Source organism: Alphaproteobacteria bacterium US3C007 (assembly GCA_034423775.1).
Taxonomy (GTDB): Bacteria; Pseudomonadota; Alphaproteobacteria; order Rhodobacterales; family Rhodobacteraceae; genus Thalassovivens; species Thalassovivens spotae.
The window spans coordinates 2076177-2191519 of sequence record CP139918.1 but is presented as its reverse complement, the minus strand read 5'-3'; the positions used below and the strand labels follow the sequence as shown (position 1 = coordinate 2191519).

General features: G+C 52.2%; 107 protein-coding genes (2 of these 107 cut by a window edge). 41 read left to right on the top strand and 66 right to left on the bottom strand.

Annotated elements, in window-relative coordinates; translation table 11 throughout:
- The 3 genes from UM181_10525 to deoD form a co-directional block, all read left to right on the top strand.
- Positions 1 to 1295 carry the 3' portion of a methylmalonyl-CoA mutase family protein gene (locus UM181_10525; GenBank protein ID WQC61768.1) on the top strand. It extends 673 nt beyond the left edge of the window, so the window shows 1295 of its 1968 coding nt (coding positions 674-1968); its start codon lies beyond the left edge, outside the window; its stop codon occupies positions 1293 to 1295.
- A 103-nt stretch (positions 1296 to 1398) separates the two neighbouring features.
- Entirely contained in the window at positions 1399 to 1836 is a 438-nt protein-coding gene (locus UM181_10520) for a GNAT family N-acetyltransferase (protein WQC61767.1), read from the top strand.
- Positions 1837 to 1845: 9 nt separating this feature from the next.
- A complete protein-coding gene (gene deoD, locus UM181_10515; protein WQC61766.1) occupies positions 1846 to 2553 on the top strand; it encodes a purine-nucleoside phosphorylase in 708 nt (235 codons plus the stop codon).
- 77 nt (positions 2554 to 2630) lie between these two features.
- On the opposite strand, the gene UM181_10510 is transcribed toward deoD, so the two are convergent.
- The 11 genes from UM181_10510 to UM181_10460 form a co-directional block, all read right to left on the bottom strand.
- Positions 2631 to 3479, bottom strand: a complete 849-nt coding sequence (locus UM181_10510; GenBank protein ID WQC61765.1) for a DUF1989 domain-containing protein — start codon at positions 3477 to 3479, stop codon at positions 2631 to 2633.
- Positions 3480 to 3529: 50 nt separating this feature from the next.
- Positions 3530 to 4309, bottom strand: a complete 780-nt coding sequence (locus UM181_10505; protein WQC61764.1) for a succinate dehydrogenase iron-sulfur subunit — start codon at positions 4307 to 4309, stop codon at positions 3530 to 3532.
- A gap of 49 nt (positions 4310 to 4358) precedes the next feature.
- On the bottom strand, positions 4359 to 6164 hold the full coding sequence (gene sdhA / locus UM181_10500; protein ID WQC61763.1) for a succinate dehydrogenase flavoprotein subunit: 1806 nt from the start codon (positions 6162 to 6164) through the stop codon (positions 4359 to 4361).
- A gap of 12 nt (positions 6165 to 6176) precedes the next feature.
- Complete coding sequence (sdhD, locus tag UM181_10495) at positions 6177 to 6548, bottom strand: succinate dehydrogenase, hydrophobic membrane anchor protein (GenBank protein WQC61762.1); 372 nt, start codon at positions 6546 to 6548, stop codon at positions 6177 to 6179.
- A 15-nt stretch (positions 6549 to 6563) separates the two neighbouring features.
- A complete protein-coding gene (gene sdhC / locus UM181_10490; protein ID WQC61761.1) occupies positions 6564 to 6947 on the bottom strand; it encodes a succinate dehydrogenase, cytochrome b556 subunit in 384 nt (127 codons plus the stop codon).
- A gap of 164 nt (positions 6948 to 7111) precedes the next feature.
- Complete coding sequence (locus UM181_10485; GenBank protein ID WQC61760.1) at positions 7112 to 7846, bottom strand: DUF4344 domain-containing metallopeptidase; 735 nt, start codon at positions 7844 to 7846, stop codon at positions 7112 to 7114.
- 14 nt (positions 7847 to 7860) lie between these two features.
- Positions 7861 to 8895 (bottom strand): MaoC family dehydratase, encoded by a 1035-nt coding sequence (locus tag UM181_10480; GenBank protein WQC61759.1) that lies wholly within the window; start codon positions 8893 to 8895, stop codon positions 7861 to 7863.
- The gene (locus UM181_10475) at positions 8896 to 9102 is read right to left on the bottom strand and encodes a DUF1737 domain-containing protein (protein WQC61758.1); all 207 of its coding nucleotides are present in this window, start codon (positions 9100 to 9102) and stop codon (positions 8896 to 8898) included. It abuts the gene before it with no gap.
- Positions 9099 to 9653 (bottom strand): NnrU family protein, encoded by a 555-nt coding sequence (locus UM181_10470; GenBank protein WQC61757.1) that lies wholly within the window; start codon positions 9651 to 9653, stop codon positions 9099 to 9101. The genes UM181_10475 and UM181_10470 overlap by 4 nt, the downstream gene beginning before the upstream one ends.
- 3 nt (positions 9654 to 9656) lie before the next feature.
- Positions 9657 to 10517 (bottom strand): CoA ester lyase, encoded by an 861-nt coding sequence (locus tag UM181_10465; GenBank protein WQC61756.1) that lies wholly within the window; start codon positions 10515 to 10517, stop codon positions 9657 to 9659.
- Between the two features lie 133 nt (positions 10518 to 10650).
- Entirely contained in the window at positions 10651 to 11385 is a 735-nt protein-coding gene (locus UM181_10460) for a sulfite exporter TauE/SafE family protein (protein ID WQC61755.1), read from the bottom strand.
- A gap of 211 nt (positions 11386 to 11596) precedes the next feature.
- Between UM181_10460 and mdh the strand changes: the two genes are divergently transcribed.
- The 6 genes from mdh to lpdA all read left to right on the top strand — a co-directional run bounded on the left by mdh (position 11597) and on the right by lpdA (position 21086).
- Complete coding sequence (gene mdh / locus UM181_10455) at positions 11597 to 12559, top strand: malate dehydrogenase (GenBank protein WQC61754.1); 963 nt, start codon at positions 11597 to 11599, stop codon at positions 12557 to 12559.
- Between the two features lie 333 nt (positions 12560 to 12892).
- The gene (sucC, locus tag UM181_10450; protein WQC61753.1) at positions 12893 to 14086 is read left to right on the top strand and encodes an ADP-forming succinate--CoA ligase subunit beta; all 1194 of its coding nucleotides are present in this window, start codon (positions 12893 to 12895) and stop codon (positions 14084 to 14086) included.
- A gap of 3 nt (positions 14087 to 14089) precedes the next feature.
- Entirely contained in the window at positions 14090 to 14971 is an 882-nt protein-coding gene (gene sucD, locus UM181_10445) for a succinate--CoA ligase subunit alpha (GenBank protein ID WQC61752.1), read from the top strand.
- A 178-nt stretch (positions 14972 to 15149) separates the two neighbouring features.
- Positions 15150 to 18113, top strand: coding sequence for a 2-oxoglutarate dehydrogenase E1 component (locus UM181_10440; protein ID WQC61751.1), 2964 nt, complete (start codon positions 15150 to 15152; stop codon positions 18111 to 18113).
- 3 nt (positions 18114 to 18116) lie between these two features.
- Positions 18117 to 19631 (top strand): 2-oxoglutarate dehydrogenase complex dihydrolipoyllysine-residue succinyltransferase, encoded by a 1515-nt coding sequence (gene odhB, locus UM181_10435; protein WQC61750.1) that lies wholly within the window; start codon positions 18117 to 18119, stop codon positions 19629 to 19631.
- Between the two features lie 66 nt (positions 19632 to 19697).
- Positions 19698 to 21086, top strand: coding sequence for a dihydrolipoyl dehydrogenase (lpdA, locus tag UM181_10430; GenBank protein WQC61749.1), 1389 nt, complete (start codon positions 19698 to 19700; stop codon positions 21084 to 21086).
- Positions 21087 to 21306: 220 nt separating this feature from the next.
- Here lpdA and ftsH read toward each other — a convergent pair whose 3' ends face one another.
- The 16 genes from ftsH to UM181_10350 form a co-directional block, all read right to left on the bottom strand.
- On the bottom strand, positions 21307 to 23223 hold the full coding sequence (gene ftsH, locus UM181_10425) for an ATP-dependent zinc metalloprotease FtsH (GenBank protein ID WQC61748.1): 1917 nt from the start codon (positions 23221 to 23223) through the stop codon (positions 21307 to 21309).
- Between the two features lie 76 nt (positions 23224 to 23299).
- The gene (gene tilS, locus UM181_10420; GenBank protein ID WQC61747.1) at positions 23300 to 24583 is read right to left on the bottom strand and encodes a tRNA lysidine(34) synthetase TilS; all 1284 of its coding nucleotides are present in this window, start codon (positions 24581 to 24583) and stop codon (positions 23300 to 23302) included.
- Entirely contained in the window at positions 24574 to 25377 is an 804-nt protein-coding gene (locus UM181_10415) for a tetratricopeptide repeat protein (protein WQC61746.1), read from the bottom strand. Before UM181_10415 ends, tilS begins: the two co-directional genes overlap by 10 nt.
- A 4-nt stretch (positions 25378 to 25381) precedes the next feature.
- The gene (pal, locus tag UM181_10410) at positions 25382 to 25879 is read right to left on the bottom strand and encodes a peptidoglycan-associated lipoprotein Pal (protein ID WQC61745.1); all 498 of its coding nucleotides are present in this window, start codon (positions 25877 to 25879) and stop codon (positions 25382 to 25384) included.
- Between the two features lie 91 nt (positions 25880 to 25970).
- Positions 25971 to 27311: a Tol-Pal system beta propeller repeat protein TolB gene (gene tolB, locus UM181_10405; protein WQC61744.1), complete on the bottom strand. Its 1341-nt coding sequence runs from the start codon at positions 27309 to 27311 to the stop codon at positions 25971 to 25973.
- A 2-nt stretch (positions 27312 to 27313) separates the two neighbouring features.
- A complete protein-coding gene (locus UM181_10400) occupies positions 27314 to 28465 on the bottom strand; it encodes a hypothetical protein (protein WQC61743.1) in 1152 nt (383 codons plus the stop codon).
- A 10-nt stretch (positions 28466 to 28475) separates the two neighbouring features.
- Complete coding sequence (gene tolR / locus UM181_10395) at positions 28476 to 28943, bottom strand: protein TolR (GenBank protein WQC61742.1); 468 nt, start codon at positions 28941 to 28943, stop codon at positions 28476 to 28478.
- A gap of 2 nt (positions 28944 to 28945) precedes the next feature.
- Positions 28946 to 29641, bottom strand: coding sequence for a protein TolQ (gene tolQ / locus UM181_10390; protein ID WQC61741.1), 696 nt, complete (start codon positions 29639 to 29641; stop codon positions 28946 to 28948).
- A 91-nt stretch (positions 29642 to 29732) separates the two neighbouring features.
- Entirely contained in the window at positions 29733 to 30137 is a 405-nt protein-coding gene (gene ybgC, locus UM181_10385) for a tol-pal system-associated acyl-CoA thioesterase (protein ID WQC61740.1), read from the bottom strand.
- Between the two features lie 10 nt (positions 30138 to 30147).
- On the bottom strand, positions 30148 to 30780 hold the full coding sequence (locus UM181_10380) for a hypothetical protein (protein ID WQC61739.1): 633 nt from the start codon (positions 30778 to 30780) through the stop codon (positions 30148 to 30150).
- A 108-nt stretch (positions 30781 to 30888) separates the two neighbouring features.
- Positions 30889 to 31908 carry a Holliday junction branch migration DNA helicase RuvB gene (ruvB, locus tag UM181_10375; GenBank protein ID WQC61738.1) on the bottom strand — a complete coding sequence of 340 codons (1020 nt, stop codon included), beginning with the start codon at positions 31906 to 31908 and terminating at the stop codon, positions 30889 to 30891.
- 3 nt (positions 31909 to 31911) lie between these two features.
- Positions 31912 to 32598 (bottom strand): Holliday junction branch migration protein RuvA, encoded by a 687-nt coding sequence (gene ruvA / locus UM181_10370; protein ID WQC61737.1) that lies wholly within the window; start codon positions 32596 to 32598, stop codon positions 31912 to 31914.
- Positions 32595 to 33101 carry a crossover junction endodeoxyribonuclease RuvC gene (gene ruvC / locus UM181_10365; GenBank protein ID WQC61736.1) on the bottom strand — a complete coding sequence of 169 codons (507 nt, stop codon included), beginning with the start codon at positions 33099 to 33101 and terminating at the stop codon, positions 32595 to 32597. Before ruvC ends, ruvA begins: the two co-directional genes overlap by 4 nt.
- A gap of 223 nt (positions 33102 to 33324) precedes the next feature.
- Positions 33325 to 34197 carry a 50S ribosomal protein L11 methyltransferase gene (locus UM181_10360; protein WQC61735.1) on the bottom strand — a complete coding sequence of 291 codons (873 nt, stop codon included), beginning with the start codon at positions 34195 to 34197 and terminating at the stop codon, positions 33325 to 33327.
- Between the two features lie 218 nt (positions 34198 to 34415).
- Entirely contained in the window at positions 34416 to 35642 is a 1227-nt protein-coding gene (locus UM181_10355) for an MFS transporter (protein ID WQC61734.1), read from the bottom strand.
- A gap of 85 nt (positions 35643 to 35727) precedes the next feature.
- Complete coding sequence (locus UM181_10350) at positions 35728 to 37920, bottom strand: primosomal protein N' (protein ID WQC61733.1); 2193 nt, start codon at positions 37918 to 37920, stop codon at positions 35728 to 35730.
- 86 nt (positions 37921 to 38006) lie between these two features.
- Here UM181_10350 and fsa point away from each other — a divergent pair, with 86 nt between their 5' ends.
- From fsa to UM181_10330, 4 genes are read left to right on the top strand one after another with little or no spacing between them, the layout of a single operon-like run.
- Positions 38007 to 38660, top strand: a complete 654-nt coding sequence (gene fsa, locus UM181_10345) for a fructose-6-phosphate aldolase (GenBank protein WQC61732.1) — start codon at positions 38007 to 38009, stop codon at positions 38658 to 38660.
- 45 nt (positions 38661 to 38705) lie between these two features.
- The gene (locus UM181_10340; GenBank protein ID WQC61731.1) at positions 38706 to 39419 is read left to right on the top strand and encodes a DUF484 family protein; all 714 of its coding nucleotides are present in this window, start codon (positions 38706 to 38708) and stop codon (positions 39417 to 39419) included.
- Positions 39416 to 40339: a tyrosine recombinase XerC gene (locus UM181_10335; GenBank protein WQC61730.1), complete on the top strand. Its 924-nt coding sequence runs from the start codon at positions 39416 to 39418 to the stop codon at positions 40337 to 40339. The genes UM181_10340 and UM181_10335 overlap by 4 nt, the downstream gene beginning before the upstream one ends.
- Positions 40340 to 40378: 39 nt before the next feature.
- The gene (locus tag UM181_10330; protein ID WQC61729.1) at positions 40379 to 41074 is read left to right on the top strand and encodes a CDP-alcohol phosphatidyltransferase family protein; all 696 of its coding nucleotides are present in this window, start codon (positions 40379 to 40381) and stop codon (positions 41072 to 41074) included.
- Here the strand turns inward: UM181_10330 and UM181_10325 are convergent.
- A complete protein-coding gene (locus UM181_10325; GenBank protein ID WQC61728.1) occupies positions 41064 to 41867 on the bottom strand; it encodes an ABC transporter permease in 804 nt (267 codons plus the stop codon). The genes UM181_10330 and UM181_10325 overlap by 11 nt on opposite strands.
- Positions 41868 to 41989: 122 nt before the next feature.
- On the opposite strand from UM181_10325, the gene UM181_10320 reads away from it, so the two are divergent.
- From UM181_10320 to UM181_10310, 3 genes are all read left to right on the top strand, one after another.
- Entirely contained in the window at positions 41990 to 42538 is a 549-nt protein-coding gene (locus UM181_10320) for a GcrA family cell cycle regulator (GenBank protein ID WQC61727.1), read from the top strand.
- Between the two features lie 171 nt (positions 42539 to 42709).
- Positions 42710 to 44083, top strand: coding sequence for a 30S ribosomal protein S12 methylthiotransferase RimO (gene rimO, locus UM181_10315; GenBank protein ID WQC61726.1), 1374 nt, complete (start codon positions 42710 to 42712; stop codon positions 44081 to 44083).
- 37 nt (positions 44084 to 44120) lie between these two features.
- Complete coding sequence (locus UM181_10310; GenBank protein ID WQC61725.1) at positions 44121 to 44333, top strand: hypothetical protein; 213 nt, start codon at positions 44121 to 44123, stop codon at positions 44331 to 44333.
- On the opposite strand, the gene UM181_10305 is transcribed toward UM181_10310, so the two are convergent.
- The 10 genes from UM181_10305 to coxB form a co-directional block, all read right to left on the bottom strand.
- Positions 44319 to 45743, bottom strand: coding sequence for an FAD-binding oxidoreductase (locus tag UM181_10305; GenBank protein WQC61724.1), 1425 nt, complete (start codon positions 45741 to 45743; stop codon positions 44319 to 44321). The genes UM181_10310 and UM181_10305 overlap by 15 nt on opposite strands.
- Before the next feature lie 57 nt (positions 45744 to 45800).
- Positions 45801 to 46385, bottom strand: coding sequence for a GNAT family protein (locus tag UM181_10300; GenBank protein WQC61723.1), 585 nt, complete (start codon positions 46383 to 46385; stop codon positions 45801 to 45803).
- The gene (locus UM181_10295) at positions 46385 to 47647 is read right to left on the bottom strand and encodes a pitrilysin family protein (protein ID WQC61722.1); all 1263 of its coding nucleotides are present in this window, start codon (positions 47645 to 47647) and stop codon (positions 46385 to 46387) included. Before UM181_10295 ends, UM181_10300 begins: the two co-directional genes overlap by 1 nt.
- On the bottom strand, positions 47644 to 49035 hold the full coding sequence (gene thrC, locus UM181_10290; GenBank protein ID WQC61721.1) for a threonine synthase: 1392 nt from the start codon (positions 49033 to 49035) through the stop codon (positions 47644 to 47646). The genes UM181_10295 and thrC overlap by 4 nt, the downstream gene beginning before the upstream one ends.
- 5 nt (positions 49036 to 49040) lie before the next feature.
- The gene (locus UM181_10285) at positions 49041 to 49712 is read right to left on the bottom strand and encodes an SURF1 family protein (GenBank protein WQC61720.1); all 672 of its coding nucleotides are present in this window, start codon (positions 49710 to 49712) and stop codon (positions 49041 to 49043) included.
- A 95-nt stretch (positions 49713 to 49807) separates the two neighbouring features.
- Positions 49808 to 50608: a cytochrome c oxidase subunit 3 gene (locus tag UM181_10280; GenBank protein ID WQC61719.1), complete on the bottom strand. Its 801-nt coding sequence runs from the start codon at positions 50606 to 50608 to the stop codon at positions 49808 to 49810.
- 21 nt (positions 50609 to 50629) lie between these two features.
- Positions 50630 to 51205 (bottom strand): cytochrome c oxidase assembly protein, encoded by a 576-nt coding sequence (locus UM181_10275; GenBank protein WQC61718.1) that lies wholly within the window; start codon positions 51203 to 51205, stop codon positions 50630 to 50632.
- Positions 51205 to 51366, bottom strand: a complete 162-nt coding sequence (locus UM181_10270; protein ID WQC61717.1) for a hypothetical protein — start codon at positions 51364 to 51366, stop codon at positions 51205 to 51207. The genes UM181_10275 and UM181_10270 overlap by 1 nt, the downstream gene beginning before the upstream one ends.
- Positions 51363 to 52304, bottom strand: coding sequence for a heme o synthase (gene cyoE / locus UM181_10265; protein WQC61716.1), 942 nt, complete (start codon positions 52302 to 52304; stop codon positions 51363 to 51365). The genes UM181_10270 and cyoE overlap by 4 nt, the downstream gene beginning before the upstream one ends.
- A 47-nt stretch (positions 52305 to 52351) precedes the next feature.
- On the bottom strand, positions 52352 to 53221 hold the full coding sequence (gene coxB, locus UM181_10260) for a cytochrome c oxidase subunit II (protein WQC61715.1): 870 nt from the start codon (positions 53219 to 53221) through the stop codon (positions 52352 to 52354).
- A 190-nt stretch (positions 53222 to 53411) separates the two neighbouring features.
- Between coxB and tldD the strand changes: the two genes are divergently transcribed.
- The 7 genes from tldD to pdeM all read left to right on the top strand — a co-directional run bounded on the left by tldD (position 53412) and on the right by pdeM (position 63616).
- Positions 53412 to 54833 carry a metalloprotease TldD gene (gene tldD, locus UM181_10255; GenBank protein ID WQC61714.1) on the top strand — a complete coding sequence of 474 codons (1422 nt, stop codon included), beginning with the start codon at positions 53412 to 53414 and terminating at the stop codon, positions 54831 to 54833.
- A 77-nt stretch (positions 54834 to 54910) separates the two neighbouring features.
- Complete coding sequence (gene dprA, locus UM181_10250) at positions 54911 to 56077, top strand: DNA-processing protein DprA (GenBank protein ID WQC61713.1); 1167 nt, start codon at positions 54911 to 54913, stop codon at positions 56075 to 56077.
- A gap of 145 nt (positions 56078 to 56222) precedes the next feature.
- Complete coding sequence (topA, locus tag UM181_10245) at positions 56223 to 58769, top strand: type I DNA topoisomerase (protein WQC61712.1); 2547 nt, start codon at positions 56223 to 56225, stop codon at positions 58767 to 58769.
- A gap of 159 nt (positions 58770 to 58928) precedes the next feature.
- Entirely contained in the window at positions 58929 to 59627 is a 699-nt protein-coding gene (locus UM181_10240) for a CoA transferase subunit A (GenBank protein ID WQC61711.1), read from the top strand.
- A 12-nt stretch (positions 59628 to 59639) separates the two neighbouring features.
- Complete coding sequence (locus UM181_10235) at positions 59640 to 60269, top strand: 3-oxoacid CoA-transferase subunit B (protein ID WQC61710.1); 630 nt, start codon at positions 59640 to 59642, stop codon at positions 60267 to 60269.
- Positions 60270 to 60495: 226 nt separating this feature from the next.
- Complete coding sequence (locus UM181_10230; protein WQC64735.1) at positions 60496 to 62904, top strand: ligase-associated DNA damage response DEXH box helicase; 2409 nt, start codon at positions 60496 to 60498, stop codon at positions 62902 to 62904.
- Between the two features lie 37 nt (positions 62905 to 62941).
- Positions 62942 to 63616: a ligase-associated DNA damage response endonuclease PdeM gene (pdeM, locus tag UM181_10225; GenBank protein WQC61709.1), complete on the top strand. Its 675-nt coding sequence runs from the start codon at positions 62942 to 62944 to the stop codon at positions 63614 to 63616.
- Positions 63617 to 63645: 29 nt separating this feature from the next.
- Here pdeM and folD read toward each other — a convergent pair whose 3' ends face one another.
- From folD to UM181_10195, 6 genes are all read right to left on the bottom strand, one after another.
- On the bottom strand, positions 63646 to 64539 hold the full coding sequence (folD, locus tag UM181_10220) for a bifunctional methylenetetrahydrofolate dehydrogenase/methenyltetrahydrofolate cyclohydrolase FolD (protein WQC61708.1): 894 nt from the start codon (positions 64537 to 64539) through the stop codon (positions 63646 to 63648).
- Between the two features lie 68 nt (positions 64540 to 64607).
- The gene (locus UM181_10215; GenBank protein WQC61707.1) at positions 64608 to 66284 is read right to left on the bottom strand and encodes a formate--tetrahydrofolate ligase; all 1677 of its coding nucleotides are present in this window, start codon (positions 66282 to 66284) and stop codon (positions 64608 to 64610) included.
- A 313-nt stretch (positions 66285 to 66597) separates the two neighbouring features.
- Positions 66598 to 67185 carry an MSMEG_1061 family FMN-dependent PPOX-type flavoprotein gene (locus tag UM181_10210; protein ID WQC61706.1) on the bottom strand — a complete coding sequence of 196 codons (588 nt, stop codon included), beginning with the start codon at positions 67183 to 67185 and terminating at the stop codon, positions 66598 to 66600.
- Positions 67154 to 67903, bottom strand: coding sequence for a lysophospholipid acyltransferase family protein (locus UM181_10205; GenBank protein WQC61705.1), 750 nt, complete (start codon positions 67901 to 67903; stop codon positions 67154 to 67156). The genes UM181_10210 and UM181_10205 overlap by 32 nt, the downstream gene beginning before the upstream one ends.
- Entirely contained in the window at positions 67904 to 68809 is a 906-nt protein-coding gene (locus tag UM181_10200) for an FtsX-like permease family protein (protein ID WQC61704.1), read from the bottom strand.
- Entirely contained in the window at positions 68806 to 69483 is a 678-nt protein-coding gene (locus tag UM181_10195) for an ATP-binding cassette domain-containing protein (GenBank protein ID WQC61703.1), read from the bottom strand. Before UM181_10195 ends, UM181_10200 begins: the two co-directional genes overlap by 4 nt.
- Positions 69484 to 69672: 189 nt before the next feature.
- Between UM181_10195 and UM181_10190 the strand changes: the two genes are divergently transcribed.
- On the top strand, positions 69673 to 70461 hold the full coding sequence (locus UM181_10190; GenBank protein WQC61702.1) for a zinc-ribbon domain-containing protein: 789 nt from the start codon (positions 69673 to 69675) through the stop codon (positions 70459 to 70461).
- A gap of 10 nt (positions 70462 to 70471) precedes the next feature.
- Here the strand turns inward: UM181_10190 and UM181_10185 are convergent, their stop codons facing one another.
- Both UM181_10185 and lysA read right to left on the bottom strand, forming a co-directional pair.
- Entirely contained in the window at positions 70472 to 72934 is a 2463-nt protein-coding gene (locus UM181_10185; GenBank protein WQC64734.1) for a DUF4175 family protein, read from the bottom strand.
- A gap of 93 nt (positions 72935 to 73027) precedes the next feature.
- Positions 73028 to 74293 carry a diaminopimelate decarboxylase gene (lysA, locus tag UM181_10180; GenBank protein WQC61701.1) on the bottom strand — a complete coding sequence of 422 codons (1266 nt, stop codon included), beginning with the start codon at positions 74291 to 74293 and terminating at the stop codon, positions 73028 to 73030.
- 194 nt (positions 74294 to 74487) lie between these two features.
- On the opposite strand from lysA, the gene UM181_10175 reads away from it, so the two are divergent.
- Entirely contained in the window at positions 74488 to 75078 is a 591-nt protein-coding gene (locus tag UM181_10175; protein ID WQC61700.1) for a LysE family transporter, read from the top strand.
- Here UM181_10175 and UM181_10170 read toward each other — a convergent pair.
- The 3 genes from UM181_10170 to argH all read right to left on the bottom strand — a co-directional run bounded on the left by UM181_10170 (position 75075) and on the right by argH (position 78066).
- Positions 75075 to 76247, bottom strand: a complete 1173-nt coding sequence (locus UM181_10170; GenBank protein ID WQC61699.1) for a pyridoxal phosphate-dependent aminotransferase — start codon at positions 76245 to 76247, stop codon at positions 75075 to 75077. The two genes, UM181_10175 and UM181_10170, sit on opposite strands and share 4 nt — an antisense overlap.
- Positions 76244 to 76570, bottom strand: coding sequence for a DUF2834 domain-containing protein (locus UM181_10165; protein WQC61698.1), 327 nt, complete (start codon positions 76568 to 76570; stop codon positions 76244 to 76246). Before UM181_10165 ends, UM181_10170 begins: the two co-directional genes overlap by 4 nt.
- Before the next feature lie 101 nt (positions 76571 to 76671).
- Positions 76672 to 78066, bottom strand: a complete 1395-nt coding sequence (gene argH / locus UM181_10160; protein ID WQC61697.1) for an argininosuccinate lyase — start codon at positions 78064 to 78066, stop codon at positions 76672 to 76674.
- Positions 78067 to 78088: 22 nt separating this feature from the next.
- Here argH and UM181_10155 point away from each other — a divergent pair, with 22 nt between their 5' ends.
- Positions 78089 to 78658: a TlpA disulfide reductase family protein gene (locus UM181_10155; GenBank protein WQC61696.1), complete on the top strand. Its 570-nt coding sequence runs from the start codon at positions 78089 to 78091 to the stop codon at positions 78656 to 78658.
- 14 nt (positions 78659 to 78672) lie between these two features.
- Here the strand turns inward: UM181_10155 and UM181_10150 are convergent, their stop codons facing one another.
- Positions 78673 to 79629: a DUF2219 family protein gene (locus tag UM181_10150; protein ID WQC61695.1), complete on the bottom strand. Its 957-nt coding sequence runs from the start codon at positions 79627 to 79629 to the stop codon at positions 78673 to 78675.
- A gap of 530 nt (positions 79630 to 80159) precedes the next feature.
- Here UM181_10150 and UM181_10145 point away from each other — a divergent pair.
- Complete coding sequence (locus UM181_10145; protein ID WQC61694.1) at positions 80160 to 80468, top strand: H-NS histone family protein; 309 nt, start codon at positions 80160 to 80162, stop codon at positions 80466 to 80468.
- A gap of 179 nt (positions 80469 to 80647) precedes the next feature.
- On the opposite strand, the gene UM181_10140 is transcribed toward UM181_10145, so the two are convergent.
- The 4 genes from UM181_10140 to UM181_10125 all read right to left on the bottom strand — a co-directional run bounded on the left by UM181_10140 (position 80648) and on the right by UM181_10125 (position 87724).
- Positions 80648 to 82153 carry a hypothetical protein gene (locus UM181_10140; GenBank protein ID WQC61693.1) on the bottom strand — a complete coding sequence of 502 codons (1506 nt, stop codon included), beginning with the start codon at positions 82151 to 82153 and terminating at the stop codon, positions 80648 to 80650.
- Between the two features lie 44 nt (positions 82154 to 82197).
- Positions 82198 to 85563, bottom strand: a complete 3366-nt coding sequence (locus UM181_10135) for an SLBB domain-containing protein (GenBank protein ID WQC61692.1) — start codon at positions 85561 to 85563, stop codon at positions 82198 to 82200.
- On the bottom strand, positions 85560 to 86501 hold the full coding sequence (locus UM181_10130) for a Wzz/FepE/Etk N-terminal domain-containing protein (GenBank protein WQC61691.1): 942 nt from the start codon (positions 86499 to 86501) through the stop codon (positions 85560 to 85562). Before UM181_10130 ends, UM181_10135 begins: the two co-directional genes overlap by 4 nt.
- A gap of 194 nt (positions 86502 to 86695) precedes the next feature.
- Positions 86696 to 87724 carry an L-idonate 5-dehydrogenase gene (locus UM181_10125; GenBank protein ID WQC61690.1) on the bottom strand — a complete coding sequence of 343 codons (1029 nt, stop codon included), beginning with the start codon at positions 87722 to 87724 and terminating at the stop codon, positions 86696 to 86698.
- A gap of 97 nt (positions 87725 to 87821) precedes the next feature.
- Here UM181_10125 and UM181_10120 point away from each other — a divergent pair, with 97 nt between their 5' ends.
- Entirely contained in the window at positions 87822 to 88589 is a 768-nt protein-coding gene (locus UM181_10120; protein WQC61689.1) for an SDR family oxidoreductase, read from the top strand.
- Between the two features lie 3 nt (positions 88590 to 88592).
- On the opposite strand, the gene UM181_10115 is transcribed toward UM181_10120, so the two are convergent.
- The 5 genes from UM181_10115 to UM181_10095 are packed head-to-tail and all read right to left on the bottom strand — an operon-like array spanning position 88593 to position 94068.
- Positions 88593 to 89699, bottom strand: a complete 1107-nt coding sequence (locus UM181_10115; GenBank protein ID WQC61688.1) for a mandelate racemase/muconate lactonizing enzyme family protein — start codon at positions 89697 to 89699, stop codon at positions 88593 to 88595.
- A 12-nt stretch (positions 89700 to 89711) separates the two neighbouring features.
- Positions 89712 to 90662 (bottom strand): 2-hydroxyacid dehydrogenase, encoded by a 951-nt coding sequence (locus UM181_10110; GenBank protein WQC64733.1) that lies wholly within the window; start codon positions 90660 to 90662, stop codon positions 89712 to 89714.
- Positions 90663 to 90664: 2 nt separating this feature from the next.
- On the bottom strand, positions 90665 to 91513 hold the full coding sequence (locus tag UM181_10105) for a fumarylacetoacetate hydrolase family protein (GenBank protein ID WQC61687.1): 849 nt from the start codon (positions 91511 to 91513) through the stop codon (positions 90665 to 90667).
- Between the two features lie 10 nt (positions 91514 to 91523).
- On the bottom strand, positions 91524 to 93317 hold the full coding sequence (locus UM181_10100; GenBank protein WQC61686.1) for an IlvD/Edd family dehydratase: 1794 nt from the start codon (positions 93315 to 93317) through the stop codon (positions 91524 to 91526).
- Between the two features lie 4 nt (positions 93318 to 93321).
- Positions 93322 to 94068 (bottom strand): SDR family oxidoreductase, encoded by a 747-nt coding sequence (locus tag UM181_10095; GenBank protein ID WQC61685.1) that lies wholly within the window; start codon positions 94066 to 94068, stop codon positions 93322 to 93324.
- A 191-nt stretch (positions 94069 to 94259) separates the two neighbouring features.
- On the opposite strand from UM181_10095, the gene UM181_10090 reads away from it, so the two are divergent.
- Positions 94260 to 95147, top strand: coding sequence for an NAD(P)-dependent oxidoreductase (locus tag UM181_10090; protein ID WQC61684.1), 888 nt, complete (start codon positions 94260 to 94262; stop codon positions 95145 to 95147).
- Positions 95144 to 96139 (top strand): D-erythronate dehydrogenase, encoded by a 996-nt coding sequence (denD, locus tag UM181_10085; protein WQC61683.1) that lies wholly within the window; start codon positions 95144 to 95146, stop codon positions 96137 to 96139. Before UM181_10090 ends, denD begins: the two co-directional genes overlap by 4 nt.
- A gap of 12 nt (positions 96140 to 96151) precedes the next feature.
- On the opposite strand, the gene UM181_10080 is transcribed toward denD, so the two are convergent.
- Positions 96152 to 96820, bottom strand: coding sequence for a GntR family transcriptional regulator (locus UM181_10080; protein ID WQC61682.1), 669 nt, complete (start codon positions 96818 to 96820; stop codon positions 96152 to 96154).
- Between the two features lie 187 nt (positions 96821 to 97007).
- Here UM181_10080 and UM181_10075 point away from each other — a divergent pair, with 187 nt between their 5' ends.
- From UM181_10075 to UM181_10025, 11 genes are all read left to right on the top strand, one after another.
- Positions 97008 to 98018 carry a TRAP transporter substrate-binding protein gene (locus UM181_10075; protein ID WQC61681.1) on the top strand — a complete coding sequence of 337 codons (1011 nt, stop codon included), beginning with the start codon at positions 97008 to 97010 and terminating at the stop codon, positions 98016 to 98018.
- A gap of 104 nt (positions 98019 to 98122) precedes the next feature.
- Positions 98123 to 99286, top strand: coding sequence for a mandelate racemase/muconate lactonizing enzyme family protein (locus UM181_10070; GenBank protein ID WQC61680.1), 1164 nt, complete (start codon positions 98123 to 98125; stop codon positions 99284 to 99286).
- Between the two features lie 40 nt (positions 99287 to 99326).
- Positions 99327 to 100169, top strand: coding sequence for a TRAP transporter small permease (locus tag UM181_10065; protein WQC61679.1), 843 nt, complete (start codon positions 99327 to 99329; stop codon positions 100167 to 100169).
- Complete coding sequence (locus tag UM181_10060; protein ID WQC61678.1) at positions 100169 to 101833, top strand: TRAP transporter large permease subunit; 1665 nt, start codon at positions 100169 to 100171, stop codon at positions 101831 to 101833. The genes UM181_10065 and UM181_10060 overlap by 1 nt, the downstream gene beginning before the upstream one ends.
- 15 nt (positions 101834 to 101848) lie before the next feature.
- Complete coding sequence (locus tag UM181_10055; GenBank protein WQC61677.1) at positions 101849 to 102796, top strand: phytanoyl-CoA dioxygenase family protein; 948 nt, start codon at positions 101849 to 101851, stop codon at positions 102794 to 102796.
- 9 nt (positions 102797 to 102805) lie between these two features.
- On the top strand, positions 102806 to 104314 hold the full coding sequence (locus UM181_10050) for an altronate dehydratase family protein (GenBank protein ID WQC61676.1): 1509 nt from the start codon (positions 102806 to 102808) through the stop codon (positions 104312 to 104314).
- On the top strand, positions 104311 to 105309 hold the full coding sequence (locus UM181_10045) for a Gfo/Idh/MocA family oxidoreductase (protein WQC61675.1): 999 nt from the start codon (positions 104311 to 104313) through the stop codon (positions 105307 to 105309). The genes UM181_10050 and UM181_10045 overlap by 4 nt, the downstream gene beginning before the upstream one ends.
- A 49-nt stretch (positions 105310 to 105358) precedes the next feature.
- Positions 105359 to 106246 (top strand): phytanoyl-CoA dioxygenase family protein, encoded by an 888-nt coding sequence (locus tag UM181_10040; GenBank protein ID WQC61674.1) that lies wholly within the window; start codon positions 105359 to 105361, stop codon positions 106244 to 106246.
- A gap of 13 nt (positions 106247 to 106259) precedes the next feature.
- Positions 106260 to 107147: an NAD(P)-dependent oxidoreductase gene (locus UM181_10035; protein ID WQC61673.1), complete on the top strand. Its 888-nt coding sequence runs from the start codon at positions 106260 to 106262 to the stop codon at positions 107145 to 107147.
- A 17-nt stretch (positions 107148 to 107164) separates the two neighbouring features.
- Positions 107165 to 108046 carry a DMT family transporter gene (locus UM181_10030; protein ID WQC61672.1) on the top strand — a complete coding sequence of 294 codons (882 nt, stop codon included), beginning with the start codon at positions 107165 to 107167 and terminating at the stop codon, positions 108044 to 108046.
- Positions 108043 to 108915 (top strand): sugar kinase, encoded by an 873-nt coding sequence (locus UM181_10025; protein WQC61671.1) that lies wholly within the window; start codon positions 108043 to 108045, stop codon positions 108913 to 108915. The genes UM181_10030 and UM181_10025 overlap by 4 nt, the downstream gene beginning before the upstream one ends.
- 50 nt (positions 108916 to 108965) lie before the next feature.
- Here the strand turns inward: UM181_10025 and UM181_10020 are convergent, their stop codons facing one another.
- The 6 genes from UM181_10020 to flgK form a co-directional block, all read right to left on the bottom strand.
- Positions 108966 to 109658 (bottom strand): sigma-70 family RNA polymerase sigma factor, encoded by a 693-nt coding sequence (locus UM181_10020; protein WQC61670.1) that lies wholly within the window; start codon positions 109656 to 109658, stop codon positions 108966 to 108968.
- Between the two features lie 20 nt (positions 109659 to 109678).
- The gene (locus UM181_10015; protein WQC61669.1) at positions 109679 to 110428 is read right to left on the bottom strand and encodes a hypothetical protein; all 750 of its coding nucleotides are present in this window, start codon (positions 110426 to 110428) and stop codon (positions 109679 to 109681) included.
- 63 nt (positions 110429 to 110491) lie between these two features.
- Positions 110492 to 111256, bottom strand: coding sequence for a flagellar hook basal-body protein (locus tag UM181_10010; GenBank protein ID WQC61668.1), 765 nt, complete (start codon positions 111254 to 111256; stop codon positions 110492 to 110494).
- Positions 111257 to 111347: 91 nt separating this feature from the next.
- A complete protein-coding gene (locus UM181_10005; protein WQC61667.1) occupies positions 111348 to 112115 on the bottom strand; it encodes a transglycosylase SLT domain-containing protein in 768 nt (255 codons plus the stop codon).
- Positions 112116 to 112170: 55 nt separating this feature from the next.
- On the bottom strand, positions 112171 to 113859 hold the full coding sequence (gene flgL, locus UM181_10000) for a flagellar hook-associated protein FlgL (protein ID WQC61666.1): 1689 nt from the start codon (positions 113857 to 113859) through the stop codon (positions 112171 to 112173).
- Positions 113860 to 113866: 7 nt separating this feature from the next.
- Positions 113867 to 115343, bottom strand: the final stretch of a protein-coding gene (gene flgK / locus UM181_09995; protein ID WQC61665.1) for a flagellar hook-associated protein FlgK. It continues 3287 nt past the right edge of the window; 1477 of the gene's 4764 nt are visible here — the last part of the coding sequence; the start codon falls outside the window, past its right edge; it ends in the stop codon at positions 113867 to 113869.

The following is a 115343-nucleotide window of genomic DNA, read 5'->3' as shown; positions in this document are numbered from 1 at the left end:
AAATGTGCAAGATGCGCGCCTTTGTGGACCTGTGGGATGAAATTTGTGAAACCCGCTACGGCGTTGAAAATCCAAAATACCGACGGTTCAGATATGGGGTGCAAGTGAATTCGCTTGGGCTTACCGAACAGCAACCGGAAAATAATGTTTATCGTATTCTGATCGAAATGCTGGCCGTCACATTGTCAAAAAATGCCCGCGCCCGGGCCGTACAATTGCCAGCCTGGAATGAAGCTTTGGGCCTGCCGCGCCCCTGGGATCAACAATGGTCGATGCGGATGCAGCAGATCATGGCCTTTGAAACAGATCTGCTGGAATATGAAGATCTGTTCGACGGCAACCCCACCATAGAGGCCAAGGTTGCGCGTTTGAAAGACGAAGCGCGCCATGAGCTGGCATCGCTCGATGCGCTGGGCGGCGCAATCGAAGCAATCGGCTATATGAAATCGCGCCTCGTGGAAAGCAACACGCAACGGCTGAACAAAATCGCTTCAAAAGAAACAACCGTGGTCGGGGTCAATAAGTTCACCACGGGAGAGCCTTCGCCCCTTACCGCCGGAGATGGTGGCATAATGACGGTTGACCCAGCCGTTGAGCAGGATCAGGTGGACCGGTTGAACGCTTGGCGCAGCGCCCGCGATGACGCATCCGTGGCGAGCGCGCTGCGCAGCTTGCGCGCGGCGGCGCAGGCGGGTGAGAACATCATGCCGGCTTCTATCGCTGCGGCCAAAGCCGGCGTGACAACCGGCGAATGGGCGGCGCAAATGCGGCTTATCTATGGCGAATACAGAGGGCCAACAGGCGTGGCGCGCGGCGTATCCAACAAAAGCGAAGGGCTAGATGAAATTCGCGAAGCGGTCGATCTTGTGAGTCAGAAGCTGGGGCGCCGCTTGGGCTTTTTGATGGGCAAACCCGGGCTTGACGGTCACTCGAACGGGGCCGAGCAAATCGCCGCCCGGGCGCGCGATTGCGGAATGGAGATTGCGTATGATGGCATCCGCTTAACGCCCGAACAGCTGATTGCCTCTGTTCAAGAGCACCAGCCCCATGTGATCGGCCTGTCAATCTTATCGGGCAGTCATATTCCCCTAGTGGAAGATATGATGAAGCGCCTGCAACTGGCCCAACTTGATAACATTCCCGTGGTGGTTGGGGGCATTATTCCACAAGAAGATATGACCCGTCTGACAGCGATGGGCGTTGCAAAAATATACACCCCGAAAGATTTCGAATTGAACGCCATTATGATGGATATCGTCAGTCTTGCAGATCCAACCGATTTAGCCGCAGAGTAACGCGGCCACAGGCTCCAAAAAATCACACCCTTCGAAGAACAAGGCTGGCCTTGTATGGCCGGCTTCGTTAGATTTTCGCTAAAAGCAAATAAAGGAACAAGCGGTGATCACAACGCGCAGCTTACGGCCCAACGAGTATCACGCCTGGCAGGCGCTTTGGCGGGGGTATCTGGCGTTTTATGAGACCGAGCTGGCGGAAAACGTGTATCGCACCACCTTTGAGCGCCTCTGTTCAAACGAAATCACAACGCAAAACGCGATCGTGGCCGAATTGGGCGGTGAAATGGTGGGTTTGGTGCATTATATTTTTCACCCGCATAATTGGCGGGTCGAAGATGTGGTATATCTGCAAGATTTATTCACCGCACCGCAACAACGCGGCAAAGGGGTTGCCAAAGCTTTAATCACCGCCGTGTATCACGCCAGCGATCAGGCCGGGTGCCCAAGCGTCTACTGGATGACGCAAGAGTTCAATCATCAAGCCCGCCATCTATATGATCAGATCGGCCAGCTTACCCCTTTTATAAAATATACACGCTAGAGGCTTTTCATGACAATCCATATCGGTGCCACCCCAGATCAAATCGCAGATACGGTGCTTTTGCCCGGCGATCCCTATCGCGCAAAATGGGCAGCGGAAACCTTCCTATCTGACGTCACGCTTGTGAACGAAGTGCGCGGCATGCTGGGATTTACAGGGTTTTATAAAGACCACAGGGTGACCATCCAAGGCTCGGGTATGGGCATGCCATCCTTATCGATCTACGCCAATGAGCTGATCAAAGACTATGGGGCCAAAACTTTAATCCGAATTGGATCCTGCGGCGGCATGCAACCACATGTTGGGATACGCGATATCATTCTGGCAATGACCGCCAGCAGCATTTCCACCCCGTCTCTGGGTATTTTCAAAGAATTCAACTTTGCCCCTTGCGCCGATTATGCTTTGTTAGAGGCTGCGGCCCGCGCCGCGCAAGCCAAAGCCATCGCAACCCATATTGGCGGTATCTACTCGTCAGATGTGTTTTACGATGAGCGCCCCGACCTGAACCAAGAAATGACCCGCCATGGTATTTTGGGTGTCGAAATGGAAGCGGCCGAATTGTACAATCTCGCCGCGCGACATGGCGTGCGGGCGCTGGCCGTTTTGACCGTTTCAGATCATTTGCAAACCGGCGAGGCGCTGCCCGCGGATCAGCGCGAAAAAAGTTTTGGCGATATGGTGGAAATCGCGCTACATGCAGCTTTTGACGCATAACGAGGCCCAGAAAAGCCGGGCCCAGCGCGCGCCTTTGCCGCTCATCACAGGTTTTGATTGGCCTGGCGCCAGCGTGATTACACCCCGTGGCCGCGATCATAGCTCGACTGTGCGGGGCCCTGCCAATCAGCCAGGGCATCCGCGGGCGGGCTAAAAATCTCAACCTTTAGCGGATAACATATCGCAGCATCACTGGAATGCTCCGAGGAACAATCCCCCCCCGGGCAGGCGCTTAGCGCCCCCAGAAGATCAATTTCGGCAAAAAACTCAAGATAATCGCCTGGGCGCACCGGGCTGGCTTTCATGAAATACTGTCCCGTATCGCGCGTAAACCCCGTGCACATAAACACGTTCAGAACATCATGCACCTTATCTTCCACCTCGCGCACGGGCCGCGCCAGCCTGCTCGCCAAAGCCCGGGTTAAGTTGGAATGACAGCATTGGTGATAGGTCTCTCCGCCCGAAAGCAAACCATGCGTATACGGATCACAGCGGGTTCCAATCACGTCATGCACCGCGCCTCCATACGCATCGATCCCATACCACGCAAGCGTGTCTTCAAACACCGTTGCCATCGGCCTTAAATATGGAAAGCACGACCACATCCGCTCTTCCTGCGTGAGATGGGTGCCATGCAGAGCGCGGGTTTTACCAGAATAAAACCGTTCGCGCAGGTTTCGGGCATTCCACAAGTTCAGATCACCAACCTGCGCACCTTCGATAGAGGAAATACGAAAAAACGAGCCCACCGGCGCATCAAAACAGCTGGCATCGCGCGGTGCAACGATCACTTCATCGGATTTTACGGCGAGCTGGCGTAAGGTCTTCAAAGCCGCCATATCGGGCTTGGGCAAGCTTTCAACCGGATAACAAATCACTGGTTTTACAGCTTGGCGCGCGGCGCCATCTTCAGGACCTTCCAACATGTGACCTCCCTAATACAAAATGACGCTGTAAACAGACCGCTTCGTGTGCGCTAAACTGTCCGTTCGACCATCATCTTTTTGATTTCTGAAATCGCCTTGGCCGGGTTAAGCCCCTTGGGGCAGGTTTTGGCGCAATTCATGATCGTATGACAGCGATAGAGCTTAAACGGGTCTTCCAATTCATCCAACCGCTCTCCGGTGGCTTCATCGCGCGAATCAATGATCCAACGATAGGCGTGCAGCAAGGCAGCTGGCCCCAAATAGCGATCGCCATTCCACCAATAAGACGGGCAAGAGGTTGAGCAAGAGGCGCACATCACGCATTCATACAGCCCATCTAGTTTTTTGCGATCTTCGATCGATTGCTTCCACTCTTTCGCCGGACGGTTGGTTTTGGTTTCCAGCCAAGGCATGATACTGGCATGCTGGGCGTAAAAATGCGTTAGATCAGGGATCAAATCCCGAATAACGGGCATATGGGGCAAGGGATAGATCTTCACGTCGCCCTTGATCTCATCCATGCCATAAATACATGCCAGCGTGTTGATACCATCAATATTCATCGCGCAAGACCCGCAAATACCTTCCCGGCACGAGCGGCGAAAGGTCAAGGTGGGATCAATTTCGTTTTTGATTTTGATCAGCGCGTCCAAGACCATCGGGCCACATGTATCCATATCCACAAAATAAGTATCAACGCTGGGATTTTCTCCATCATCTGGTGACCACCGATAGACGGAAAATTTGCGGATATTGGTTGCACCTGCTGGTTTTGGCCAGGTTTTTCCAGTGCGGATCCGTGAATTCTTAGGAAGCGTTAGCTGAACCATATTACCCTCATCTGGTCTTTATATCCCGTCTTTATTTCCACAGCCGCGCTCAAAACGTACGCACTTTGGGCGCGATTCTCTCAAGCGATATGCCGCCCTGATCTTCATCAGTAAGGCGGTCCAACACGACCGGACGATAGCTCAGGTCGCATTTGGCGCCGTCAATCACCGCCAATGTATGCACCCGCCAAGACTCATCATCTCGATCGCCAAAGTCTTCATGGGCATGCGCGCCGCGGCTTTCTTTACGCGCCTCGGCGCCAGCGATGGTGGCCAAAGCATTGGGCATCAAATTGCCCAATTCAAGCGTTTCCATAAGATCGCTGTTCCACACCAGGCTGGTATCAGTCACTTTGATATCATCCATTTTTGCGGCGATATCGGTCATTTTGCTGAAGCCTGCCGCCAATGTGTCCGAAGCGCGGAATACGGCTGCATCTGATTGCATGGTTTTTTGCATCTCAAGGCGCAGCTCAGCGGTTGGCACCGCGCCATTGGCGTGACGTAACCCATCGAAGCGGTCAAAGGCCTTATCAATTTCAGCGGTGTTCAAATTGGGGATCTGTGCCGCGCGATCTACCACTTGGCCAGCCCGGATCGCGGCCGCGCGCCCAAACACGACTAGATCGATCAAAGAGTTTGAGCCAAGGCGGTTTGCACCATGCACGGATGCGCAGCCTGCTTCACCCACAGCCATAAGACCGGGCACCACTGCGTTTGGATTATCCGCCGTTGGGTTTAAAACTTCCCCCCAATAGTTGGTCGGAATACCGCCCATATTATAGTGCACGGTGGGCAGAACGGGAATGGCTTCCTTGGTCACATCAACGCCAGCAAAAATCCGCGCGCTTTCCGAAATTCCGGGCAGGCGCTCGGCCAAAGCCTCGGGCGGCAAATGGCTCAAATTGAGGTGGATATGATCTCCCTCTGCGCCAACGCCGCGCCCCTCGCGGATTTCCATCGTCATGCAGCGACTGACGTAATCGCGCGGCGCCAGATCTTTATAATGGGGTGCGTAGCGCTCCATGAAACGCTCGCCCTCTGAATTGGTCAAGTAGCCACCTTCGCCGCGCGCGCCCTCGGTGATCAAACAACCGGATCCATAAATACCCGTCGGATGGAATTGAACAAATTCCATATCCTGTAGCGGCAAACCAGCCCGCGCCACCATGCCGCCACCATCCCCAGTGCAGGTATGCGCAGAGGTTGCGCTGAAATAAGCCCGTCCGTAGCCACCCGTGGCCAAGACCACCATTTTGGCATTGAAAACATGCATCGTGCCATCATCCAGCTTCCAACAAACAACCCCGGTGCACACTCCATCTTCAGACATAACCAAATCGATGGCAAAATATTCGATATAAAATTCCGCGTTATTCTTCAGCGATTGACCATATAACGTGTGCAAAATCGCGTGGCCCGTTCGATCGGCTGCGGCGCAGGTACGCTGTACAGGCGGACCTTCGCCAAACTCAGTGGTATGCCCGCCAAATGGCCGCTGATAAATTTTACCTTCTTCGGTGCGCGAAAATGGCACGCCATAATGCTCAAGCTCATAAACAGCTTTCGGCGCTTCGCGCGCCAGATATTCCATCGCATCCGTATCACCAAGCCAATCTGATCCCTTCACGGTATCATACATGTGCCATTGCCAATGATCTGGGCCCATATTTGAGAGCGAGGCCGCGATCCCGCCTTGCGCGGCAACCGTGTGCGAGCGGGTTGGAAACACTTTGGTGACGCAGGCGGTGCGCAACCCCTGCTCTGCCATGCCCAAGGTTGCCCGTAAGCCGGCGCCACCGGCGCCAACAACAACAACATCATATTCATGGGTTTCAAACGTATATTCTGACATTGCCTTCGCCCTTTAAAGTGCCATCTTAGCGATCGCGAACAGCCCTGTTGCCATCAAGGCATAGGACATACAAATAACCGCGATGATCCAGATTTTCTGTGCAGTCCCATGGACATAATCTTCAATTAAAACCTGCGCGCCCGACTTAAAATGCTCAAGACCAACAATCAGCGTCAGCGCCACAACCAAGGCCGGGCCGGGCCGGGCAAAATGCGCAATCACATCTTGATGGCTTTCACCGATAACACGCCCCAGCGTGCAGACGAATAAGGGAACCAGCACCAAAAGCGCCGCAGAGCTCACCTTCATGGCCCAAAAATGCGCGGTGCCTGTTTTGGCGCTTCCCAGGCCCACGGCCCGTTTGCGATCCGTTAAATAACGCATATCTGTTTCTTGCCCTTATAAAACCACAATGGTGATGACGCTCAGCACTAGCGACCCTATGATAACACCCCAGCCAAGTTTTTCGGCTGTCGGCACATCCAAGCCAATGGCGTTGTCCCAAATCAAATGCCGCAAACCGGCCAAGCTGTGGTACCACAGCGCCCAGATCGAGCCTAAAAGGATTAATTTTCCAAACCAGGAGGTTACAACTCCGTTGACCAGTTCAAAATAGGCCGGCGAAGTTGCCGCCGCTAATAACCACCATATCACCATGATAGTACCCAGCAATAAAGCATTTCCCGTGATCCGCGTTAAGATTGACGTGATCGAAGTCAGCTGCGGGCGATAAATAGATAAATGCGGTGACAAAGGGCGATTGCCCCGGTTTACATCAGCCATTAAAATTCCCTTACGATCTTTTAAAAGCGAAGCCTCCACAGCTATTCGCCGATACGATAGGATCCTTTTATCTTGATTTGAAAGTAATAACAGCCCCAGAAACAATATTCTTTTCTGACTCTTGGCGAAATGCGCGGTTGTGATCACAGAGTTTTTATTTGTGATCACATGTTTTCATATTGCCGGCTTAAATAGGTTTCAAATTCTGCGCAAAGCGTCACGGAACCGGCTTCTGGATCGTAAAACGCATTAGCCTCCTCGCATGTTTCTATCAACACTTCAAAATCAACAGGAAAGCCCAATTGCCCATTTAGAAAAGTGATTTCTTCCGCCAACACTTGGCCAATCAAGCTTTCAACAGGGCCCTCAAATATTATTTTTCCCTTCAGGGCGGCCATCTGATCCAACACCCCTCCCCAACTTACAATCGCCTGATCATATTCCTCAGGGCAGCTATCAGCGCGTTCTTCTGGCAACCCAAGATCGTCGGCAAAAAAGATCCGATCGGCTGGGTTGGCCCCATAGAACAAACAAATCAGATTATAAAATCGCTGCTCATCAAGCCCATGCACCCCCCAAAACGCCAATTCTTCCGCCTGTTCTGCATCTGCTAAAAAACCGAGCGCGGCATCATACGCAACATCTTGGGCTGATTCTTCATCATAAACTTGATCGATCATTAAAATGGATAAAACATCCGCCGCATCTTCTTCTTGGCCGAAAATCGGCACCGACATCTTATCGATAATTGCATGCCCCAACTCATGATAAAAAATGGATACAATGTTAGAAGACACATAGGCGTCGCGCGCGGCGATTTTCTCGGCGTTTGACTGGCCAAAAGCAGGGCGTAACCCGCCCACAAAAAGCACCAAAAAGGCCAATAATGTGATGCGCATCGCCTCTCCTCTGGTTATGAGGGTATCAAGGCCCAATAATCCAAATCAAGAAGAATATGGGGAAGGTAGCGTTGGTCTTCTCCGCGCAGCGGCCCCGGTCCCGCTTGGTTTTTTTGCGCCACCAACCGCAAGCGAATGGCACCGATACCCGGCACGCGGGTTTGCGCTATGTCAAGCACTTCAGACCAAGCCGAAACGGTATCGCCCGCAAAACAAGGGTTGGCATGCGCGCCGCTATTCAGGGCAACAATCATTTGCGCATTGGCTAGGCCATTAAACGATAATGCCCGCGCCAAAGAAATTACGTGCCCGCCATAAATCAGGCGGTTGCCATCGGCGCGGCTGGTTACATCAAAATGCACTTTGGCGGTGTTTTGCCACAGCCGCGTTGCCATCATATGTTCGGCTTCTTCGATGGTCATCGCGTCAACGTGATCAATCACTTCACCGCGCTTATACGCAGACAAACGATACGGCTCTCCGGCAAGATCAAACGCATAATTGGAAAAATCCAGCCCTTCTGGAACGCAGAGATCCGCCGGATCTACCGCCTCGGCCAATTCGGGCAGCACAGCCCTTGGCGCGGGCGAACTGGTCTGTCTTTTGCGCAGCATTGCCCAGCGCACATATTCAAGAACAATATCGCCATGCTGGTTCAGCCCGCGCGTGCGTAGATAGACGATGCCGGTTTTTCCATTTGTGTTTTCTTTCAACCCGATGACTTCAGACACCGCCTGCACGGTATCACCCGTAAAGATCGGGGCCAACCAACGCCCTTCTGCATAGCCCAAATTCGCCACTGCATTGAGTGAAATATCCGGTACGGTTTTGCCGAACACCATATGAAACGCAGCCCAATCGTCTAAAGGGGCCCGCGGCAACCCGCAATTTCGGGCAAATTCATCTGACGAATTCAATGCATGGCGCGCCGGATAAAGCGCATGATAGAGCGCGCGCTCTCCCTCGGTGAGGGTGCGCGGAACAGCGTGCGCGATTACCTCGCCAAATGAATAATCTTCAAAAAAGCGCCCAATATTCGATTTGCTCATTCATTGTTCTCCGAGCGCTCGATCAGGATCATAGGTGTTTAAGCTGTCTTTTATCACCGCCTGCGCGCAACGCATTTTTTGGCTGTCTGGGTCAAAAACATATTGTGCCTCGCCATAAAGCCGCCACCCTTTTGAAAGAGCCAACGTTACTTTATGACAAAAAGCAGATCCGTCTTCACCAGTCAGCAATCGGTATAATTGGGTCATGCACCCCGGGCTCCAAAGGGCGAGACGCCCAGCCATAAATGCAAACCTACCATCACGGCAAAGGTCACCACGGTCACCACTAAAAATTTCCAATCGCGCTTATCTTCGCCGGGCTCGGGCCGTTGCCACTCCTCTGCGCGGTTGATCTTAATCACCGTCCAGACAGCCCAACCCAACATGCCGCCAAATAGAATGATGGACGCCAAGTCACCATTTACCAGCAAATGCGCCGCGGCCCACATCTTCACTGAGGTCAACATTGGATGGCGCATCCGGCCACGCATCCGACCTTTGGTATGCGCCATCGCAAACACAGCCACGGCCACAACCATGATCAGGTTGTTGATATGAATTAAAAACTCAGGGGGTGACCAAATCTCGATAAAAGCCGCTTGCCGATAGCCGATAATCATCAACACCAATCCAAGCGCAATTCCAATTGCAACCGGAGCTTTTCCTTTTTCGCCCATTGCACTGCGCCGTTCGGGGGCAAGACGCTTAAAACCATGCGCAGCGAACCACAGCACAACACCCGCTATCAATAAAACCATTTTTTACTCCGTCTGCATTGCAGCAATTGCCTGCGCCATTGCCAAGGTTTTCCGCGCGGTTTCGATATGCAGATTCTCGATGATCGTTCCATCAAGCACTGCAACACCCTGTCCAGCGGCTTCTGCCTCCTCAAAAGCAGATATTTGGCGCTGTGCCAATTCAATTTCATTCGTAGAAGGCGCGAAACAGCGATTTGCAGTGCTTAACTGCGCCGGATGAATCAGCGTTTTGCCATCAAAGCCCAAAGAACGGCCCTGCCTGCATTGCGCGATCAACCCTTCTTCATCCTGAAACTGATTATACACTCCGTCCAACAGAGCCACATCATGCGCCCGCGCGGCAAGCACAAGCGATTGCAGCGCCATTTGCAAACTGTCTCGGGTCAGCGTGAGTTGGCACTTTAAGTCTTTTGCCAAATCATTCGTGCCGGCCACCAAGGCCTGCAGCAGTGGATGAGCCGCGATTTCGCCCGCGTTCAAAATGCCCAACGGGGTTTCCAGCATCGCCCAAAGCGGCCATTTTGCTCCAACCACATTCGCCAGCGCATCCAAATCACCTGCGCTATTTACTTTTGGCAGCAGCACAGCATCAACGTCAAGCCCATCCAAAGCCTGAAGATCAGCTTCGCCCCACGGTGTATTAAGAGCGTTTATTCTAACAATTTTCAAACGCGCGCCATAGCCGCCTTGCGCCAAAGCTGCGCGCAGGATCACGCGCGCCTCGGATTTCGACTCAGCGGATACGGCATCTTCAAGGTCAAAAATAATGCTATCAGTGGGCAGGTTTCGCGCTTTTTCCAAAGCCCGCGGCTTAGAGCCCGGTATGTAAAGCGCTGATCGAAGAGGGCGATGAGATAGGGTCATAAGAAGCTTCCGCAATAATATTACGAAATCAATGCGCATCTCTTGCCGAAAAGTTCAAGGCCAAAACGTTATTATGCAAGAATTGCCACAGCCCAGTCGCCATCGCGCATGATGCCAAAGCGTTCTGGGCGGCTTAAGCCAAAGACAGCCAGATAAGGCGCAAAGCGGAAACCGCCAAAGCAACATACATTAACACAAAAAATGCTTTTTCAGGTATTTTACGATGCGCCTGCAACCCCAGCCAAACACCGCAAAACGCAAAGGGCAAGAGCATCAGATCAAGCACGAGCGTATCGCGGCTCAGCAAGCCCAAACCCACGTAAAGGCCGCCTTTTAAAATATTGATCACCCAGAATACCAGAACAGTAGTGGCTTGATATTCTGTTTTGGACATGTTTTTCGACAGAAGATACACCGCGGCTGCCGGACCACCAGCATGGCTGACAAAGCTGGTAAACCCCGCGACGAAACCCGCAAGCCCCCCAACCCCACGTGAAAATGGGCCCATTCTTGACAAAACCGTCGATAGGCGTGAGGCGCAAAACCAGCTTAAAAACAAAAGGCTGATCAGGCCAATCAGAAATTGCAGCACCTGTTGATTGACCTGCGTGAAAAACAACGCCCCTAGCATAACCCCCGGAATGCCGCCAAGAATTAAGGTAAGGGCATCGCCGCGCGACCATTTCCACCAATAGGCGCGCAGATTCGACAGATCCATCACCATCAGCAACGGCAACATCACTCCGATGGCTTTTCCCGGATCCATCAATCCGGCCAAAATCACGACCCCTATGAAATCAACCTTAGAACCAAATCCACTTTTAGAAATGCCCGCAAACAAAACAGCGCCCCCCATCAGGGCAAACATCCAAGCCTCCATAAACAGCCATCTTTCTTATCAAATGGGCCCGCGCAAACCACTTTGCATACGAAAGAGCCTATGGTCTAAAAACGGACGGTTCAACCTATTGCGAGAGGCTTAGCGCAAACGCCAATTTGCGCTGCAATGCAGCACACTTGCTAATTTAATCAGAAAGCAGTAACCGGATGCGAAACAAAACCGAGACGGGAGAACTTCTATGGCACGACCCAAAATAGCACTGATCGGCGCCGGACAAATTGGTGGAACATTGGCGCATCTGGCCGCTATGAAAGAGCTGGGCGATGTTGTCTTATTTGATATTGCAGAGGGCATTCCAAATGGCAAAGCGCTCGATATCGCAGAATCCGGCCCTGCCGAAGGGTTTGACGCCAATGTGTCGGGCACGCAATCTTATGCCGATATCGCCGGCGCAGATGTGTGCATCGTTACCGCCGGCGTTGCCCGCAAGCCCGGAATGAGCCGCGACGATCTTTTGGGGATTAACCTGAAAGTGATGAAATCTGTTGGAGAAGGTATTCGCGATCACGCGCCTGATGCGTTCGTGATTTGCATCACCAACCCGCTCGATGCGATGGTCTGGGCGTTGCGGGAATTCTCTGGCCTGCCCCATCACAAAGTATGCGGCATGGCCGGCGTTTTGGATTCGGCTCGCTTCCGCCACTTCCTAAGCTTGGAATTTGAGGTTTCGATGCGTGACGTCACCGCCTTTGTGCTTGGCGGGCACGGGGATACGATGGTGCCTTTGGCGCGCTATTCCACCGTGGCCGGAATTCCGCTGCCAGACCTGGTTGAAATGGGCTGGACCTCGCAAGAGAAGCTGGATGCAATCATCCAGCGTACCCGTGATGGCGGAGCCGAGATTGTTGGTATGTTGAAAACCGGTTCTGCGTTCTACGCCCCCGCAACGTCGGCCATTGAAATGGCAGAAGCCTATCTGAAAGATCAAAAACGGCTTCTGCCCTGCGCCGCCAATTGCAATGGTGAATTTGGCCTTAAAAATATGTATGTCGGCGTGCCGACAATCATTGGCAAAAACGGCGTTGAGAAGATCGTGAACATTAAATTGACGAAAGACGAGCAGGCCATGTTCGATAAATCCGTCGAGGCCGTCAAAGGGCTTGTCGCCGCCTGTAAAAATATTGATGACAGCCTAGCCTAAAGACATCTGCGCCGGCGCGCTCCCGCGTGCCTGTCGGGGCTTCTTACCACGCTGAAAAAGTACGCATGCACGCATGCGTGCTTTTTTATTTTCAGCCGGGCAACCATCGTTTATCCCAGCAGGTGGGCCGCTGCGCGCAAGCTTGAAACCACCATATGCTGGGGCAACCCTAGCAAACTGCCGCTATATTTTATTTTGTGATCACACCCATAAAATCTGTGATCACAAAATACCTAAAAACGTAAAAATCTATAAAAATTTTTAAAAAAAGCTTATAACCGTCCGCTTGATGCGACTAAATGGCGCAAACTTTGGGTCATGTAGGAACACTCGATGAATATTCATGAATATCAAGCGAAAGCCTTGTTGCGCAGCTATGGCGCCCCGGTCTCGGAAGGGCGCTTTGTGCTCAAGGCAGACGATGCCAAAACCGCTGCGGGTGAACTGGATGGGCCCCTTTGGGTTGTAAAAGCGCAAATCCACGCCGGTGGCCGCGGCAAAGGCCATTTTACGGAAGCTGATGCGGGTGAAAAAGGCGGCGTTCGCATGGCCAAATCGGCCACCGAGGCAGCAGAAGAAGCCAAGAAAATGCTCGGCCGTACTTTGGTGACCCACCAAACCGGCCCCGCCGGCAAACAAGTCAACCGTATCTATATCGAAGACGGTTCGGGCATCGAGCGTGAGCTCTATCTGGCCCTATTGGTCGATCGTCAGACCAGTCGCGTGTCGTTCGTTTGCTCGACCGAGGGCGGCATGGACATTGAAGAGGTTGCGGCCGAAACGCCTGAAAAAATTCTGTCTTTTTCGGTTGATCCGGCGACCGGATATCAAGCCTATCATGGCCGCAGAATTGCGTTCATGCTGAACCTAGAGGGCAAACAGATCAAACAATGCGTGGCCTTAATGGGCACACTTTATCGCCTATTCATCGAAAAAGACGTTGAGATGTTGGAAATCAACCCTCTGATCGTGACCGATGGCGGCGATCTGAAATGTTTAGATGCAAAAATGGGGTTCGACGGCAATGCCGTCTACCGGCACCCTGATATCGCCGAACTCAGAGATACCACAGAGGAAGACCCCAAAGAACTCGAAGCTTCAAAATACGATCTTAACTACATTGCTTTAGACGGCGAAATTGGCTGCATGGTCAACGGCGCAGGCCTTGCGATGGCCACGATGGATATTATCAAACTTTATGGCGCCGAGCCAGCAAATTTCTTGGATGTTGGTGGCGGGGCCACCAAAGAAAAAGTCACCGAGGCCTTTAAAATCATTACCTCAGATCCAAATGTCAAAGGCATTTTAGTCAACATTTTTGGGGGTATTATGCGCTGTGATGTGATCGCCGAAGGGGTTGTGGCCGCGGTAAAGGAAGTTGGGTTGGCAGTACCTCTGGTAGTGCGACTGGAAGGCACCAATGTCGAACAAGGCAAAAAGATCATCAACACATCGGGATTGGACGTGATCGCGGCCGATAATCTAAAAGACGGTGCCGAAAAAATCGTAACGGCGGTCAAGGGGTAAGACATGGCAATTCTCATAAACGAAAACACCAAAGTGATCTGTCAAGGGTTTACCGGCTCGCAAGGCACTTTTCATTCCGAGCAAGCCATCGCCTATGGCACTAAAATGGTTGGTGGCGTTACGCCCGGAAAAGGCGGCCAAGTGCATCTTGATTTGCCTGTGTTCAACTCGGTGCATGAGGCCAAAGCCGTTACTCAAGCAAATGCCTCGGTGATTTATGTCCCACCCCCCTTTGCTGCGGATAGTATTTTAGAGGCACTCGATGCCGAAATTGAACTGATCGTCTGTATCACAGAAGGCATCCCTGTGTTGGATATGATGCAAGTAAAGCGGGCTTTAGAGACCAGTAATTCCGTGTTGATCGGGCCAAATTGTCCCGGTGTAATCACGCCTGATGCTTGTAAGATTGGCATCATGCCCGGGCATATCCACCGCCGTGGATCCGTCGGGGTTGTGTCGCGCTCGGGTACTTTAACCTACGAAGCGGTCAAGCAAACATCAGATGTTGGCTTGGGTCAATCCACCTGCGTGGGCATCGGTGGGGATCCAATCAAAGGCACCGAGCATATCGATGCGCTTGAGTGGTTCTTGGCGGATGAGGAAACGCAGTCAATTATTATGATCGGTGAAATTGGTGGCAGCGCTGAAGAAGAAGCGGCGCAGTTTTTAAGAGATGAGGCCAAACGCGGGCGCAGCAAGCCCGTGGCCGGCTTTATCGCCGGACGCACAGCCCCTCCGGGCCGTCGCATGGGTCATGCCGGTGCCATTGTTGCCGGTGGCAAAGGTGGTGCGGAAGATAAAATCGAAGCTATGCAAGCTGCGGGCATCGTGGTTGCAGAGAGCCCAGCCGGATTGGGTGAAGCGGTTCTTAAAGCCATCGGGTAACCCTTAATGCGCTATATCAGCAAAAATATCAGGGCTAAATTGCGGGATCTAACCCCGCGAAATAAACAGGGCAAAGCGCCTTATTCACAAAGCTTGGCGCAGCAATGTTTGGCGCAAGCCCATTCCAAAATACTTTTGCTGAGCGCCCCTTACTTTGAACATCTTAAGAGGATCTAACATGACCGATCAGTCTGCGAATGAACAGTTCCACGCCTCTTCCTTCATGCAGGGGCACAACGCGGCGTATCTTGAGCAGCTTTACGCGCAATATGCCCGTGACCCCAATACGGTTGATGGCGCCTGGCAAGCCTTTTTCCAAGCGTTGGGGGATTCGGATTTAGACGTCAAAGCAGACGCCTCTGGCCCGTCTTGGGCCCGCAAAGATTGGCCCCCTCAACCGACTGATGATCTAACCGCCGCGCTCACTGGTGAATGGATGCCGCCGCCGCAAGAGGCCGCAGCCGCCAAGGAAAAAATCCTTGGAAAGGCCAAAGAGCTCAACAGTACAATCAGCCAAGAGGCTGTGAAACGTGCGGTTTTAGACAGTATCCGCGCCTTAATGATTATTCGAGCCCACCGCATCCGTGGGCATTTATCGGCAGATCTGGATCCTTTGAAACTTCAAGCCACCGGGCAGCACCTTGAGTTACAGCCAAAATCTTATGGCTTTGAAGAGGCCGATATGGATCGGCCAATCTTTATTGATAATGTGCTCGGCTTGCAATTTGCCAGCATGCGCCAAATCATCGATATTCTGAAACGCACCTATTGCAGCACGTTTGCTTTGCAATACATGCATATTTCGGACCCCGAGCAATCTTCATGGCTTAAAGAACGTATCGAGGGGCGCGATAAAGAGATCACATTCACCCGTGAGGGGCGTAAAGCCATCTTGAATAAGATGGTTGAAGCCGAAGGGTTTGAAAAATTTCTGCACGTGAAATACACCGGCACCAAACGCTTTGGCTTGGATGGCGGGGAAAGCCTGATCCCCGCGCTAGAGCAAATCATCAAGCGCGGTGGTGCGCTTGGGGTGCGCGACATTGTGATCGGTATGCCGCATCGCGGCCGCCTTTCTGTATTGGCAAATGTGATGCAAAAACCGTACCGGGCGATTTTCAACGAATTTCAGGGCGGCTCGTTCAAGCCAGAAGATGTAGACGGCTCTGGCGATGTGAAATATCATCTCGGCGCATCCTCTGACCGTGATTTTGACGGCAATAACGTGCATCTATCGCTAACCGCAAACCCCAGCCATTTAGAGGCTGTTAACCCGGTTGTAATTGGCAAAGTGCGCGCCAAACAAGATCAAATCGGCGATGCGGATCGCACGCAGGTTTTGCCCTTATTGCTGCATGGCGATGCGGCCTTTGCCGGCCAAGGGGTTGTGGCGGAATGTTTTGGGCTATCTGGATTGGTGGGCCATCGCACGGGCGGAACAATCCATGTTGTTGTCAATAACCAGATTGGGTTTACCACAGCACCTCATTTTAGCCGCTCATCGCCCTATCCGACCGATATCGCCTTAATGGTAGAAGCTCCTATATTCCACGTGAATGGTGACGATCCAGAAGCCGTTGTGCATGCGGCAAAAGTGGCTACGGAATTCCGCCAAAAATTCCAAAAAGACGTGGTGATCGACATCTTCTGCTATCGCCGATTTGGGCATAATGAGGGGGATGAACCAATGTTCACAAACCCTTTAATGTATAATCAAATCAAGCGACAAAAAACCACGCTTTCGCTTTACACCGAACGGTTGGTCAAGGATGGGCTAATACCCGAAGGCGAAGTTGAAGATATGAAAGCTGCCTTCCAAGCCAAAATGAGCGAAGAGTTTGAGGCGGGAAAAGAATATAAACCCAATAAAGCCGATTGGCTGGATGGCCGCTGGTCGCATTTGGATCGCCGCGGAGAAGAATATCAGCGCGGAGAAACATCAATTTCGACCCAAACGCTGGCAGATATTGGCACTGCATTGAGCCGCGCACCAGATGGGTTTCCGCTGCATAAAACCGTCGCCCGGATGCTTGAAACCAAAAAGAAAATGTTCGCCGCCGGCGAAGGCTTCGATTGGGCCACCGGCGAAGCCTTGGCCTTTGGATCTCTATTATGCGAAGGCTTTCCGGTGCGTTTGTCCGGCCAAGACTGTACCCGGGGCACATTTAGCCAACGCCATTCTGGCTTGATCAATCAAGATACCGAAGAGCGCTTTTACCCGCTCAATCATATTCGCACCGGACAAAAGCGGTATGATGTGATCGATTCGATGCTGTCCGAATATGCCGTTCTAGGGTTTGAATATGGCTATTCGCTGGCCGAGCCCAACGCCCTTACGCTTTGGGAAGCCCAATTTGGCGATTTTGCAAATGGCGCGCAAATCATGTTTGATCAATTCATCAGCTCTGGTGAAAGCAAATGGTTGCGTATGTCCGGTCTGGTGGTGTTGCTGCCCCATGGATTCGAGGGTCAAGGGCCAGAACATAGCTCTGCGCGGCTCGAACGGTTTTTGCAAATGTGCGGGCAAGATAATTGGATCATCGCCAATTGCACCACGCCCGCCAATTACTTTCATATTTTGCGCCGCCAATTGCACCGGAACTTTCGCAAACCATTAATTCTGATGACGCCAAAATCATTGCTGCGGCATAAATTAGCCGTCTCAAAGGCCGAAGAATTCACCACTGGCTCATCCTTTCATCGGGTACTTTGGGATGATGCGGAAGCCAGCAGCTCGGCGCATAAGCTTAAACCAGATGCCAAAATCAAACGCGTCGTGATGTGTTCGGGCAAAGTTTATTATGATCTTTTGGAAGAGCGAAATGCCCGCGGTCTCGATGATATTTACTTGATGCGCTTTGAACAGTTCTATCCGTTTCCGGCCATCTCAGCAATGAAGGAACTTCAGCGCTTTGAGAATGCCGAAATGATTTGGTGTCAGGAGGAACCTAAGAACCAGGGTGGTTGGAGCTTCATGGAGCCCAATTTGGAATGGGTGCTCGAACGCATGAAAGCAAAACATAACCGTCTTCGCTATGTGGGCCGCTCGGCCAGCGCTTCACCGGCCACCGGTTTAGCCGCACAGCATAAATTCCAACAAGCCGCGCTTATCGATGAAGCGCTGACGATCGAAGGGAAATAACCAATGACAACGGAAATTCGTGTCCCGACTTTGGGCGAATCTGTCACAGAAGCGACGGTGGCCACCTGGTTTAAAAAACCAGGCGATGTTGTGGCTTTAGACGAAATGCTATGCGAGTTGGAAACCGATAAAGTCACCGTCGAAGTGCCGAGCCCGGCCGCAGGCGTTCTTAGCGAAATCGTTGCGGCAGAAGGCACAACGGTCGGCGTTGATGCTTTGCTGGCCAATATTGCCAGCGGCGCAGGCCGTAGCGAGGCTTCGGATACTGCCAAGAGCCCAGCCCCTAAAGCGCCGTCAAACGCGGCAGCAGATTCATCAGATATTGAGGTTGCCGTTCCAACTTTGGGGGAAAGCGTGACCGAAGCCACCGTGGCCAGTTGGTTCAAAGCGCCAGGTGATAACGTAAAAAGCGATGAAATCCTTTGCGAGCTGGAAACCGATAAGGTCAGCGTGGAAGTTCCATCGCCAAGCGCAGGGGTTTTGAAAAAAATTATCGCCGCGGAAGGCAGCACAGTGGATGCAACCGCCATTTTGGCCGTGATCAGCCAGGCAGAGGGGGAAGGCAACACGTCTGCAGCGCAGCCCGTTCCAGAGGCCACCCCAAGCACGGCTAAAGCCAGCTCGGTGGAAGATGCGCCGGCTGCAAAAAAAGCTATGGCCGAAGCGGGTCTTAAGCCCAGCACGGTGCAAGGCACCGGCCGCGATGGGCGGGTAATGAAAGAAGATGTAACCCGGGCTGTCGCCGCCGCCGCGCACACGCCAGCCGCAACCGCTCAAACACCAGCCGCGCCGCGCGCCCCCGTTATGGCCAGCGATGCAGCGCGTGAAGAGCGGGTTAAAATGACGCGCTTGCGTCAAACCATTGCACGGCGCCTAAAAGACAGCCAGAATTCGGCCGCCATGCTGACAACGTATAACGAAGTCGATATGAGCGCCGTGATGGATCTTAGATCAGAATATAAAGATCTGTTTTTAAAGAAGCATGGTGTCAAACTTGGCTTCATGTCTTTCTTCACCAAAGCCTGCTGCCACGCTTTGCAAGAGGTTCCCGAAGTCAATGCCGAAATAGATGGCACCGATATAGTTTATAAGAACTTTGTGCATATGGGCATCGCGGCTGGCACGCCAACCGGCTTGGTTGTGCCCGTGATTCGGGATGTTGATGCGATGAGCTTTGCCGCCATCGAGCAAGCGATCAGCGAAAAAGGGCAGCGCGCCCGCGACGGCAAGCTTAGCATGGAAGAAATGCAAGGCGGCACTTTCACGATTTCAAATGGTGGAGTTTATGGTTCATTAATGTCCTCACCTATTTTGAACCCCCCGCAATCGGGAATCCTGGGCATGCATAAAATTCAAGACCGCCCCATCGCCGTGAATGGCCAAGTGGTGATCCGGCCAATGATGTATCTGGCCCTCAGCTATGACCACCGGATCGTGGATGGTAAAGGCGCCGTAACCTTCTTAGTCCGCGTGAAGGAGGCGCTTGAAGATCCCCGGCGCTTGCTGATGGATCTTTAGGGTGAAACTCAAAACTACTGACGGCTTAGGCGGGAAATACCCCCCGCGCTGCGAAAGGAAATAACAATGGCGAGCTATGATGTAATTGTGATTGGCAGCGGGCCCGGAGGCTATGTTGCGGCGATCAGATGCGCTCAACTGGGACTGAAAACAGCCTGTGTTGAAGGGCGGGAAACCTTGGGCGGCACCTGCCTCAATGTGGGCTGTATTCCTTCCAAAGCACTGCTGCATGCGTCACATATGCTTCATGAAGCCGAACATAATTTTGCAAAAATGGGCCTGAATGCCAAATCGCCAACGGTAGATTGGTCGCAGATGCAAACGTATAAAACCGACACGATTGAGGGCAACACCAAGGGTATTGAATTTCTTTTCAAGAAGAACAAAATCGATTGGCTGAAAGGCTGGGGCAGCATTCCCGAGGCCGGTGTGGTCAAAGTCGGCGATGAAAGTCATCAGGCGAAAGATATTATTATTGCCAGCGGTTCCACGCCCTCTAGCCTGCCCGGCATAGAGATCGACGAAAAAACCGTGGTCAGCTCAACCGGGGCCTTAAGCTTGGCCAAGATCCCGAAAAAACTTGTGGTGATCGGTGCGGGCGTGATTGGCTTAGAGCTTGGATCTGTTTACGCGCGGCTGGGCAGTGATGTGACCGTGGTAGAGTTTTTAAACGCGATCACACCGGGAATGGACGCAGAGGTTCAAAAAACCTTCCAGCGCATTCTGAAAAAGCAGGGCTTGAAATTTATCATGGGCGCAGCTGTAAGCGGCGTTGAAAAGCTTAAAACCAAAGCCAAAGTCAATTATACGTTGCGCAAAGATGACAGCGCGCACCAGATAGACGCAGATACTGTCTTGGTGGCAACGGGGCGAAAGCCGTTTACGGATGGGTTGGGCTTGGCCGATCTTGGCATAGAGGTCAGCGAGCGCGGTCAGATCAAAACCGATTCACATTGGCAAACCAATATTTCCGGCATCTATGCAATTGGCGATGCGATTGATGGGCCAATGCTGGCGCACAAAGCCGAGGATGAGGGTATGGCCGCGGCCGAAGTGATCGCAGGCAAGCATGGGCATGTGAATTATGATGTGATCCCAGGCGTGATCTATACGCATCCGGAAGTTGCCAATGTGGGCCAAACCGAGGCACAGCTGAAAGAGCAGGGCCGCGCTTATAAAGTTGGAAAATTCAACTTTATGGGCAATGGCCGGGCCAAGGCGAATTTTGCTGGAGATGGCTTTGTCAAACTATTGGCCGATGCGCAAACCGATCGCATCTTGGGCGCGCATATAATAGGGCCCTCAGCCGGAGATTTGATTCATGAAATCTGCGTTGCAATGGAATTTGGCGCGTCCGCCGAAGATTTGGCGTTAACCTGCCACGCCCATCCCACGTATTCAGAAGCGGTACGCGAGGCCGCTTTGGCTTGCGGCGATGGCGCCATTCACGCCTAAAGCCAGTTTTTCGCGTCAGCCTGAGTCTGCCGAACCTCTGCCAACGATCCGTTGGCCAAATAAACACACATGGCAAAAGAAAAAGGTGATCTAACTTTTAAGATCACCTTTTTTAATTGAGATGCTGTAACGCCGTCGCTGAACGCATCCGCGCAGACCAGGATCCTATACCCCCCACCCATAGCGCCCATAGCGCGGACATTCTATCCGCTTGGCGCTGTTAGGTTGGTTCGGGTGCCATATCTCCATCTGCTGAAGGCTTGGCTTTCGGCTTGGTTTTGGGAATAGCGGTGATGGAGGCTGGTTTTTCGCCCCCTGCCGCATTGCCCGCATCGTCATCGGCTTCCGGGGGATCGCCGCGCATCACGTTTTTGATTTGGTCGCCCGTCAATGTTTCATATTCAAGCAGACCCTGCGCCAAGCGTTCCCACTCATCCTTGCGCTCAATCAAGATTGCATGGGCTTGCTCATACGCGGTTGCGATAAACTGCTTCACTTCATCTTCGATCATCTCTTTGGTATTGGCCGAAACGGACAGACCCGCCGTATTGCCCGAATACCCTTCATGCGCTTCAGAATAATCGATATTGCCCACCTTATCAGACATGCCCCAGCGCAGCACCATGGCCCGCGCCAGACCCGAGGCTTGCTGAATATCACCCGCTGGCCCGTTTGACACATTCTCGGGGCCATATTTGATAATCTCAGCGGCTTTGCCGGCCATCGTCATTGCCATTTTTTCTTCACATTCAGATTTATGCCAGTTCAACCGATCAATCTCTGGCAAGGATACAACCATCCCCAATGCTCCACCGCGTGGAATAATGGTTGCCTTATAAACAGGATCGCATTGCGGCAGGGCCATTCCCACAACCGCATGGCCAGCTTCATGATAAGCCGTTTTTTCCTTTTGATCGGCGGTCAGAACCATGCTGCGCCGCTCGGCCCCCATCATCACTTTATCTTTGGCATTTTCGAAATCCACCATCGCGACTGTGGATCGGCCAATCCGCGCGGCCATCAAAGCAGCTTCATTGACCAGATTGGCCAAATCAGCCCCTGAAAACCCGGGCGTGCCGCGGGCAATTAACCTAAGATCTACATCCGGACCAAGGGGAGTTTTGCGCGCATGTACGTTTAAAATTTTCTCACGTCCCTTGATGTCAGGGTTTGGAACCGTCACTTGGCGATCAAATCGGCCCGGACGCAGCAACGCAGGATCAAGCACATCGCGCCGGTTGGTCGCCGCCAGAATGATCACACCATCATTGGCTTCAAACCCATCCATTTCAACCAATAATTGGTTCAACGTTTGCTCGCGCTCATCATTGCCGCCGCCATATCCCGCGCCGCGGTTTCGCCCAACAGCGTCAATTTCATCGATAAACACGATGCAAGGCGCATTTTTCTTGGCTTGCTCAAACATATCGCGCACACGGCTTGCCCCGACGCCAACGAACATTTCCACAAAATCAGATCCCGAGATCGTAAAGAACGGCACGCCCGCTTCACCCGCAATAGCGCGTGCTAACAAGGTTTTACCCGTACCCGGAGGGCCCACGAGCAAAGCGCCTTTCGGGATCTTACCTCCCAAGCGGCTAAACTTTTGCGGGTTTCTTAGAAATTCAACAATTTCTTCCAGCTCTTCTTTGGCTTCATCGATACCGGCCACATCGTCAAACGTGATGCGGCCCTGCTTCTCTGTCAGCATTTTGGCACGCGATTTCCCAAACCCCATTGCACCGCCTTTGCCACCGCCTTGCATGCGGTTCATGAAGAAAATCCAAACCCCAATAAGCAACAAAAACGGAAACAGTGTCACCAAAAACGATTGCAGCCCGGATTGCTGCTGCTGCTCGGCGCGGATCGCGACTTTATTCGCGATCAATAAATCCGTAACATTCGCATCATCTGGCCGGATCGTGATATATTCAGAGTTATCAGAACCGATGAAACGCACTTTTTCGCCATCCAGCGTGGCGGCAGTGACATTGCCGCTTTCCACCGATTGGACAAAATCGGAATAGCTCATCTCGCGGCTTTGCATCGCGCCACTGCCAGAGTTAAAGACGTTGAATAAAACAACGATCAACAGAAACAAAACGACCCAGAAGGCTATGTTGCGGTTATTGCCCAAGGAACTTCTCCAAAAAAATTACCCCCGTGTGTAACACGGCACTGTATTGAGTTAAATAGCCATCAAACGCGCAGGTTCAATAGGGCCGAAGCGATTCAATGAAATCTCTAGGCCATATTTGGGCCTGCAGGCCAGAATGCGGGCGCAAAGCGGGTGCGCATAAAAATCCTGTTTGATCAAAAATAGCGGGCTGCGCCACCAACGCTTTAAACGGCAGGTCAATATCAAGATGCGGGCGTAGTTTGGCAGCCTCAGTAGGTCCAAGAGCTGCCACCCAAAGCTTGGCAGATGGCGAGGCCTGCGACATTGTGAGGCGCCAACGCTTATCCCATAATGTCTTGGGCCGCAGCGCCACCGGCTTGGGCGCAATCGCCTGCGCTTCCCGCGTGATGTAAAGACAGTTTTTCCACAAAAACATCATACACCCATGAAGCGTCTGAGCTTTGCCCAAAAGCAGCAAGTCCAATGCCTGATCACGCGCCGCCTGCCGCGGCGGATATGGGTTCGCAGACACCCAGCACAAAGCTTTTGAAAACAGACGCTTTTGCAACAAAGACGGCAGGCCGCAAAAGGCAGATAAGCGCAATCGCAGATCCCCGCTATATTCTTCGGTTAACATCTCTGCCACCTGATGAACTTGCGCATCAAATTGCATTTTTGATTTCGCCATTTTGGCGGCGATATTGGATAAATCTTGGGCGGTGATGCCCTGGCGCGCCAATTCAGGAAGATGCTGGCGCATTCGCACGCGTTCGTATTTTCTGTCAGAGTTTGACGGATCCTCAACCCAATCCACAGCTTGATCGTTTAAAAATGCGCGCAACTTAACGCCCGAGCTTTTCAATAAAGGCCGCAAAAGCCAAAAATCACCCTGCTCGGAAAAAACCCGCCGCTTTTGTGGTATTCCGGCCAAACCATCAACACCCGCTGGGCGGCGCAAACGCATCAAGACGGTTTCAGCCTGATCCTCAAGCGTGTGCGCCATGAGCACGACATCGGCGCCATCGCGCATTTCATCGATCAAACGATAGCGCGCCAACCTGGCTTTTTTCTGCAAATTCCCCCCGTCTACGCGCTCATTCCATCGCCCAGTCCGATGCGACACGCCCAGTTTTTCAGCTTGCCGCGCCACGAAAATTGCCTCATCCGCGCTGCCCGCACGCAAATCATGATCGATGGTGATCACGCTGCAACGCACGCCTTGGCTGTGACACCACTCCGCCGCAAGCACCATCAGCGCCATACTATCGCCCCCTCCAGAAACAGCGAGCGCAATATGGCTAGGTTTGTGGGATCCTAATAATGTAACTAGCGCAGATGAAAATTCACTTTTCAACGCGCTGCTATCGCTCAAAAGCACTGCAACCTTTGCATTTCACTTTGCGCAGCTGCCGCGTAGGAGGTACCCGGAAACAACAGCTCAACTTGCGATAACATTTGACATCCAGTCTCCATTTGCCCCAAGCTGATCAAAGAATTAGACAGCCTTTGCAGCGCATCTGGAGATTTGAGCGTGTTGTAACTTTCTAAATAAGCACGCGCGCTGGCTTTATAATCTTCTACCGCTTCAAAGGCCTTGCCGCGCAGCAAATGGGCCTCTGCGATCAACGGGCTATCGGGATAGGTCTGGCTGAAACGGTTGAGCATTTCGGCAGCTTCAATATAGTTTTCCGCGTCAAATGCGCTTTGTGCAAGATCAAAATCTGCCTCTTCTCCGACAGCCAATTCAGGGGAGGCTTCGATAGGCACGGTTTGTTCCTGAAGCTCTGCATCACCGCCCAAGGTGGTGGTGTCGGCCAAGTTTGAAATATCGCCGCCTTCAAGTTCAATCAGGCGAAACTCAAGATCACCGATCCTATTGGTTCCGTCTTCAACCACACGCTTCAGCCGATAATCTAACTGTTCCGTTGCCCCGGTCAATCGCTGCAATTCCAATTCTATCGCATTCACCCGCTCTAAAACACTATCGTCCGACTGCAAACCGCTGGGCAGTTGCGTGGTCGATAATTCGCGCTTTAACTTTTGGATCTCAATATAAAGCACGCCAAGATCTTGGCGGATATCCGCCAAAGACTGGTCTTTTTCTTGGGCAAATACCGCCCCAGAGCACAGTAAAAAGGCCCATAACACAACACGAAGCAAGGGCCCAGCCATCGGTTTATGACCCCAGATTATCTAACAAGGTGACCGCGCGCCGGTTTACAGAATAGCAGCTTTCTCTGCTGCAAAGCTCAATCGGGCGCTCTTTGCCAAAACTCACCGTCTGAATGCGCGATCCAGCTACGCCGCGCGCCGAAAGATATTCACGCACAGCATTGGCGCGGCGCGCACCCAGTGCAAGGTTATACGCGCGAGTGCCTTGCTCGTCTGCATGCCCCTCAACCAGAATAGAGTAATCACCATTTTCCAACAGCCAATCCGCCTGCCCATCCAAAACAACGCGCCCTGCCTCGGTCAAACTTGATTGATCAATCTCAAAAACCACCCGATCCCCAATTGCAGATTGGAAATAGGCAGGCGAAGTTGGATCCCCAATCGCGCCAGCAGGATCCGTGCCAAAGCTTGATCCGCTGCCAAACCCTCCTGTTCCGGTTTCAGAACAGGCGGCGAGGAAAAGAATTCCCGTTAAAATAAACCAACGTGCGCATCGTCTCATCACATTTGCCCCTCGCTTTTTTATGTGCCTAGCATATCCGGAAAACATTTAAAATCATTGATCAACGATATGTCACAACGGTTTTGGTATTTCACCCACCCAAGGGAGACCACGCAGGATCAGACGCGCCATCCGGCGTACGAACAGGCTTTAGATTTCGCCCCGAAACATCCACAGAGTAAAGGCTGGAAGCCCCATTTGCACCTTGGGTTTCACGGGCGAACATGATCACCCGGCCATTTGGCGACCAACTCGGCCCTTCATCCAAAAACGACGCGGTTAACAAGCGTTCTTGTGATCCATCAACGCGCATAACCCCGATGTGAAAGCGCCCCTTACTTTGCTTTGTAAAGGCAATCATATCACCCCTTGGCGACCATACTGGCGTTCCATACCGGCCATTTCCAAAGCTGACACGCTTGGCGCTGCCGCCGCGCGCGGGCATTACATAAAGCTGCGGATCCCCCGAGCGATCGCTTTCAAACACGACCTGCGTGCCATCTGGTGAGAAGCTGGGCGCGGTTTCAATCGCGGGCGAGTTGGTGAGACGTCGTTGCTTTCCCGAGGACAGGCTCATGATATAAATATCTGTATTTCCGCCCTTTTCTAACGAATATACGACCGAGTTGCCATCGGGAGAAAAGCGCGGCGCAAAGCTCATTGTACCATTCGAGTTTTGCAAAACGCGGCGGCGCGCCGAGCCAACATCCATCAGGTAAATACGCGGAAACCCGCTTTCATAGCTGGTATATAAAAGCTTATCTCCGCTGGGGGAGAAGCGCGGCGCAAGCACCAGCGCAGAGCTATCCGTCAAATACTGCACATTTTCGCCATCATAATCCATGACGGCCAAACGTTTCTTACGTGACCCCTTGCGCCCAGTTTCAGACACAAACACCACGCGGCTGTCAAAATAGCCGGTTTCACCCGTGATCCGGCTATATACAACATCCGCCACTTTATGCGCGATCCGGCGCCAGCCATCGGCGCGCCCCGTAAATTGCAGCCCCTGCCCCATTTCCTGGCCAGCAAACACATCATAAACGCGAAATTTGACCGTTATTTGACCACCGGCTTCCGCCGTTACCGCGCCCGCAATCAACGCTTGCGCATTGATCGCCGCCCAATCGGAGAATTGCACCGGGGACGAAAAACTGGTTATTTTTGAAATATGCGCGCGGCTTGGGATAGCGCGAAACAACCCGCTGCTGGTAAGGTCCTGCACCACCAACTCGGCCAACTGGCTGGCATAGTCCGCCCCACCTGCATTCTCAGCGATAAAGGCGGGCGCCGCGAAGGCCAAAGGCTCAACAACCCCTTCGGTTATTTCCAAACGCAACGGCGCCGCAGCGCCAAGCGTTGCAAAAAAGGCAAGCTGAATGAGCAAAACCAACCGAAATAGGAGCGTGCCTTTGCCAAAATAGCGCATCATCTTCATCTCATTTTCTCGGGGTTAAACGTCATTTCGATCTCCCGCCAGTGTTCATATTTTTCTGTTGGTAAATTGTAGCCGCCTTTCTGGCAACGTAAAACCGCTCTGCGCGCCGCTTGAAAGGCTGTTTTTGCCGCCGAGTCAGCGCCGCCTTGGCTTGAGATCAGACGCAAGCTGCCCGGTTTCACCTTGCCCTCTGGTGTCATTTGCATGCCCAAAACAACCGTGACATTGGCTGCAGGGCTTCCAATATCAACAACCCAACATTTTTGCACGGCCACACGCAATGTATCTTCTTCAGTTTGGGTCAAAGGCGGCCCTGTAGGCGCGGTTTCGCCAATTGCATCAGCCAGCGCAGCGGCCACGGCTGCCTCTGTCTCGGCCCTGCGCGTTGGCTCTGACGTGGGATCGACGTCGGGCTTTGGCTCGGGCAGCGGCGCTGGTTCGGGCAGCGGTTCTGGTTCTGGAGCGGGCACCTCAGGCTGAGGCGGCGCGGCAGGCCGCTTCGGCGGTCGAGCAGATTGCTGGGGCGCAAAAGATGGCATTTCTTCTGCTTCTGTTACAATTTCCTGACTGGCGGCCTCTGGCGCGCTGGCCTCTTCTTTAGGCGGCGCAACCGGCGCGCTCAAATCATCTGGAATTGCCGCTTCCTGCCGCAGATCATCGAGGTTTACCTCTGGTGGCGGTGGAGCCACCTCTTCCAGCGCCACGCGCTGCGCAGGGCGCAGAACAGGGCGGTCGCTCATCTGGCTGGCCTGCGGCATATCCTCCGAAACAAGGGGGGCAAATTGCGGGCTAGTATCCAGAATATCAGGCGTGGGCATTTTCAAAGCTTCAGGCGTTTTCGGCGCTGTTGCGGGAAGCTCGGGGCTTTCGTTTTGCATGGGCGCACGCATCGTTTCCACGGCTTGCTCAGGATCAGGCGCAGCAGGGCTGTCTTCTGCCTGCGCCGCAAGCGGATCCAAATCATCCAGAACTTGCGCGGCTGTCGGCGCCGTATCCGACAACACTAAATCTGCAAATTCTTGCGGCGTGATCAAGGCCACATTCGACACTTCAAAAGGCACTGACTGAGGTTTGAAAATACCCCCAAGCAGCACCCAGCTGAGCACTCCAATATGCAGCGTGGCAGAGAGATAATTACCAATATGCATCGTCGGCGGCTCAGCCGTCCGGGTCGGCCAAGGCTGGCCCCCCGACATCGGTAACCAAACCAATATTTGAGAAGCCACCCGCGTTTAGCGCGCCCATAACCTGCACCACCGCTTCATAAGAAATCGCACCATCTGCGCGTAAATACACCCGATCACTGCTCCGCTCCGAGGCAATCGCCCGCAATTTTGGGATCAAGGCCTCCACCGCTGTGGGGGTTTCTTGGATCAGAATTTCACCCGATGCGGTTAAGGTCACAGTGAGGGGTTCTTCTTTCTCACTGGGCAGCGCATTGGCGGCTGTTTTGGGCAGCTCAACGGGTACGCCCACGGTCAGCATCGGCGCCGCTACCATAAAAATAATCAGTAAAACCAGCATAACATCCACAAAAGGCGTGACGTTAATTTCGGCCATCGGCACCCGACGGCGACGGTTGCCCCGCCGACGCTGAGAGGTTTTTTGGCCGATGCTTGCCCCCATCTTTAGCTGTCCAACTGGCGGCTAAGGATGGTCGAAAACTCATCCGCAAAGCTTTCATAGCCAGAGATAATCCGCTCGCTATCAGCGCTTAATTTATTATAAAAAATAACTGCCGGAATCGCGGCCAAAAGGCCAAGGCCCGTGGCCAGAAGCGCTTCGGCAATGCCGGGTGCAACAACCGCCAGATTGGTGTTTTGTTGCTCGGCTATTTCGATAAAAGCGTTCATTATGCCCCAGACTGTGCCGAAAAGCCCAATGAAAGGCGCCGTTGATCCAACCGTCGCCAAAATCGCCAAGCCCGCTTGTAAACTGTCGGCTTCTTTGCCAACGGCCACATCCATAGACCGGTCAATCCGCGCTTGCGCGCCAGCAATCAGCGCCCCATCAGAGCGATGCGAGCGTTGCCATTCCATCATCCCAGCCGCGAATATCTTTTGCGAGCGGCCTTTGGGTTCAGGCCCCAGCTTTTCAAAAAGCCCGTCCAAAGGCTCGCCTGACCAAAACGCACGATCAAAGCGTTTGGCTTCGCCGCGCGCCAAACGGAAAACCCAAAGCCGTTGAAAAATCACCGACCAAGACCAAAACGAGGCCGCGATTAACATTAAAATAACTGCTTTTACGGTGAACGTTGCCCGCGCAAACAGGGCCCAAAATGAGAAATCAATCTCTTGCGCCAGTGCCAGCGTTTCTGCTTCCATGTTCCTGCTCTTCAAAAATTGGTCGATTTACGACTTATTATCATGGCTTTTAACCTATTGCCGCTTCAAAACCAAGCCGTAACAACAGCGTTTACAAATCTGTGACCTTCACAAATGAATTGAGGCGAAATTCCGCCGGCAAGCGCGTAGGCTTGCCCGCCGCATTCAGCGCAACCAAAATCACCTGCGCTTGAAATAACAGATCCAAATCGCGATACACGTTTTGTTGCAGATATAACCGCGCCGATGTCAGCTTGGTCATTTCTGTTGTGATTTGAAGCGGCTCATCGAAATGCGCCGGTTGCAGATAATCAGCCGTAATTTTGCGCACCGCAAACACCAATCCCTGCGCAGTTCTCAACCTGTTTTGATCAATCCCCAAGCTGCGCACCCAATCGCTGCGCGCGCGTTCAATATATTTCAGGTAATTCGCGTAATAAACGATCCCTGCCATATCCGTATCTTCATAATACACTCTTAGCGAAAACTGATGCATAAGCGCCCCCTTATTGAACCGACATTTGTGACAGCCGCGCGAACACGCGCAGCGCATGCGATTTATCTTCAGCCAGTTCGGGTAAAGTTGGATCATAAGAGGCACGGATCAGATTGCCAATTTCAGGCCGCAGCACCGCCCGGCCATCGGGTAAAATGGCCAGCGGTGATTGGCTCAGAAACGCGTGATCTGACCAAAGCAGAATAGATTGCACAACCTGCGTCAGACACAGCGTTTCAGCGGGCAATTCGCTGAGAACGGCATCCATACGCAAAAACACGAAACAGGCTTTGATCCCACCGCTCTTTTCAAACCGAAACAACCGGTATTGATTGGCCTCTGCAGCAGCCAGTTGCGCCACCATTGATGATAAATTTGGCACCAATTTATCAAGATTTGGCACCTCCAAAAGCTCTTCCCAGTCTGAAAAGAAGAAAAACATCAAATTGGAACCCAGCTCAGGGTCGGTTTCGCTGACCTCTATCCCTGCCAGCGCCGCGACCGCCTGCACAGCGCCTTTCACCACCGGCAAAGTTGCATCATCAACGCCAAAAACGATTGGCGCCATCGGGCGTGCCCAGCGGGCGAATTTATACCCGCCCTCGCTGCGGGTAAAATAGGCCTCTACCTCCTCCGCGTTCATCCTGCATCCTTTCTGTCGCCTTCTGCCCCCTTTTGCGATAACAAGCTTTGCGCCGATAGCAAAGTCTTCTGATCTGGCGATATCGGCCTCAAACGCCAGCGCAGAGGGCTAAATCAAAAGATCACCTTGTGATTTTGGCGGGGTTAAACCCAAATGCGCCCAGCCACTCTGTGCCAACATTCTGCCCCGCGGCGTGCGCTGAACAAGACCACGCTGCATCAAATAAGGCTCGATCACTTCCTCCAAAGCATCGCGGCTTTCCGAAAGCGCCGCGCTCAGGGTTTCTATGCCCACCGGCCCGCCCGCATAATGTTCGGCCATCAGCATCAAGTAGCGCCGATCCGCGCCATCAAGGCCCATATTATCCACGCCAAGGCGATGCAGCGCATGATCGGCAAGGTCGCGCGTGACGGTGCCATCCCCCTCAACCAAGGCGAAATCAACAACCCGGCGCAACAACCGCCCCGCAATCCGCGGCGTTCCGCGGGCCCGGCGCGCAATTTCACGCGCTCCGGCCTCATCTGCAGGGGCGCCCAATTTGCGCGCGTTACGGCTGACAATCAGAAATAATTCATCCTCGCTGTAGAACTCAAGCCGGGTCGGAATGCCAAAACGGTCCCGCAACGGCGTTGTCAGCAATCCCAGCCGTGTGGTCGCCCCGACCAGGGTAAAGGGCTGTAATTCAATCCGAACGGTGCGCGCGGCGGGGCCCTCTCCGATCACCAAATCTAGTTCAAAATCCTCTAAGGCCGGATAAAGAACTTCCTCAACAACCGGATTTAGGCGGTGGATTTCATCAATAAACAGAACATCGCGGGCTTCAAGATTCGTAAGAATGGCTGCCAAATCACCAGGTTTTGCCAAAACAGGGCCCGAGGTCATGCGAAAATTTACCCCCAACTCGCGGCTCATAATTTGGGCGAGCGTGGTCTTTCCCAACCCGGGCGGGCCATAAAACAGCGTGTGATCCATGGCTTCGCCGCGTTGGCGCGCCGATTGGATAAAGACTTTTAGGTTCGAACGGGCTTCAGCTTGCCCGATAAACTCATCCAATCCCTGCGGACGCAACGCCCGGTCATTATCCTCTGGTTGCGCGTCGGGGGTTAAAATAGGGTCGCGATCTTCCATGCCCTATCCTTTCGGCGCCAAAAGCTGCAAAGCGGCTCGTATGATTGCAGCGCTATCCCCCTCGGGCAGCGTTCCCAACGCCTGCATAACCGCGCTGGCCGCGTCACCGGGCGCGTATCCCAGATTTGTCAATGCAGACAGCGCATCTGCCTGAACGCTGGGATCTGGTTGCTTTGCTTGCCCGGCAGAAGCTGGCGCCGTTACACTTGCCTCAATCACCTCTGCCTCATCGGTCAGCGGGGGCGAAACAGATGCAGGCGCGCTGTTTTGCGCAGCCATCGCCATAACGCTGGGCGCTTTATCTTTTAGTTCAATCACCACGCGTTGTGCCGTTTTTGGCCCGATCCCTTTAGCGGCTTTCACTGCATTCCAATCGCCTAAAGCAATGGCGCGGCTGACACCATCCGCGCCCAATGCCCCCAAAATGGCCAGCGACGCCTTGGCGCCAACCCCCTGAACCGACATTAGCAACCGGTGCCATTCTTTTTCGACTAGACTGGAAAAACCAAACAGCTGTAACAGATCTTCGCGCACCAGCAGATCTGTATAAAGGGCAACCGCCTCACCCGGCCCAGGCAAGCTCATCATCGTTCGCTCAGAGCAATACACCAAATATCCGATACCTTTGACATCCAGCAAAATATGATCCTCAGCACGATAATCTATGCGACCTGATAATTTACCGATCATACCGCCACCTTGGCCAAAGCCTGTTCAAGTTTTCCCGATGCGCGGGCGTGATGTGCATGGCACAGCGCGATCGCCAAGGCATCCGCAGCATCCGCATTCTTGATCTGCACACCTGGCAGCTGCAACCGCACCATGTGATCAATCTGCGCCTTATCTGCATGGCCAACGCCCACGACCGTTTTTTTCACTTTATTGGGGGCATATTCCGCCACGCTTAGGCCCGCTTGCGCTGGAACCAGCAGAGCGACTGCGCGCGCTTGACCCAATTTTAGCGTTGCAACCGCATCTTTATTAACAAAAGTCTGCTCAACAGCGGCAGTGCTCGGCTCCCACGCCAGCATCACCGCCTGCAGCTGCTCGTAGAGCGAAAGCAACCTTAGCGCCAAATCATCGCCTTTTGAGTGACATACCCCATTGGCCACATGCGAAATCTTGCTGCCGGCCACGTCGATGATGCCCCAGCCCATATTGCGCAACCCCGGATCGACTCCTAAAACCCGCATCTTAACTGCCCTGTTATTATTCAATAAGCGTTAGCACGAAACGTGAACATATGCCAATCGGAAAGTGACAGATCCTTCAAAACAACAAAAAAAAGGCACCCGTCAAAACTTACATATTGCGCGAACAACCACCGACCCTTTAATAGGCTAGGCGCTTGAACTATTCGGTCTTTGAAGAACATCCGCCCTCAATGCGCATAAATCAGCAAGCCGGCATAATTGTTTACCCCCGCTTTTGAAGCGTTAACGCCGACCATTCTCCAATATCTTCTCGGTGTTCGAGAGTAAGAGCATATTTTTCATATTGCCTCAGAATATCCTGCACCTGCGTGACCAGCAAACCAGATAAGATAAGCTTTCCGCCTAAGCGAATATGCGCTGCGAAATCCTGGGCAAGATCGATCAAAGGGCCCTTTAAGATATTGGCAAAAATCAAATCGTAAGGGGCCGACGCCGCCAAAGCGGGGTGATCAAACCCCGCGGCTTCAACGCAAGTAACGCGGCCCGAAAGCCCATTCGCAGCAAGATTGGCTTCTGCGACCTCAACCGCGACCAGATCGATATCGCTTGCTAGTATGTCACCCTGCCAAACTGAGGCTGCGGCCATCGCCAAAACTGCCGTACCGCATCCGATATCAGCAATTTTTTCGGCCATAAACCCCTGATCCAACAGGCGGTCTAACGCCCGTAAACAGCCCAATGTTGTTCCATGATGACCAGTTCCAAAGGCCATCGCGGCTTCGATCAACAAAGCCGTTGCATCGTTTGGCACTTTTTCTGCATCATGGCTGCCATAGACAAAAAAGCGCCCCGCCTTAACCGGCGCTAATTCGCGTTTCACTTTGGACACCCAATCAGTTTCTGGCAATTCTGACACCGCAAAAGGCACCGCATCAAACGCAGCCGCCAGCAGAGCCAAAGCGACCGCATCGGGCGCCTCGGTAAAATACCCTCCAACTTCCCAAAGCCCCGACCCATCCTCAAGCTCAAACACGCCGACACCCTCAGGTGGCGGATCAAGCCGCTCCATCGCCTCGCCGAGGGCCGTGGCCTGCGCGGGGCCGTTTAACGTTGTAAGCGCTGTAAATGTAGACATAGAACCTCCAAAATCATGCAACTGGCGGTAGGGGGCGATGGCGCTTAGGTCAAGCCTTGATCTGCAAACATCCAAAGGCAGAAATTTATCCCCCCCCAAATTAGCCGCAAAAACGCAGCCCCGATGCCGTTACGCGACGCAAGTTATAAAGGGTTTGCAAGGACCAAAGGCGCTACCACCGCTCGCGCGCGCTTAAAGAGTATCAACACCGCGGCGGTCTAGCTGATTGCGGGTTCTGGGCTAAAAATTGTTTCGCAGCCAGAGCGAGGATGGCGCGGAATCATCAACGCCAAAACCAAGGATGCGAATGCCATCGCTGCAGCAATCACAAAAACCCCAGCGGGTGAATATAGCCAGAAAAATCCAAGCGCCACCGGCAAGAAAACTGCAGCAATATGATTGATGGTAAAGGCAACCGCTGCGCTGGATGCAATATCAGCCGGATCCGCAATTTTTTGAAAATATGTTTTCAACGCCAGAGCAAGCGAGAAAAACAAATGGTCAAGCACAAACAACAAGATCGCCAAAGACAGCCCCCACCCAAAATAATAAATGCCCCCATAGGCCAAAAAAACGCCTACCAAACCCAGATACTCAAAAGCCAATGTGGAGCGTTCTCCAAAATAGCCGACCGCGCGCCCGGCAAAGGGCGCAAGCACTGTGTTCAAAAGCAAGTTTACGAGAAGCAGCCAAGCCATTTCATGCACTTCAAATCCAAACCGCTCTACCAACATAAAGCCGGCAAAAACCACAAAAATCTGACGCCGTGCGCCGGCCATAAACTGAAGCAGATAATAAAGCCAATAGCGCCTACGCAAAACCATTTTCTTGGTTTGAACATTGGCGGCTCGAAACCGCGGATATCCAATAAAGCACAGCATGGCAATGAGCATGCTTGCTCCGCCGCCAGCCATGTAAATTGGATTATAAGAAAGATTAAAAACCTGCGTAGCGATCAGAATCATACCATAAGCAAACAAAGCCGAGCCCGCACCAGCGGCCGTTAAAAGCCCCAAAACCCGCGGCGCATCTGCTTTGGGAATCCATTGCAGCTGCAACGATTGATTTACGGTTTCAAAGTAGTGAAACCCGATTGAGCTGATCAATGTGACGGTCAAAATACCCGCCATTGAAGGGAACCAGGCTGTAACGGCGGTGGCGGCTCCAAGCACGAATAGCGCGATCAGCCCAAACACCTGTTCGTGAAAAAACAACAGAAAAGCCAGAACGCCAACCGCCAAAAACCCTGGAATTTCTCTTATCGTGTGCAGCCAGCCAATATCTGCGCCATCAAACCCGCCCACTTCAATCACAAAATTATTCAATAAGGCCGACCATACCCAAAACGCCAAGGGCATGGCCACAGCCAGCACAAATAGCAGGGTTTTGGGTTGCTGCCATGGGGGGAGCTGCGCAGCAGCTGAAAGCGGGACTTGATCAGGCATTCCACGCTTCTACTGGCTTTCCAACGCTTTGACGAGATCAAACTACACCCTGTATAGGCCGTCTGACGCAAACCCGGTTGCAGCCCTATAGAAAACTTTGCGGATCAATATCGACATTCACCCGCAGGCCTGCTTTCGGTTTTACCTTCAGCCAGCGCCGAAGGGCCGGTTGCACCCGGCTTGTTTTATCCGCTTTGATCAGTAAACGCACCCGAAAGCGGCCACGCACCCGCGCGATTGGAGCCGGCGCAGGGCCAAAAACTTGCGCCCCAATTTCGGTAAGAGGCCTAGAGTTGCGCGCCAAATGCTGAGCGTATTCAAACGCCTCTTCTTGCGTGAGGGCGCTGATCACCAAGCCAACAAGGCGGCCAAAGGGCGGGACCAATGCGCTTTGCCGCATCCGCGCTTCCGCATTCCAGAACGCCTCTTCATCCCCTTTCAAAATGGCTTGTATCACGGGATGTTCTGGCTGATGCGTTTGCAAATAGGCAGACCCTGCCCTTTGCGCGCGGCCGGCCCGCCCCGCCACTTGCCGCATGATTTGAAATGTGTGCTCCGCCGCGCGCAAATCAGACCCCTGCAACCCAAGATCAGCATCAATTACCCCAACCAATGTAAGATTTGGAAAATTATGACCCTTCGCCACCAATTGCGTGCCAACGATAATATCCGCAGCGCCATCGCCAATCTCTTGGATTTTTTCTTTTAACGCCCGCGCCGAGGCAAATAGGTCAGAGGATAAAACCGCAATGCGTGCCTCGGGGCACAGCGCTGCAATTTCATCGGCCAATCTTTCGATACCCGGCCCAATCGCGGCCATGCGCCCAGCAACCGAGCAGCTTGGGCATGCGTCTAACAAAGGCTGCGTTTCGCCGCATTGATGGCACATCAAGCGCTTAGAAAACCGGTGCTCAACAAGACGCGCGTCGCAATGCGGGCAGCCAACCTGCTCTCCACAAGCCCGGCAAAGCGTGACCGGCGCGTATCCACGCCGGTTAATAAACAATAAGGATTGCTCTTTTTTTTCCAATCGAAGTTTAATTTGCGCAAGCAGGCTCTGGGAAATCCATCGATCACTTGGCAGCGTTTCAACGCGCATATCGATGGCCTGCATTTTGGGCATTTTGGCAGGCCCAAAGCGTTTTAACAGATCAATGCGCTGGTATTTGCCTGATATGGCATTCACCCAACTTTCCAAGCTGGGCGTTGCGCTGGCCAGAATAACATGCGCGCCCGCTATTGAGGCCCGTAAAACCGCCATATCCCGAGCATGGTAAATCACCCCATCTTCTTGTTTGTAGGAACTGTCATGTTCTTCATCCACAATAATCAGGCTCAAATTGCGAAAAGGCAAAAATAATGCAGAGCGGGCCCCCACAACCAATTGCGCACCGTTTTGCGCCACCATTCGCCAACAGCGGCGCCGGTCCCGCGGCGTGATCCCCGAGTGCCATTCCGCCGGGCGTGCCCCAAACCGTGCCTCGACGCGATTGATGAATTCCGCGCTCAGCGCGATTTCGGGCAATAGCACCAATGCCTGCCCGCCTGCGCGCAAAACGTCAGCAACCGCCTCTAAATAAACCTCGGTCTTGCCCGAACCGGTTACCCCGCGCAGCAAACTGGCGCCATAGACCTGCCGGCTTAAGGCGCCGCGCAACTGTTGCACAGCTTTGTCTTGATCTTCGTTCAGCGCCTTGGCGCCAAATCCGGGATTGAGCTGTGCAAAGGGGCGATCGCGCGGAATTTCATCCTCGAGCACGGCCCCCGCAGAGACCAGCCCTTTTACAACTGAAGGCGAAACGGCCGCCGCCTCGGCCAACTCGCTAAGCGAGAGCCCCGCGCCACCAAAGGTTTTTAGCGTCTCGCACACTCGCAGCCGCGCCGCGGTGCGTTTTACCGGCCCCGCTGCCGCCAGCCGATAAATTTTTTCAGTTTTCTGACGATCGCTCAACCCCTGCACGCGGGTTGCCAATTGCAACATCGCGCTCAGCGGCGTCAGCGTGTAATCCGCTGCGCGGATCAAGAACTCGTGCAATTCTGCTTGCATCGGGGGCAAATCTAGCACCCGATTGACGGCGCGCAGTTTCGTGCGATCAAAATCGCCGGTGCCGGCCCCCCAAATCACGCCCAGTACTTTTCGCGGCCCCAACGGCACTTCAACAAAAGCACGAAGCCGGCACCCGCCCGCGGGCGCACGATAGTCTAAAAGCCGGTCAATCGGTTGGCTCGTTAGAACGCAGACGGTCTCTCCTTCACTGAAAAACTCTTTTGTCTGCACTTTTTACTCCACGTTGGGGTTTTCCATAGCCGAAACTTACAGTAAAGCCAAACCACGCCTCACCCTAGCCATGCAAGGATTACGTCATGAAATTTTTTGTCGACACCGCCGAAGTTTCCGAAATTATTGAGTTGAACGATCTGGGAATGGTTGATGGTGTGACCACGAACCCGTCTTTGATCAAAAAATCTGGTCGCGATATTTTGGAAGTCACGAAAGAGATTTGCGGCATTGTATCTGGCCCTGTCAGCGCCGAGGTCACGGCCACTGACGCAGATAAAATGATCGCAGAAGGGCGCAAACTGGCGGAATTGGCCAGCAATATCGCGGTTAAGCTTCCCCTGACATGGGATGGTTTGAAAGCTTGCCGGGTGCTGAGCCAAGAAGGCAAAATGGTCAACGTCACTTTATGTTTTGCCGCCAATCAAGCCTTATTAGCGGCAAAAGCAGGAGCAACCTTCATTTCCCCCTTCATCGGCCGTTTAGACGATATCAATTTGGATGGGATGGAGTTGATTGAAGATATCCGCACCATTTATGACAATTACGGCTTTGAAACGCAAATTTTGGCGGCCTCAATCCGGACCGCAAATCACGTGCTCGACAGCGCGCGCATCGGCGCCGATGTTATAACTGCCCCCCCCGCCGTTATCAAAAACCTAGCCAACCATCCCTTGACCGATAAGGGATTGGCAACCTTTTTGGCGGATATCAAAAAAACTGGACAAACAATTCTGTAATCGTGTTATCGTTCAATCTCAAATTGGTAGAATGGCCAGAACGAGATGCGCGTAACGTCAAAAATAGACAGCATATTAAGGCAAAAAATTATTGATCGCCCAGGTGTGATTCTGGACGATCCTGATGTTATGCAGGCGCTGATTGCAGCCAATGAAACCGCCATGGGTGCTAATATTGTTGACCTGCGCGGGGTCGCGATGGATCGTTTGGAAAGCCGCCTTGACCGGTTGGAAAATACCCATCGCGGCGTGATTGCAGCCGCTTATGAGAATATGGCGGGTACGAATCAAATTCAGCGCGCTGTTTTACGATTGTTAGAAGCACCTGATTTTGCCGCCTTCATGGAAGCGATCACCGGTGATGTGTCACATATTCTGCGCGTTCAGTCGCTCAGGATGGTCTTAGAAACCCGCCAGAATGACGGACCAGCGCGCAATGCGCTTGAACAATATAACGACACTATAACCTTAGTGGCGCCGGGCTTTGTTGATATTTATCTGTCGCAAGGGCGCAATGCCCCCGCCTCAGATATTCTTTTGCGGCAAGTTCATCGCGGCTCTGAGCAAGTCTTTGGCACAGCGGCAAAATTCATTCGCTCTGAAGCGGCGCTGCCATTAGATATGGGGCCGGGCAGATTGCCTGGAATGCTGGTTTTGGGGGCTGAAGACCCTTATCTTTTCACCGCTCAGCAGGGCACTGAATTGCTGTCATTTTTTGGCAATGTTTTTGAAAGAATGATGATACGCTGGCTTTCATGAGCCCGCTGTCACCCGCGATCCTCACTTCATTGCATGAGTGGCTTTCAACGAAAGCCGCCTTGGAGAACCTTTCGGTTCATACAGTCAGCGCTTATGAGCGTGACCTGTTGGATTACCTTGGCTTTATGTCGGCTCATTTAAAAAACGGACACGCGGTTAAATCGCTGGCGCATATACGCGTCGGCGATTTGCGCGCCTGGATGGCCAAGCTGCGCAAAGACGAGCTGAGCAGTCGCTCAATCGCCAGAAAACTTTCCTCGCTTAAAAGCTATTATCGCTGGCTCGCGCAAAGAGAGCATTTTGACCCCAGCATTGTGCTGGCCTTTAAAGCGCCAAAATTCCAATCAAAAATACCGCGCCCGCTATCCGAGGAAGGCGCCTTGCAAATGTTAGAAACCGTTCCCCAGCAAAGCCTTGAGCCATGGATAGCCGCGCGCGACTTGGCCATTGTAAGCCTGCTATACGGCTGTGGTTTGCGCATATCAGAGGCGTTAGATTTGCGGGCCCGCTCTACCCCTCTTGGCAATAGTGTGAAGATCACCGGCAAGGGCGGTAAAGAACGACTCGTACCGATTTTACCCCTGATTGCAGAGGCGGTGGCGCGCTACCTTCATCTCTGCCCGTTTCCTTTATCGCCGCAGGATCAAATTTTTCGAGGCGCGCGCGGCGGCCCGCTAAACCCTAGGCTGGTGCAAAAAACGGTTCAGCAAGCGCGCTTGCAATTGGGGCTGCCGGCCAATGCCACACCCCATGCGATGCGCCATAGTTTTGCCACCCACCTTCTTAGCGCGGGCGCAGATTTGCGCAGCATTCAAGAGCTGCTTGGACATGCCAGCTTATCGACCACGCAGGCCTACACAGCGGTTGATACGGCCCGCCTGATGGACGTCTATTCGCAAACCCATCCCAAGGCAGAATAGAAATTTGCATTCCTGCTGAAACTGGGCCATGACGGATCTATGACAAAAGAAACAAAGGCGCTGAGCGTCCATTTATTCACCGCCACGGGCGCTGTTTTTGCAATGCTGGCCATGCTGGCGGCTGCTGACGCAAAATGGAGCCTGATGTTTTTATGGTTAATCGTCGCCTTTTTTGTGGATGGGGTCGATGGGCCCTTAGCGCGCAAATATGACGTTAAAACCAATGCTGCGCGCTTTGACGGGGTGCTTCTGGATCTGATTATCGATTATTTGACCTATGTTTTCATCCCGGCCTTTGCGCTGTTTAAATCGGGGCTTTTGCCAGGGTGGACGGGCTGGATCGCGATCATTATCATCACGTTCGCTTCGGCCATGTATTTCTGCGATGGCAATATGAAAACCAAAGATAATAGCTTTCACGGGTTTCCGGGCTGCTGGAATATGGTGGTGATCGTCTTATTCGCGCTCTCTCCAAACTTTTGGTTTATTCTGGCGCTGATCAGCCTCTTGGCTATATCGATGTTTTTACCGGTCAAATTTGTGCATCCCGTGCGCACGGTGCGCTGGCGGGCGGTTACGCTTCCAATGGCGATGGCGTGGGTTATTTTCGCAGGATGGGCCGCTTGGGTGGATTTTCACCCCCAAAGCTGGGCCCATTGGGGGCTGATTGTCACATCAATGTACCTTGTAACGGCGGGATTGTTTCAGCAAATCATCCCGGGCTCTAAGGCTTAAGGCGGTACCCGCGCAGCAACATCCACCAGGCCACAAAGCCCGTGGCAAAAAAACATATCAGCGAAATCATCAAGCCCGGTAAAACGGGGGTATCAGACACCCCTAAAACCGAAAAGCGCAGGCCATCAATCAGGTAAAAAATTGGATTGAATAAAGCAATTTTTTGCAAAACTTCGGGCAAGGCAGTGATCGAATAAAAACTGCCCGACAAAAAAGCCAATGGGGTGATAATGAAATTTGTAATCGCCGACATCTGATCGTATTTCTGCGCATAAATACCCGCAAGCAATCCCAAGGATGCCAAAAAACCCGCGCCTGAAATGGTGAACGCCAGCGCCAAAAGCGGATGCGCCACCTTAATACCCAGCACAAACGCGCATCCAACCCACAGCCCAATCGCCACAAACAGACCCCGGGCAATCCCGCCAAGCACATAGCCTGCTAGCATTTCCCCCGCTGACAGCGGCGGCATAAGCGTATCGACAATATTGCCCTGAATTTTAGATGTCATAATCGAGGATGAGGTATTGGCAAACGCGTTTTGGATAATACTCATCATCACAATCCCCGGCACCATAAAGATAATATAAGAATACCCCATCACCAGGCCACGATTGGGGCCAACCGCAATGTTGAAAATCAACAGAAACAAACCAGATGTCACCATGGGCGCTGCGATGGTTTGGTTCCAGACGGCCAGAAAGCGCATAATCTCACGTTTCACCAGCGTCGCAACCCCGATCCAATTCACCAAACCAAAGCGCCGGACGCCAATTTTATTGTCAATCTGCATGTAAACGCCTCAATCTTTGATTCTGATGCCTTGTAACTCGGGACCCAATGCTTAGAATAGGGGCTTGTTGAATTTTTAAGGGCGGCCCCAGATTATGGCCGCTTTTTGCATAGGAAAAACCGATGTCGTGGACTGATGAGCGGGTAGAGCTGCTGACTAAAATGTGGGGCGAAGGCCAATCGGCCAGCCAGATAGCAAAAGAATTGGGTGGTGTCACGCGCAATGCTGTGATTGGCAAAGTACACCGGTTGGGACTCTCGAACCGCGCCACAACCACCGCCAAGCCGGAAGCCAAAGTAAAATCAGCCTCCAAGGAAGAGGTGAAATCTGCAGCGCCGAGCGAAGCTGCGATCAAAGAGCCTGAAGCCAAAGCCCCGATTTCGCCGGCGCGCCGGCAGATCATTCCGGCCGGTCAGCCTTTACCACCGCAACCCTCTGCCAATGAAATCAGCCCGGAAGCTTTGGCAAAAGTATCGGAAGTTGAAAAGAAATCGAAAAAGATATCTCTGATGGAGCTGACCGAGCGTACGTGCAAATGGCCCATTGGCGATCCTGCCACCTCAGATTTCTGGTTTTGCGGCCTGCCCACCCAAACCGGGAAACCTTATTGTGAAGCGCATGTTGGCGTGGCGTTTCAGCCGCTCAGCACGCGCAGAGATCGGCGGCGCTAAGCCCGCTTTTTGCCACCTTTGGCGACGCAGGAAAAGCATGAGCTTTCACAGGCTGAACGCGTGATAAGCACCGCCGTTTAGAGGCGGTCGGCGCAGAGATTTCATCACTTAGCATCAGCGCAATGTCTAAGTCAGCTTTTCAAGCCCGCTGCCATAGGCTATAGGCGCGTTATGTCTGTAAATCCCCCGTCCCTGCGGCCTGATCTGGCCCGTGCAAAGCTGCAAAAAAATCTTCGCGATGGTCAACCGACCATCGGTATGGTGTCCCTTGGCTGTCCAAAAGCACTCGTTGATAGCGAACGGATCCTGACCCGATTGAGAGCCGAGGGCTATGGCGTGTCCCCCGATTATTCCGGAGCTGACGCGGTGATTGTAAACACCTGCGGATTTTTGGACAGCGCCAAAGCTGAAAGCCTTGAGGCGATCGGAGAAGCCTTAAACGAAAATGGCAAAGTGATCGTAACAGGCTGTCTTGGGGCCAATCCTGAATATATTTCGGGGGCGCATCCCAGCGTTTTAGCGGTGACCGGCCCCCACCAATATGAGCAGGTTTTGGATGCGGTTCATCAGGCGGTGCCGGCAAAACCCGATCCGTTTATAGATTTGTTGCCGGCTGCCAATATCAGCCTAACGCCTCGGCATTATAGCTATCTCAAAATTTCCGAAGGCTGCAATCATCGCTGCAAATTTTGCATTATCCCAGATATGCGCGGAAAGCTTCAAAGCCGTCCAGCCCATGCTATTTTGCGCGAGGCGGAAAAACTGGTGTCAAATGGCGTAAAAGAGCTTTTGGTTATTTCGCAAGACACCTCAGCCTATGGCGTGGATATCAAACATGCCGAAGCCAAGGGCCATCGTGCACATATCGTAGATTTAGCCCGCGATTTAGGCAGTTTGGGGGCTTGGGTGCGCTTGCATTACGTTTATCCCTACCCGTTCGTGCGTGATTTAATTCCGCTGATGGCAGAGGGCGTGATCCTGCCTTATCTGGATATTCCATTCCAGCACGCCCATCCAGAGACTTTAAGGCGTATGGCGCGGCCGGCAGCGGCCACCAAAACATTAGATGAAATCGCCGCATGGCGCGATATATGCCCAGAGATCACCCTGCGCTCTACTTTTATTGTTGGCTATCCCGGTGAAACCGAGGCCGAATTTCAAACTCTACTGGAGTGGTTAGAGGTCGCACAACTCGACCGCGTTGGCTGCTTCACATATGAAAATGTCGCCGGCGCCCGCGCAACCGCCTTGCCCGATCATCTGCCCGAAGAGGTTAAACAAAACCGCTGGGAACGGTTCATGCAAAAGGCACAACAGATTTCAGAAGCCAAATTGGCTAAAAAATTGGGCCAGAAGCTGCAGGTTATCGTGGATGACGTTGATGATGAGGCCGCAACCTGTCGCACAATGGCAGACGCGCCTGAAATTGATGGGAATTTGTTTATAGATTCAAATTTTGAAGATTTAACTATTGGCGATATTATCACGGTAAAAGTGGATGAGGCGGGCGCGTATGATCTTTGGGGCCAGCGGATAAAGCCTTAATCTGAAAGGCGGCGCAAAAAGCGGCTGGTGTGAGATAATGCTTTCACCTGGCTCTTCGCGCAAGCAAACTGGCCTTACTCGGCGCACGGCGCCCAACACCATTCGATACAAAGCCGACCCTCAGCCGCTTGCGCGCCATGGGAATCGCCGCACCGGCGGCGCCAGCTTAAAAGACCTGCAGCAGGGCAATCTTGTTCTAGGCTTGGCAAAGACCAAGCCGCTTTCAAAGGATGTGCTAAAGGGTCTTTAACCGCAACACCGCGCCTGGATTCATAATACCATGGGGGTCCAGCGCGGTTTTTATAGCGCGCATGGCCGCCAACTTAGCTGGGTCACCATAGCGTTCCAAATCTTCAATCTTCAGTCGGCCAATGCCATGCTCGGCGCTGACCGAGCCGTGCATTTCATGCACAAGATCATGTAGATCAGTTTTGATGCGCGGACGTAGATCTTCATAATCTTGCCGCGTTTTTCCCGAATCTGGAAAAACGTTGTAATGTAAATTTCCATCCCCCAAATGGCCAAAGCAATTCACCCGGAACGGACCAATACGGGCAATCGTTTGGTTGGCCGCTTCGATGAATGCGGGCAAAGCGGATAATGGCAAGCTAATATCATGATTTGACACCGCGCCAACCAACCGATTGGCCTCGGGCATCCGCTCGCGAACCGCCCAAAAATCCGCGCGTTGCGCTTCAGATTGCGCGATCATCCCATCCTGCACCAATCCTTGGTCGCACGCGCATTCGAATAAATCGCTAAGTATTTGCTGGGGATCTTCGCGCGCGCTGAGCCCCAAATCAATCAGTACCATCCATTCAGGCGCAACCTTGAAAGGCTGGCGCACGTCAGGCAAATGCTCTGACAAAAAATCCAAACCCTGCCGGTGCATCAATTCAAACGCGCTGAGCCCCTCTCCGATTTGAGCGCGGGCCAAAGATAACAAGCGTAACGCAGCGGCGGGTGATGGCACGGTGAGTATCGCTGTGCCCAGCATGCGCGGCAGAGGGCTCAGTTTTAACGCGGCTGCGGTGATTATCCCCAAGCTGCCTTCTGAGCCAATCAAAAGATTGCGCAGATCATAGCCCGTATTGTCTTTATAGAGCCGCGTCAGGCCCTGATAGATCTGCCCATCGGGCAGCACCGCTTCGATCCCAATGCACAGATTGCGCGCATTTCCATAGCGCAAAACATTCACGCCGCCCGCGTTGGTGGCCAAATTGCCACCGATGCGCGATGACCCCTCAGACGCCAATGACAAGGGAAACAACCGCTCCTGCGCCGCCGCTGCGGCTTGAATATCTGCAAGGATCGCGCCCGCCTCGACAACCAAGATATTTTCTTCAGGATAGATCGAGCGGATAGCATCCATCCGTTCAAGCGACAGAATCAAAGGCGCCGGGCCTTCGCCTTTGACTTGGCCGCCAACCAGACCCGTGCCGCCTCCAAAGGGAACAACGCCCACGCGCGATCGATGCGCCGCCGCGATCACAGCGCTCACCTGCTCGGTGGTTTCTGGCATGGCCACAATCGCAGCCTGCCCGGCCCAACGGCCACGAGGTTCCTCTAAATGCCGCGGCTCAGCCTGCCGGAACAAATGCGCAGGCAGCGCCGCGCATAATGTTTCAAGAAAACCGTGATCGGCCGGGTTCAATTGCATTTTCATTCCTTTTTGCTGGCTTTCCTACAGATAGCGCGCATAGCGCCAGCCGCCAGCTTAACCCGCGCTGCTGCGCCCGCGCCGATCGCCGCGCAACGCGGCATATAGCACATGGTTCCGCCAGCGCCCATTGATCTGAATATAGGATTGCGCAACCCCTTCATATTTAAACCCGGCTTTTTCCAGCACGCCGCGCGAGGCAACATTATCGGGCAAACATGCGCTTTCAACCCGGCTTAAATCCAAGGCCCCGAACGCATGCGCAACCATCGCAATAATGGCTTCGCTCATAAAGCCTTGCCGGGCATATTGCTGCCCCACCCAATACCCGATCGTGCCCACCTGAGACGGGCCGCGGCGAATATTATCCAAAGTGATGGCTCCAACCAACTGCCCCGCCTCTTTATGAAAGACAAAAAGCGGCACGGCATTGCCATTTTTTACCGCCCGCTGCGACCAATAAACACGATTGGTAAAAGATGCACGCGACAGATGGTCAGCCGCCCAAATGGGCTCCCAAGGCGATAAGAAAGCTCTGCTCTGATGGCGCAGTTTTGCCCATTCTCGAAAGTCACGATGTTCAGGAAGGCGCAGGCTCAATCGCGCGGTCAGGATCGAAACACTGCGCCGCTTGAACAACATTAGGCAGCGCGCCGCTTCTCAAGCACATCAAAGCTTGGCGCCTTTGCCACCGGCCCGTAAAGCGCAAGCGCTGCCGGCGCCGCCACCGCCATATGTTCTGCATAGGCTTTCAAATCGGCAAGTCCAACGGCATCAATACGTGCAACGGTTTCATCCAAACTGGGCACATAGCCCCAAATCTGTACCATTCTGGCCAGACGCTCGGCGCGATTTGACGCGCTTTCCAGCCCCATCAACATACCGGCCTTCATTTGCGCTCTTGCCCGATCAAGCTCTGCCGCGCTTATATCCTCTGCCGCGCGTTTCAACTCATCAATCGTTAAAGTTGCCAGATCGGGCAATTGCTCGGCGCTGGTGCCCGCGTAAATCGTGGTCATGCCCGTATCACTATAGGCACCAGCCTGCGCAAAAATTGTATAGCACAGGCCCAGATTCTCACGAATTTTCTGGAACAGCCGCGAGGACATACCACCCCCAAGCGCCAGCGCATAGATTTGCGCGGTATGGATTTGTTTATCCAGATAATTGGGGCTTTCAAAGGCCAGCGCGATATGCGCTTGCTCAAGCTTTTTCTCCCGCCGCAGATCACCCGCTTGGAAGCGCGCAGGCGTAAACGCATCTGAGGTTATTTTCGCCACTGCGCCAAAACTCGCCTCTGCCATGCGCACCAATTGATCGTGATCAACAGCACCAGCCGCCGCAAGGATCATCCGGTCGGGGCTGTAATGCTGCGAAATAAACGACACCAAATCTTCGCGCTGAACACCGGTGATTTGCGCGCTTGGACCTAAAATACTGCGACCCAAAGCTTGATTTGGATAGGCAGTTTCTTGCAACCAATCAAAAATCACGTCATCGGGCGTGTCAAGCGATTGCCCGATCTCTTGCAAAATCACCCCGCGCTCTATCTCGATTTCTTTGGCATCCAGAATCGAATTTTGTAAAATATCTGCCAAAATATCAAAGGCCATGGGCACATCATTTTGCAAAACCCGCGCGTAATAGGCCGTGACCTCGCGCGAGGTATAAGCATTGATAAACCCGCCCACGTCTTCGATGGCTTCGGCAATGGATAACGCGCTACGGGTTTTTGTGCCCTTAAACGCCATATGTTCTAGGAAATGCGCCAAGCCATTTTGATCCAAGGTTTCGTGGCGCCCGCCCGCCTGAACCCATATTCCGATCGAGGCCGATTGCAGCCCGGCCATAGGCTCGGTAACGATTTGAAAGCCATTCGCAAGCGTGGTGTGTTGAACCGTCAAAGTGATATCCGTTCTTTGATAAACTGTTTCAGCGCGCCCAAATCATTGGCAACCCGGGCAATCCGCTCGGGGCGCTCGAAGAGATCCGCCATATGGGGCGGCAAATCAGGGCGCAGGCCCGTAGCGGATTGAACCGCGTCTGGAAATTTCGCCGGATGCGCCGTGGCCAAAGTGATCATCGGCGTCTCGGGCTGTATTTGTTGCTCGGCCACATGCACGCCAATCGCCGAATGCGGGCAAAGCAGTTCGCCCGATCCTTTCAAGGTTTGCTCAATTTGCGCGCGGGTCTGCTCTTCACTGCAGCGTCCCGATTGAAAGTCGCGTTGCAGCATTTCCAAAACCCCTTGAGACAGGCTGAAACCACCCTCGGCTTTCAGCGCCGCCATCAAACCGCTGACTGCGGCCCCATCCCGGCCATAAGCCTCAAACAAGAGCCGTTCAAAATTCGAGCTCACTTGAATATCCATTGAGGGGCTGATCGACGGCAAAACGCCGCTGGTTTTATACGCGCCCTGCGTCAGGCACCGATGCAAAATGTCATTCTGGTTTGTTGCGACAATCAATTTGTCAATCGGCAACCCCATTCTTTTGGCAATAAAGCCCGCAAAAATATCACCAAAATTACCCGTTGGAACCGTGAAGCTAACCTGACGAGCCGGCGCGCCCAAAGCCACCGCGGAAGAAAAATAATAGACCGCTTGTGCCAAGACACGCGCCCAGTTGATCGAGTTCACCCCTGCCAAACGCACAGAATCGCGAAATTCAAAATCGTTAAACATATCTTTCACGCGTGCCTGACAATCGTCAAAATCACCGTCAACCGCAATCGCATGCACATTGCCCTCGCTTGGCGTGCTCATTTGGCGACGCTGCACATCAGACACCCGGCCATGAGGATACAGAATAAACACATCTACGCCGGCAAGCCCGCGGAATGCCTCAATCGCCGCGCTACCGGTATCGCCGCTTGTGGCCCCAACAATCGTTACCCGCTCGCCGCGGCGCTGCAAGGATAGTTGGAACAATTGCCCGATCAATTGCATCGCGAAATCTTTGAAGGCCAATGTTGGGCCGTGAAACAGCTCGAGAAGAAAGTGATTGCTGTCTAATTGTACCAAAGGGGCCTTGGCCGCATGCTGAAACCCTGCATAAGCTTTGCCAATTATTTGTTTAAACTCATCCTCAGAGAAAGCATTACCCAAGAAGGGCTGCATCACTCGAAACGCAATCTCCTCATAAGACAGGCCTGCCATTGCGCCAATCTCATCCTTCGATAGCTGCGGAACCGTTTCGGGTAAATATAATCCACCGTCGCGCGCCAACCCCGTGAGCATCGCTTCTTCAAAGCTCAGAACCGGTGCTGTGCCCCGCGTTGAAATATACTGCATATGCTTTAGCCTTTTTTCTTTTTTCGCGAACGCCATAAGAACGCACCTGACATCATAATCCAAATAGCGGCCAAGGAGAACCAAGTCACCGCATATTGCAGGTGATCATTCGGAATCGCTGAAGAGTCAATTTCTAAAGGCTTTATATTCTGATCTGGAGGGGAAATTTGTGATGCCACGATTAAAATAGGCTGCGTTTGTAACGCCTCTGATAACGCGCGCACATCGCGGGCAAACCAGATATTCTTCTCAAGATCAGGCGCAGGCGTAAACCCATCTACCTCATCTGGCCAATGCAAGTTGCCCTGCACCACCACCGCTTGATCTGCTTGCATATCCGAGCTCTTGGACAAATCGATAAAACCGCGATCCACCAGAATACGACGCCCCTCTATTTTAAAAGCCGAGATCACGCGATAGCCAGCTCCGATGCGCTTCTGACTGACCAGAACGCGGATATACTCTTGCCCAAACCGCCCCTCAGCGAAGACCGGCAAATACGTATCTTCAGAGGGAACCGGTGTTAGCGGCACCGGCACAGCCGGCGCGGCGATACGCTGATCTATCTGCTCAAGCACCGTTTGTTTCCAGGCAAGACGGTCCAACTGCCAATTGCCAAGCCATCCTAAAACGGCTGTGCCGGCAATTGAAAAGACAGCAAATAAAACCCGTTTCACACCTTAAACCCTGCTCTTTTAAAGATAAAAGCGCCCGACATGCGCGCGCTTTTATTCAGTTTATCAAGCTGTATTAGCTCCGCTATTGGTAGAGCTTACCCGCCCCACACATAGATTGCAGCGAATAAAAACAGCCACACTACGTCTACAAAATGCCAATACCATGCGGCGGCTTCAAACCCCAAATGGGATTCAACGCTGAAATGGCCCCGCCGCACCCGCAGCAGGCAGATGAACAAGAAGATCGTTCCGACCAAGACGTGAAAACCATGGAAGCCGGTGGCCATGAAGAAGCTCGCGCCATAAATATTACCAGCAAAGCCAAAGGCAGCATGGCTATATTCGTAAATTTGAAACACGGTAAAGATGGCGCCCAGCGCAATTGAGATGATCAGGCCCATTTTCACATCTTCACGGTTATCCTCATGGACCAAAGCATGGTGCGCCCAAGTCGCAGCCGCGCCTGAACATAACAAGATCAGCGTGTTGATCAGCGGCAGGTGCCAAGGGTCAAAGGTTTCAATACCAACCGGCGGCCAGACCCCATCAACGATTGGGCTCATTTCACCCATCGGGTACATTGCGTGTTTGAAAAACGTCCAGAACCACGCCAAGAAAAACATCACCTCTGACATGATAAACAAAATGAAACCGTACCGCAGGCCGATCAGCACGACGGGTGTGTGATCGCCTTCTTTATTCTCGGCGACCGTTTCGGCCCACCATCCGTACATTACGTATATAACGCCAACAAAGCCGATAAGCAGCAAATAAGGGCCTTTGTCATGAAAGAACAACACCGCTCCAAAAAGCATGATGAACCCAAACAGGGCGCCAATAAGCGGCCATAAAGAGGGGTTAAGGATGTGATAATCGTGATTTTTTGCGTGTGCCATAGGGTTCCCTCGTTGGCCTTCTTAATAAACAGGTTGTGGCTGATCATTTCCTATAGACGCAGAGCCTAACGGCAGATCAATTTCATAAAACGTATAAGACAGAGTGATCACCTTTGTAAATTGCGCATCTCGATCCTCTGCCAGTTCCGGATCAATATAAAAAGTTACCGGCATTTGCACCCGTTCCCCAGGCTGCAAAATTTGCTCTTCAAAGCAAAAACAAGCGATCTTATTGAAAAACCCACCCGCCTCATATGGGGTAACATTGTAACTGGCAGATCCGGCAACGGGCCGGTCGGTTGGGTTATAAGCTTCATAGAATGCCAAGCCCGTTTCACCGATCCTAAGCTCCATTTCGCGCTCAACCGGCGTAAACTCCCACGGCATGCCGCGTTCCAAGGAAGCATCAAACCGCACCTTCATCGTGCGCTCTAAGATCACTTCAGAATCTGCCTCAACGATGCTGGGCACGCCGCCAAAGCCCGTTGTGCGGCAAAACCAATCATAAAACGGCACCGATGCCCAAGCCAACGACCCCATAACCACCACAAGCGCCACGGCTTTTGATGCGGTTTTTTGATAGGCCCGGGACGACATTATTGATCCATTTGGGCGGTGGCGCGTTCAAAATCTCCGCGCGTGACTTTTGCGACCGTCAACCCAAAAACCAAAACCACGCAGGCTACCAGAATAAGGCCAACGCCCAAATTCCGCCCGAACCGGCGTTTGTGCAGCTCATGTTCTTTTTGAAAGCTCATGACCACAATCCTAAGCCAACCCGAGATAGAACGGCTTCAAGCAAAATTGCCCCAAAATGGGCAAACAGATATATCAGAGAAAGTTTGAAAAACTTGCGCTCGGCCAAGAAATTGTCAAGCTCGCTCTCCTCCTCATCGCGGCGCCAAATTTTCCAAGCTCCGATCAAAAACGCGCCGTTCAAAACCACCGCCACCAACAGATACACAGCGCCGCCAATGCTGGTAAATCCCGCTGCAATCGCCAAAATCGCGAGCAAAACGGTGTAAGCCAGGATATGGCTACGCGTAACCCGACGGCCATGCGTTACCGTCAGCATAGGCACGTCTGCCGCATCATAATCATTGCGCATGAACAGGGCCAATGCCCAGAAATGCGGCGGCGTCCACATAAAGATCAACGCGAACATCAAAACGCTTTCAATCGAGACCGACCCCGTTGCGCAGGCCCAACCGATCATCGGCGGAAACGCCCCTGCCGCACCACCAATCACGATGTTTTGCGGAGTCCAGCGTTTCAACCAGATTGTGTAGATCACCAAATAGAAGAAAATTGTGAATGCCAGCAGCGCGGCTGCGAATAGATTGGCCGCCAACGCCAGCATAACAACTGAAAATCCTGCCAGTGCAAAGCCCAGAATTTTGGCTTCCTCTGCGCTTACACGGCCAGAAGGGATCGGACGCTTTTGGGTGCGCCGCATCACCCGATCAATATCGGCATCCCACCACATATTTAACGCACCGGAGGCCCCGCCCCCGACAGCAATGAACAGAATAGAAGCAAACGCCACCACCCAGTGTAGCGGCACGGGGGCTGCAAGCAACCCGACCAAAGCCGTAAACACCACCAAAATCATAACCCGTGGCTTGAGCAACGCGAAGTAGTCGCCAAAGCTGGCTTCCATTTCATTTTGCGGGGCGTCGAGTGTTGCGTCGGTCATTAAAAGCTCATTTCCATTATTATGCGCCGGCTCGGCTTTTCGGCTGGTTATCCTGCTATGACACGCGCTGCGTGTGGCGCGAGCGTCGCATACTCATCAATTGCACCTTTGAGCCATTCCTCATAGGCCTCTTGGCTGACCACTTTCACGGTGATTGGCATATACGCATGGTCTTTTCCGCAAAGCTCGGAGCATTGACCAAAATACACGCCTTCTTTTTCAGCTTTAAACCAAAGCTGCGCCAAACGACCCGGCACGGCATCCTGTTTGACGCCAAAGGCTGGGATGGTCCAGCTGTGGATCACATCCGCGCCCGTCAATTGCATTACGACAATTTGGCCTACCGGCACCACCACAGCTGTATCGGTCGCCAATAAGAATTCATCACGCGTATAGCCCGCAGCCACCAGCTCGGCTTCAACCTCATCATTCAGCACCTTGCCATCGCCAATCATGAAGCTATCAAACCCAAACCCATGGTCGACATATTCATAACCCCAATACCATTGATTGCCGGTTACCTTGATGGTCAAATCCGCTTCCGGAATTTCTTGCTGTTTGAACAAAACTGGCAGGGAATACACGCCGATCACGGTTAAGATCAAAACCGGAATAACCGTCCATGCGATTTCAACGGGCGAATTATGCGTGAAGCTGGCCGGATTTGGGTTGGCGCGGCGGTTATAGCGTATGATTACATAACCCATAAGCGCCGTAACAAACACCACAATCGCTGTGATGATATATAGGATCATCGCATCCAACCACTGCAAATCCCTGGCCAATTCCGTAACAGCTGGCTGAAACCCAAGGCCCCGATCTATCGGAATTCCGATAATTTCCAACCCATCCTGTGCCAAAGCCGGCATGGCGGACATCCCAGCAATCACGCCAAAAATTTTACTTATAATACGCATCAATCACCCTACTCCGTTACGCGGCAGTTTTTAAAGGAAACGCGGCGGCCAAACGACCTGATAGAATCCCATTGTCTTTGGGGCGGTTAAAATCATATTCTGCGTCAGAGATAAAGCCAGAACCTTGCGGCAAACGGACGCCCCTGCTTCAAAAATTGAGCATCACGGCTCAGAGACAAATGAGGATACCATGCACGAAGACACCTTTGACCCGTTTGCGCTCAGCCTTGACAAACACATCGCCTTAAATTTGTTGCAAACCGCGACCCAAGGCGCGGATGATGGCGAGTTGTTTTTCGAACGCCGCCGGTCAGAAACGTTGGTTCTGGACGACCAACGCATAAAAACTGCAAATTTTGATGCCTCAGAAGGGTTTGGACTGCGCGCTGTGCGCGGCGAAAAAATCGGCTATGGCCATTCAAGCGAGATTTCAGAGGCCGCGATAAAAAGAGCCACGGGCACGGTGGCGTTGGCCGTGGCGGATAAGGGAGGCCAATGGGCTGACGCGCCGCAACGCAGCAATAACAGCCTCTATGCCTCGTTTGATCCAACCTCAGAGATCGGCTTTGCTCAAAAAGTAGATATTTTAAAACAGATAGATGCCTATCTGCGCGCCTTAGACAAACGCGTTGTACAAGTCAGCGCGGTTATCGCAGCCAGTCTGCAAGAAGTGGTAATTATGCGCCCCGATGGAGAGGTTTTTACCGATCTTCGCCCCATGACTCGCGTCAATATTTCGGTGATTTTAGAAAATAATGGGCGCCGTGAAAGTGGCAGCGCGGGAGGTGGAGGGCGATTTTCTCTTTCCGAATTGATCCGCCCCGAAGATTGGCAGCCTAAAGCCCGCGAGGCGCTGCGAATTGCAGCGGTCAACCTAGACGCGATTGCCGCCCCGGCCGGGATGATGGATGTTGTATTAGGGCCGGGATGGCCGGGCATTTTGCTGCATGAAGCGATCGGGCACGGGCTTGAGGGCGATTTCAACCGAAAAGGCAGCAGCGCCTTTGCCGGCCTTATGGGGCAACGAATCGCAGCGCCAGGCGTGACCGTTTTGGATAATGGCACGCTGCCCAACCGGCGTGGATCGATCAATATCGATGATGAAGGCACAGCCTCGCAAAAATCGACCCTGATCGAAGACGGCATATTAACCGGGTTGATGCAAGATCGCCAAAATGCACGTTTGATGGGCGTCAAACCCACCGGCAATGGCCGCCGGCAAAGCTATGCCCATATGCCCATGCCGCGGATGACCAACACGTATATGCTGGGCGGTGAAACGGAGCCTCAGGATATTGTAAGCAGCCTCAAAGATGGCCTTTATGCCGTGGGCTTTGGCGGCGGTCAGGTCGATATCACCAATGGCAAATTCGTCTTTTCCTGCACCGAAGCCTATCAGGTGAAAAACGGCAAAATAGGCGCGCCAGTGAAAGGTGCCACTTTAATTGGCGATGGTGCCACCGCGCTGAAACAGATCCGGGCAATCGGATCGGATATGGCCTTGGATCCGGGTATGGGCAATTGTGGCAAGGCCGGACAATGGGTTCCGGTGGGGGTTGGGCAGCCCAGTTTGATGATTGGCGGGCTGACGGTGGGCGGATCGGCGGAATAATACGATCATGCGCCCACGCTTTACGATGAATTAACCACTTCTCGTGTAGAAGGGTTCTCGTAAGCGGCGGAGTTGTGATGGTCGACGATTTGTTTTCTTCCTCTCACCCCCTACTCCCACCCAAAACGGAAGATGATCAACTGGATTGGCTTCGTCTCTTACGCTCGCGGCGGGTGGGAATAAGCACCTTTTATCGTTTGCTGGCTGAACATGGAACAGCCCAAAACGCGTTGGAGCATTTGCCAGATATTGCCCAATCGCGCGGGTTGGCTGGCTATCGAGCTTGTTCGCAAAAAGATGCTATGAGAGAATTGTCGCAAGGCATCAAATATGGCGCACGATTGGTGTTTCGAGGCCAGCCCGACTATCCAAAACAACTGAGCCAAATTTCAGATGCACCGCCTTTGATCTGGGCGTGCGGAGATTTAAACCTCACAAAACGCCCGGTAACGGCGCTTGTGGGCGCGCGCAACGCCTCGGCTTTGGGGTGCCGGATGGCGCGCCGGCTCTCGCATGATTTGGGGCAGGCGGGGGATTGCATTGTGTCTGGGCTCGCCCGAGGCATCGATGCTGCGGCGCATCAGGCTGCACTTGAAACTGGAACGATCGCTATTTTGGCCGGTGGACTCAAAACCATTTATCCCCCCGAACATAAAGCCCTCACCGCCTTTATCGCCAAACAGGGGCTCCTACTTTCAGAACAGCCCCTTAATTTGCGCCCGCAAGCGCATCACTTTCCCATTCGAAACCGTTTGATTTCGGGATTGGCGGCGCAAACCATCATTGTTGAGGCCGCGTTGAAATCTGGCAGCTTACTCACCGCAAGAAACGCCCTTGATCAGGGTCGCGATGTGCTTGCAGTGCCCGGGCACCCGTTGGATCCGCGGGCGGCCGGATGCAATGCGCTGATCCGCGATGGCGCTGCTTTGGTGCGCAATGCGCAAGACGTGCTTGACCTAAGGCAAAACGTGATACCCCTCGAAAATGATAAAGCACCGCTTAATAGCGCTTCTTGTCAGCCGCCCGTCATGAGCGGTCGCGCAGCGCATGAACCCGCGCAGACATCCAAATCACAGCTGCAGCAAGATATCTTAGATCGGTTGAGCGTCACCGCGATTTCAGAAAATCACCTGATCCGCAGACTTGCGCGGCCCGTGGCGGAATGCAACGCAGCCATCACCGAGCTTGAGCTGGATCAAAAACTACTCCGGCATGCCGGCGGCCATCTGTCTTTAAGACCATAATTTTACCAATCCAACCGATCTGAGAGCCGCGCACACTCCGTTTTAACGAAAATCATAGTTGCCAAATTCCTTGGATTGACAAGCCGGTCTTTTCGGCATCATGGTCTCCGGTCATAATGATCCGACCGAGTCGAAAGGAATTTGAATGCCCGTTGTCGTCGTAGAATCACCGGCCAAAGCTAAGACGATTAACAAATATCTTGGGTCGGGTTTTACCGTTTTAGCCTCTTACGGGCATATTCGAGACTTGCCCCCGAAAGACGGATCGGTTGATACGGAAAACAATTTCGACATGATATGGGAAGTCGGCGCCGACAGCAAAAAGCATATCAAAGCCATTGCCGACGCGCTGAAGGAAGACAATGCGTTGATCTTAGCCACCGACCCGGATCGCGAAGGCGAAGCGATCAGCTGGCATTTAGAAGAAACACTACGCAAACGCAAAGTATTGAAAAAAGACACACCCGTCAGCCGGGTGGTGTTCAACGCGATTACCAAAAAAGCCGTGACCGAAGCGATGAACAACCCGCGCGAAGTCGATGCGCCATTGGTGGATGCCTACCTAGCCCGACGTGCTTTGGATTATTTGGTCGGGTTCAATCTTTCTCCGGTTTTATGGCGCAAACTGCCAGGGGCGAAATCGGCTGGGCGCGTACAATCGGTATGTTTGCGCATGATCGTCGAGCGCGAACTGGAAATAGAAGCGTTTAGACCGCAGGAATATTGGAGCGTCGAAGCCCTGCTGCAAACGCCACGTGGCCAGGACGTTACCGCCAGATTGGTCAGCCTTGCCGGCAAAAAGTTAGACAAATTTGATTTAAATAACGGTCCGCAAGCAGAGCTGGCCGTTCAGGCGGTTTCAAGCCGCCAGCTTTCGGTGCAATCGGTGGAAGCCAAAGCCGGCAATCGCAACCCCTCAGCGCCGTTTATGACCTCTACCCTGCAGCAAGAGGCCTCGCGTAAATTTGGCATGGGCGCGCGCCAAACAATGAGTGCTGCGCAACGCCTTTATGAGGCCGGTCACATCACCTATATGCGAACCGATGGCATTGATATGGCGCCCGAAGCCGTAATGGCGACGCGCGATGCGATCAAAGACCGATATGGTGAAAACTATCTACCCAACAGCCCCAGAATGTATAAAAACAAGGCGCGCAACGCCCAAGAGGCGCATGAATGTATTCGCCCCACAGACGCAACGCGCGATGCGGCTAGTTTAAAATTAACCGATGCAGATCAACGCAAATTATACGATTTAATTTGGAAACGCACCATCGCCTGCCAGATGGCAGCCGCCAAAATTGAGCGCACCACGGTTGAAATCGGCAGCGCCGATGCTCAGGTGGGCCTGCGCGCAAACGGTCAGGTAATTTTGTTTGATGGGTTTTTGAAGGTCTATGAAGAGGGCCGCGATGACAGCCAAAGCGATGGTGATGACAAACGGCTGCCCCAATTGATGCAGGGCGAAGCGATGCAAACCAATACTGTCACACCCGAGCAGCATTTCACCCAGCCTCCGCCCCGCTACACGGAAGCCACTTTAGTGAAGCGGATGGAAGAGCTTGGGATTGGACGCCCCTCGACCTATGCCAGCATCGTGACCACAATCCAAGAGCGCGACTATGTGCGCAAAGAACAAAACCGCCTGATCCCCGAAGATAAAGGCCGCATCGTTACCATTTTTCTGCTGAATTTCTTTAAACAATACGTGGAATATGAGTTTACGGCCGGTCTGGAAGACCAGCTCGACAATGTGAGCGCGGGCAATGCGAATTATAAAGATCTGCTTGGAAAGTTTTGGCGTGATTTTTCGGCCGCAATCGCGGAAACATCAGAATTGCGGATCACCGAAGTGTTGGATGTTCTGGATGACGCTCTTGCGCCGCAACTCTATCCCCCCCGCGCCGATGGCAGCGATCCGCGCAGCTGCCCCAAATGCGGCGTGGGCGTGCTACATCTAAAAACGTCGCGCACCGGCGGTTTTGTCGGGTGCGGGAATTATCCAGATTGTCGCTTCACGCGGCCTATGAATGGTGATGCTGATGATGCGGGTGATCGCGTCTTGGGCGAGGATGCCGGGGATGAAATAAGCCTAAAAAAAGGCCGGTTTGGTCCTTATATTCAAAGGGGAGAGGCCACAGAAGAGCAACCAAAGCCACCGCGTGCCAGCCTGCCCAAGGGCTGGGCTGCGGATGAAATGGATCTTGAAAAAGCCTTACTTTTACTGAACTTGCCGCGCGAAATCGGCCCGCATCCCGAAGATGGCGAGATGATCGAAGCCGGTATTGGGCGCTATGGTCCATTTGTCAAACACGGCCGACTTTACGCCAACCTTAAAGAGGCAGAGGATGTGTTTACCATCGGCATGAACCGCGCCGTGGAAGAGCTCGCTAAAAAAGCCGCTTCACGCGGCGGAGCGCGCGGCAGCGCAGCCAAACCGCTGAAAGAATTAGGCGAACATCCCAGCGAGGGCGGGCCAATTCAAGTGATGGCGGGCCGCTACGGCCCCTATGTGAAATTTGCTAAAATCAACGCCACCCTGCCCAAAGACATGGAACCGGAAAGTGTTACGTTAGAGCAAGCGCTTGAATTAATCGAAGCAAAGGCCAAAAAAGGCGGTAAAAAGCCCGCGGCCAAAAAGAAGCCCGCAGCCAAAAAGAAAACTCCGGCAAAGAAGAAACCGGCCACCTGAATATAATCTCATTTGGCGCCAATCAGGCGAGCGTTGCGCCGCGCAAAAATAAACGCGTTCCAGCGCCCCAAGATTTTCGCGTTTTGCGATGCCTAAGAATTGACTCTAAGGCCTCCCTCAGCCAGATAAGAGCAAATTGATCGGTCAGGAGCGGTTGCGATGAAAAAGATATATGGGTCTGCACAAGAGGCCTTAGACGGGCTTTTATTCGATGGGATGTTCATTGCGGCCGGTGGGTTCGGGTTGTGCGGTATCCCCGAGCTTCTTCTGCAATCGATCAAAGAGACTGGCACAAAAGATCTGGTTTTCGCCTCTAATAATGCAGGTGTCGATGATTTTGGAATCGGAATTTTACTTCAGACGCGGCAGGTCAAAAAAATGATCAGCTCTTACGTTGGCGAGAATGCGGAATTCATGCGCCAATATCTTTCAGGAGAGTTAGAGTTAGAATTTAACCCACAAGGCACTTTGGCCGAGCGTTTACGCGCTGGCGGCTGCGGGATCCCTGGGTTTTACACAAAAACAGGCGTTGGAACAGTGATCGCCGAGGGGAAAGAACATAAAGAGTTCAACGGCCAAACCTATATAATGGAAGAAGGGCTATTTGCCGATCTTTCCATCGTGAAAGCATGGAAGGCCGATGCAACCGGAAATTTGATATTTCGCAAAACAGCGCGCAATTTCAATCCTCCTGCAGCGATGTCAGGCAAGGTCTGTGTGGCTGAAGTGGAAGAAATTGTACCTACAGGATCGATGGATCCTGATCTAATACATCTGCCGGGAATCTATGTGCACCGCATCGTTCAAGGCACCCATGAAAAACGTATCGAACAGCGCACAACGCGCCCGGCAGCATAAGGAGCGCGTATTATGGCTTGGGATCGCAATCAAATGGCCGCACGGGCGGCGTTGGAACTGGAAGATGGAATGTATGTCAATTTGGGCATTGGTATTCCAACTTTGGTCAGCAACTATATTCCGCAAGGCGTTGAAGTCACGCTGCAATCTGAAAATGGTATGCTTGGAATGGGCCCGTTTCCCATCGAAGGCCAAGAAGATGCCGATCTAATCAATGCGGGCAAGCAAACCATCACCGAATTGCCGCAAACCGCTTATTTTGACAGCGCCACCAGCTTTGGCATGATCCGGGGGGGCAAAATAGCCATGGCTATTTTAGGCGCCATGGAAGTTGCCGAAAACGGCGATTTGGCCAATTGGATGATTCCGGGGAAATTGGTCAAAGGCATGGGAGGCGCGATGGATCTGGTGGCCGGTGTGGGCCGCGTTGTGGTTGTTATGGATCACACCAACAAGCATGGCGACAGTAAAGTTTTGAAGCAATGCAGCCTGCCCCTGACCGGAACCGGCGTGGTAGATCGAATTATCACCAATCTGGGTGTTTTGGATGTGGTAGAGGGTGGATTGAAGATCGTTGAATGCGCCGACGGCGTCAGCCCGGAAGAGTTGCGTGCCGCGACGCAGGCCAATATTGTTGCCTAGGCCTAACGAGAAAAGCGCGCGCATCTGCTTCGGCTTATGGCCGCCCAAATTGCATCCAGAGGAAAGTTTAAAAGCGCCAGAATAATCAAATTATTCAAAAACATGTGCTTCACTTAAAGGGCTGGGGCCAAAAACATGTCTTCCAGCTATGCAAGGGCGGCATCCTTCATTTTGAAACCCGCCCCTTGGCCATTGCCGAATGCGCCTTGACCGCTATCCTTTTGATATGAGCACGTTTCCAAATAAATTCGCAACATGGCTGACCGGCAAAAACTGGGCTTTACACCCCCATCAGCTTGCAATGCTGGAAACAGCAGATCTGCCCGCGCAGGTGCTCATTGCGCCCACCGGGGCTGGCAAAACTTTGGCAGGGTTTCTGCCCAGCCTGATTGAGCTGGCCGAGCAACCGTCGCGGGGGCTGCATACGTTGTATATTTCCCCCCTTAAGGCTTTAGCTGCCGATATAAAACGCAATTTGATCAGTCCAATCGATGAGCTTGGCCTGGATATTTCGGTGGAAGACCGCACGGGCGATACGTCATCGCATATCAAAAAGCGCCAACGCAGCGCCCCGCCCCATATTCTGCTTACAACACCGGAAAGCCTCGCGCTTTTAATCTCTTATCCCGAGGCGGCAAATATCTTTTCTGGCTTACAACGGGTGATTATCGATGAAATTCATGCCCTTGCCGAAAGCAAGCGGGGCGATCAATTGATGCTGGCACTCAGCCGCATACAGGCGCTCTGCCCGGATATGCGCCGCGTCGGCCTATCTGCCACGGTGAAAGATGCCACCGAGATCGCGACCTTCCTATCTCCCACTTCGCCAACCTGCCCGATTTTGATCGCAGATGCGGGGCCCGCGCCACATATTCAAATGCTTAGCAGTTCTGGCACACCGCCATGGGCCGGCGCCGGCGGGCTATATGCGATTGCAGATGTGCTCGCCCAGATCAAAGCCCATAAAACGACCTTAATTTTTCACAATACACGCGCGCAAGCGGAACTGTTTTTCCATAATTTATGGCTGGCCAATGAAGACGCGCTACCGATCGCGATCCACCATGGCAGCTTGGATCGCCAACAGCGTCAAAAGGTTGAGGCCGCAATGACAGCGGGGGCCTTGCGGGCGATCGTTTGCACTGGGAGTTTGGACCTTGGGATCGATTGGGGCGATGTTGATTTGGTGGTTCAAATTGGAGCCCCAAAAAACGTCAAACGGCTTGTACAGCGTATTGGCCGCGCCAACCATCGCTATAACGCGCCCTCTAAAGCCTTAATTGTGCCCGCCAACCGTTTTGAAGTGGTCGAATGCCTGTGCGCCTTAGAAGCTGTACAGGAAAATGATTTGGATGGCGCGCCACGTCCTCCCGGAGGATTGGACGTGCTTTGCCAGCATATTCTGCTTTGCGCCTGCGCTGATACGATTGATCCAGAGGTTTTATTCGCGCAAATCAAACAGGCAGGCCCTTATAGCGCGGTAACGCGCCGCGAATTTGACGCCTGTCTTGAGTTTTGTGCCACTGGGGGCTACGCGCTGCGCCGCTATGATCAATGGCACCGTTTGCAGCAAGATCCCAATGGAGATTTTAAATTGCGTGATCCGCGCAGCGCCCGCCGGTTGCGGCTTAATGTTGGCACCATCCAAGACAGTGATACGCTGAAAGTGCGTTTGCATAAGCGGCGCGGGGGTAAGCCGCTTGGCGAGGTGGAAGAAGCCTTTGCCGCCACGCTTGCCCCGGGCGACACCTTTTTGATCGGAGGACAAGTGGTGCGGTTTGAAAGCCTGCGCGACATGGTCGTCGAAGTCTCGCGACATGCGCATAAAAAACCCAAAATCGCCACCTTTGCGGGCACTAAATTTGCCACATCAACGCAGCTTTCCAAGCGCATTTTAAAGCGCTTTGACACAGAAAACTTTCAAGGCCTCCCCGCTTTTACCCAAAAATGGCTGTTTCAACAGCAAACGCTTTCACGCCTGCCCAGCCGCGACCACCTATTGCTAGAAACGTTTCCGCGCCGCGGGCAGCAGCATTTGGTTATTTATGGCTTTGCAGGGCGCAATGCGCAGCAAACTTTGGGGTTGCTGATCACCAAGCAACTTGAAGCGCAGGGCCTAGCCCCGCTTGGGTTTGTGGCCACCGATTACGCAACCTTGATCTGGGGGCTTGAAAAGATTACCGCCCCTGAAGCGCTGTTTGACCTGACAGATTTGGAAAAAGGCCTTGCGGATTGGTTGGGTGAAAATGCTGTTATGAAACGTAGCTTTCGTGCTGTTGCCACCATCGCCGGATTGATCGAACGCAATTTGCCCGGCCAACGTAAATCGGGCCGCCAAGCCACATTTTCATCTGATATTCTCTATGACACATTGCGCAAATATGATCCTGAGCACATCTTGCTCGCCATCACCCAAAGCGAAGCACGGCAAGGCTTGGTGGATTTTGACCGTATAAAAGAATTGCTTGAAAAGCGCGCAACACGGATTGTCCATTGTGCCTTGCCGCATGTCTCACCGATGGCTGCCCCGTTGTTTTTGGAAGCAGGTCGCGTTCCCGTTGAAGGCCAGGCGATGGACCGGTTGCTGGCTGAGGAAGCCACCGCCCTGATGGCAGAAGCCGGATTGGAATTCTAACGTGCCAAACCTGCAAAACTCCAGCCAGTACCGCTCTGTGAACGGCTTTCCCTTTACATTATCAGGCGCAGCCTTGCTCGCATTGCCCTCTGGCGCTTTATGGTGGCCCGAGCACGAATTGCTGTGCGTCTCAGATTTGCATTTGGGCAAAGCGGAACGGATCAGCCGAAAAGGCGGCGCAAACCTGCCGCCTTATGAAATTCAAGACACGCTGAGCCGGCTAGAACGAGACCTCGAGCAGACCAGCGCAAGCACGGTGATCTGCCTGGGGGATAGTTTTGACGATCTCAGCGCAGAGCGCGCCTTTCCTGAAGACGCGCAATTATGGATAGCGCGGCTTCAGGCAGGGCGGCGCTGGATTTGGATCGAAGGCAATCACGACCCGGGGCCAATTCATTTGGGTGGCCAGCATATGGCCGAATTCGCCTGCGCTCCGCTGCTGTTTCGCCATATCGCCAATCCCGCATCATCTGGTGAGGTTTCGGGGCATTATCACCCCAAAGCGCAGGTTTCCTTGCGCGGACGCGCGCGCAGTTTTGCCTGTTTCTTGCTGGATGAAACGCGGTTGATTTTGCCCGCCTATGGAACCTACACCGGCGGTTTGCGCTGCGATCATCCCACCTTAGACCGCCTGATAAACAAGCCCGGCCTTGCCATTTTAACCGGCAAGAGCGCGCAGCCCATTCCAATGCCGCGCGCGAAAGTGACCTGAGGTTTGCCTCCAAAACGAACTTGATGCGCTTACGCGGTTAACCCCTGCGGTTCGTCAATCCCATTACTGCGGCAACAGGCCGTCAGCGTATTGGCCAGCAGACAGGCGATCGTCATCGGCCCAACGCCCCCTGGAACCGGGGTGATCGCGCCGGCAACCGCGGCGCAGCTGTCATAATCCACATCCCCGACCAAACGGGTGCCACCTTCGGGCTTTTCAATCCGGTTGATTCCAACATCGACCACCGTGGCGCCCGGTTTGATCCAATCTCCTGGCACCATTTGTGCACGCCCCACCGCGGCAACCACGATATCCGCGCGCGCCACCACATCTTTAAGATCTTTGGTGCGGCTATGCGCGATGGTTACGGTGCAACTCTCGCCCAGCAGCAACTGCGCCATCGGTTTACCCACGATATTGGAGCGACCAATCACCACCGCATTCAATCCAGACAAAGACCCATGATGCGCGCGCAGCATCATCAAACATCCCAAAGGCGTGCAGGGTACCATTGATTTCTGCCCAGTGCCCAGCAATCCCACATTTGAGATATGAAACCCATCCACATCCTTTTCAGGAGCAATAGAGTTTATCACCAAATCTTCATCAAGATGGTTTGGCAATGGCAATTGCACCAAAATACCATGCACGCTTGGATCGGCGTTAAGCTTCCCGATTAACGCCAACAAATCGATCTGCGATGTGTCAGCATCCAGCTTATGTTCAAAGCTGTTCATCCCCACCTCAAGCGTTTGCTTACCCTTTGAGCGTACATAAACTTGGCTGGCCGGATCCTCTCCGACCAACACAACCGCCAATCCGGGCACGATATGGTTCTGTTCTTGCACCCGCGCTACATGCTCGGCCACTTGCACCCGAATTTGCGCCGCAAAGGCCTTGCCATCAATTACTTGCGCTGCCATTGGGTTTTCCCTTCACGTCAAAATCATGCCCTTCGGGGCAATATGCGCCAAAACGCGGCCAAACTCTATCAGAAAAGCCCCTCAATTTGGCCTAAATCATTCAGCATAATCGCTTCCGAAGCTGGCACAGATGGCAATCCCGGCATCGTCATAATTTCCCCGCAAATCACCACGATGAAACCTGCGCCCGCACTTAAGCGTACTTCGCGCACAGGCACCGAGTGCCCCAAAGGTGCGCCGCGGCGGTTTGGATCCGTGGTAAAGCTATATTGCGTTTTCGCCATGCAAACCGGCAAGTGCCCATACCCGGCCTCTTCCCAATCTTTCAACTGCGTGCGAATTTTGGCATCAGCCAAAACTTCATCGGCGCGATAAATACGCTTGGCAACGGTCTCGATTTTCTCGAACAAACTGAGCTCATCGGCATAAAGGGGCGCAAAATTTGCGGTATCCGCATCTGCAATTTCAGCCACGCGCTGCGCCAGCACTTCAGTACCTTCCGAGCCTTTTTCCCAATGTTGGCACAGAATTGCTTCCGAGCCTTGCTCGGCCACATAATCTTTGACGGCCTGTACCTCTGCATCCGTATCGGTGACAAAATGATTGATCGCCACCACAACGGGAACCCCAAAGCTTTTGACATTTTCAATATGACGGCCAAGATTTGGACACCCGGCCTGTACGGCGGCCACGTTTTCTGGTCCAAGATCCGCCTTGGCAACACCGCCATTCATCTTCATCGCTCTGACCGTGGCAACCACAACCACAACCGAAGGGGCAATCCCGGCTTTGCGGCACTTGATATTCATAAACTTTTCGGCCCCCAAATCGGCGCCAAACCCGGCTTCGGTCACTACGTAATCAGCCAGTTTCAACGCCGTGGTTGTAGCAGCCACAGAGTTGCAGCCATGCGCGATATTGGCAAATGGCCCGCCATGCACGAAAGCAGGGTTGTTTTCCAAGGTTTGCACAAGGTTGGGCTGCATTGCATCTTTCAAAAGCACAGTCATCGCGCCATCGGCTTTGATATCACGGCAGTAAATTGGTGCTTTATCGCGCCGATACGCCACGATGATATCACCCAGCCGCTTTTGCAAATCGTCAAGCGAATTTGCCAAGCATAAAATAGCCATCACTTCCGAGGCCACGGTGATGTCAAATCCAGTTTGCCGCGGAAACCCATTCGACACGCCCCCCAGGGATGTTACGATATCGCGCAGAGCCCGGTCATTCATATCCATCACGCGGCGCCAGACCACGCGGCGTTGATCAATCTCAAGCTTATTGCCCCAATAAATATGATTGTCGAGCATCGCCGACAGCAAGTTATGCGCCGATGTAATTGCGTGGAAATCACCGGTAAAATGTAGGTTCATTTCTTCCATCGGAACGACTTGGGCATATCCCCCCCCGGCAGCGCCACCTTTCATTCCGAAACACGGGCCCAAAGACGCTTCGCGAATACAAATCGCAGCGCGCTTGCCAATCCGGTTCAGCCCATCGCCCAAACCAACCGTTGTTGTTGTTTTCCCTTCACCGGCAGGTGTTGGGTTGATGGCCGTTACCAATATTAATTTTCCGCTCTCATTCGCTTGAACCGAGTTGATAAATTCTTGGCTAATCTTGGCCTTATCATGGCCATAAGGCAGAAGGTGTTCAGAGGGAATATCAAGCTTTGCACCGATTTCCTGAATCGGTTTTTTCTGTGCTTCGCGGGCGATTTCAATATCAGATTTATAACTCATGGCGTTCCCTCCTATCGGTTTGTCCGATTTTATCCCTCTGGGCTATAGCCCGCTTACCTCTTCGTAAAGACGGTGTTTCCGACATTTTCGGGATCTGTTGCGGCGGCATAGACTTCGAAAGTTTCGCATCCGAAACTAAGGGGCCAGCTTAGCACAAGCGCCTATCATAAGCGCAGTGCAGACTTTGATATCGGGCGATGTGCCTAAAATCTGCGCTTTGCCGGCCGGCGATCTTGCTGCGGTTCGCGCCACTTGCTAAAAAGGCATGTATGGACAGGCCCGTCTTGACGCGCCGCAAACCACACGACTTTAGTCAGCTGGTATGGGCTGAATGCCCGCCCGAAGATGCCCCACCAGACTCAAGATCAGTGGCTTCGTTTAAAATCTGGCCAAGGCTCGGTACAAGCGGCGCATTGCGCGTTTGCCATAACGCTGCGCGTTTTATCGATTTTGCGCATTGAATATAAACCTCTTGTACAGTGATCACCATCACGCAAACCGGGCCTCCTTTATTGTCTAAAAAGCTGGCGCAAAGATCCGGATCCGTCGTCAGGGACGCTTGGCCATTTACCCGCACCACCGTATCTGAGCCCGGCACCATAAACATCAATGAAATGCGACCATCTTCAACGATGTTGCGCAAACTGTCCAAACGGTTATTGCCGGGCCAATCGGGCAATAAAAGCGTTTTATCGTCTTGGATCCGTACCACCGGCCCTAGATCGCCGCGCGGAGATCCATCGGTACCGGCGGAGCCAATTGTTGACAGCACGCAAAAGCGCGCGGCCCCTATCCAAGCTTGATATAATGGTGTCAGATGATCTGCAACTTTATGCAGGCTTGCCGGACTCGCCTGTCCATATAGTGCCTCAAGTGTCTTGACCGACCGGATAAAATCCATCTGTTGCCGCCTCTTCCAATAACGCGTTTGAACTTTGCTCAATCACCTCTTCCAGCCTATGCATGAACAGCTCATTGCTTAGCCCGGGTTGAATGGCAGGCAAAAACTCAATCACAGCCAAACCCGGTTGCCGCAGGATGCCATATTTGGGCCAGAAAACGCCAACATTCGTTGCCGCGGGGATGCAGGTTTGACCGGTTTCTTGATAAAGAACTGCAGTACCGATCTTATACGGCGCCGATGCGCCAGGCGCGATCCGGGTGCCTTGCGGATAAATGATCAACTGTCCTGCAGGCGAATTGCCTGAATTGACCGCAGCCACCATTGATTTTATGGCTTGCGTCCGTTTGCCGCGCTCAACACAAATACATCCAATCCGCAAACCGAACCACCCCAGAACAGGTGCATATTTCAGCGAGTTCTTCATGATGAACTTGGGTTTTGGAACCGCACTCACAATCAAAATCGCGTCAAAAAAGCTTTGATGCTTGGCGGCAATAAGAACTTCCCCTTCTGGGATGATCCCGCGTATTTCGGAACGGAGCCCAACCATCCAGCGGGCGCTCCACCGCACCCAATGGGCATAAGAGCGCACAGCCAGATAGGCCCCGCGCCGATCTATAAGCGCCCAAGGCAGGAATAAAAGACCAACAACCACCAACATCAGGTACATTTGAAACACAAAGGCCGCGCTCATGATCCATCTGAGAACAGACATCTACGCAAGCCCCGCCAAAACCTGTTGAGCGGCGCGGCGCGTCGAAAGATAAGCCGTTCCTGCCGAAAACGGTGGAATAAAAAGCAGCCAGAGCCATTCCAGCCCCTGCAAGCCAAGCCCTGTTAAAATCAGGCTGCGCGGCTCTTCTGAGGGTATAAGATACACCACCACCGCGCCGAGTGCGATGCCGATAGAGGCGCCCGCGAATGCACGAAATGTAAACCGGCCAACAAAGGCCGAGGCAATGTAATTATCCGTCGCTCCAATCAAACGTAGAACCGCGATCACCTGCGCATTGGCCGCCATGGATGCACGCGCGGCCAGCGTAATCATCGCCGCATTTGCCGCTATCATCAAAATAATCGACACGATTCCCAGCAACCACAACCGCTGCGCGGCCCGCGCCAACGGCTTTTGCCAACGCGTATGATCATCCAAAACCGCGGACGGCACTTCTGCCGCCAAACGCAGCCGAAGACCCTGGGCATCATACCCTGCACTGGTTTCTTGGATATCGATCAAGCGAGGCACGGCTAAATCTTCAAGCGGCATATCGGGCCCAAACCAAGGCTCCAGCAAAGCGCGCTGTTCATCGGCGCTCATCACACGGGCCGAGGCGATCCCGCTGGTGGTTTGCAAGACCTGCAAAGCCTGCCGAACCTGCGCCTCAAGCTGGTCAGCCGAGGCTGATACGCGCAATGTGGCGCTACCAGATAAGGCCGTGCTCCAGCGCGCCGCAAGCCGATCAGCCGCCAAAGACAACACCAGAGCGAACACAACCAAAAACGCCATGATTGCAGATGTGGCCGTGCTAAGAGTTGCCGTGAAACCTGTGGGCGGAACAACTTTATTCCGACGCCCATCTCCTGAGATCATCGCCAGAAAATTTGAGATAGGGGCGATCATAAATCAGCCCCCGCAAGGTGCACTTGCCGATTGTTAATCCGCAAAACGCGCACCGGAACCTGCGTTTTTGCGGTGCGAATCAAGCTTAAATCATGGCTCGCAACGACAATCGTTTTGCCCATGCGGTTGAGTTCGATCAAGAGCTTCAATAACCGCTCAGACATTTCCCAATCGATATTCCCGGTGGGCTCATCCGCCAAAATAATATCCGGAGACATAATGATCGCGCGGGCCAAAGCAGCCCGCTGCCGTTCACCGCCAGACAGCTCGGGCGGATAGGCCTCGGCGCGTTTGTTCAGCCCGACCCACGCCAATAGCTCTTTAAGGTTCATTTGATCCGACAGACGATCCTGCCCCGCCACTTCTAACGGCAGCGCTATATTTTCAATCACGCTCAAATGATCCAAAAACTGACAATCTTGATGCACGACGCCGATTTTGCGGCGTGCAATTGCAATTTCATCCCGAGACATAGACGCGCGACTGTTCCCAAACAAAGACACGATCCCCGATGTCGCGGTTAAAGCGCCATAGCACAGTTTCAAAAAAGTGGTTTTTCCAGACCCTGAGGGCCCCGTCAGGAAATAAAACGCGCCCGGTGTTATCGAGACAGACATACCCGATAAAAGCTCGTTTCCACTATAGGAATAGGCTGCATTTTCCAAATCTATCAAAGCATATCCTGCTGCTATCTGTTAAGGCCCCGTAAAGCCGTTTTGCCCCAGTGCAGCCATCGTTGCAATCTATCATTCGCCTTTCGCGAAATGATTTTTTGCAGAAAGCCATTTTCTCTCTGGGTTTTTAAGCGCATATTGGGCTAGAAATACACGCTAAAGATCTAAACACGATAGGTTTATCTCGCCATGCTTCTGGCCTGCCCAATTTGCCAAGCCCAATATGAAGTGCCCGAAGACGCTATTCCAGAGGCGGGATGCGAGGTGCAATGTTCAGCTTGTGGTGAAACTTGGTTCCAACCGCACCCGCAAGCCTCTTTTCCAATTGAAAATATCCGCGGTGATCAGCGCCTGCAAGACTTTGCCTATATAAAGGGTGCGATCGAGCATAACAGCGAGTCCCAATCGAGTGAACCGAGCAACCGCGACCTACAGAGCCCTATCTTCAACAATCCAACCGCGATTCAACGCCCCCCCATCGCGCCGGCTGTTGCAGAAGTGTTGCGGCAGGAGGCGGATCGAGAGGCAAAAGTGCGCGCAGCCTCTGTATTCGTGGAAGATCAAGCCACGCTTGAGACCGATATTCCACCGGCGCTTGAAACTGCGCAAAGCAGCTTTCCGGCCGGTCCGGCGGCGCCAATAAACGCCCTTCCATCAGCGCCATTGCCTGCGCCAGCCAGCGAGCCAGATCAACTTCAAGCTGATAAAACCGCGCCTGCGCCCAAACCCATCACCGCCCAACACGCGAATACGCCATCCCATAGCTTGGGCAGGCTGGGCTTCACAACCGGGGTTGCTGCCGTGATGGCCGCTTTGCTCTTCTACCTTTACGCGGAGACACTCAGCAACGCAGCCCCCAGCCTGACACCCTATGCCGATCTTTACACGCTGTGGGTGGATGCCCAGCGCCAGCGTGTAGACCCATTGATTGACCAAAGCGTTCTATGGGTTCTCGCGCAGGTTAAGCAGGTTTTTTAATCCCCTGACCCTAAAACTTTTCAAGCAAGCGTTCTAAATAGTCGCGCTCGGGTTTTGAGCGATCACGCTCACCCATACGGCGCCGGATCTCCTCAAGCAGCTGTTGCGCCTGGCGCTCCATAGCCCGCCTTTCCTGCGCCTCTGACATACCATCATCCCCCGCATGCCGGCCCTGCTGACGCCCCAGCGGATCGGTTGCCTCACCGCGCCCGCGCCCTTGAGCTGCGCTGCCCTGATCAGCCTCATTTAAACGTTGGGCTTCGGTAAATGCCTGATCTAAGTGCTGAATACCATCCCGCAGCGCATCCAACGCATCCGCCTGTTGATCCATAGCTTCTGGCAAATCATTCTCGTCTAAAGCCCGTTCAGCCCGGCGCATAGCCTCTTCTGCTTCATCCAAAGCTCGCGCTGTAGGCCCGTCGCTGCCTTCACCGCTTGGATCAAACGGCAGATTTTGGCGTTGCCGGCCCAGAGCCTCTCTGAGGCGCCGCTGGCGATCCGCCAGATCTTGCGCAGAGGGCGGCGTTGCATCCTCAGAGGGGCCTGTTTCACCCAGGCTTTGTTGCCCCAAACCTTCACCACGCGATTGGCTGGGTGCTTGTTGAAGATTACGAAACGCCTCATCAGATAGGTTTTGTTGACCCCGCAGCGTGTCTTCTAAGCCTTGCAACGCTTGTTCGCGCGGCGCGCCTTCGCCCGAAGAGCCTTCCGCAATCTGCATATTTTGCATCATCTGCTGCAACTCTTGAAGCGCTTGTTGCGCCTCGGCCATACGCCCCTCACGCATCAATTTCTCGATACGATCCATCATGGCCTGAAGATCATTTTGCGTTAAATCCAAGCTATTTTGGGGGGTGGTTGAACGCGGGCCCTTTTCAGGAGCGGTTTTTTCCCGTTCCGCCTGTTGCATCAATTGGCGCAGGTAGTTTTCATTTGCCTCGCGTAATTCTTGCATCAATTCGGCAATTTCCGCCTCAGATGCTCCGTTTTTCATCGCTTGCGACAACCGCTCTTCAGCTTGCCGCATGCGCTCTAGCGCATCGTCAACATCGCCGTCTTCAAGATCAATCGCCAAGGCCCATAGCAATTCCGCAATTTCAACGCGCGCTTGTTTCAGCGCGCCTTGCGCAAGCGCTTTTGTCAGCTCAGCACTGATGAAACGCAGCTGTAAATAATCACCCTCCTTGCGGATTTGCGATCCTGGTTCAAACAAAATCGCCTTCAGCATACGCTCGACCCGCCCAGCATTTTCACGATGCCACATCAAATCGCGCCGCTGTTCAATCAAGGCCGCAGCCAAGGGATCAAAAAATCTGCGGCCGGGCAGCGTCATGGCGCGCGCCGGGGTCACGACGCTTTGTCCCAAAGCATCCTTGGCTTCCAAAGAAACGGTTACGGGTAGGTTTGAGAGCATATGTTTCGAAAAATCTTCGGTTACATCCATCGAGAAATCCCGATACCGCCCATCAAGCGGCATCGGCAAATCAACGCGCAGGGCCGCGTCACTCTCTGGGTCAAGCGCCAAACCATAACGCCGATCTAATGCCTCTAAATCCACTTCAATAAGCGCGCGTACTGCGGTGATGCCAAAATCATCCTGCGCGGCGTAACTAAACCGGCTGACCCCAAAAAAATCGGGCTCAAAGGTTCCATTCCATTGCAGGTTGGGCGGCTTATCAGGAAGCAGCGTAACAGACCAAACTGCGCTGGATGGTCCCGAAATTTCCAAAACACCCTCTTGTAGAACCGTGAAGCTTTGTTGCAAGCCATCCGCGGCTGAGGTGGCCGCAGGGGTGGGCGAAACGGTTTGATTTATTTGATAGCTGCCTTCCGGGCCATAAAACCGCAAATCAACCCGACTGGTGTTCAAAAGCCTTAAGTCAGCTTGCTCGAAAAGATCCGGCAAATAAAGGCTGGGCAAACCGGAATAGGGCGGCTGTGTCACCCACCCCTCCCAGCTTTGAACCTCAACCGTTTTTAGGTTTAAGGACAGCGGCGGCGCAAAACGCGCCGCAAAATTAGACGATGATCCAAAGGTTAGGCTGACCAAAAACACCAATAATGCGCATAGGCGTAAGCCAAAAGGGTCGGCTTTCATCAGAGTCAGATCAGGGGGAACCGATAAGGCTTGGTTCGCCAACGCTTGCATTTGGTGTTGATGGCGTCGCCAGAGCGCCTGCGTAACCGGATCTTTACCTCGGATGCTTGCAACATCGTTTAACGCTTGCAAAGGGCGCGATGGCAAGCTGCGATCCACGCGTTGCTTGGCGTCTTGCCAATGCGGCATATGAAACCTTTTGATACCCCAAAGCAACGCAGCAAGAGCCCCAGCGGCAGCAATCCCAACCCCCAGCGCCAGAAGATCAATTTGGCCAATCACCGGCCTGCGCCACATCGGCAGGCTAAACCCAATCAGACCAACCGAACAAAACGGCCAGAACGCTTTTAAGCCGCGCTCACAGACCAACCCAATAAGCGTTTTAAAGACAGCCGGCTGCGGAGCTGAAAACCAGTTTTGAACACGCGAAAAGACCAGATTAAACCTCCAACTCTTGGCTGTTTTTTTCTACAACCAAGAGGGAATCATATCTCGATTTATCATTTCGTCAAATGTGGGACGGGCTCGGATCACCGCGAATTGATCGCCGTGTACCATTATCTCGGGTACCAATTGGCGGGTATTATATTCACTGGCCATGACGGCCCCATAAGCACCGGCCGAGCGAAAAGCCACAAGATCGCCCGCGCTTTGGCGCGGCAAAGCCCGCCCTTTGGCAAATGTATCTCCAGATTCGCACACGGGGCCCACGATATCATAAGTGGCTGTTGGCTGATCCGCGCTGGCTGCTTGCACAGGCACCACATCATGATGCGCCTCATACATCGCTGGGCGGATAAGATCGTTCATCGCCGCGTCTAAAATCAGAAATTCACGGTCTTCACCGGATTTCACATAAATCACTGAACTGACCAAAACCCCAGCATTGCCAGCAATCAAGCGCCCAGGCTCAACTTCTATTTCACAGTCTAAATGGCCCAATTCACGCTGAACCATTGCGCCATAGTCCTGCAAGCTGGGCAAAGGCCCAGAATCGGCCTGATAGGCAATACCAAGGCCACCGCCCAGATCAAGCCGACGAATATCATGCCCCTCGGCCCGCAATTGCTGAGTCACGCTTGCCAGTTTGCGATACGCCAATTCGAAAGGTGCCATCTCCGTCAGCTGGCTACCAATATGCACATCGACACCTACCGCCTCGAGCCCGGGTAAGCTGGCCGCGCGCGCGTAAACTTCAGAAGCGCGCGAAATTGGAATGCCAAATTTGTTTTCTGCCTTGCCGGTGGCAATTTTGGCGTGGGTTTTCGCATCCACATCGGGATTCACGCGCATGGTGATTGGCGCAACCGTTCCTAAAGACACTGCCACCTCATTGAGGGCTTCCAGCTCGGCTTCGCTTTCCACATTGAATTGGCGCAAACCACCGCGCAGCGCGAAAGCCATCTCATCGCGGGTTTTTCCAACCCCTGAAAATACAATCCGCTCCGGGGCAACGCCGGCGGCAATAGCGCGACGATATTCCCCCCCCGACACCACATCCATCCCAGCGCCCAACCCGGCCAGGGTTTTAATAATGGCTTGGTTCGATGCAGCTTTCATCGCAAAACAGACAAGGTGATCCATACCTTGAAGCGCCGCATCAACCGCATGGAAATGGCGGGTCAAGGTGGCGCTTGAATATGCGTAAAATGGCGTGCCAACTTGCGCTGCTATCTCTGCCAGCGAAACCCCTTCGCCATGAAGAATACCGTTCTTATACTGAAAGTGATCCATCGTTACCCAAAGGCCTTTTATCTATGTTTATGAGCTCGATTACCCTATCGACCACGGGATGAAAAGCCTTGGCCCTGTTCTAGATTATGGCAGGGTCTGCTTGAGAAAAATAAATTCGCAAAATGGCCGGAACTTATGTTTGACAAACGCTCTAGGCTGCGTCTTCTAGGTGGACACCGTTACAGGACGTATCAATGCTGACCTTCGCACTTGCCGTTTTTTTACTGATCATAACCCCAGGACCTGGTGTGCTGTCCACGGCGGGCGTGGGGGCCGCCTATGGGTTTCAACCCGGACTGCGCTATGTGATGGGGCTTTTTATCGGCACAAATTTGGTGGGCTTGGCCGTGATCAGCGGTCTCGCGGCCATCGTGTTCAGCGTTCCTGTGGTTCGGGGCGTGCTGATGGCGGCCTCGCTGGCCTATTTGGTCTATTTGGCGGGTCGGATCGCGCTGGCTGGATCAAAACTGGCTTTTATCGATGCGCGCCGACGCCCCGGGGTAAAAGACGGAATACTCTTACAAATTATCAACCCCAAAGCCTATGCAGTGAACTCGGCCCTCTATTCGGGTTTTGCGTTTCTGCCCGACAACCTGCTGCTGGAAACCCTACTGAAACTGCTTATCGGCAATGCGGTCTGGTTTCCTATCCATTTGATCTGGCTTTTTGCGGGCAGCGCATTGCATAGGCTCGACCTCGCCGAGACAACGCAAAAGCGAATAAATTATGCTATGGCAGCCGCAATGATGACCGTTGTGCTGCTTGGGGTTTCCGCCGCGCTTTAAGACAATAGCGGGCGAATGCGATCAATCGCGCGCAGAATATTCTCGCTGCTATTGGCATAGGAAAACCGTACATAGCCTTCGCCAAACTGGCCGAAGCTGGTGCCGGCAACCGTGGCCACGCCCGCTTTGTCTAAAAACAAATCTTGGGTTTGCTTGGCATTTAACCCCGTGCCGCTGATATTGGGAAAAGCGTAAAACGCCCCGGCGGCATCCGCGCAGCTTACCCCCGGCAAATCATTTAACGCCTCAACGATAATTTTTCGCCGCGCATCAAATTGTGCAACCATATCATAAACGGGATCTTTGGGCCCTGTCAGCGCGGCCAGCCCTGCAAATTGCGCGGCTGCATTCACGCAAGAGTGATCATTAATGCACAACCGCGTCACTGGCTCAACCATCGCATCTGGCCAAACCGCATAGCCCATGCGCCAGCCAGTCATTGCATAGGTTTTTGACCATCCGTCCAAAACGATCAGACGGTCCCGGATTTCCGGATAAGTCAATAAACTCACGTGTTCGCGACCATCATAGAGCATTTGGCTATATATCTCATCAGAGAGAATGGCGACATGGGGATGTGCGGCAAGCCCCGCAACCAATTTATCAATCTCTGCCTTTGGGGTGACTCCACCGGTTGGGTTGGCGGGGCTGTTTATGATGATCAAGCGGGTTTTATCGGTGATTTGAGACAAAACCGTTTCCGCATCAAACGCAAAGCCATTTTCTTCCAACAAAGCCATTGGAACCGGCGTGGCGCCGCTATAGCGAATAACCGATTCATAGATGGGAAAGCCCGGGTTTGGATAAATAATTTCAGCCCCTGCCTGACCAAACATCAAAACCGCAAAAAACATCGTGGGTTTTCCACCGGGTACGATAATCACGTTATCCGGGTGAACCGCAGCCCCATGACGCTGCTCTAAATCCTCTGCCACCGCTGCCCGCAATTGCGGCAAGCCATTGGCCGGCGTGTAGCCGTGATGTCCGTCCTGCAAGGCTTTTATACCCGCATCGACAATATGCTGCGGGGTGCGAAAATCTGGCTGACCAATTCCCAGGTTGATAATATCCCGTCCCTCGGCCGCCAGTTTTTGAGCGCGCGCCAGAACCACAAAGGCTGATTCTGTGCCAAGCCGAGAAATACTATCGGCAAATTTCAATTGTGTCATTCGATGTCCTTTCGCATGCGTAGCCGCATAAAAAAATAAAACGGCAATCCGCATCCCAACCCGATACATAAGATGAGAGGAATACTGACGAGCCCTGAAAAGTTGCGCCTTTGAAAGGCCTCAAACACGATCCAAACGACCAAAGCGACGGCGGCAACGGTTAAATCCCACGCCAAGCCCGCGCTGGCCTCCGTTAGGAAAAAAGCTGATATCAAATCGCCAAGACCGCCCTCATTTTGGGCCATCCAAGAGGTGAAATAATACATCGGATGCACAGCGCCCCAAACCGCCAAGCCCAAAAACACCCACGAGATTCGCCGCATTTATTTCACGTCTTCCGTTTTTGGAGGCATGGGCGGACCATCGGCGCCACATCCGATCAATCCAACCATACAGATCACTGAAAACACGACCCAAACCAATCTCATGCTTCCAGCTCCTGTTTCCACCGCAGGATCTGCGCGCGCACCTGCGCAGGCGCAGTGCCGCCGTAAGAGATGCGCGAGGCAACCGAATTCTCTACGCCCAAGACATCATAAACCTCTTTGGTGATCGCGGGATCCACAGAGTGCATCTGCGTCAGGCTTAAATCTTGTAGCTCGCATTTTTCCGCCTCGGCCAGCGCCACCAAACTGCCCGTGACATGATGCGCATCACGAAACGGCATGTTTAAACTGCGCACCAGCCAATCTGCCAGATCGGTGGCGGTTGAAAACCCGGCCCCGGCGGCGGCGCAAAGGGCAGCTTTATTGGCCTGCAGATCGGCCACCATGCCCTGCATCGCGGCCAAAGCCAGCAGCAGGTTATCGGCGGCGTCAAACACTTGCTCTTTGTCTTCTTGCATATCCTTTGAATAGGCCAAAGGCAGGCCCTTCATCACCAGCATCAATGCGACATTGGCGCCAAAAATACGCCCGATCTTGGCGCGGATCAATTCAGCTGCATCGGGATTTTTCTTCTGCGGCATGATAGAAGATCCGGTTGAGAACCGATCCGACAAGCTGACAAAACGAAATTGCGCGGACGACCAGATTACAAGCTCTTCTGCAAAACGGCTGAGATGCATCGCGCAGATACTCGCCAAGCCCAGAAATTCCAACGCAAAGTCACGATCACTGACCGCATCTAAGGAATTGGCGGCCGGGCGATCAAAGCCAAGCGCTGCGGCGGTGCTATTGCGATCGATCGGAAACGATGTTCCGGCCAAGGCGGCAGCCCCTAATGGACATTCAGACATGCGCTTGCGGGCATCGCGCAGGCGGCTTAAATCGCGCCCAAACATTTCGACATAGGCCATCATGTGATGCCCCCAGGTCACGGGCTGCGCGGTTTGCAGATGCGTAAACCCCGGCATTACCCAGTCCGCGCCGTGTTCTGCTTGCGCGATGAGCGCATGAATCAAACCCGTTAAAGCAACCTCACACGCGTCTAATTGGTCACGCACCCAAAGTTTGAAATCAGTTGCAACCTGATCATTGCGCGAGCGCGCCGTGTGCAGCCGGCTGGCAGGTTCTCCCACCAGATCTTTCAACCGCGCTTCGATATTCATGTGAATATCTTCCAGCTTACTTGAAAACACAAATTTCCCGGCCTCAATCTCTGACAAAATGGTGATCAGACCTTCCTCAATCGCTTCAAAATCGCTATCACTGATGATGGATTGTGCTGCCAACATCGCGGCATGCGCGCGCGATCCGGCTATATCTTGAGTGGCAAGGCGCTGGTCAAATCCGATTGATGCATTAATTGCTTCCATAATCGCATCAGGACCGCTTGCAAAGCGGCCTCCCCACATCTGATTTGAGGACGTGTTAGACATCAATTTACCTTTCGGAGGACACATGGCATTTATTCGTTCATTCTTTGTTTATACTGCTCTTATTCTGGGTGCAAATAGCACGTTGGCCGCGGCAAATAGCACCGAGCATCTACAGGCTTTAAAGCAAGGCGATATGAAGAAATTGGTGTTGCACAAAACGCCAAAAGAAATTTCAGAGCGCGCTTTTTTAACGCAAGGCGCAGATGAGGGGCGTTTGTCAGATTTTGCCGGGCAATATGTTTTGCTGAATTTTTGGGCAACATGGTGTGCTCCTTGCCGCAAAGAAATGCCAAGCCTGTCAACCTTGCAAGCGCAGCTGGGCGATGCGCGGTTTAAAGTGGTTACCATCGCAACGGGCCGAAACGCACCAAAAGCCATGCAGGCGTTTTTTGACGCATTAGAGATCAAAAACTTGCCTCTGTATCGAGATCCGAAACAGAAACTTGCCAAAGACATGGCCGTGCTGGGGTTACCGATGACGCTGCTCATTTCACCCCAAGGCAAAGAGGTTGCGCGGCTACGAGGAGAGGCTGATTGGGCCAGTGCGCCGGCGCAGGCGCTTTTACGGGCTTGGATCCAATCGGCGCAGTAAAACAGGTTGGCAAGCTAAAATCGTGCTTTAATGAAAAAAGATCCCAACAACTGGCCGGTTTGTTGCGTTTCAAATTCAGGGCTAAGATAGGTCCAGCCAATGAAATTGCTCCAACGGCCATGTACATAATTCAAGCCAAACCGAGCACGGGCGCGATATTTAGAAGCGCGCAAAGCAGAGCCGGTTAAGAACATTGAGCCGATAACACGGGTCAAATCCACGCCTGCGCTGAGTAAAAACCCTTCTCCTGTGCCGTCTATAACGCTATAACGCTGCCCTGAAACGGGCGCTCTTGCAAAGAGTGCTTCGGACAAATCACCAAAAAATCCTGCGTCCACTCCAATTCGGATGAGGTCTTCGACCCCTGTTTGAACTTCGACAAACGAACGGATATTGATTGAAGGAGACAGCGCGATAGGCCGCGCAACTTCTGTTAAAGTTCCAAGAATAAACTGATTAGACACTTGCGTATTTTTCACAAAATCTGACGGAAAAGGCTGATCAATTTCCGAATGGACCTTTTGCTGCAACCCCATTAGGCCGGTCTGCGGGCCCAACAATGATGCATCTACCCCAAAATTATAGGCCAAGCCGCCCGCTTGAAAGTGACGGTGCAGACCAATCGACAAATGGCCCACGTAATCCCTGTCTATATCTTCCGTCAAGCCAGTCTCGTCACGGGCGTAAGACCTGTCAGGATTACGCGATAAATCTGACGGAGCAATTATTTGGCTAAACAATCTAAGTTCATTAAGCGCCTCTCTGCGCGGCAATGTCCGGCTCATTTTCGGGCTATCAAAAACACGGCTAGACACGAGCGACCCCGTGCGCCATCGATCCCTACCATCCCCAAAGAAATCATTTGTGAACAAAAGGCCATATCCAAGCAGTTTGGCTTTTTCCTTTGCTTGAATGCCCTGAGGTAACGCAAAGAAACATAGGCCCACCAGTAAAAGCTTCAAAAATACCACTTAAGACTTATCCAAATAGTTTGCTTAACATAGGGCGCCGTTACAGTTTTTAGATGATGCTCTTTTTATAAAAAAATCCTAAAATAAACAAATATTTTTGATGCATTCATTAAAGTATCTGAATGGTATTTTTTTAACTCTAACCAAATTATTTGTGTTTCAACGTTAGGAAAAAGAGTTTTTTTTCTTATATAGAAATCATAAGAGAAGATTGAATGGCCTAATTTCTTCTACAATAAATTAAAGCCCGACGTCACCTGATATCCTAAATATCCAATCATAGAAAGAACATCTTTTTAAATATTTAATAATTTTATAATCAGTTATTTAAATTCTACATCATAAATTGTAACAACAATTGGAGTCTAATGAATTCTCTTAAAACTTCTTTGAAATATAGTTTTGATATTTAAAATTAGAATATATCTTTCTGTTTAACCTGCAACCTCTTTGTGAATAAGCAAAAGGTTATTGACATATAAATCAATCAAGTGGTTTATTCTTTCATTAACAATAAAAAGGAATTTTCTATGCTAGAAAATATAAATGACTACTCATTGGAAGACTTAAAAAAAATTAAAAAACAGGTCGATCAGGCTATTAACACATATAAAAGCCGTGCGATGGCAAACGCCCGTAAAGAATTAGAAAAAACGGCGAAATCATTGGGCTTTTCTTTGAGTGAAATTGTTGCAATCGCACCCGTAAAATCAAAAGTAGCCGCGAAATATGCCAATCCCGAAGATCCAAGCCAAACATGGACGGGCCGAGGTCGAAAGCCACGCTGGGTAGAGGCATTCATCCAAAAAGGAAACACCCTCAAAGACTTAGAGATATAGACACGGGTCAGCATTACGGCCGCCCGCAAGGTCATGGCACAAATCACGCAAAGGCTTGCGCACGTCTGTGAGAATTGGTTCATAAATGCCTATATGCACCGGAACCCGTCAACTTCTGCTGCAATCAGATAGCGCCATGCTGATATAAGACGCCCTTCTTATCGTAAGATAGCAGACCGCTAGAAGCGCATATAATCAGCCCAAGTTCTTTTCAAGAAACTTGGTGTATTTTCGAAATATGCGCTTCGATCTTCTTCGATCAAAGGCATAATACTTGAAGTGGAGAAGATTTCGATGAAACTCTCCGTTTGTTTAGGCCGCGAACCATCTCTTGGTATTGCGTCCAGAAGCTTGAGAGCAAAGCCAAAAGAGGCTTCAGCGTCGCGTTTTAGCCGCAGCCCCGAAAACACTTCTAATGATATTTTTTTTGAAAGTCGTTTGCGCGCGCTTATCAATACCAAAGGGTGCAGAATATGCTCTGTCTCTTCAAACCTAATGGCTTTGCTTACGCTCATATCCCAAGAGCGGCTAAAACCAGCCTGTTCCAACGTTAAACCGGCGTTACGGCACAGCGCGCATCGGTTGGGCAATGCTGCGTATAGATGCGCTGCCCAAAAGGCCTCGGCAGCTGGCATTAGCTGATAGGCGCTCAATTGAAACCCATCTGAAAAACTATCAATTCGGCCTAATTTGCTGACAGCCAGAATATTTTTTTCAACAAACATCCGCCCTGTCAGGGATGCCTGATCCAGACCTAGGCCTTTTTCCTGAAAATTTATCGCGAGTCGGGTGGATAAATAACGCTCGAGATCATTGGTCATTCCAAGTACAGCCCGCCGTGTTTCACCGTGCGCCGATAGGCCCCAAAAATACGTTTGTGGCAGCGGGTGTATTTCAAATGTATTCAAGCGCGATATATCGCTTAGATACGCCAAAGCATTGCCGTCTTGATACCTTTGCGCTGATTTATACGCCGCATAGGGAATTTCTATTTGGCTTAAACTCAAGCGTCGGTTGACATGCTGAACCCGAAAACTGCGCAAATTCGTCCGCTCAGATGTCAAACTGTTCAGAACTGCAGGAAGATCCTCTGCTTGGGCTAAATTCATCCGAGAAACCACTTGGCTGCGCAGGCTGTTTAAAGACCCCTCATCGCGCAGCAACTGTTCTAAAATTTTATGCTTAGCAATGCGTTCGGGCTGCGCCCGCTCGGCCACGTGGATGGCAAAATCCTGACCACTTTCGTGATGAAATATATGGCTTTGTACCATACATGCATATATTGAGTTTCCAGCAACGGGCTGATCATGCCAAGTGAAAAAATATCCATTTTTCTGCGTCAGCACAATTGACGCAGCCGAGTTTGAAAGCGCGCTCTGCAGCGCTTTTATATCATCCCCGACCGGCGCCGTGACAATCTTTTTTAAGATGGGGCGCCCCTCGCCAGAAAGCCCATAAACCTCGATAAGCGCACCATATTGCCCAGAGGAGGTCAGCTCATTCGGGTCCTCAACGATCACCCGAATATCATTTGCCGAGATTTCAACCAACGATTTAGAAGGCGCGTTTATCCCTAGGGTGATAATGTCCCGTTCTGCCATAGCGCCTTGAAGATCACAAGCAGACCAGCCGGGCGATGCAAGCGCAAACATCACCGTGATCAAAAAAACAACCGCCTTGCACATAAGAAACACGCTTTGCGATCCGGCGTTAATATTGACGTTTTTCCTCACCGAACCGCGTTGATCGCCAGTACGGATGTTGCGATATTGCTTAAAATATCGGACACCACGCGGCTAAGCCCCAATGGGCTCAATTTATCGACCTTCGGCGGCACGATCAGCACCGCACCCGGTGGAATAATCACATTTGCGCTATCAATCTCTCCAATTGGCTCGCTTTGCCCATTGGGCAATACCATGTAAACATTCTTACTATCGGCAATCTTGCTGGTTCCACCCGCTTCGGAAATATAATTTCGCGGCGTTTTATAAGGGGCATAGACTGCAGAAACCTCATTATAGACGCTGCCGATCACGCTTACGTGAGATGGGCGCTTGGGAATGAAAAGGGAATCCCCATCTTCTAAGAAAACTGGGTTTTCTCCACTTTTCAGAGCTGCATTCACAATTTGCCGCCCAGAGCCGCTTAAAGTGCGCAACTGATTAGCCAATCCAATAACGGCTGGGATCTGTTGGCTTTGCTCTGCGCTGGCATTTTGCGACAGGGAAAGAATAGATTGTTCAACTTGCCGCGCCAAGCTTAGATTTGCCCGCGTTTGCTCTTCTTTCAACGACTGCCGCGTAAGGACGGCCCCAAGCGGGTAAGCCACCTCGGTAAACCCGCCTGCGCGCTCAATGATGTCATGGAGCGTTTCATCTCGGCCGACAGTGTAGTTCCCTGGCCGTTGCACCTGCCCGTTCAGAGCCACAACACCAGACAAAGCATTATTCACCAAGGCAGGGATCTGTATATCGTAATTTCCAGATAGTTTTATGGAAGCAGGGCTGACAGCTGTTAAATCGATGCGTTTGGAACGCTGAAGATCGATCTCACCGTTTCTGCTCACAACATATGTTCGCAGAATAACATTTTTAAGATCCGCATTCGGCAGCGCCCCTCCCGCAACGCGCAGAAAAAGATCCAAACTTAAATCAGCGGCCACAGGGTATTGACCTGGTTGGCGTACGGCCCCAGAGATAAACCGCCCTGCCGCACGCAACGTCTCTACAGCTTTGCTAAGATCTTCCGTTGTTTTCACCGGATTGTTTGGCAAAACAAACCGTCTTATGAATTCTTGCGTATAGAAATCTAACCTCATACTGGCTTGGGTGGAAAAGGTAGATTGTCGGCTTGCAAGAGCCCCCAAAGCAAACGATCGCGTTTCAAAAGAATATCCATCAGGCGCTTGTGTCGCCACTTCTGCATAAAGCGGGTAAATTTCGGCGGTCCGCGTTAGCTCTCGTGCAAGCCGAGTGTTAGAAAACCGGACATCCGACGGTAAAAATCCATATTGTTGCCCATTTACGAATATAACTGTTGGAGCAGAGGCGGAAATTCCGCGCGCCGCGACGGCAAGCTCACCGCCCATGTCTACAAGCTCACCGCCCATGTCTAATTGTGACTGCGTTTCAAAGGCAATCTGGCTGTCTAACTCGACCCCTTGCACCTGACCTGCGCTGGCGTTTGATTGGTTTGCCAGCGACATCGACGTTGAAGAAGCAATACCTTCTCGCGCGGTTTTGTTTTGGGTACCTGGTGCGCTTTCGAGAACAGTTTGATCAACTGAAAAGTTTTTCAAGTTTGGCAAATTCACATTCCGCAAAAATGTGGTTGTGAAAAGCTGCAGGCGTGCGCCCCTACGCAGATCGTAGCCAGAAGCCTCGGTCAACGCCTCTGAGAGCAGAAAAGCCTTTGGTTTTTGCGCCACCGCTTTTGTATCAAAGAGTAGGCTAAAGTCATAATCAATGTCTTGCGGAAACGAAAGTTGGGTGCCAAAGATATCGGCAATTGTCTGCCCCCCGCTGGCCGCCACAAAGGCCACTCGCCTGCCGTCTAAAAACACCTCGGCCGGCTCTGCAGAGACGAGCAGTTGGGAAATTCTGCCGCTCGGTTCTGTTAAAGATTGGCTCAGCAAGGTTTGATATTGGTTCAAATTCAAAATGATCAGCGTTTCTCCTGGCTGGATCAAAAACCGATCGGGAAATCGCAATGCTTTGGTCAAATTAATTGTTCTATCGGCGCCGTTTTCGCTGCGGTTTCCCGCAATAAGCGCAAAATCCATATAGACATCTGACGTTAAAGCTGCGCCGTTCCGTAACAGTTCGGCGATCGGGATAGGGTTGACAACATTCAAAGAGAACGGTTTTTCAACCGCGCCAAAAACTTTTACATCCGATTGGCTGCGGGTCTGTACGAATTGGATTTGAAGCGCTTGACCTGCCTGAACCATTTGATCTTTTCCGAAAGCAATCGGTTCAGAAGTCGGAACCCCCTGATCGTTAAAGCGCAGCAAATCCATCTTTGTGCCCGGGGCCATCAGTCTAATATTTGCCAAGCGAAACAGCTCATCTGTGGAAATCGCAGTTTGGCCAGCGGCCAATTCAAAAATCCCTGAGCGCCCAACAAATCCTGCAACCGCCACCGTGCCGCCTTGATCGCCAACATGCAAACGAGCATTGTTAACCACCAAAGGATCAACGGCAGCGTCAAGCCCCAAAAGCGACTGATAAAGATCAATAATTTGGCGGTCACCGTTTTGAAACAGAGTGATATTTCGGGCCGAGCCCTGCAGAAGAATATCCCCCACAAGCGGCAAAATTCTGCTCACAGGCGTGTAGGCCGGCACTGCAACCGTACCAGGTTGCCCTATAGCTCCGGTAATTTGCACCGATACCAACCGCGCCGCTGAAAGGCTGACATACACGTTTGCGGACGCATCATCGACTTCCAACACTTGCTTTATATCACTTTGCACATCCGCGATGGAACGCCCTGCGGCAATGACAGGCAGCATTCCGGATATAGCGATTTTCCCCTCACCATCAACTATGGCCTCTTCATCTGTGCTGCTTAATCCGCGGATTGAAATGGCAAGAACATCGCCTGCAGCTAGGCGGTAATCTGAGCCTAAAGAGTTGAAAAAGAGCAACTCATCAGCAGGATTATTCGCAATGTTGTTTGACGTGGCGGATTTCCCTGTTCCGAACACGTCCAAACTTTCACCAGTAAGGATTTGGTAATAGGTTTCGACCATCGACGGCGTTTGTGTCTTCGATTGCCCACCCAATAAGTCATTCGACAGCGCTTGCCCTTGTTGGCGCCGTTGCTGGGCTTCTTCCGCCGTTAACCGCCTGTCCAGCAGTTTAATATTTTGTTCATTCGGGATTACGGGCTCTTTGGCCGTGCGCGCCTCGTTTTCTGGGTCAATGTCAAAACCCTGCCCCGAAAAGATATCCTCTAGGCTTTGCATATCGGTGCCAAATGGCAGGCCCTGCGATTGCTGTTGTAGCAACAGATCAAGCGGCGAGGTTTGCGCAGCGCCGTTCGTCGCAAAGAGAACCATTAATATGAAGCTGCGAACCAAGGACATCATGACTGTGATACTTTCTTTTCATTGCCGCCAAAGGCTTTGCGCATCAAAACAACAGCAGCCCCCAAAAACAGCCCTAACACCAAACCCAACGCCAAAACCAAGCTGCTTTTGGGCGATGTGGGCCGCAATGATTGATCCGGCCCCATCATAATTTCAACCACAAAAGGCCCTTCTCGCGTAGCCAGCATTAATTTTTGCTCCTCAGTCGCGATCAGTTTCGCCAATGCTTCGCGGTGTTCGCGCGAGCGCGCTTTGGAAATTTTCTGCTGATAGAACTGCAGCGCGTCTGACCCGGAAATCACGAAACGCTCTTTAAGAAACCCATCAGTTTCGCGAATGAGCGCCAGCATCAGATCGCTTGCCAATTTTGGCTTAGCGCTTTCCATGCTCAATTTAAGCATACCGCTGGTCTTATCTTCAGAGACGGATAGATCTTCGGCTAGTGTTTTGGCCAAGCGCGCCGCGTTGGGCGCAATATAGGCGACTTGCCCCTCTCCGGTTAAAAGAGGCTTGAGCAAACGTTTGACATTTCCCAAAGTTGAGGGAATGGGCTGTAAAAAGCTTTTGCGGCTCTCATCCCATTCACCTGCGAAAAGCCGCTGTATTAAGTTTTCATCGGCAAAAAGACGTGAAGCGACTTCTTGAGACTTGAGCATCGCCTGAAACGTGATGAATTCAGTGGCGCCGCCGCTGGGCAGTTGAACCCCCGCCAGCGACGCAAGCCCGCCAAGCCCGCCCAAATTGCCGCCACCCGAACTTTGCTCTTCGGTTGGGCGCAAGGTGACCGACACGGTATAGCTCCGCTCAGCCACATGCAAATATGCCGATGAGAATAAAAAAACGGCACATGTCACGATGAAAATAAGGAGTTTTCCATCCCAAAGCGCGGCGAATAATTCGCGCAAATCGATCTCATCATCTTGCAGCTCTTCGCTCATCTCAAAGTCACACCATTCAACTTTTTATCCACTTAATATGGCAGTAAAAGCATCCCCCCCTGAGGTCAACGCCTTCTCCGCAAATATATAATATAATATCAAGATCAAGCCACTTGGCACGCCGTTGAAACGGCTTTTTTCAAGCCTGATCAGGCCTTATTTTAACACAGACAGAGCATCCGCTTTCCAAACCCTTAAAACGCAATCTGCACTTTCAGAGCGGATCCCCGATCCGATGCCATTTCAAATCCTGCAATTGCCTCATGCAGCGCCACGTTTTGGGTGATCAAATCGGAGACGTTAATCAAGCCTTTTTGCATCAAAGACACTGCTGCCTTAAACTCAAAGTGAAACCTAAAAGAGCCCTTCAAAGAAATTTCTTTGGCGGTCAGCGCTTGCATTGGCACGTTGATATCGCCGCCCAAGCCAAGCTGTATCAATTGCCCTGCGGGTCGTAAAACTGAGATGCCGCTCGCCAGCGCAGCGGCTGCCCCAGAGCATTCAAAATGCACATCAACCTGCCCTTTATCAACGCTGTAAGGGGCCAAAGCCTGTGGCTGTTTCAGGATATTATACGTTTGATCCGCCCCAACAGCTTTTGCTTTCGCAAGCGTGTAATCCGAAAGGTCAGTGGCGATTATCTCTGCAGCGCCGGCGCGCCGTGCAGCTAAAATGGTCAGAGCACCAATCGGACCGCTGCCCGTGACCAACACGCGGGCCCCTAACAAATTGCCAGCTTGCTTCACCGCATGCAAAGCCACGGCCAGCGGCTCGGCCATCGCGGCTTCACCTGCCGTTAATCCATCCGCCACAACGCATTGCTCCGCCTCCGCCACCAGATATTCCTGAAAAGCCCCCTGAATATGCGGAAACGGCATCGCACTGCCGTAAAATCGCATATTTAAACAATGATTTAACTGCCCACCCCTACAATAAAGGCAATTATAACAAGGCCTTGATGGCGAAATCGCCACTAATTGCCCAACCCGCAGCCCCTCGACATCGGGGCCAAGCTCAACGATTTCACCTGCAACTTCATGCCCCAGAACCATTGGCTCACGAAGTTTGATCGGCCCAAACCCACCGTGATTGTAATAATGCAGGTCGGACCCACAAATGCCCCCTGCTTTCAAAGCGACCGCCACCTGCCCGGGCCCCGGCGCCTCTGCATCGCGCGTTTCCAAACGCAAGTCTTTCGCGCCGTGAATGACCAAAGCTTTCATGTAAGTGACTTTCCCTGCTGTACAAGCTGCTTAAAGATAGCGATAAGATCCATCGCGGCCAAGCCCAATAATCCCTGGCCCAAAAAGGAGAAACCGAATGTCATCTGGATTGTTCAATCTTAATGGGAAGCGCGCCTTAATCACGGGATCAAGCCAAGGCATCGGCTTTGCTCTGGCAAAAGGTCTGGCGGCAGCGGGCGTTGAAATCGTCTTAAACGGGCGCAACGCCGAAAAACTGGCCAGCGCAGCGAAAGCGTTGGAGGCCGACGGTACAAAAACCCATCAACTGGCGTTTGATGCCACGGATCATACCGCCGTACGCGAGGCGGTTGACGGATTTGAAAGCGCGTCTGGCGCGATTGATATCCTGGTTAACAATGCCGGAATGCAGCATCGCACCGCGTTGCAAGATTTTCCACCCGAGGCATTTGAACAATTGCTCCAAACCAATATCGCGTCGGTCTTTCACGTGGGTCAAGCCGTCGCCCGCCATATGATCGGGCGCGAACGGGGAAAGATCATCAACATTGCCAGCGTGCAATCGGCCTTGGCCCGTCCCGGCATTGCACCTTATACGGCCACCAAAGGCGCCGTGACCAATTTGACGAAAGGCATGGCGACCGATTGGGCCAAACACGGGCTACAATGCAATGCGATTGCGCCGGGCTATTTTGACACGCCTTTGAATGCCGCTTTGGTGGCCGATCCCGAATTCAGCGCTTGGCTGACCAATCGAACCCCCGCAGGGCGTTGGGGGCAGGTGGAAGAATTGGTGGGGGCTTGCATCTTTTTGGCCTCTGACGCGTCTAGTTTTGTGAATGGCCACACGCTTTACGTCGATGGTGGAATCACCGCCTCGCTGTAAACCTTATGACAGCTGCAGCCGAAACGGCTGCAGCCGCTCCCAATCAAACTCGACCCCAATACCCGGCGCATCCGGCGCCATTGCCAAATGCTGTTCAAGTTGCAGGGGCTGCTTGGTGTATCGGTCAATCGGAAAACTATGCACTTCAAGCCATCCGCCATGGGCTTGGCCGCTCACCAAAGACACGTGTAATTCTTGCATCCCATGACTGCAAATCGGCACGCCAGAGCGCGCGCTCTCAGCCGCCACGCGCAGCCAGCCCGTGATGCCCCCACAATTTGACGCATCAGGCTGAACAAAGCCCAACCGGCTTTGCGCCAACGCCATTTGGAACTCTTCATGTGTATGCAAGTTTTCACCCTGCGCAACCGCGATGCCGGTCGCCTTGGAAATTTCCGCATAGCCCGCAAAATTTTCAGGTATAATCGGCTCTTCAAACCACAAAATATTTTGATCGCGCACCGCCTTGGCAAGCGCAATCGCCTGCGCCACATTCAGCGCATAATTGGCGTCAATCATGAAGTGAATGTCGGGCCCGATTAACGCGCGAACCGCGCGGATCCGCGCAACATCTTCCTCAAGACTGGGTTGTCCCACTTTGATTTTCACAGCATTAAATCCAGCCGCCAAATAAGCCTTAATATGACCGCATAATTTTGGCAGTGGAAAGGCCAGATCAATCCCGCCCGCATAGGCTTTGCAACGGTTGCCTGCGCCACCTGCCATCCGCCAGAGCGGCAAACCCGCTGCTTTGCAGCGCAAATCCCAAAGCGCGATATCAACAGCAGAAATCGCAAAGCTCACGATGCCCCCGCGCCCGACATAATGCATATGCCACAGCATTTGCTCATACAAGCTTTCGATATCCGTGCTGCAGCGCCCAACTAAAAATGGCGCTAAATCGTTCCGAAGCAGCGCAAGAATCGCATGGCCTCCGCGCCCGCCCGTATAGGTATAACCGGTGGCGCGGCGCCCATCTGCCAAACAGATGGTGACGCAGATTAGCTGGAAATGGCTATGCGCCCCATGTTTGGCATCCACTAACACCTCATCAAGCGGCACCTCAAAAAGCGCCGCCTCTAAATCAACGATCTGGGTATTCTCCCTCACGCTGCGATCACCTTACAGATGCGCGCATTCCGGCACCGGGCTGATCACGCTGCCCGAGGCAAGGTGATTGAGTATATTATCAACCGTGAGATTTCCCATCGCCGCGCGGGTTTCCACAGTGGCGCTTCCCACATGCGGCAACAAGGCCACATTTGACAGCGCCCGCAAAGTTTCGGGCACTTTCGGCTCTTGCTCGAATACATCTAGCCCGGCCCAGCCAAGGCGCCCGTCTTGCAAGGCTGCAATCAGAGCCTCTTCATCCACAACCGACCCACGGCTCACATTGATCAAAGTGCCGTTAGGACCCAGAGCATTCAACACGTCTGCGTTGACAAGATGCCGCGTCGCGGGCCCGCCCGGAGTGATGCAAACCACCACATCGCTTTGGCGCGCCATATCGATAAGACTATCACAATAGATGTATTCAACCGGCTTTGCGCTGCGCGAGTGATAAAGAATTTTAGCGTTAAACGGAGCGAGTTTCTGGGCAATGGCCTGCCCGATCCGACCCATGCCCAAAATACCAACAGTTTGGTTATCTGCTGAGCGCGACAAGGGCGCATTGCCCTCGCGCTCCCACGCGCCCGAGCGCACATGCGCGTCTTCTGCCAAAAAGTTTCGATAGCATGCAAGCATCAGCAAAAGCGCTGTGCTCGCCACTTCGGCGTTCAACACATTCGGCGTATGCGTGACATGAATGCCGCGTGCGGCAGCGGCGGCGGTGTCGATCGCATCATAGCCCACCCCGTAGCAGCTGATCACTTTCAAATTGGGCATCGCCTCCATATAGGCGGGCAAAATCCCATCATGACCATTCGTGGCGACGTAAGAAATTTTATCACCATGCTCTGCCAACCAGGCGATTGGATCTGCGATATCCGCCAATGCGTGGATGGTGAATTTCTCAGAAAGGCGATGCAGCATCTCTTCAGTTGCGCCGCCGATCAGCAAAAGATCCGGCATGCTCATGCGTCTTCCACAACACTTTGACGCTGCGATCCAAGGCCTTCAATCGCCAGCTCCATCACATCGCCGCGCTTGAGATAGATCGGCTGCGGCTTGATCCCCATCCCAACGCCAGGGGGCGTTCCGGTGCTGATCACATCACCTGGGTGCAAAGACATCAACCCAGAAAGATGTTCAATTATCTCCGCTACGGAAAAAATCATTGTGTTGGTGTTGCCTGTTTGCATACGCGTGCCGTTCACATCCAAGCTCATCGCTAAATTTTGTGGATCTGCAATTTCGTCACGCGTGACCAACCACGGGCCGGTTGGCCCGAATGTGTCGCAGGATTTCCCCTTCGTCCATTGCCCCGTAAGCGAGGTTTGAAAATGACGCTCAGACACATCATTGATAACGCAATAGCCAGCCACATAATCAAGCGCCTCTTCTTGCGAGACATATTTGGCCGTTTTACCGATCACCACGCCCAGCTCGACTTCCCAATCTGTATGGGTTGATCCGCGCGGCATCGACACATCATCGTTTGGGCCCACAACCGCCGAAGTGGCTTTGGCAAATAAAATTGGATGTTCGGGAATTGCGGCGCCAGTTTCCGCCGCGTGATCAGAATAATTCAAACCGATACACAGAAATTTCCCAATGCTTCCAACGCACGCGCCCAAGCGCGGGCTGCCATCAACCAATGGCAGGTTGTTCGGGTCGAGCGCGCGTAATTTTTCCAGCTCTGCATCTTGCAGCGCGGCCCCGGCAATGTCAGCAACATGCGATGACAGATCTCTAAGATCCCCATTTTGATCGATCAAACCGGGTTTTTCCGCACCGATGGCCCCATAACGAACAAGCTTCATTCTCTATCTCCTAATGGTTGTCGCGCGGCACATATTTGCGCGCAATATCTCTGTAATTATCGGCATCTTTCAAAATCATACCTTCGTCAAAGCGGCCTACCTTTTCGCGGAACAGCTCTTGCCAGGGCGAATGGTTCTCTGGGTAGGGATAGCCTTCGGCCTCAAAGGCGCGGGCGCGCTCTGCCAACTCGTCCAAAGGTACCAGCATATCCGCCGAGCATTTTTTAAGATCAATGCGGACGCGATCGCCGGTTTTCAAAAGCGCCAGCCCGCCGCCAGCCGCCGCTTCTGGCGAGGCATTTAAAATTGAAGGACTTCCTGATGTGCCCGATTGACGGCCATCGCCAATACAAGGCAGCGCCTCAACGCCTTTTTTCAACAAATAGGCAGGCGGGCGCATATTGACCACTTCGGCGCCCCCCGGATATCCAATCGGCCCCGTACCACGCATGAAAAGAATACAGGTCTCATCAATATTTTCCGCAGGATCATCAATGCGATGGTGAAACTCCTCGGGCCCATCAAACACAATAGCCCGGCCTTCAAACGCGTCTGGGTCCTCGGGATTTGACAGGTAGCTTTGCCGAAAATTATCGCTGATCACCGAAGTTTTCATGATCGCGCTGTCAAACAAGTTCCCCGATAAATTAATAAACCCGGCTTGCGCTTTAATGGGCGCGCTCACAGGTTTGATCACATCTTGGTTTTCGCTGCGCCGGTCGGAGCAATTATCGCCCATGGACGCGCCATTGACGGTAAGCGCTTTGGGATGCGGCAACAAACCAGCTTCGAGCAACTCTCCAACAACCGCTGGGACGCCGCCCGCCCTTTGATAATCTTCACCCAGATACTCCCCCGCGGGCTGCAAATTCACCAAAAGCGGAATCTCATGACCAATGCTCTGCCAATCATCATTGTTCAATGGCACGCCAAGATGGCGCGCAATCCCGTTCAAATGGATCGGCGCATTGGTAGAGCCGCCAATCGCAGAATTGATTACGATCGCATTTTCAAAGGCCTCACGCGTCATCACATCGCTTGGCCGCAGGTCTTCCCACACCATATCGACGATCCGCAAACCAGTTTCATAACTGATTTGTCCGCGTTCGCGATAGGGCGCCGGAATCGCTGCAGAGCCGGGCAATTGCATGCCCAACGCTTCGGCCAAAGAATTCATCGTGGTGGCGGTGCCCATCGTATTGCAGTAGCCAACCGAAGGTGCGGCGCTGGAAACCAGCTCCATAAAACCATCATCATCAATGTCGCCCGAGGCCAACATCTCGCGTGCCTTCCAAACGATGGTGCCCGAACCGGTCCGCTCGCCGTTGAACCAGCCATTTAACATCGGCCCGACCGAAAGCGCGATGGCCGGGATATTCACCGTCGCGGCCGCCATGAGCAGCGCAGGGGTAGTTTTATCGCAGCCAATATTCAGCACAACGCCATCAAGCGGATAGCCAAATAAGGTTTCCACAAGCGATAGATAGGCCAAATTGCGGTCTAACATCGCGGTTGGACGCTTGCCGGTTTCTTGAATCGGGTGAACAGGAATTTCAATCGGTGTGCCGCCGGCCGCGATGATTCCGTCGCGCACGCGCTTGGTCAGCTCGAGGTGGTGGCGGTTGCACGGGCTAAGATCGCTGCCCGTTTGGGCGATCCCAATGATAGGTTTGCCCGATTGCAGTTCTTTTCGCGTCAGGCCGTAATTCAAATACCGCTCTAAATAAAGCGCTGTCATTTCGCGGTTATCCGCATTCATGAACCATTTACGTGATCTTAAGTCTTCAATTTGAATTTTTTTCATAAGTTTATCCTGACCATCCGCCATCAATGATATGGGCTTGCCCTGTGGTAAAGGCACTTTCATCGCTGGCAAGATACACCACCAGCGCCGCAATTTCTTCTGCTTTTGCAATCCGTCCCATCGGTTGGCGCGCAATAAAGGCTTTCATTGCCGCCTCGTAATCACCAGTGGCATGCAAGCGATCATGCAAGCTCGGGCTTTCAACCGTGCCCGGGCAGATCGCGTTGCAGCGGATCCCTTTGGTAATGTAATCGATTGCAACCGATTTTGTGAGGCCCAGAACCGCCGCCTTCGTGGTGCCATAGACAAACCGGTTTGGCGCTCCGATAACCGAAGAACAGGCTGAAGACATATTGATAATAGAGCCCGATCCGCGCTCTAACATACCCGGCAAAGCCGCCCGCACGGTCCGCAACATCGAGCGCACATTCAGATCAAAAGCGAATTCCCAATCTTCATCGCTGGCCTCTAACACGGTGCCATTATGCACAAAACCAGCGCAATTGAACAACACATCGGGCTGCGCCACTTCAACGCCCGCCGCCACAGAAGCCTCTGAGCGGACATCTAATTCAAACGCCTCTAATCGGCCGGTCGCCTCAGATTTCAACTGCGCCAAACCTTCGGGGTTTATGTCAGTGGCGAACACCTCAGCGCCCTCAGCCGCCATCGCCAAAGCCGCCGCTCGGCCGATCCCTTGACCCGCCGCCGTCACCAAAACGCGTTTATTTTTCAACCTGTTACCAGCCATACACTTCCCCCCATTGCCCGTGCTAAAACCCAATATTTTTTGGGCAACGCAACCTTCGCTTCGCTGTGACTAACATCAGATGCACGAACACTCAACAGTTACGGAACGCGGCCACAACAACCTGCAAATCCTGAGTGACATCCGAAATTTCATCTCTATTGTAACGGTGGAAAGAACAAAATGAGGATGCCATGTCGGAAATATCAAAGGTCGCATTTCTAGGAACAGGTCTTATGGGGTTCCCAATGGCTAGGAACTTATCTGCCAATGGTATCACCCTGAGCGCTTGGAACAGATCTGCTGAAAAAGCGATTGGGCTATCTGGCTTTGGTGTGCATGTAGCGACAAGCGCCGCAGAGGCAGTTAAAAATGCAGATATAATCATTTCAATGGTGTCAGACGGCCCGACCGTGGCTTTGATCTTAGACGACGCGGCCTTGCAAAAAGCGCTCAAACCCGACGCAGTCTGGGTGGATATGTCCAGCACGAAACCAGAAGAAGCGCGCGCCCAAGCGGCGCGTTTGCGCGCTTTTAACATCCGACATTTAGACGCGCCAGTTTCAGGCGGCACCAAAGGGGCCGAGGCCGGCAGTCTTGCGATTATGGTTGGGGGGGCTGCAGAAGATTTTTCTCAAGTTCAAGATGTTCTGGCCGGTATGGGCCGGCCAACCCATGTGGGCCCCTCGGGCGCTGGGCAATTGGCAAAACTGGCGAACCAGGCCATCGTTGCCGTTACAATCGGCGCGGTTGCCGAAGCCATGCTGCTGCTCGAGCGCGGCGGGGCCGATCCGGCAGCGGTGCGCGCAGCCTTGCAGGGCGGCTTTGCCGATAGCGTTATTCTTCAACAACATGGAGAGCGTATGACGACGGGCAATTTTGTGCCGGGCGGGCCTGCTAAATTTCACCTCAAAGATCTGAATAACGGGCTGAATGAAGCCGCGCAGCTTGGCGTGACCTTACCCGTCACGCAGCATATCCGAGATCGCTTTGAACATTTGGTTGAGCATATGGGTGGCGCAGATACCGACCATTCTGGCCTGTATTTGGAATTGCTCGAGCATGGACAAAACAAGCCATGACAAAAATCTTGATCCTTGGTGGCGGCGGTATGGTGGGGCAAAAGCTGGCAAATCACCTTTTGGCCAGTGGCTTGCCCGGCCATAAGGCGCTGGACATTACGTTGTTTGATATGGCCTTCCCCCTCAAGCAAGACGGGCGTCTGCGCTGTATAACCGGCTCTTTAACCGATGCGCAAAATATTACCATGCTTGCCCAATTGCGCCCCGATATCGTCTTTCATCTGGCGTCGATCGTTTCGGGCGAAGCCGAAAGCAATTTCGACGCTGGCTGGCAGGTCAATATGTTCACAATGTGGCATTATCTAGAAGCGCTGAAGGCGCTTCACATCGAGTCCAACCGAGCCTATGTGCCAAAAATTATTTTCACCTCCTCGATTGCAGTGTTTGGCGGCCCGTTTCCGGAACAGATTGACGATACGTTTTTAAGCGCCCCTCAAACCAGCTATGGAGCTCAAAAAGCTTCCTGTGAATTGCTGCTGTCAGATTTTAGCAGAAAAGGGTTTGTAGACGGGATATCCTTGCGCTTACCAACGATATGCGTGCGCCCCGGCAAAGCCAATCTGGCCGCCTCATCGTTTTTTTCAGGGATCATACGCGAGCCTTTAAATGGCCAAAAAGCAATTTTACCCGTGGATGAAAGCGTGCGTCATTGGCACGCTTCTCCGCGCGCAGCCGCGGGGTTTTTACGGCATGCCGCAACGTTAGACAGCGGGCTTTTGGAAAATCGACGCGCGCTCAACCTGCCAGGCGTAAGTTGCACAGTGGAAGAGCAAATAGAGGCGCTGCGCCGCGCTGCGGGTCAATCGGTCATTAAATTGATTGAGCGGCAACCTGATGACACGATCATTAATATCGTTTCCTCCTGGCCTCGAAATTTCACAGCAAAACGTGCGCGTGCGCTGGGCTTTCAAGCAGAAGCGAGTTTTGATGAGATCATCGCGACCTATATCCAGGATGATTTGCCCAACGCCAGCAAAGCCAGCGCTGATTAAAATGGAAACTTGTTAATATGGAAGCTTGGGCAGCTCGGGCGGCATGTCAAACACCAAGTTTCTTTCTAAGTGGCTATAAATACGAGACCGGATCAACGCCTCATCTCGCATCAGAGCAGCATCTAAAATTCCCTGATGCTGCTCAATATTTTCGACCACGAAGACAAATTTCTTATCTGAATTAAAAACTTGCTGACGAAATCGCTGATAGATCATCGCGTGCGTGGCTTTGAGCACATCTGATCCACAATCTGAAATGAGAGTCTCATGAAACGCTTGCTCGGCTTTTGCCCAAAGAATGAAAAGCGGCATATGATCAGCGCTTCCACGCACTCTTTTTTCGATATGCGATAATTTATGATGCGCCGCCGTCAGGCGAGATTCCCAATCAATACCGCCCTGACGAATCGACAAACAAGCCCCCTCGCATTCAAGCAAAATACGCAGATGCGTTAGCTCATGTTGCGCTTGATCGGTTGGAATTGGAACGCGAAAGCCACGCTGCTCTTGAAAAGACACCAAGCCAACGGTGGATAATCTGAATAAAGCCTCTCGAATGGTGCTGGCCGAACAATTATAATCATGGCGCAAAACGCTGGGTTTTAATTTCGTATTCGGCGTCAACCCACCTGAGGTTACCCGCAGACGCAGGCCTTCGTAAATATCGCTTTCATCATCCATGCCAGGCTCTCTTACTGTGTTCTAATCATGGTATAATATTATTATTTTATCAAAATCACGAAATTTTCAAGAAATTAAATAAAAACTTGAAGAAACAGATTAAGCCCTCTAGGCTTTCTTGTGTTGATTCAAGGCCAGAGCACCTTCGGCTCTGGATAATTCGGCTATAAATGTCTGGGAGGACATCATGAAACTAGTAAAAAAGGTAGCCTATGCTGCCGGTATCGCAGCCATGGCTGCAACAACTGCATCCGCAGCAACCAACCTGCGCATTCAAACGCATTTCTCTGAAGAAAGCCCTAACGGTAAGCTTGCGGCGCAATTTATCGACAATGTGCAAACAATGTCTGGCGGTGAGATCTCGATCGAGATGTATTATTCATCTTCAGTGGTGTCTTCTGTGGAAACATTCGACGCCGCAGCCACAGGTGTTTTGGATTGCGACATGACAGGTGGTGCTTACCAAACAGGTAAGAACCCTGCGTTCCAATTCGTTGGCGACATCATGGGCGGATACGACTCACCATGGGATCAGTATAGCTGGCTCTATAACGGTGGTGGTTACGAGGCAGCACAAGAGCTCTACAACAAATATGACATGCAGTTCATCGGCTGGTGGATCCCAGGCATGGAAAGCCTGTCTTCTTCAAAACCAATCCGTAACGCAGAAGATTTCAAAAACTGGAAATTCCGGTCACCTCCAGGCATGGCAACTATGATTTTTGACAATCTTGGCGCCTCACCCATCGTGATGGATTTCACCGAAATCTTCACCGCTTTGGAAACTGGTATCATTGATGGAGCGGATGCATCAAACATCGCCACAAACGTTAGCTTGGGCCTGTATGACATCGTGAAGCACACAAACTATCCTGGCTTCCACTCAATGCCATCTGACCACTTGGCCTGTAACAAAGCCGTTTGGGATGGCATGCCCGAAGCGCACCGCCGCATCATGAATGTTGCGATGGAGTCACTGGCTTTCCAAACCTCAATGCAGGTGGGCAAAGGCATGACTGCAGCAGCCTCCAAACTGCGCGGTGAAGGTGTAACCTTGCATGACTGGTCTCCTGCAGACCGGGCCAGCTTCCGCGCCGCAGCACAAGCCGCATGGAGCGATTTCGCAACCACGCCAGAAGCGAAAGCTCTGCTTGCGAGCCACGTGACATATCTGAAAGAGCTGGGTCTGGTAGACTAAGTCTTCATGACAGATAATTAACCGAAAACGGGGCCCTGCGGGGCCCCGTTATCCGAACAGGCCAAAACCTAAAAAGTAAGAAAAAAGGTGAGTTGGGCTTCCCAATGGAAATAACCAAAATCACCAGCCATATTCTGCAATATGACATGCCGCAGACGCTGGGCTATTCTCAACAGTTTTATAACAAACGCACCGCGCATCTGATCGAAGTCGAAACCGACGAAGGTCTTACGGGTTGGGGGGAATGCTTTGGCCCGGGCAATATTGCGCTTGCGAACCGCACCATCGTGCAAGATGTGATTCAACCCATGATCTTGGGCCACTCTCCGCTTGATCGGGATGTCTTGTGGCACAAAACCTATAATCTGATGCGCGACCACGGACAAAAGGGCATGCCGATGCAGGCCTTATCTGGGGTTGATATCGCGCTGTGGGATATTGCCGGAAAAGTCGCGAACTTACCGCTTTATCAACTGATCGGCGGCGCGCATCGCCAACACATTCCCGTCTATGGATACGGCATGATGCTGCGCCCAGAGCCACTTGAAGATTTGACGGTCCGCTTTCAAGAAGAAGCGCGCGCGATCAAAGATATGGGCTTCGTTGCAACAAAAATGAAAGTGGGCTTGGGGCCCCGTGCAGATATAAAACTGGCGGAAGCGGTGCGGCGCGGCATTGGCGATGATTTTAGGTTCATGGTGGATGCAAATCACTGCTATACAACAAGCGATGCATTTGAAGTAGGGCGCGCCTTGGAAGATCTTGACGCCTATTGGTTTGAAGAACCGATCGCGCCGGAGGACCTGCAAGGTTATCGCGAATTGCGCGCGGGCCTAAACGTGAATATTTCAGGCGGTGAAGCCGAATTCAACAGATGGGGCTGGCGCAGCCTGCTTGAATCGCGCGGGCTGGATATAGCCCAGCCGGAAGTTTGTGCCCTAGGGGGCATATCTGAATATTTGCGGGTATTAGCGCTGTGCCACGCGCATTTCACGCCGGTGGTCAATCATGTCTGGGGTTCGGCGGTTGCGGTTGCAACCAATATGCACTTACTCGCGTCCATGCCAGATTTGCCCGGCGGGATGAACCCTTGGGAGCCAATGTTGGAATTTGACACAACAGATAATAAATTCCGCGATGAATTGTTGGAAACGCCGTTAGAAATTCAAGCGCAAGTTGCCCGAACCAATGGCTATATTGCGCTACCAGAGGGCCCAGGCCTTGGGATCACACCAGACAGAGACTTTTTGCAATACTTTGCACTATAATTAACGTAGCCTCACCAAGAGGCGCGAGGGGAGAAAACGCATGCAGGGAACCACGGTTAACCACAAGGAATGGTATATACCAGCCGCCTTTATCATTTGTTTTGCCTGGCAATGCTGGCACTTCCCCTATTTCATCCTGGATTTTTTCACACCAGAAGACAAATCGCTGTTTGACCAGCTCTCTGCTCAAATGATCCGCAATGATGTGACGCCGAACCTGCCGGGTTTATTTGGCGGGTTCGCCGATATTGTAGATTGGCTCACGCTGATTGCGCTTCCTATTTTGCTGGTTTTTGGCTTCTTCACGGTTGAACGGGCGCGCATGGAATTCGAACATTGGCGCCCTGTGGATCGGATCGCTGTTTTCATCGGTCGCATCACGATGGTGCAAATCGTCGTGCTGACCAGTGTGATGATCTACGAAGTGTTCATGCGCTACGTTGTCGAAGCGCCTACATTATGGGCCAATGAGCTGTCATTATGGGTGGCCAGCTTTGTGTTTTTATGCGCAGGGCTTTACGCGATGCAGCAGCGCAGCCATATCAGAATTTTCTTGCTTTACGACGTTTTACCACGCGCTTTACAGCGTGTCTGCGACACGATATCAACCAGCCTCATCGTTATTTTTGCTTTCTTTTTATGTTACGGTGGGTACGGGGAATCTTTCAAAAAGTTTTACAGCTGGGAAACATTTGGCACCGCCTTTGACCCTCCGATACCCGCAACCTTAAAGCCATTTATTTTGGTCATGGTGTCTTTGGTGGCATTGCAATCTGTGTTTAACCTGTTTTCTGACTGGAAGCTTGAACCAGTAAAGCATTCAGCAACAGACGATATAGAAGATGAAATTGAAACACTGAAACGCAACGTGGGATCAAACTGATGGATATCGGAACTATTTCTCTGGTCTTGTTAATAGGCCTGTTTATTTTACTGGCCATTGGCATGCCTCTGGGCTTGGCCTCGGCTATTTTAGCCGTTTTGGTTTTGGTTATGAAGTTTGAACCTGCCCTTTTGTCGAACCCGCTCAGCTTCGGGTGCCCTGACTGGTATACTGAGGCAAATCCCGGCGTACGATGTACGCTTACCGGGAGGCCGGGGGCGGGAGCCCTGAATATCCTGCAGCAAAAAATCTACGGCGTTATGACCAGCTATGTTTTGATTTCGGTGCCCCTGTTCATCTTCATGGCCTCGCTGTTGGAACGTTCGGGCATTGCCAAAGATATGTATAGCTCTTTGAATGTTTGGCTGAACGGAACCCGTGGCGGCATTGCAATCGTGACCTCGATCATGGCCGTGATTATGGCCGCAATGTCGGGCATTATTGGTGGGGAAGTGGTGCTGCTGGGATTGATTGCCTTGCCACAAATGCTCCGGCTTGGCTATAATCAAAACCTCGCAATCGGAACAATCTGCGCCTCGGGATCTTTGGGCACGATGATCCCCCCCTCGATCGTTTTGATTATGTATGGGTTGATCACAGAGACCTCGATCAAAGCGCTGTTTACCGCAGCGTTTTTACCCGGTTTCATGTTGGCAAGCTTCATCATCATCTACATCATTATTCGAACCCAAATCCGCCCAGAAGATGCCCCGTTGCCCAAGCCTGCTGAAGGCGAGCCGCAGGGGTATGACAAATTGAAACTGTTCATCGCGTTTTTGAATGTTGTCTTTTTTGGCGCTGTAACCGCATTATTCTTGCGGGCCTTGTTCTTCACGGTAACGGGCCAAAACGCACCCTTGGATGACGCCATAGAGCCCATCTTCTTAGGAACTGCGGATTACCTTCCATGGTTTGCCGGCTATATCATTGCCTCTGTGCTGATCGCGTTTTTTGGCTTTGGCCGCGAGCGCTCTGCATTGGCCTGGGAAATGGGCAAAGGGTTGGTTGCGCCTATGGTCGTGATCGGCGTGGTTCTTGGATCAATTTACGGTGGCATTACAGGCATTACAGAAGCGGCAGGCATGGGCGCGATTGCGGTTTTGATCATCGCCATATTACGCGGCGAAGCCAATTTTGAGCTGGTCTGGGACAGCCTAATGCGCACGATGAAATCAACCGGAACCATCATTTGGGTGACCATCGGCGCCGCAGCGCTTGCAGGGGCCTATACGATCGCGGGTGGCCCGCGTTTTGTGGCAGATCTGATCGTTGGCTCCGAAATGCCCACGATGCTGGTTCTTCTTTCTATGATGTTCATTCTCTTGATCATGGGCGCTTTTATGGATTGGGTTGGGATTGTTTTGCTGATCATCCCGGTCTTTTTGCCGATCGTTTTGCGCCTGCCTATTCAAGAAATTGGCATTTTTGGTGAATTGAATCCGCGCCATGTGGCAACTTGGTTTGGGGTATTATTCTGTATGAATATGCAGGTCAGCTTCTTATCACCACCCTTTGGGCCGGCCGCATTTTACCTCAAATCAGTGGCGCCTGCGCATATTTCGCTGACCGATATTTTCAAAGGGTTTTTACCCTTTATCGGCATCCAGCTGATAGCCTTATCAGTCTTGCTGATCTGGCCACCGATTGTTTCAGTTTTGTTATAGGAAAGGCAGCGGCATATGTTGAGCCCAGATCAACAAAACGCATTTGAAGAAAATGGGTATCTGGTTGTTCCAGATGTTCTAACCTCTCAAGAGTTGGCGCATATTCAAAGCGAATATGCGCAGCTCTTAGAGGGGCTCTATCACAAATGGTTCAAAGACGGGCGCGTTAAAACTGCGCCCGAAACCTTAGATTTCTGGCAAAAACTGGCGCTGTCTTACGAAGCCGGCTGCGATTGGTTTCAACCTCTGGATATCAGCTTGCCAGGGGATCAAATTTTTCCCGATACGCCCATGCATTTTGGGCCTGCTGTCTTTGCTATGATCACGCATCAACGGGTTTTAAAAATCGTTGAAGATCTGATTGGGCCTGAAATCACGTCAAATCCGATTCAGCATGTGCGGATCAAACCGCCCAGCAAGCGCTTGGCTGAGGGTGAGATCAGGGCCCATATTACCAAAACAGATTGGCACCAAGATCGCGGCGTCGCGCTCGAGGAAGCTGATCAGACGGATATGATAACGGTTTGGGTTGCGATCACGGATGCCACCCAAGACAATGGTTGCCTAAAGGTTATTCCAGGCAAGCATAAAAAAATGCTTCCCCATTGCCCGAAAACCCAAACCGCCATCGCCGATGGCTGGATCAACGAGGCGGATGCCAAAGCCTTACCAGTGAAGGCGGGCAGCCTGGTTATTCTACATCCGCTGATACCGCATGCCTCCTTGCCCAATCATACGAATGGCTTTAGATGGTCTTTCGATCTGCGCTATAACGTAACCGGCCAACCGACGGGCCGATCACATTTCCCAGATTTTATCGCTTACAGTCAAAGCCAACCCGAACGCGTTTTACAGGATTGGAAAGAATGGCGCGGTTTATGGGAAACAGCTCGCAGGAAACTTTCAAACGGGGAGCATATCCCGATCCATCGGTGGCAGTCGGATGCCCCGTTTTGCGCGTAAAGGTAGATTATGGATTTCATTCGGCTTGATTCTGCGGATAATGTTGTTACAGCCGCGGGCCGCCTGCCTGCAGGGCATATTGTTGAAACGACCAAAACCATTCAACCCATTCCCTCTGGCCATAAAATTGCCACCGCAGCGATTCCTTCTGGGGGAGAAATCCGCAAATACGCACAATTGATAGGCTATGCCGCAACAGATATCTCTGCCGGCGCGCATGTGCATGATCATAATGTGTCTTTCAGAAACACCGAAGCCTCATATGAGTTCAGCACCGATTTGCGGCCTGTTGATCTAATTGCATCAGAGCAGCAAGACAGTTTTATGGGCTTTCGCCGCGAAAATGGCAGCATTGGCACCCGCAATTATATCGCCATCGTCACCTCGGTAAATTGTTCTGCAACCGCAGCGCGGATGATCGCAAACGCATTCACCCCTGAGGTCTTGGCAGACTACCCGAATGTTGACGGTGTGGCCGCGTTCGTTCATGGCACCGGCTGCGGAATGGCAGGGGATGGCGACGGGTTTGAAGCCTTGCAACGCGTCATGTGGGGCTATGCGCGCCACCCGAACCACGCTGGGGTTCTGATGGTCGGATTGGGCTGTGAAATGAACCAGCTTGATTGGTTGCTCGAAGCTTATGGCCTCAAACAAGGGCCGCTGTTTCAAACAATGAATATTCAATCTGTTGCCGGTTTAAAGCGCACCGTCGAGATCGGTATCGAAAAAGTGCGCGCCATGCTGCCGCTCGCCAATAAAAATACCCGCAGCCCCTGCCCTGCTGGCGCCTTGAAAGTTGCGTTGCAATGTGGCGGATCTGATGCATGGTCCGGCATTACGGCAAATCCCGCTTTGGGATATGCCTGCGATTTACTCGCCGCTCAAGGTGGCACTGGCGTTTTGGCAGAAACGCCCGAAATTTACGGGGCTGAGCATTTGCTCACGCGGCGGGCGGTGAACCAAGAAACCGGCGAAAAACTGATTAAACTGATCCGATGGTGGGAAGATTATACCGCTCGGAACAAGGGCAATATGGACAACAACCCAAGCCCCGGAAATAAAAAAGGCGGACTCACAACGATTTTGGAAAAATCGCTTGGCGCGGCCGCCAAAGGCGGCACCACACCGCTGACCGGAGTTTATAAATATGCCGAGCCGGTCACTGCATCTGGATTCACCTTTATGGACAGCCCGGGCTATGATCCAGCCAGCGTAACGGGACAAATAGCAGGCGGCTGCACCCTCGTCTGTTTCACGACTGGGCGCGGATCGGCCTTTGGCTCCAAACCAGCCCCAACGATCAAAATCGCGACCAATTCGGAAATGGCCGCGCGCATGTCCGAGGATATGGATATCGACGCCGGTAGTATTTTAAACGGCGGATGTTCTGTGGAAGAAAAGGGCCGGGAAATTTATCAGATGTTTTTAGACGTCGCCAGCGGCAAAACCAGCAAATCTGAACAGCAGGGATTGGGCGATTTCGAATTCGTTCCCTGGCAAATAGGAGCAGTAATGTGAAGCAGCTTTTGGTGCTTGGTGCTGGGCTGATCGGCGCGCGGCACGCCCAAGCAATCAAGGCCCATGCGGGGTGTAACCTTGTCGGTGTGGTTGAACCCAACCAAAGCCTATATCGAGACGCCAATGCCACCTATTTTTCAGATATATCGCAGGTCACAGCCCCCGTGGATGGGGTAATCATCGCCACGCCCACAAATTTGCACTGCGAGAATGGTATCTATGCAGCGCGCAAAGGCTGGGATATTCTTATCGAAAAGCCCGTCACCGCCAGTTTAGAGCAAGCCAAACAATTGTCGCAGGTGGTCCAAGAAAGCGGAGTCGCAAGCCTGGTGGGACATCACCGACGCTATCATCCCAGCGTTCAAGCGCTTAAATCGCTTGTTAAAGACAAAAAAATTGGCACCGCCGTAACGGCAAGCATGATTTGGGCAATGCGCAAACCAGATGCTTATTTTGAACAAAATTGGCGTAGCACAGAAGGCAGTCCGGTGATGATCAATATCGTTCATGATTTAGACCTGCTGCGGTTTATTTTTGGCGACATTGCCAAAATAACCGGCTTTGGGTCCTCTCAAATCCGCAATCAAGCCCGCGTGGAAAGCGGCGCCGCGGCTATTTTGTTCGAAACCGGAATGACAGCAAGCATTAGTTTTGCCGACACCGCCCCCAGCCCATGGGGGTTTGAGGCCGGCACGGGAGAGAACCCCAATATTGCAACAAGCCGCCAGGATATGCTTTGGATTACGGGAACACAGGGTGGGATTTCATTTCCCTCAATGACCCAATGGGGCGGAGCGGCAGATTGGTCAGAGACGCCGACACCGCGCAAATTGAAAATTGCAACGGCGGTGCCGCTGCAGCAACAATTGCAGCACTTTCTGGATGTGATGGCCGGCAAAGCCGAACCGCTGATCTCGGTCTTTGATGCAACCAAAACATTGGCAAATACACTGGAATTGGAAACCCTTTTGGCCCAACAAATTGAACCGATTTGAACGAGCTATTGCGAAAAAAAATAAGCCCATCACACCGGAGCCTGATCCCATGCCTGAGCAACTGACATCCCAGCAAATAAGGTTTTACGAAAAGAACGGATATTTGGTAATTGAAAATCAAATTCCCGACGCTTGGCTTGCTAAAATACGCGCCGAAATATTCCGTTTTGAAGAAGAGGCAGCTGAGCTTGAGCACAGCAATGACCGGCTCGACCTTGAAGACAGCCATACCCGCGCCGCGCCACGTTTGCGCCGGATTAAGCTGCCGCATCTGATCAGCACACTTTTTCATGAACTGATGCTGTCTGATCATATTTTGGGCCCAGCAAGAGATTTGATCGGACCGAATTTGCGCCTGCACACCAGTAAGCTGAATATGAAATCAGCCGGATATGGCGCGGCTGTGGAATGGCATCAGGATTATGCGTTTTACCCCCATACAAATGACGATATTTTGGCCATCGGTGTTATAATTGACGATATGAAAATCGAAAATGGGCCCTTGATGGTCTATCCAGGCAGCCAAAAAGGGCCTGTTTATGATCATCATGTTGAGGGTGTATTTGCCGGTGCAATGCTGCCCGAAGACAATGGTTTGAACGCCAATGATGCTGTGCCTCTAACGGGGCCGGCCGGGTCCATCTCAATTCATCATGGCCGGATGGTGCATGGATCCGCGCTGAACACATCAGAGCGGGCCCGGCGCATCTTATTTTACGAAATGATGGCTGCAGACGCGTTTCCCCTAATGGGATCAATGACGCGCTGGGATGGGATTGAAGAGTACAACACCCGCATGCTTTGCGGCACCCCAACTCTGAATCCGCGCCTAAAAGATATTCCCGTGCGCATCCCGCAACCCCAGCCCGATGTGCCAATTTCAATATATGAAATTCAAAAAGGCCTAAAAAAACGCGCGTTTGACGTGATTAAATAAGAAAGGAATAAAGATGCCAAATGAAAATATTGGGTTCATCGGCCTTGGCCTGATGGGATCTGCGATGGTCAGCAGATTGCAAGACTTGGATTATCAAGTGAGCGTCTGCGCCAATAAAACTCGGCCGAATATTGAGGCCGCAATCGCGCGCGGTGCCCATGAGGTTGAAACCGCATGCGCGCTTGCACAGACCAGCGATATTATTCTGCTCTGTATGGATACAAGCGCCAGCGTCGAAGCCAGAATGCGTGGCCCCGATGGCGTTATTGCTGGCCTGCAAACAGGTGCGATTGTGATTGATTTTGGCACGTCACTACCAGCCAGTACGCGGGCCTTGGGCCAAGAAGTGGCAGCGGCGGGGGGCTATTATTTAGATGCGCCTCTCGGGCGTACGCCGCAGCATGCCCTGATCGGCCAATTGAACATTATGGCAGCGGGCGATACCGCTGCGTATGAAAGAGCGCGGCCCGTCTTAAAAAACCTTGCCGAAAATGTATTCCATCTGGGAAATCTAGGGGATGGCCATTCCATCAAATTGATGAATAATTTTTTCGGGATGACGGTGGCCAACGCCATGGCAGAAGCCTTTGCCATGGCCGACCAGCTGGGCCTTGATCGTGACAAACTATATACAGCCATGTCGGCAGGCCCATTGCACAGTGGTATGATGGATTTTGTCAAAGCCTATGCCGTCGAAAAGGATCCCAACCAATTGGCGTTTTCAATCAAGAATGCTGCCAAAGATGTGGGATATTACACCCAAATGGCGCACTCAGCAGGCGTTGACAGCGTGATGTCGCAAGGCGCCCTTTCCGCCTTGGATACGGCCGTTGCCGAAGGTCGCGGTGAGCATATGGTCAGTCAAATGGTCGACTTCTATGCCGATCGGTTCGCCCGCTAGCTATGGCGCTGACCGCAATGGCAAACAGGGATAATCCCAGCCTGGGCATTCTTATGATGCTGGTGACCTATTTCCTTTTTTCCTTGGTGGATACCTCGGTAAAATGGTTGCTCTATGCCGGGCTTGGATCCTTTCAACTGGCCTTTATGCGCTATGCCTCGCATTTCGTTATCAGCCTAAGCACCATCGCTTGGGGCGGCGTCAGCCTGAGTAGATTTGCAACGCCACATTTGGGATTGGTGTTGTTTCGAGGCTTCTTATTGGTCAGCGCGACGGCGCTGAATTTTATCGTTTTGCGCTATCTGTCTTTAACGGTGGTGTCGGCGATCATGTTTTCAGCACCAATAATCGTTTGCCTTCTCTCTTGGCCGCTCTTGGGTGAGCGCGTTGGCCCGTGGCGCTGGTTTGCGATTATCTTAGGCTTTAGCGGTGTTCTCGTCGTCATTCGCCCTTTGGGAGAAAGCTTTCACTGGGCGGCTTTGCTCACTTGTTATAACGCCGTGGCGCTCGCGCTTTATTCGATCATCACCCGCCGCCTCTCTGGCCTCGTTGCCGCGGAAACCATGCAATTTTACATGGGGGCATTGGGCACCTTCAGCTTGCTGCCCTTAGCTTTTTTAGACTGGGCAACTCCAAGCTCCTTATTCGAATGGGTGTTGATGTGCGTGCTTGGGGTTTGGGCTTGGGCCGGGCATGGTTTATTAACGCGCGCGCATGGGCTGGCCCCCGCGAATACCTTAATGCCCTATACCTATAGTTTCATGATTTTTCTCACCATAGAAAGCTATATTGTTTTCGCAGAATTCCCTGACCGATGGACCTTGACCGGCGCATCTATCGTTGTCATCTCGGGTTTGATCATCTGGAAACGCGCAAAATTAAAAGAGGAAACGCAATGAAAATTGCCTGTATCGGTGAAGCCATGATTGAGCTGTCCTTTCGCGGCAGCACCCCAAGCATTGGCGTGGCAGGCGATACATTGAATACAGCGATATACTTAAAAAGAGCCGCTCCAAAGCTGCAAGTTGATTATATTACGCGCCTTGGCAGCGATCCTTTTTCAACCAAAATCAAAACATTTATCGCCGCGCAAAATATCGGCATAGAGGCAATAGAAACATCGCAAAAGCGGCATCCGGGCCTCTATGCAATTTCAACCTCGCCCAACGGAGAGCGCGCCTTTACCTATTGGCGCGCGCAATCTGCGGCACGGGAGCTGTTTCAAACGGCCAGTGGCGCAGAGTTTTCAGCCTTGAATGGCTATGATGCGCTTTATCTCTCAGGAATTACGCTGGCTATCCTGCCCGCAGATATCCGTCACGAGCTGCTTAATTTCCTAAAAACCAGCGATGCGCTCTTTGCCTTTGACAGCAATTACCGCCCCGCGCTTTGGGGTGATGCGCAAGAGGCACGTAAAACGATAAACAGCTTTTGGGAGATAAGTGATCTGGCCTTACCCTCGCTGGATGATGAAATGGAACTGTTTCAAGAAAACTTTGAAACCGTGCAAAAACGCTTCGCAGCTTATGGCAGCCTTGGGGCACTAAAACGCGGAGAAAAAGGCCCCCTGTCCTTGGGGGAGCGGATCTCTGCAACCCGCTACCCTGCCAGTCCGACCGTGGTGGATACAACGGCCGCAGGCGACAGCTTTAATGGCGCGTATTTGGGGGCGAAGCTCAGCGGTGAAAACCAAGAGAGGGCTTTGCAAAAAGGCCATGCTTGCGCGGCGCAGGTTGTGCAGGTGCATGGCGCTATTATTGACGCTTAAGCGGCGCAAGAAGTGATCTGGAATATGCTAAGCACAGGCGCGGCAGTGGTTTAGTGAAGATCCGAATAATTTTGAAGCTTTGACTGCAGCGCTTTAAACGCTTCTGATTTGATTTGAGACACCCGGCCCGGTGATAAATCCAAAACGGCGGCGATCTCATATGTGTTAAGATCTTCTACATAATAGAGTTGCATCACCATGCTTTGCTGTTTTGAAAGCATCTTTAGGGCATTTACCAATTCGACACGCAAATTTTGACTGTCTAATAGGCGTTCAGGTTCAATCGTCGGCGCGGCAAACACCATTGAATACTCATCATACGCCTGACTGAGGCTTTCAGAAACGTTTGCTTCAAACAGCTTTGTCCAACTATAAAACTCTTCCATCGATAAGTTCAGCGCCGCGGCAACTTCTTCATCCTTAGCCGTGCGCCCTAATGAAACGGCCAACTCGTTGCGCTTGCCATCGATCATCTGTTTGGCTTGAACCGTCGAACGGTTCAAATTTCCAGATCGGCGAATTAAATCGAGCATTGAACCTTTTATCCGGATGCTCGCATAATTTTCAAAGCTTGAACCTTCAACCGTGGTGTATTTTTGCGCTGCATCAACCAAACCTTCCAAGCCGGATTGCAACAAATCATCTAATTCAATAAAGCTTGAAACTTTCGCATGCATTTTAAACGCGATGCGCCGCACCAGACCCTCATGGCTACGCACGATGCTGTTTATATCTAATTTCATTTCTGCATAGCTTGTTTGTTTCAATGAAGAGAGCTCGCAAATAGTTCTTTAGGCACCTTATGCGGATTTGCATTATATTTCAAATTTAATAACTCGAACGTGATATTTTGCAGCGACATTGTTGCAAGCGACCGAAACTTTGAACCACCCTGCAAAGCTGGGGCAAAGCCGATAAATTTGGTTGCGATCTTCCGCCCATCCACGCGCTTGGTTTCGAGCGATGCATAAATTTCTGCTGCGCGATGCGCAGAATTCCCAAAATTTACGATAATGCCCAAATCAGGCAGCACATCACAATTCTGCGCCAACGCGCAAAAGGCCTCAATATCAGCGGCTGCGCTGGCCTCGTGTTGCAATAATAAAGCACAGCGATCCTTTGCCCCAAATCGTAGATCACAAGGATGCGCATCCATCAAAGAATGGTCAAACACCACAAAATCTGATTGTTCCGGTTTGCCCCACTGCGATCGAGCTGACAATCTGCGCAATTCACGCGCATTTGGCGATGGTGCGGCTTGATAGCGCTTTAGGGTTTTGCTTGGACAGGCTCCAGGACGTTGATATTCCATTTGTGTGGATCTACGGCTGTCTTGCGCGGGGGCCAATGCAGGCGCGCTGCGAATAGGGTCGTCTATACGCCGCGTGATCTCCATAGGCGCCAAATGCGCAGTTCCAAAAAACTGCTCAAGATGTTCAACCAAATTTTGCGAAAATACCGTTGGTTTATAGATATTTTTTTTACCGCTAAAAATATGGATATTTTCGAACATCAACTCTGCCTTCTCACCTTACTGATCTATCTTCAGAGGTTTATCCTCTATCTTATTTTTGGGTTAACGCGTGAAGCGAGACACCATATCACTATCGGCCTGCAATGCTTTTGACGCGGCTGTGAAGGCTTGTTGTGCATTGATCAATCCGACAAGCTCATTGGTGATATCAACGTTTGACACTTCCAAATGGCCTGAAATCACGCTGCCCACCCCACCATTCTTGGGGTCGAACGCGCCAAATAAGCTGGCCTCTTCTGTCGCCAAATACCGCCCATTGCCAAGCTGGCGCATGGCCGCTGGATTATCAAAATTTGCCAGTCCGATGCGCCCTAGATTCAGTGGCATTCCAACCCCATATGTTGCGAGCACATCACCCTCTAGGTTAATTTCCAATCCAGAAAGCGGAATTCCATTGTTTTGAAAGGGAACGGAAATCTGATCAAGATTTCTAGTCAGCACGGGGCTGCCATCATTGGCAGATAACAAACCCGCCTCGTTAATCTGGAAAGAACCGTTGCGCGTGAACGTCACCTGGTCGGTGCCCTCAACCGAGCCAAGCATGAACATGCCATGGCCATTTACCGCCATATCCGTTGAAACACCGGTTTGTTTCAATTCTGCAGGGTTATGGGACACGCGATTTACCGCCACCATCGAACCTTGGCCAACATTCGGGCCGGACGCACCCGCGCTGGCCAAATAAACATCACGGAAGGTCGCTTCGCTGCGCTTAAAGCCGGTAGACCCGGTATTTGCGATATTGTTTGATACCACGTTCAATTTATGGCTCGAAACGCTTAACGCAGATTTTATGATATTCAGCATGACACAACCTTTTAATTTCTAATTAGTAGTTTGCATATTTCATGCCAAAGTGATCGGTGTGAAAAATCAGCTCTTTGATGCAGATCAATCTCTATTGATTGGGCACCAACAAAGGCTTGCCCTTGAACTTTCTGAGATCGGTGAAAGCAGGTTGTGATAAATCAAGCTGAGCTGTCAGCAGTAAAGGGCCTTGCGGCGCTGTCCAAAACAAAACTGATTTTGCCCGCGCAGTGCTAAATACTCTGGGCATCTCGGGCGCTCGGTCCGGCGCTGGGGGTGGGATGAGCATAGGGCGCCGCGAAGGCTTTGTGCGGATCATCGCAATGGTATCAAAATTGGGAAGTTTCGAAAACTTCGCATAATAACGCTCGTTATATTTTGGATTACGCGAATGGTAATATTTCACGGCCTTCATCCAAGACCCAGTTTCTTTATAGAGCTGCTCTAAATATTTGGCGGCATAAAGAGTGTTATGCTCAGGGCTTAACATTTCTGAAAAATTGCTAAAATATTTCGCATGCCATTTAATATTCAATTGCATGCAGCCCACATCCACATTCGTCTTACCGGAATTTGATAATTTTGTAAGCAAGTCTAAAGCGTCTGCTTCGCTACTGAGAAAATACCCTTTGCCGCCATTGTTTAAAGTCCATGGCCAGCTCACAAATTCTTTATTGACCTTGCGGCCTGACTCTAGGCGCGCGATTTTCATCAACACAGCCCGAGGAACTGTGCTCTCTTGCGCCGCACGCGCGATGCTTTCATCGCAAATCGAGCTGTCCTCAAACGCTGCATAAAGCGATTGGGGCATGAAAAACAATATTAGGCTTATGCAACCAGCGCGGATCAACTTCGACATTGCAGCTCCTTTCGCAAAAGAGTTGCAATTACCGGACCAAGTTTACAGATCTTACTTATTTTAGAAAATCAAATAGCGATTGCGAATTAATCGTTGAATAGGTTTGCCGCGCAGCATCGCGGGTAACCATGATAGTTTGCAGCTCCGTGATCAGCGTTTCAATATCCGCATCGCGTAGATCAGAAATTTCTGTTTGAATTGAGATACTGCGATCTTGCAAAACGGTATTTTGCGCGTCGGCATTGTTGATTCTTGCGCCCACAATCGTGCGCGACAACGCAAAATGCTCAAGCAAAGATTGAATGGCTGTACCTTGGCGCGACAAGGCTTGGTTTTGATCGCTTATTTTGAGAGCGACTTCATTATCCGCATTCAGAACATCGATATAATAACGCGGCGCTTTTTGTGCCAAATTATAACCTTCAATGGAAATATCTTCCAAAACAACATCCGCTTCGGAAGATGGATCAGTTTTGGACACGCTGAGAGTGCCATCGCCATTATCCGTTGCTGTCAATCCGGTTCCACTTGCATTTATCGCATCAACAAGCGCGGTAAAAGAGTCAGAGTTTATGTCTGCGCTTACCGTGGCACTGCCCTCAGGCCCGGTCAGAACCATCGACCAATTCTGAGGTTCTCGAGAGGCATTGATGCGTAATTTCATCGCGCCAGAGACGGCATCTGCGGCTTCCGAGACAACCGATAATTGCGCGCTGGTGCTGCTGCTCGCAGGCACGCCGGTCTGCAAAACAACTAATTCCGCATCGCTACTAGAGATTGAAAAAGCATTTTCCGCACCGGCTGTCGATGTTATTTGCAACGTTAAACCACTATCTTCTTGAACCAAATTGGCAGTAACATTGCTGATCGCGTTTATCTCATCAATCAACCCCTGCAACGTGTCATTACCGCCATCCGTGATCGTGATAGTTGTCGGCGTGTCATTAATCGTAAACGTAAATTCACCTGGCTGTATTCCCGTTGAAGCAGCAAGGTTTTGCTGAGACTCACCCGTGTCGAAATCAAACATACCAACCATAGAGCTGTTTGTCAGATCATAGGAGATTGATTGCGCGGTATCTGCGGAATTTGCCGAATAAGATTGCTCAAACTGGCTGTCTGTGAGCAATGCATTTGCAAAACTATCTAAGATATCAAAGCTACTTTTGGTGCCGGCTCCATCCTTCACTTCCATAAATAAAGAGCTGCCATTCAGGCTGGTCGGCAGCTTAACGCTTTCCGACACTTGCAATGTGTGGTCGCCACCATCGCCGCGATAGCGCGTCTGGCCTTCTTCATTTTGGACAAAAGGCGATTCCTCAGTTGAAAATCCGCCGTAAAGCGCATCGCCATTATTATCTACTGAGTTCGCCAACCCCATTAAACTGTCTTTAAACGTTAACACTTCTATCCGTACAGCCTGACGCTCAGCATCGGTCACCGTGGCGGTATTAGTTGCAATAAATTTTTCATTCATCCGGGTAGCCAAATTAGCCATTGTTTCCAATGTGGCATCCGCCAAACCCAACCGCTCATTTACCTTATCAACATTTGACTGATATTGTTCAATCCTCGATTTTAATTCACTCCGCGCCGTCAACGTCACGGCATCAATCGGTGCATCAGAAGATTTTGTGATCCGGGTTCCGGTTGAAATTTGCGTATTCAGCGATTGCAATCTATTTTCAATGACCTTGAATTGATCCAGCATTTGCGTAGCGAATAGTTTACTCGAAATCGTCATATTACCCTCACATTATGCTAATAATCGTATCAAATAGATCGCGCGCAGTTTGCAGAATTTGGGCCGCTGCCTTATAGGCCTGCTGCTGCTCCATAAGTTTTCCGGCTTCTTCATCCAAATTGACGCCTGCCAATTCATCTTCGGTTGCAATAGCCGCATCTCGGATCGCGGTGGCCGAGATATTTAGTAAACGTCCCGATTCAAGCTGAGATCCGACAGCCAAAGCAATCTGTCGGAAATCATCTTGAAAACTACTGCGCTCAGCCGTAGATCTGCTTAGCGCAATCATCGCAATCATATTACGCGCATCTCCAGCATTGGATCGGTTCAACGCGATGTCAAAATGATCATCAGTCGATCCAAAGCCGGCCAATTCAAATCGGTAATTATCGGCTTCAAACTCGACGACACCATTGGTGAAACGGGTTGCCATTGACGTTCCCGTTTCGACATCAATCAACTCAACGCGCCCTGCGTCAGCATCCACCACTTTAACCCGATAATCTTTCTGCGCTTTTGCATCCTCTTCGGTGCTCATCTCAAAGCTTGAGGCTAGCCGCTTGGCGCCTTCGGACTCGAGTAAAACGATAAAATCCTCATTTGGTAATCCGCTCATCGACAAAACTTGACCCGGCAAATTTTCCACATCGAGCGTTACACCAGATGGATTACCGTTTACCGACACTGTTTTCAAACCCTTTTCCGTTAACTCTACGGAAAAGTCAGCAGCACCGAAGCCCAATGCACTGGCTGCTGCACTGGGCATGATACGCAAGGGTCCTTGTGCATCGCCAGAGCTGTCATAATAAGCAAAGTCAAGATCGATAATGTAAGATGATCCATCGTCAGAAATTGTGGGTGTAACAGCGGAATCTTTAGAGGTGGTGATCGCAAAACCACTAGTAACTGTCACGGTGCCGTCATATTCGGTTCCAGAGTCATTTTTATTTTCAACAGTTGTGGAATCTGAACCAAGGAACGTGGACCCGGCTTCATATGTCTTGCCGTTATAGATAACTGATGCACCGGATACAGTGTAGAGCGCTCCTTTTATAATATCTGCTGTGTTCCCTTCGGTTATAGTGATAGGTTCCGAGCTAACGTGACTGACTGAAAATGTCGTTACCGCTGAACCCACTGTTGCCTCAAAAGTCTTTGCGAAGCTTAAAACGCCATTACCATTATCAGTAATCTTTATATTGCTAAGAGTACCAGCTGAAATCAACGCGTCCAATTCTGCTTTAACCTGAGATGCCACACCAGCATCCGTATTTGCATAACTGTCAGATTCAATTGTTATAGTCTCAGTAACACCCTCTAAGGTCACCTTAATTTCTTGACTGTTACTCCAGCTTTCCCCTGAAAACGTCAGGGTATCATTAACTGAACTTAATGTAAGCGAAGAGCTGGGCTCGCCTTCCAATTTGGCCGCACTAACCAAAGTAAAATCACCAAATGGACGCCCCTTGATACTGCTGACGGCC

Coding starts and splice junctions, on each gene's coding strand:
- UM181_10030 (WQC61672.1), top strand. CDS start 107,165: ATGGCAAACAGGGATAATCCCAGCCTGGGCATTCTTATGATGCTGGTG.
- UM181_10075 (WQC61681.1), top strand. CDS start 97,008: ATGAAACTAGTAAAAAAGGTAGCCTATGCTGCCGGTATCGCAGCCATG.
- UM181_10055 (WQC61677.1), top strand. CDS start 101,849: ATGTTGAGCCCAGATCAACAAAACGCATTTGAAGAAAATGGGTATCTG.
- tolQ (WQC61741.1), bottom strand. CDS start 29,641: ATGGAAGCAGAAACGCTGGCACTGGCGCAAGAGATTGATTTCTCATTT.
- ybgC (WQC61740.1), bottom strand. CDS start 30,137: ATGCATCAGTTTTCGCTAAGAGTGTATTATGAAGATACGGATATGGCA.
- UM181_10110 (WQC64733.1), bottom strand. CDS start 90,662: ATGCCGGATCTTTTGCTGATCGGCGGCGCAACTGAAGAGATGCTGCAT.
- folD (WQC61708.1), bottom strand. CDS start 64,539: ATGGCAGCGCAAGTAATTGATGGCAAGGCCTTTGCGGCGCAAATTCGG.
- UM181_10120 (WQC61689.1), top strand. CDS start 87,822: ATGTCATCTGGATTGTTCAATCTTAATGGGAAGCGCGCCTTAATCACG.
- UM181_10130 (WQC61691.1), bottom strand. CDS start 86,501: ATGAGCGAAGAGCTGCAAGATGATGAGATCGATTTGCGCGAATTATTC.
- odhB (WQC61750.1), top strand. CDS start 18,117: ATGACAACGGAAATTCGTGTCCCGACTTTGGGCGAATCTGTCACAGAA.
- UM181_10090 (WQC61684.1), top strand. CDS start 94,260: ATGTCGGAAATATCAAAGGTCGCATTTCTAGGAACAGGTCTTATGGGG.
- UM181_10140 (WQC61693.1), bottom strand. CDS start 82,153: ATGTGCAAGGCGGTTGTTTTTTTGATCACGGTGATGTTTGCGCTTGCA.
- ruvB (WQC61738.1), bottom strand. CDS start 31,908: ATGGAAGATCGCGACCCTATTTTAACCCCCGACGCGCAACCAGAGGAT.
- deoD (WQC61766.1), top strand. CDS start 1,846: ATGACAATCCATATCGGTGCCACCCCAGATCAAATCGCAGATACGGTG.
- UM181_10360 (WQC61735.1), bottom strand. CDS start 34,197: ATGTCTACATTTACAGCGCTTACAACGTTAAACGGCCCCGCGCAGGCC.
- UM181_10105 (WQC61687.1), bottom strand. CDS start 91,513: ATGAAGCTTGTTCGTTATGGGGCCATCGGTGCGGAAAAACCCGGTTTG.
- denD (WQC61683.1), top strand. CDS start 95,144: ATGACAAAAATCTTGATCCTTGGTGGCGGCGGTATGGTGGGGCAAAAG.
- topA (WQC61712.1), top strand. CDS start 56,223: ATGCCCGTTGTCGTCGTAGAATCACCGGCCAAAGCTAAGACGATTAAC.
- sucC (WQC61753.1), top strand. CDS start 12,893: ATGAATATTCATGAATATCAAGCGAAAGCCTTGTTGCGCAGCTATGGC.
- sucD (WQC61752.1), top strand. CDS start 14,090: ATGGCAATTCTCATAAACGAAAACACCAAAGTGATCTGTCAAGGGTTT.
- UM181_10475 (WQC61758.1), bottom strand. CDS start 9,102: ATGACCCAATTATACCGATTGCTGACTGGTGAAGACGGATCTGCTTTT.
- UM181_10485 (WQC61760.1), bottom strand. CDS start 7,846: ATGCGCATCACATTATTGGCCTTTTTGGTGCTTTTTGTGGGCGGGTTA.
- UM181_10300 (WQC61723.1), bottom strand. CDS start 46,385: ATGTTGTTCAAGCGGCGCAGTGTTTCGATCCTGACCGCGCGATTGAGC.
- UM181_10010 (WQC61668.1), bottom strand. CDS start 111,256: ATGCTGAATATCATAAAATCTGCGTTAAGCGTTTCGAGCCATAAATTG.
- coxB (WQC61715.1), bottom strand. CDS start 53,221: ATGCGTATTATAAGTAAAATTTTTGGCGTGATTGCTGGGATGTCCGCC.
- UM181_10065 (WQC61679.1), top strand. CDS start 99,327: ATGCAGGGAACCACGGTTAACCACAAGGAATGGTATATACCAGCCGCC.
- pal (WQC61745.1), bottom strand. CDS start 25,879: ATGAGACGATGCGCACGTTGGTTTATTTTAACGGGAATTCTTTTCCTC.
- UM181_10320 (WQC61727.1), top strand. CDS start 41,990: ATGTCGTGGACTGATGAGCGGGTAGAGCTGCTGACTAAAATGTGGGGC.
- UM181_10465 (WQC61756.1), bottom strand. CDS start 10,517: ATGACCCTATCTCATCGCCCTCTTCGATCAGCGCTTTACATACCGGGC.
- UM181_10400 (WQC61743.1), bottom strand. CDS start 28,465: ATGCATATTGGTAATTATCTCTCTGCCACGCTGCATATTGGAGTGCTC.
- flgL (WQC61666.1), bottom strand. CDS start 113,859: ATGACGATTTCGAGTAAACTATTCGCTACGCAAATGCTGGATCAATTC.
- lpdA (WQC61749.1), top strand. CDS start 19,698: ATGGCGAGCTATGATGTAATTGTGATTGGCAGCGGGCCCGGAGGCTAT.
- UM181_10135 (WQC61692.1), bottom strand. CDS start 85,563: ATGATGTCCTTGGTTCGCAGCTTCATATTAATGGTTCTCTTTGCGACG.
- UM181_10210 (WQC61706.1), bottom strand. CDS start 67,185: ATGGATTTTATCCGGTCGGTCAAGACACTTGAGGCACTATATGGACAG.
- UM181_10275 (WQC61718.1), bottom strand. CDS start 51,205: ATGTCGTCCCGGGCCTATCAAAAAACCGCATCAAAAGCCGTGGCGCTT.
- rimO (WQC61726.1), top strand. CDS start 42,710: ATGTCTGTAAATCCCCCGTCCCTGCGGCCTGATCTGGCCCGTGCAAAG.
- UM181_10235 (WQC61710.1), top strand. CDS start 59,640: ATGGCTTGGGATCGCAATCAAATGGCCGCACGGGCGGCGTTGGAACTG.
- thrC (WQC61721.1), bottom strand. CDS start 49,035: ATGCAGTATATTTCAACGCGGGGCACAGCACCGGTTCTGAGCTTTGAA.
- dprA (WQC61713.1), top strand. CDS start 54,911: ATGGTCGACGATTTGTTTTCTTCCTCTCACCCCCTACTCCCACCCAAA.
- UM181_10215 (WQC61707.1), bottom strand. CDS start 66,284: ATGAGTTATAAATCTGATATTGAAATCGCCCGCGAAGCACAGAAAAAA.
- UM181_10080 (WQC61682.1), bottom strand. CDS start 96,820: ATGGATGATGAAAGCGATATTTACGAAGGCCTGCGTCTGCGGGTAACC.
- argH (WQC61697.1), bottom strand. CDS start 78,066: ATGTCTAACACGTCCTCAAATCAGATGTGGGGAGGCCGCTTTGCAAGC.
- UM181_10170 (WQC61699.1), bottom strand. CDS start 76,247: ATGACACAATTGAAATTTGCCGATAGTATTTCTCGGCTTGGCACAGAA.
- UM181_10155 (WQC61696.1), top strand. CDS start 78,089: ATGGCATTTATTCGTTCATTCTTTGTTTATACTGCTCTTATTCTGGGT.
- UM181_10325 (WQC61728.1), bottom strand. CDS start 41,867: ATGCAGATTGACAATAAAATTGGCGTCCGGCGCTTTGGTTTGGTGAAT.
- UM181_10040 (WQC61674.1), top strand. CDS start 105,359: ATGCCTGAGCAACTGACATCCCAGCAAATAAGGTTTTACGAAAAGAAC.
- UM181_10020 (WQC61670.1), bottom strand. CDS start 109,658: ATGAAATTAGATATAAACAGCATCGTGCGTAGCCATGAGGGTCTGGTG.
- mdh (WQC61754.1), top strand. CDS start 11,597: ATGGCACGACCCAAAATAGCACTGATCGGCGCCGGACAAATTGGTGGA.
- UM181_10050 (WQC61676.1), top strand. CDS start 102,806: ATGGATTTCATTCGGCTTGATTCTGCGGATAATGTTGTTACAGCCGCG.
- UM181_10415 (WQC61746.1), bottom strand. CDS start 25,377: ATGGCTGGGCCCTTGCTTCGTGTTGTGTTATGGGCCTTTTTACTGTGC.
- tolB (WQC61744.1), bottom strand. CDS start 27,311: ATGATGCGCTATTTTGGCAAAGGCACGCTCCTATTTCGGTTGGTTTTG.
- lysA (WQC61701.1), bottom strand. CDS start 74,293: ATGGATCACTTTCAGTATAAGAACGGTATTCTTCATGGCGAAGGGGTT.
- tolR (WQC61742.1), bottom strand. CDS start 28,943: ATGGGGGCAAGCATCGGCCAAAAAACCTCTCAGCGTCGGCGGGGCAAC.
- UM181_10470 (WQC61757.1), bottom strand. CDS start 9,653: ATGGTTTTATTGATAGCGGGTGTTGTGCTGTGGTTCGCTGCGCATGGT.
- UM181_10305 (WQC61724.1), bottom strand. CDS start 45,743: ATGCAATTGAACCCGGCCGATCACGGTTTTCTTGAAACATTATGCGCG.
- UM181_10510 (WQC61765.1), bottom strand. CDS start 3,479: ATGTTGGAAGGTCCTGAAGATGGCGCCGCGCGCCAAGCTGTAAAACCA.
- sdhC (WQC61761.1), bottom strand. CDS start 6,947: ATGGCTGATGTAAACCGGGGCAATCGCCCTTTGTCACCGCATTTATCT.
- UM181_10095 (WQC61685.1), bottom strand. CDS start 94,068: ATGGCTGGTAACAGGTTGAAAAATAAACGCGTTTTGGTGACGGCGGCG.
- UM181_10125 (WQC61690.1), bottom strand. CDS start 87,724: ATGAAAGCTTTGGTCATTCACGGCGCGAAAGACTTGCGTTTGGAAACG.
- UM181_10015 (WQC61669.1), bottom strand. CDS start 110,428: ATGTTCGAAAATATCCATATTTTTAGCGGTAAAAAAAATATCTATAAA.
- UM181_10145 (WQC61694.1), top strand. CDS start 80,160: ATGCTAGAAAATATAAATGACTACTCATTGGAAGACTTAAAAAAAATT.
- UM181_10330 (WQC61729.1), top strand. CDS start 40,379: ATGACAAAAGAAACAAAGGCGCTGAGCGTCCATTTATTCACCGCCACG.
- UM181_10070 (WQC61680.1), top strand. CDS start 98,123: ATGGAAATAACCAAAATCACCAGCCATATTCTGCAATATGACATGCCG.
- UM181_10035 (WQC61673.1), top strand. CDS start 106,260: ATGCCAAATGAAAATATTGGGTTCATCGGCCTTGGCCTGATGGGATCT.
- UM181_10505 (WQC61764.1), bottom strand. CDS start 4,309: ATGGTTCAGCTAACGCTTCCTAAGAATTCACGGATCCGCACTGGAAAA.
- UM181_10205 (WQC61705.1), bottom strand. CDS start 67,903: ATGTCTGTTCTCAGATGGATCATGAGCGCGGCCTTTGTGTTTCAAATG.
- UM181_10005 (WQC61667.1), bottom strand. CDS start 112,115: ATGTCGAAGTTGATCCGCGCTGGTTGCATAAGCCTAATATTGTTTTTC.
- UM181_10230 (WQC64735.1), top strand. CDS start 60,496: ATGAGCACGTTTCCAAATAAATTCGCAACATGGCTGACCGGCAAAAAC.
- ruvC (WQC61736.1), bottom strand. CDS start 33,101: ATGCGGGTTTTAGGAGTCGATCCGGGGTTGCGCAATATGGGCTGGGGC.
- UM181_10270 (WQC61717.1), bottom strand. CDS start 51,366: ATGAGCTTTCAAAAAGAACATGAGCTGCACAAACGCCGGTTCGGGCGG.
- UM181_10355 (WQC61734.1), bottom strand. CDS start 35,642: ATGCCTGATCAAGTCCCGCTTTCAGCTGCTGCGCAGCTCCCCCCATGG.
- tldD (WQC61714.1), top strand. CDS start 53,412: ATGCACGAAGACACCTTTGACCCGTTTGCGCTCAGCCTTGACAAACAC.
- UM181_10340 (WQC61731.1), top strand. CDS start 38,706: ATGCGCGTAACGTCAAAAATAGACAGCATATTAAGGCAAAAAATTATT.
- UM181_10200 (WQC61704.1), bottom strand. CDS start 68,809: ATGATCGCCCCTATCTCAAATTTTCTGGCGATGATCTCAGGAGATGGG.
- UM181_10100 (WQC61686.1), bottom strand. CDS start 93,317: ATGAAAAAAATTCAAATTGAAGACTTAAGATCACGTAAATGGTTCATG.
- sdhA (WQC61763.1), bottom strand. CDS start 6,164: ATGTCAGAATATACGTTTGAAACCCATGAATATGATGTTGTTGTTGTT.
- UM181_10060 (WQC61678.1), top strand. CDS start 100,169: ATGGATATCGGAACTATTTCTCTGGTCTTGTTAATAGGCCTGTTTATT.
- UM181_10025 (WQC61671.1), top strand. CDS start 108,043: ATGAAAATTGCCTGTATCGGTGAAGCCATGATTGAGCTGTCCTTTCGC.
- UM181_10440 (WQC61751.1), top strand. CDS start 15,150: ATGACCGATCAGTCTGCGAATGAACAGTTCCACGCCTCTTCCTTCATG.
- UM181_10165 (WQC61698.1), bottom strand. CDS start 76,570: ATGCGGCGAATCTCGTGGGTGTTTTTGGGCTTGGCGGTTTGGGGCGCT.
- UM181_10380 (WQC61739.1), bottom strand. CDS start 30,780: ATGAACGCGGAGGAGGTAGAGGCCTATTTTACCCGCAGCGAGGGCGGG.
- cyoE (WQC61716.1), bottom strand. CDS start 52,304: ATGACCGACGCAACACTCGACGCCCCGCAAAATGAAATGGAAGCCAGC.
- UM181_10175 (WQC61700.1), top strand. CDS start 74,488: ATGCTGACCTTCGCACTTGCCGTTTTTTTACTGATCATAACCCCAGGA.
- UM181_10335 (WQC61730.1), top strand. CDS start 39,416: ATGAGCCCGCTGTCACCCGCGATCCTCACTTCATTGCATGAGTGGCTT.
- UM181_10460 (WQC61755.1), bottom strand. CDS start 11,385: ATGTTTGCCCTGATGGGGGGCGCTGTTTTGTTTGCGGGCATTTCTAAA.
- ruvA (WQC61737.1), bottom strand. CDS start 32,598: ATGATCGGTAAATTATCAGGTCGCATAGATTATCGTGCTGAGGATCAT.
- sdhD (WQC61762.1), bottom strand. CDS start 6,548: ATGCGTTATTTAACGGATCGCAAACGGGCCGTGGGCCTGGGAAGCGCC.
- UM181_10310 (WQC61725.1), top strand. CDS start 44,121: ATGCTTTCACCTGGCTCTTCGCGCAAGCAAACTGGCCTTACTCGGCGC.
- UM181_10280 (WQC61719.1), bottom strand. CDS start 50,608: ATGGCACACGCAAAAAATCACGATTATCACATCCTTAACCCCTCTTTA.
- UM181_10240 (WQC61711.1), top strand. CDS start 58,929: ATGAAAAAGATATATGGGTCTGCACAAGAGGCCTTAGACGGGCTTTTA.
- UM181_10190 (WQC61702.1), top strand. CDS start 69,673: ATGCTTCTGGCCTGCCCAATTTGCCAAGCCCAATATGAAGTGCCCGAA.
- UM181_10480 (WQC61759.1), bottom strand. CDS start 8,895: ATGAGCAAATCGAATATTGGGCGCTTTTTTGAAGATTATTCATTTGGC.
- fsa (WQC61732.1), top strand. CDS start 38,007: ATGAAATTTTTTGTCGACACCGCCGAAGTTTCCGAAATTATTGAGTTG.